At 72.4% G+C, this 96,495-nt stretch carries 78 protein-coding genes (1 of these 78 running past the window's edge); 47 read left to right on the top strand and 31 right to left on the bottom strand.

The window, feature by feature from the left end:
* The 21 genes from thrB to ACWCXH_RS03320 form a co-directional block, all read left to right on the top strand.
* Nucleotides 1–497: the 3' portion of a homoserine kinase gene (gene thrB / locus ACWCXH_RS03220; protein ID WP_449799587.1), read on the top strand. The gene continues 442 nt to the left of window position 1, outside the view; only the last 497 of its 939 coding nucleotides appear in the window; the start codon falls outside the window, past its left edge; its stop codon occupies nt 495–497.
* Nucleotides 498–1,097: 600 nt separating this feature from the next.
* Nucleotides 1,098–3,176, top strand: a complete 2,079-nt coding sequence (rho, locus tag ACWCXH_RS03225) for a transcription termination factor Rho (RefSeq protein WP_449799588.1) — start codon at nt 1,098–1,100, stop codon at nt 3,174–3,176.
* A gap of 128 nt (nt 3,177–3,304) precedes the next feature.
* A complete protein-coding gene (locus ACWCXH_RS03230; protein ID WP_449799589.1) occupies nt 3,305–4,405 on the top strand; it encodes an LCP family protein in 1,101 nt (366 codons plus the stop codon).
* Between the two features lie 137 nt (nt 4,406–4,542).
* Nucleotides 4,543–4,764: a 50S ribosomal protein L31 gene (gene rpmE / locus ACWCXH_RS03235; RefSeq protein ID WP_153462614.1), complete on the top strand. Its 222-nt coding sequence runs from the start codon at nt 4,543–4,545 to the stop codon at nt 4,762–4,764.
* Nucleotides 4,765–4,874: 110 nt separating this feature from the next.
* On the top strand, nt 4,875–5,951 hold the full coding sequence (prfA, locus tag ACWCXH_RS03240; protein ID WP_449799590.1) for a peptide chain release factor 1: 1,077 nt from the start codon (nt 4,875–4,877) through the stop codon (nt 5,949–5,951).
* A gap of 61 nt (nt 5,952–6,012) precedes the next feature.
* Nucleotides 6,013–6,879 (top strand): peptide chain release factor N(5)-glutamine methyltransferase, encoded by an 867-nt coding sequence (gene prmC, locus ACWCXH_RS03245; RefSeq protein ID WP_449799591.1) that lies wholly within the window; start codon nt 6,013–6,015, stop codon nt 6,877–6,879.
* A 117-nt stretch (nt 6,880–6,996) separates the two neighbouring features.
* Nucleotides 6,997–7,644 carry an L-threonylcarbamoyladenylate synthase gene (locus ACWCXH_RS03250; RefSeq protein ID WP_449799592.1) on the top strand — a complete coding sequence of 216 codons (648 nt, stop codon included), beginning with the start codon at nt 6,997–6,999 and terminating at the stop codon, nt 7,642–7,644.
* Nucleotides 7,641–8,321: an arsenate reductase/protein-tyrosine-phosphatase family protein gene (locus ACWCXH_RS03255; RefSeq protein ID WP_449799593.1), complete on the top strand. Its 681-nt coding sequence runs from the start codon at nt 7,641–7,643 to the stop codon at nt 8,319–8,321. Before ACWCXH_RS03250 ends, ACWCXH_RS03255 begins: the two co-directional genes overlap by 4 nt.
* Nucleotides 8,322–8,465: 144 nt before the next feature.
* Nucleotides 8,466–9,746: a serine hydroxymethyltransferase gene (locus ACWCXH_RS03260; RefSeq protein WP_449799594.1), complete on the top strand. Its 1,281-nt coding sequence runs from the start codon at nt 8,466–8,468 to the stop codon at nt 9,744–9,746.
* Nucleotides 9,747–9,916: 170 nt separating this feature from the next.
* Nucleotides 9,917–11,194 (top strand): MraY family glycosyltransferase, encoded by a 1,278-nt coding sequence (locus tag ACWCXH_RS03265; protein ID WP_449799595.1) that lies wholly within the window; start codon nt 9,917–9,919, stop codon nt 11,192–11,194.
* A 300-nt stretch (nt 11,195–11,494) separates the two neighbouring features.
* The gene (locus ACWCXH_RS03270) at nt 11,495–11,938 is read left to right on the top strand and encodes a hypothetical protein (protein ID WP_449799596.1); all 444 of its coding nucleotides are present in this window, start codon (nt 11,495–11,497) and stop codon (nt 11,936–11,938) included.
* A gap of 285 nt (nt 11,939–12,223) precedes the next feature.
* Nucleotides 12,224–13,030: a F0F1 ATP synthase subunit A gene (atpB, locus tag ACWCXH_RS03275; protein WP_449799597.1), complete on the top strand. Its 807-nt coding sequence runs from the start codon at nt 12,224–12,226 to the stop codon at nt 13,028–13,030.
* A gap of 93 nt (nt 13,031–13,123) precedes the next feature.
* Nucleotides 13,124–13,360: an ATP synthase F0 subunit C gene (gene atpE / locus ACWCXH_RS03280; protein WP_329927975.1), complete on the top strand. Its 237-nt coding sequence runs from the start codon at nt 13,124–13,126 to the stop codon at nt 13,358–13,360.
* A 34-nt stretch (nt 13,361–13,394) separates the two neighbouring features.
* On the top strand, nt 13,395–13,952 hold the full coding sequence (locus ACWCXH_RS03285) for a F0F1 ATP synthase subunit B (RefSeq protein WP_449799598.1): 558 nt from the start codon (nt 13,395–13,397) through the stop codon (nt 13,950–13,952).
* Complete coding sequence (locus tag ACWCXH_RS03290; RefSeq protein ID WP_449799599.1) at nt 13,949–14,764, top strand: F0F1 ATP synthase subunit delta; 816 nt, start codon at nt 13,949–13,951, stop codon at nt 14,762–14,764. The genes ACWCXH_RS03285 and ACWCXH_RS03290 overlap by 4 nt, the downstream gene beginning before the upstream one ends.
* Nucleotides 14,765–14,920: 156 nt before the next feature.
* Entirely contained in the window at nt 14,921–16,495 is a 1,575-nt protein-coding gene (gene atpA / locus ACWCXH_RS03295) for a F0F1 ATP synthase subunit alpha (RefSeq protein WP_449799600.1), read from the top strand.
* Nucleotides 16,496–16,527: 32 nt separating this feature from the next.
* Nucleotides 16,528–17,442: a F0F1 ATP synthase subunit gamma gene (locus tag ACWCXH_RS03300; protein WP_449799601.1), complete on the top strand. Its 915-nt coding sequence runs from the start codon at nt 16,528–16,530 to the stop codon at nt 17,440–17,442.
* Nucleotides 17,443–17,444: 2 nt separating this feature from the next.
* On the top strand, nt 17,445–18,890 hold the full coding sequence (atpD, locus tag ACWCXH_RS03305; RefSeq protein WP_449799602.1) for a F0F1 ATP synthase subunit beta: 1,446 nt from the start codon (nt 17,445–17,447) through the stop codon (nt 18,888–18,890).
* Nucleotides 18,891–19,074: 184 nt separating this feature from the next.
* Nucleotides 19,075–19,458 (top strand): F0F1 ATP synthase subunit epsilon, encoded by a 384-nt coding sequence (locus ACWCXH_RS03310; RefSeq protein ID WP_270144012.1) that lies wholly within the window; start codon nt 19,075–19,077, stop codon nt 19,456–19,458.
* Between the two features lie 148 nt (nt 19,459–19,606).
* A complete protein-coding gene (locus ACWCXH_RS03315) occupies nt 19,607–20,107 on the top strand; it encodes a DUF2550 domain-containing protein (protein WP_218201846.1) in 501 nt (166 codons plus the stop codon).
* Between the two features lie 21 nt (nt 20,108–20,128).
* Nucleotides 20,129–20,701, top strand: a complete 573-nt coding sequence (locus ACWCXH_RS03320; protein WP_449799603.1) for a cob(I)yrinic acid a,c-diamide adenosyltransferase — start codon at nt 20,129–20,131, stop codon at nt 20,699–20,701.
* On the opposite strand, the gene ACWCXH_RS03325 is transcribed toward ACWCXH_RS03320, so the two are convergent.
* The gene (locus ACWCXH_RS03325) at nt 20,702–21,301 is read right to left on the bottom strand and encodes a hypothetical protein (protein WP_449799604.1); all 600 of its coding nucleotides are present in this window, start codon (nt 21,299–21,301) and stop codon (nt 20,702–20,704) included.
* Between the two features lie 156 nt (nt 21,302–21,457).
* Between ACWCXH_RS03325 and ACWCXH_RS03330 the strand changes: the two genes are divergently transcribed.
* The 5 genes from ACWCXH_RS03330 (at nt 21,458) to ACWCXH_RS03350 (ending at nt 27,667) form a co-directional block, all read left to right on the top strand.
* Complete coding sequence (locus ACWCXH_RS03330; protein WP_449799605.1) at nt 21,458–22,669, top strand: sensor histidine kinase; 1,212 nt, start codon at nt 21,458–21,460, stop codon at nt 22,667–22,669.
* Entirely contained in the window at nt 22,666–23,316 is a 651-nt protein-coding gene (locus ACWCXH_RS03335) for a response regulator (protein ID WP_449799606.1), read from the top strand. Before ACWCXH_RS03330 ends, ACWCXH_RS03335 begins: the two co-directional genes overlap by 4 nt.
* A 267-nt stretch (nt 23,317–23,583) precedes the next feature.
* On the top strand, nt 23,584–24,453 hold the full coding sequence (locus ACWCXH_RS03340) for a 3-hydroxyacyl-CoA dehydrogenase family protein (protein ID WP_449799607.1): 870 nt from the start codon (nt 23,584–23,586) through the stop codon (nt 24,451–24,453).
* Between the two features lie 391 nt (nt 24,454–24,844).
* Complete coding sequence (locus ACWCXH_RS03345) at nt 24,845–25,168, top strand: STAS domain-containing protein (protein WP_449799608.1); 324 nt, start codon at nt 24,845–24,847, stop codon at nt 25,166–25,168.
* Nucleotides 25,169–25,360: 192 nt separating this feature from the next.
* Entirely contained in the window at nt 25,361–27,667 is a 2,307-nt protein-coding gene (locus tag ACWCXH_RS03350) for an ATP-binding protein (protein ID WP_449799609.1), read from the top strand.
* A gap of 4 nt (nt 27,668–27,671) precedes the next feature.
* On the opposite strand, the gene nucS is transcribed toward ACWCXH_RS03350, so the two are convergent.
* Entirely contained in the window at nt 27,672–28,331 is a 660-nt protein-coding gene (nucS, locus tag ACWCXH_RS03355; protein WP_449799610.1) for an endonuclease NucS, read from the bottom strand.
* A gap of 483 nt (nt 28,332–28,814) precedes the next feature.
* On the opposite strand from nucS, the gene ACWCXH_RS03360 reads away from it, so the two are divergent.
* Entirely contained in the window at nt 28,815–29,207 is a 393-nt protein-coding gene (locus ACWCXH_RS03360; protein ID WP_329927961.1) for an SCO5389 family protein, read from the top strand.
* 86 nt (nt 29,208–29,293) lie between these two features.
* Here ACWCXH_RS03360 and ACWCXH_RS03365 read toward each other — a convergent pair whose 3' ends face one another.
* Nucleotides 29,294–30,469, bottom strand: coding sequence for an LLM class flavin-dependent oxidoreductase (locus ACWCXH_RS03365; RefSeq protein ID WP_449799667.1), 1,176 nt, complete (start codon nt 30,467–30,469; stop codon nt 29,294–29,296).
* Nucleotides 30,470–30,859: 390 nt separating this feature from the next.
* Between ACWCXH_RS03365 and ACWCXH_RS03370 the strand changes: the two genes are divergently transcribed.
* Nucleotides 30,860–31,180 (top strand): ATP/GTP-binding protein, encoded by a 321-nt coding sequence (locus ACWCXH_RS03370; protein ID WP_449799611.1) that lies wholly within the window; start codon nt 30,860–30,862, stop codon nt 31,178–31,180.
* A gap of 24 nt (nt 31,181–31,204) precedes the next feature.
* Here ACWCXH_RS03370 and ACWCXH_RS03375 read toward each other — a convergent pair whose 3' ends face one another.
* Together ACWCXH_RS03375 and ACWCXH_RS03380 are read right to left on the bottom strand one after the other, a co-directional pair.
* Entirely contained in the window at nt 31,205–31,972 is a 768-nt protein-coding gene (locus tag ACWCXH_RS03375; RefSeq protein ID WP_449799612.1) for an ABC transporter permease subunit, read from the bottom strand.
* Between the two features lies 1 nt (nt 31,973).
* Nucleotides 31,974–32,978, bottom strand: a complete 1,005-nt coding sequence (locus ACWCXH_RS03380; RefSeq protein ID WP_449799613.1) for an ABC transporter ATP-binding protein — start codon at nt 32,976–32,978, stop codon at nt 31,974–31,976.
* Between the two features lie 92 nt (nt 32,979–33,070).
* Here ACWCXH_RS03380 and ACWCXH_RS03385 point away from each other — a divergent pair, with 92 nt between their 5' ends.
* A complete protein-coding gene (locus ACWCXH_RS03385; protein WP_449799614.1) occupies nt 33,071–33,868 on the top strand; it encodes an alpha/beta fold hydrolase in 798 nt (265 codons plus the stop codon).
* Complete coding sequence (locus ACWCXH_RS03390) at nt 33,865–34,176, top strand: hypothetical protein (protein ID WP_449799615.1); 312 nt, start codon at nt 33,865–33,867, stop codon at nt 34,174–34,176. The genes ACWCXH_RS03385 and ACWCXH_RS03390 overlap by 4 nt, the downstream gene beginning before the upstream one ends.
* A gap of 61 nt (nt 34,177–34,237) precedes the next feature.
* Here ACWCXH_RS03390 and ACWCXH_RS03395 read toward each other — a convergent pair whose 3' ends face one another.
* From ACWCXH_RS03395 to mce, 3 genes are all read right to left on the bottom strand, one after another.
* Nucleotides 34,238–35,167 (bottom strand): cellulose-binding protein, encoded by a 930-nt coding sequence (locus ACWCXH_RS03395; RefSeq protein WP_449799616.1) that lies wholly within the window; start codon nt 35,165–35,167, stop codon nt 34,238–34,240.
* A 107-nt stretch (nt 35,168–35,274) separates the two neighbouring features.
* Nucleotides 35,275–39,768, bottom strand: a complete 4,494-nt coding sequence (locus ACWCXH_RS03400; protein ID WP_449799617.1) for a hypothetical protein — start codon at nt 39,766–39,768, stop codon at nt 35,275–35,277.
* 507 nt (nt 39,769–40,275) lie between these two features.
* Nucleotides 40,276–40,719 (bottom strand): methylmalonyl-CoA epimerase, encoded by a 444-nt coding sequence (mce, locus tag ACWCXH_RS03405; RefSeq protein WP_449799618.1) that lies wholly within the window; start codon nt 40,717–40,719, stop codon nt 40,276–40,278.
* A 271-nt stretch (nt 40,720–40,990) separates the two neighbouring features.
* Here mce and ACWCXH_RS03410 point away from each other — a divergent pair, with 271 nt between their 5' ends.
* The gene (locus tag ACWCXH_RS03410; protein WP_449799619.1) at nt 40,991–42,184 is read left to right on the top strand and encodes an acetyl-CoA C-acetyltransferase; all 1,194 of its coding nucleotides are present in this window, start codon (nt 40,991–40,993) and stop codon (nt 42,182–42,184) included.
* Between the two features lie 76 nt (nt 42,185–42,260).
* Nucleotides 42,261–43,220 carry a methylmalonyl Co-A mutase-associated GTPase MeaB gene (meaB, locus tag ACWCXH_RS03415; protein WP_449799620.1) on the top strand — a complete coding sequence of 320 codons (960 nt, stop codon included), beginning with the start codon at nt 42,261–42,263 and terminating at the stop codon, nt 43,218–43,220.
* A gap of 51 nt (nt 43,221–43,271) precedes the next feature.
* Here the strand turns inward: meaB and ACWCXH_RS03420 are convergent, their stop codons facing one another.
* The 5 genes from ACWCXH_RS03420 to ACWCXH_RS03440 all read right to left on the bottom strand — a co-directional run bounded on the left by ACWCXH_RS03420 (nt 43,272) and on the right by ACWCXH_RS03440 (nt 46,786).
* Complete coding sequence (locus ACWCXH_RS03420) at nt 43,272–43,787, bottom strand: MarR family winged helix-turn-helix transcriptional regulator (RefSeq protein WP_449799621.1); 516 nt, start codon at nt 43,785–43,787, stop codon at nt 43,272–43,274.
* A gap of 63 nt (nt 43,788–43,850) precedes the next feature.
* Nucleotides 43,851–44,585 (bottom strand): AIM24 family protein, encoded by a 735-nt coding sequence (locus ACWCXH_RS03425; protein WP_449799668.1) that lies wholly within the window; start codon nt 44,583–44,585, stop codon nt 43,851–43,853.
* Nucleotides 44,586–44,659: 74 nt separating this feature from the next.
* Nucleotides 44,660–45,310, bottom strand: a complete 651-nt coding sequence (locus tag ACWCXH_RS03430) for an AIM24 family protein (RefSeq protein WP_449799622.1) — start codon at nt 45,308–45,310, stop codon at nt 44,660–44,662.
* A complete protein-coding gene (locus ACWCXH_RS03435) occupies nt 45,310–45,948 on the bottom strand; it encodes an AIM24 family protein (RefSeq protein WP_449799623.1) in 639 nt (212 codons plus the stop codon). Before ACWCXH_RS03435 ends, ACWCXH_RS03430 begins: the two co-directional genes overlap by 1 nt.
* Nucleotides 45,949–45,991: 43 nt before the next feature.
* Entirely contained in the window at nt 45,992–46,786 is a 795-nt protein-coding gene (locus ACWCXH_RS03440) for a DUF2127 domain-containing protein (RefSeq protein WP_449799624.1), read from the bottom strand.
* Between the two features lie 281 nt (nt 46,787–47,067).
* On the opposite strand from ACWCXH_RS03440, the gene ACWCXH_RS03445 reads away from it, so the two are divergent.
* The gene (locus tag ACWCXH_RS03445; protein ID WP_449799669.1) at nt 47,068–47,382 is read left to right on the top strand and encodes a DUF3817 domain-containing protein; all 315 of its coding nucleotides are present in this window, start codon (nt 47,068–47,070) and stop codon (nt 47,380–47,382) included.
* A gap of 202 nt (nt 47,383–47,584) precedes the next feature.
* Here ACWCXH_RS03445 and ACWCXH_RS03450 read toward each other — a convergent pair whose 3' ends face one another.
* Nucleotides 47,585–49,222, bottom strand: a complete 1,638-nt coding sequence (locus tag ACWCXH_RS03450; RefSeq protein WP_449799625.1) for a M4 family metallopeptidase — start codon at nt 49,220–49,222, stop codon at nt 47,585–47,587.
* Nucleotides 49,223–49,718: 496 nt separating this feature from the next.
* On the opposite strand from ACWCXH_RS03450, the gene ACWCXH_RS03455 reads away from it, so the two are divergent.
* The 3 genes from ACWCXH_RS03455 (at nt 49,719) to ACWCXH_RS03465 (ending at nt 52,544) form a co-directional block, all read left to right on the top strand.
* On the top strand, nt 49,719–50,267 hold the full coding sequence (locus ACWCXH_RS03455) for a MarR family winged helix-turn-helix transcriptional regulator (RefSeq protein ID WP_449799626.1): 549 nt from the start codon (nt 49,719–49,721) through the stop codon (nt 50,265–50,267).
* Nucleotides 50,268–50,344: 77 nt separating this feature from the next.
* Nucleotides 50,345–50,686: a DUF3817 domain-containing protein gene (locus ACWCXH_RS03460; protein ID WP_449799627.1), complete on the top strand. Its 342-nt coding sequence runs from the start codon at nt 50,345–50,347 to the stop codon at nt 50,684–50,686.
* 172 nt (nt 50,687–50,858) lie between these two features.
* Complete coding sequence (locus tag ACWCXH_RS03465) at nt 50,859–52,544, top strand: acyl-CoA mutase large subunit family protein (protein ID WP_449799628.1); 1,686 nt, start codon at nt 50,859–50,861, stop codon at nt 52,542–52,544.
* Nucleotides 52,545–52,630: 86 nt separating this feature from the next.
* Here ACWCXH_RS03465 and ACWCXH_RS03470 read toward each other — a convergent pair whose 3' ends face one another.
* A complete protein-coding gene (locus ACWCXH_RS03470; protein ID WP_449799670.1) occupies nt 52,631–53,275 on the bottom strand; it encodes a TetR/AcrR family transcriptional regulator in 645 nt (214 codons plus the stop codon).
* A 434-nt stretch (nt 53,276–53,709) separates the two neighbouring features.
* Between ACWCXH_RS03470 and ACWCXH_RS03475 the strand changes: the two genes are divergently transcribed.
* From ACWCXH_RS03475 to ACWCXH_RS03490, 4 genes are all read left to right on the top strand, one after another.
* Nucleotides 53,710–54,711 carry a tetratricopeptide repeat protein gene (locus ACWCXH_RS03475; RefSeq protein WP_449799629.1) on the top strand — a complete coding sequence of 334 codons (1,002 nt, stop codon included), beginning with the start codon at nt 53,710–53,712 and terminating at the stop codon, nt 54,709–54,711.
* Nucleotides 54,712–55,421: 710 nt separating this feature from the next.
* Nucleotides 55,422–56,093, top strand: a complete 672-nt coding sequence (locus ACWCXH_RS03480; RefSeq protein ID WP_449799630.1) for a DUF6230 family protein — start codon at nt 55,422–55,424, stop codon at nt 56,091–56,093.
* A gap of 131 nt (nt 56,094–56,224) precedes the next feature.
* Entirely contained in the window at nt 56,225–56,800 is a 576-nt protein-coding gene (locus tag ACWCXH_RS03485) for a DUF6114 domain-containing protein (protein ID WP_449799631.1), read from the top strand.
* The gene (locus tag ACWCXH_RS03490; protein WP_449799632.1) at nt 56,797–58,215 is read left to right on the top strand and encodes a hypothetical protein; all 1,419 of its coding nucleotides are present in this window, start codon (nt 56,797–56,799) and stop codon (nt 58,213–58,215) included. Before ACWCXH_RS03485 ends, ACWCXH_RS03490 begins: the two co-directional genes overlap by 4 nt.
* Nucleotides 58,216–58,301: 86 nt before the next feature.
* On the opposite strand, the gene pyk is transcribed toward ACWCXH_RS03490, so the two are convergent.
* The 7 genes from pyk to ACWCXH_RS03525 form a co-directional block, all read right to left on the bottom strand.
* Nucleotides 58,302–59,729 (bottom strand): pyruvate kinase, encoded by a 1,428-nt coding sequence (pyk, locus tag ACWCXH_RS03495; protein WP_449799633.1) that lies wholly within the window; start codon nt 59,727–59,729, stop codon nt 58,302–58,304.
* A gap of 84 nt (nt 59,730–59,813) precedes the next feature.
* Nucleotides 59,814–61,046, bottom strand: coding sequence for an acetate kinase (locus ACWCXH_RS03500; RefSeq protein WP_449799634.1), 1,233 nt, complete (start codon nt 61,044–61,046; stop codon nt 59,814–59,816).
* Nucleotides 61,043–63,247 (bottom strand): phosphate acetyltransferase, encoded by a 2,205-nt coding sequence (gene pta / locus ACWCXH_RS03505; protein ID WP_449799635.1) that lies wholly within the window; start codon nt 63,245–63,247, stop codon nt 61,043–61,045. Before pta ends, ACWCXH_RS03500 begins: the two co-directional genes overlap by 4 nt.
* A 226-nt stretch (nt 63,248–63,473) precedes the next feature.
* Nucleotides 63,474–65,876: a 1,4-alpha-glucan branching protein GlgB gene (gene glgB, locus ACWCXH_RS03510; RefSeq protein WP_449799671.1), complete on the bottom strand. Its 2,403-nt coding sequence runs from the start codon at nt 65,874–65,876 to the stop codon at nt 63,474–63,476.
* Between the two features lie 182 nt (nt 65,877–66,058).
* On the bottom strand, nt 66,059–67,549 hold the full coding sequence (locus ACWCXH_RS03515) for a maltokinase N-terminal cap-like domain-containing protein (protein WP_449799636.1): 1,491 nt from the start codon (nt 67,547–67,549) through the stop codon (nt 66,059–66,061).
* A gap of 256 nt (nt 67,550–67,805) precedes the next feature.
* Nucleotides 67,806–69,530: a maltose alpha-D-glucosyltransferase gene (gene treS / locus ACWCXH_RS03520; protein WP_449799637.1), complete on the bottom strand. Its 1,725-nt coding sequence runs from the start codon at nt 69,528–69,530 to the stop codon at nt 67,806–67,808.
* Nucleotides 69,527–71,497 carry an alpha-1,4-glucan--maltose-1-phosphate maltosyltransferase gene (locus ACWCXH_RS03525; RefSeq protein WP_449799672.1) on the bottom strand — a complete coding sequence of 657 codons (1,971 nt, stop codon included), beginning with the start codon at nt 71,495–71,497 and terminating at the stop codon, nt 69,527–69,529. The genes treS and ACWCXH_RS03525 overlap by 4 nt, the downstream gene beginning before the upstream one ends.
* Before the next feature lie 1,112 nt (nt 71,498–72,609).
* On the opposite strand from ACWCXH_RS03525, the gene glgP reads away from it, so the two are divergent.
* Entirely contained in the window at nt 72,610–75,285 is a 2,676-nt protein-coding gene (glgP, locus tag ACWCXH_RS03530) for an alpha-glucan family phosphorylase (protein WP_449799638.1), read from the top strand.
* Between the two features lie 152 nt (nt 75,286–75,437).
* Here glgP and ACWCXH_RS03535 read toward each other — a convergent pair whose 3' ends face one another.
* From ACWCXH_RS03535 to glgX, 3 genes are all read right to left on the bottom strand, one after another.
* On the bottom strand, nt 75,438–77,276 hold the full coding sequence (locus ACWCXH_RS03535) for an ABC transporter ATP-binding protein (RefSeq protein WP_449799639.1): 1,839 nt from the start codon (nt 77,274–77,276) through the stop codon (nt 75,438–75,440).
* Nucleotides 77,273–79,090 (bottom strand): ABC transporter ATP-binding protein, encoded by a 1,818-nt coding sequence (locus ACWCXH_RS03540; protein WP_449799640.1) that lies wholly within the window; start codon nt 79,088–79,090, stop codon nt 77,273–77,275. Before ACWCXH_RS03540 ends, ACWCXH_RS03535 begins: the two co-directional genes overlap by 4 nt.
* A gap of 207 nt (nt 79,091–79,297) precedes the next feature.
* Complete coding sequence (glgX, locus tag ACWCXH_RS03545; protein WP_449799641.1) at nt 79,298–81,502, bottom strand: glycogen debranching protein GlgX; 2,205 nt, start codon at nt 81,500–81,502, stop codon at nt 79,298–79,300.
* A 478-nt stretch (nt 81,503–81,980) separates the two neighbouring features.
* On the opposite strand from glgX, the gene ACWCXH_RS03550 reads away from it, so the two are divergent.
* From ACWCXH_RS03550 to ACWCXH_RS03565, 4 genes are all read left to right on the top strand, one after another.
* Nucleotides 81,981–83,219, top strand: a complete 1,239-nt coding sequence (locus ACWCXH_RS03550) for a L,D-transpeptidase (RefSeq protein WP_449799642.1) — start codon at nt 81,981–81,983, stop codon at nt 83,217–83,219.
* Nucleotides 83,220–83,418: 199 nt separating this feature from the next.
* Nucleotides 83,419–84,636 (top strand): L,D-transpeptidase, encoded by a 1,218-nt coding sequence (locus ACWCXH_RS03555; protein WP_449799643.1) that lies wholly within the window; start codon nt 83,419–83,421, stop codon nt 84,634–84,636.
* Nucleotides 84,637–84,856: 220 nt separating this feature from the next.
* Nucleotides 84,857–85,354, top strand: coding sequence for an ATP-binding protein (locus ACWCXH_RS03560; protein ID WP_449799644.1), 498 nt, complete (start codon nt 84,857–84,859; stop codon nt 85,352–85,354).
* A gap of 870 nt (nt 85,355–86,224) precedes the next feature.
* Nucleotides 86,225–87,106, top strand: a complete 882-nt coding sequence (locus ACWCXH_RS03565) for a DMT family transporter (RefSeq protein WP_449799645.1) — start codon at nt 86,225–86,227, stop codon at nt 87,104–87,106.
* Nucleotides 87,107–87,218: 112 nt separating this feature from the next.
* Here the strand turns inward: ACWCXH_RS03565 and ACWCXH_RS03570 are convergent, their stop codons facing one another.
* Nucleotides 87,219–87,710 carry a MarR family winged helix-turn-helix transcriptional regulator gene (locus ACWCXH_RS03570; protein WP_449799646.1) on the bottom strand — a complete coding sequence of 164 codons (492 nt, stop codon included), beginning with the start codon at nt 87,708–87,710 and terminating at the stop codon, nt 87,219–87,221.
* Nucleotides 87,711–87,800: 90 nt separating this feature from the next.
* Here ACWCXH_RS03570 and ACWCXH_RS03575 point away from each other — a divergent pair, with 90 nt between their 5' ends.
* Nucleotides 87,801–89,150: an FAD-dependent oxidoreductase gene (locus ACWCXH_RS03575; RefSeq protein WP_449799647.1), complete on the top strand. Its 1,350-nt coding sequence runs from the start codon at nt 87,801–87,803 to the stop codon at nt 89,148–89,150.
* Between the two features lie 41 nt (nt 89,151–89,191).
* Complete coding sequence (locus ACWCXH_RS03580) at nt 89,192–90,133, top strand: nuclear transport factor 2 family protein (protein WP_449799648.1); 942 nt, start codon at nt 89,192–89,194, stop codon at nt 90,131–90,133.
* A gap of 115 nt (nt 90,134–90,248) precedes the next feature.
* Here ACWCXH_RS03580 and ACWCXH_RS03585 read toward each other — a convergent pair whose 3' ends face one another.
* From ACWCXH_RS03585 to glyA, 5 genes are all read right to left on the bottom strand, one after another.
* Nucleotides 90,249–91,208 (bottom strand): hypothetical protein, encoded by a 960-nt coding sequence (locus tag ACWCXH_RS03585; protein WP_449799649.1) that lies wholly within the window; start codon nt 91,206–91,208, stop codon nt 90,249–90,251.
* Nucleotides 91,209–91,211: 3 nt separating this feature from the next.
* Nucleotides 91,212–91,724, bottom strand: a complete 513-nt coding sequence (locus ACWCXH_RS03590) for a hypothetical protein (protein ID WP_449799650.1) — start codon at nt 91,722–91,724, stop codon at nt 91,212–91,214.
* A 16-nt stretch (nt 91,725–91,740) separates the two neighbouring features.
* Entirely contained in the window at nt 91,741–93,435 is a 1,695-nt protein-coding gene (locus tag ACWCXH_RS03595) for a hypothetical protein (protein ID WP_449799651.1), read from the bottom strand.
* Nucleotides 93,436–93,571: 136 nt separating this feature from the next.
* Nucleotides 93,572–94,939: an L-serine ammonia-lyase gene (locus tag ACWCXH_RS03600; protein ID WP_449799652.1), complete on the bottom strand. Its 1,368-nt coding sequence runs from the start codon at nt 94,937–94,939 to the stop codon at nt 93,572–93,574.
* A gap of 153 nt (nt 94,940–95,092) precedes the next feature.
* Nucleotides 95,093–96,361, bottom strand: a complete 1,269-nt coding sequence (gene glyA, locus ACWCXH_RS03605; protein ID WP_449799653.1) for a serine hydroxymethyltransferase — start codon at nt 96,359–96,361, stop codon at nt 95,093–95,095.
* Nucleotides 96,362–96,495 lie beyond the last annotated feature (134 nt).

The raw sequence follows: 96,495 nt of genomic DNA on the forward strand, positions 1-96,495 counted from the left end.
TGCGCGGCAACTTCACCGTCGCCTGGACCGAGGAGGAGTCGGCCAAGGCGGTCGTCCTGGAGCCGTCCGCGCAGGTCGTCCCGGTCGTCTTCGTGCCCGCCACGGAGGTGCTCACCAAGACCGCCCGCGGCCTGCTGCCGAAGACCGTCCCGCTCGGCGACGCCGCGGTGAACGCGGGCCGCGCCGCACTGATGGTCGAGGCGCTGACCCGGCGGCCCGAGCTGCTGCTCGCCGCCACCGAGGACCGGCTGCACCAGGACTACCGCGCCTCCGCGATGCCCGACAGCGCCGCCCTGGTGGGCGTCCTGCGGGCGGAGGGCATCCCCGCGGTGATCTCCGGGGCCGGCCCGACCGTCCTCGCGCTCACCGACGAGGCGGGCGCCGACAAGGTGCTCTCCTTCGCCGGGCACCACGGCCACGGCGGCGACCCGGCGTTCGCCGCACACCGGCTGGAGCTCGACCGCACCGGCGCCACGGTGCTCCCGCTGGACGTCTGAGCAGCACGTTCGGGCGGTCCGCCCGGGCCCGGTCGCGGCACGGCCGCAGCCGGGCCGTCCGGACACGATTGGCAAGCGCAAGGCTGGGGAATGTCTGAGGGGGTCGGTAGTGTTAACCTCATTGCTGCACCAGGTGCCCTCCGGGGCTCGGTGCGCCGCGTCCCGATCCCAGCACTCCGCTTCCGCGGGGTCCCGGCGATATCCGGGGCGACGATTCTCCGGGAGCCCACCGCAGCGCGTACGCAGCCTGCCTGCGCGACTTGCGGCCGCATCCCGAAGCCGTGACGGCACCTGACTCCCACCCGCGGCCTCCCACCTCGAGGCCAGGACGGGCGGAGCGCGGGCCACCGTCACGCGACGGGGGCCCGGGATTCGCAGGCAGCGTGGGGGTACGCCCTTCGGGGAGGTCGGCACACGGCCCGCCTACCGCGCCACTCGCACCACCGTGCTTCATGCACCGCACCTCGCAGCTCTCCCTCGACGGGCTTCCGCCATTCGAGGGATCCCCGCCTCGGACCGACGCAGTCGAGCGTTGGTCAGGACAGCACAACCGGTCGCCGAGCCAGACAGGCCGACGTCCGCTCCAGGGAAGGACCCTTAGTGAGCGACACCACCGATCTGATGGGCGCGCGCCCGGACGCCGACGCGTCGGGCGCAGCCGCCGCCCCCGCTGCCCCGGCCCGGCGCCGCCGTTCGGCCGCTGCGGGCCTGGACGGCATGGTCCTGGCCGAGCTGCAGAAGCTCGCCGCGGACCTTGGCATCACCGGTACCGGACGCATGCGCAAGAGCCAGCTGATCGAGACCATCAAGGAGAAGAGCGGCGGCGACCCGCTGCTCGCCGCCGGTGGCGCCCCGGCCGCCAAGCGCACCGCCGCCAAGGCGGAGGCCGAGGCCCCGGCCGAGAAGCCGGCCCGCCGCACCAAGGCCGCCGCGGCCGCCGCCGCCCCGGCCGCCGAGCCGCAGGCCCAGATCGAGATCCCGGTCCAGGCCGCCGCCGAGACCGCCGCGCCCGTCCGGGCCGAGCGCACCCGCCGCCGCGCGACCTCGGCCGCCGGCGCCCCGGTCGCCGAGGCCGCCGCCGAGCCGAGCGCCGTCGTCGTGGCCGAGCCCAAGCAGGCCGAGGCCCGCCCGGCCGAGACCCGCGCCTTCGAGGGCCGCGAGGAGGGCCGCACCGAGTCCCGCCGCGACCGTCGCGAGCGCCGCGACCGCCGCGACGTGGGCGAGCGCACCGAGCGTCAGGAAGGTGGCGAGGCCCAGGACGGCGAGGGCCGCGAGTCGCGTCGCGACCGCCGCAACCGCCGTGAGCGCACCGAGCGCACCGAGCGCCAGGGCCAGCAGGGTCAGCAGCAGGGCGCCCAGGGCGACGGCCAGGCCCGCCAGGGCGGCCAGCAGCAGGCGCAGCCGCAGGTCCAGCAGGGCGGCTACGAGGACGACGAGTTCGGCGACGGCCGCCGCGGCCGCCGCGGGCGCTACCGCGACCGCCGTGGCCGCGGCCGCCGCGAGGGCTTCGAGACCGGCGCCGTCGAGCCGCAGATCGGCGAGGACGACGTCCTGATCCCGGTCGCGGGCATCCTCGACATCCTCGACAACTACGCGTTCGTGCGCACCTCCGGCTACCTGCCGGGCCAGAACGACGTCTACGTCTCGCTCGCCCAGGTCCGCAAGAACGGCCTGCGCAAGGGCGACGCCATCACCGGCGCCGTGCGCCAGCCGCGCGAGGGCGAGCGCCGCGAGAAGTTCAACGCCATGGTGCGCCTGGACTCCGTCAACGGCATGGACCCGGACAGCGGCCGCGGCCGCCCCGAGTTCAACAAGCTGACCCCGCTGTACCCGCAGGAGCGGCTGCGCCTGGAGAGCGACCCGGGCGTGCTGACCACCCGGATCATCGACCTCGTGTCGCCGATCGGCAAGGGCCAGCGCGGTCTGATCGTCGCGCCGCCGAAGACCGGCAAGACGATGGTGCTGCAGGCGGTCGCCAACGCGATCACCCACAACAACCCCGAGTGCCACCTGATGGTCGTCCTGGTCGACGAGCGTCCCGAGGAGGTCACCGACATGCAGCGGTCGGTGAAGGGCGAGGTCATCTCCTCGACCTTCGACCGCCCGGCGGAGGACCACACCACCGTCGCCGAGCTCGCGATCGAGCGCGCCAAGCGCCTGGTGGAGCTCGGCCACGACGTCGTGATCCTGCTGGACTCGATCACCCGCCTCGGCCGCGCCTACAACCTGGCGGCTCCGGCCTCCGGCCGCATCCTGTCCGGCGGTGTCGACTCGACCGCGCTGTACCCGCCGAAGAAGTTCTTCGGTGCCGCGCGCAACATCGAGAACGGCGGCTCGCTGACCATCCTGGCCACCGCGCTGGTCGAGACCGGCTCGCGCATGGACGAGGTGATCTTCGAGGAGTTCAAGGGCACCGGCAACATGGAGCTCAAGCTCGACCGGAAGCTCTCGGACAAGCGCATCTTCCCGGCCGTCGACGTGGACGCCTCCAGCACCCGCAAGGAGGAGATCCTGCTCGGCAACGAGGAGTTGGCCATCGTCTGGAAGCTGCGCCGGGTGCTGCACGCGCTCGACTCGCAGCAGGCGATCGAGCTCCTGCTGGACAAGATGAAGCAGACCAAGAGCAACGCCGAGTTCCTGATGCAGATCGCCAAGACGACCCCCGGGTCCGGCGACTGACCGTAACCGGTCGGCCTGACCGGCACGGAACCCCGGATCGCGCGAGCGGTCCGGGGTTCCGTCGTTCGTTCCGGAGTTGGGACAGCTCGACCACATTGGTGCGTCTTGTCCGATTTACTCTGGTGCATATGGTCGAGCACAAGAGGACCCCGAACAGCCGCCGCAGAGTCCTGCGGGCGGTCGCCTGCGCGTTCGCCGCGATCGCCGTCCTCGGGGCCGGGGCGGCCGCGTGGGCGTACTTCACGCTCGACGGCAACATCAAGAGCGTCGACATCGACGCCCGCCTGGGCGACGCCCGGCCGCCGGCCGCCGCCGACGGCTCGTTCGACATCCTGGTGCTGGGCTCCGATTCTCGGTCCGGCGCGAACGGCGACCTGGCCGGCGGCGACACCGGCGACAGCGCGCGCTCCGACACCGCGATGGTCGTCCACGTCAACCAGGACCACTCGCGCGCCGAGATCGTCTCGATCCCGCGCGACACCCTCGTCGACCGCCCCGCGTGCACCGACCCGGGCGGCACGCCCGCGCCGGCCGCCAGGCGGGCGATGTACAACAGCGCCTTCGAGGTCGGCGGCGCGGCCTGCGCGGTCAGGACCACCGAGCAGCTGACCGGGCTGCGGATGGACCACTACGTCCAGGTCGACTTCGCCGGTTTCGCCCGGGTCGTGGACGCGATAGGCGGGGCCACCGTGACCACCACGGTGGCCATCCACGACAAGGACAGCGGGCTCGACCTCCCGGCCGGCCGGCACCACCTCGACGGCCGGCAGGCGCTCGCCTTCGTCCGCACCCGGCACGGCGTCGGCGACGGCAGCGACCTCGGCCGGATCGAGCTGCAGAAGCAGATGGTGAAGTCGCTGCTCCAGCAGGCCGGCGGGACGGGCCTGCTCGCCGACCCGGTCAAGCTGTGGTCGATCGGCGACACCGTCACGAAGAGCATCACCACCGACTCGGCGCTCGGCTCGGTGAACGCGCTGGTGGGCCTCGCGCAGGAGCTCAAGGGGATCGGGCCGGAGCAGCTGAGCATGGTGACCCTGCCCGTGGTCGCCGCCCCCGGCGACCCCAACCGCCTGGTCGAGCAGCAGCCCCGGGCGGACCAGGTCTGGGCGGCCCTCAAGGCCGACCGGCCGATTCCGCAGGCGGTCGTCGAGGCCCAGCCCCAGGACCCCGCCCAGGCAGCCCCGACGGCCTCGTCGACGGCCTCCTCGACGGCCGCGGCCGAGCGCTGAGACCGCGCGGAATATCCGGGAACACGACCCGGTTTGGGAAGATGCGGCCGGTCCTGGCAGACTGGACCGTCGGTCCCGGTTCACGAGCGGCACTCCAGCCGCCGACCCGGTGCCCTCCCGATACCTAGGAGAACCCCTTGAAGCCCAACGTTCACCCCGAGTACGTGGTCACCCGTGTGACCTGCACCTGCGGCGCCGAGTTCGTGACCCGCTCGACCGAGACCAGCGGCGAGATCCGCGCCGAGGTCTGCTCGCAGTGCCACCCGTTCTACACCGGCAAGCAGAAGATCCTCGACACCGGTGGCCGAGTGGCCCGCTTCGAGGCCCGCTTCGGCAAGCAGCACAGCGCGAAGGCCTAGCGCTCCCTCGGCGCCGGTTCCCGGTGCCCCCGTACTCGTTCCGGGGGCACGTGGGGGCCGGCGCCGTTCGCGTCCCCCCACACGATCCGATCTCCGGAAGAAGGCCACCCATGTTCGAGGCAGTCGAAGAGCTCCTCGTCGAGCACGCCGACCTCGAAAAGAGGCTGGCCGACCCGTCCGTCCACGCCGACCAGGCCAACGCCCGCAAGCTGGCCAAGCGGTACGCCGAGCTGACCCCGATCACCCGGGTCTACCGGGAGTGGCGGCAGGCCGGCGAGGACATCGACGCGGCGCGCGAACTCGCCGCCGAGGAACCGGAGTTCCTCGCCGAGGTGAAGGACTCCGAGGCGCGCCGCGAGGAGCTCACGGAGGAGCTGCGGCTGCTGCTCGTCCCGCGCGACCCGAGCGACGACAAGGACGTCATCCTGGAGATCAAGGCCGGCGAGGGCGGCGAGGAGTCCGCGCTGTTCGCCGGCGACCTGCTCCGGATGTACCTGCGCTTCGCTGAGCGGATCGGGTGGAAGACCGAGATCATCGACTTCAACGAGTCGGACCTCGGCGGCTACAAGGACGTCTCGGTCGCGGTCAAGACCAAGGGCAACGCCGAGCCCGGCCAGGGCGTCTGGGCCCGGCTGAAGTACGAGGGCGGCGTGCACCGCGTGCAGCGCGTCCCCGCCACCGAGTCCCAGGGCCGCATCCACACCTCCGCGGCGGGCGTGCTGGTCACCCCCGAGGCGGAGGAGGTCGAGGTCGAGATCCACACCAACGACCTGCGGATCGACGTCTACCGCTCCTCCGGCCCCGGCGGCCAGTCGGTCAACACCACCGACTCCGCGGTCCGGATCACCCACCTGCCGACCGGTATCGTGGCGTCCTGCCAGAACGAGAAGAGCCAGCTGCAGAACAAGGAGCAGGCGATGCGCATCCTGCGTTCGCGCCTGCTCGCCGCCGCGCAGGAGGAGGCCGAGCGGGAGGCCTCGGACGCGCGCCGCAGCCAGGTCCGCACGGTGGACCGCTCCGAGCGGATCCGCACGTACAACTACCCCGAGAACCGCATCTCGGACCACCGCACGGGCTTCAAGTCGTACAACCTGGACCAGGTCCTGGACGGCGACCTGAACGCGGTGATCCAGTCCTGCGTCGACGCGGACGCGGCGGCCAAGCTCGCCGCGGCCCAACAGAACTGAGACGGGCGCCCCAGCCCCGGACAACCCCGCAGCCGGAGCGCAGAAACAAGAGGTCGTACGGATGAACCTGCTGCTCGCCGAGGTGGCCCAGGCCACCCAGCGGTTGGCCGCGGCCGGCGTGCCGTCGCCGCGTTTCGACGCGGAGGAACTCGCCGCCTACGTCCACAACGTCAAGCGCAGCCAGCTCCACACGGTGAAGGACGCCGACTTCGACGCCCGCTACTGGGAGGCCGTCTCCCGCCGCGAGGCGCGCGAGCCGCTCCAGCACATCACCGGGCGGGCGTTCTTCCGCTACCTGGAACTGGAGGTCGGCCCCGGGGTGTTCGTGCCCCGGCCGGAGACCGAGACGGTCGTCGAGTGGGCCATAGACGCCGTCCGCGACATGGACGTCGCCGAGCCGCTGGTGGTCGACCTCTGCTCCGGCTCGGGCGCCATCGCGCTCGCGCTCGCCCAGGAGCTGCCGCGCTCGATCGTGCACGCCTTCGAACTCGACGAGGGCGCGCTGGAGTACACCCGGCGCAACATCGAGGCCAGCCCGGACCGGGCCCGCATCACCCTGCACGCCGGCGACGCCACCAAGGCCTTCGCCGACGACCGCTCCTGGGACGGCCGCTTCGACCTGGTCATCTCCAACCCGCCGTACATCCCGCTCACCGAGTGGGAGTACGTCGCCCCCGAGGCCCGCGACCACGACCCGCAGATGTCGCTGTTCTCGGGCGAGGACGGCCTGGACACCATCCGCGGCATCGAGCGGGTGGCCGCGCGGCTGCTGCGCCCGGGCGGCGCGGTGGTGATCGAGCACGCCGACCAGCAGGGCGGCCAGGTGCCGTGGATCTTCAACGAGGAACACGGCTGGACGGACACCGCCGACCACCGCGACCTGAACAACCGGCCGCGCTTCACGACAGCCCGAAGGGCGTCGTTGTGAACGGTCGTGCGCAGTACGACGGCCCGAAGGGCGTCGTCGTGAGCACCAAGCGCAGCACGACCGCCCGTAGGGCCGCGCTGTGAACGTCATGAGCCACTCCGGAAGGGGACCGCACCGATGAGCCGCCGCTACGACTGTGCCGACGCCGGGGACCGCGCCACCGGTCTGCGGGAGGCCGCCTCGGCGATCCGCCGCGGCGAACTCGTCGTGCTGCCCACCGACACCCTGTACGGCGTCGGCGCGGACGCGTTCTCGCCGGAGGCCGTGGCCGCCCTGCTGGCCGCCAAGGGCCGGGGCCGCAACATGCCCTCGCCCGTCCTGGTCGGCTCGCCGACCACCCTGCACGGGCTGGTCACCGACTTCTCCGAGCAGGCCTGGGAACTCGTCGACGCCTTCTGGCCCGGCGGCCTCACCCTGGTCGCCCGGCACCAGCCCTCGCTGCGCTGGGACCTCGGGGAGACCCGCGGCACCGTCGCCGTCCGGATGCCGCTGCACCCGGTCGCCATCGAGCTGCTGAACACCACCGGCCCGCTCGCCGTCTCCAGCGCCAACAAGACCGGCGGCCCGTCCCCGGCCACCTGCGACGAGGCGCAGGCGCAGCTCGGCGACGCCGTCTCGGTCTACCTGGACGGCGGGCAGGCCGACCACGCGACCGCCTCGTCCATCGTCGATGTCACGGGCAAGGTCCCGGTCCTGCTGCGGGCCGGCGCGATCAGCGTCGAGCAGCTGAGGGAGGTCGTCCCCGACCTGGAGGCCGGAAGTTGACACCCACCGCCTCGCTCCACGCCGGGCCGGGCATAGCGCCGTACCTGAGCGTGGGTCCCAGGCCGCTGGACCACTTCCGGATCCTGTACGTCTGCACCGGCAACATCTGCCGCTCGCCGATCGCCGAGCGGCTGACCCGGCGTGAGCTGGACACCCGGCTCAGCCCCCGGGTGGCCGGGCGGATCCTGGTGGAGAGCGCCGGCACCTGGGGCCACGAGGGCGCGCCGATGGAGGACCACGCCGCGACCGTGCTCAACGAGTACGGCGCCGACAGCGGCGGCTTCACCGGCCGGGAGCTGCTGGACGAGCACGTGGTCGAGGCCGACCTGGTGCTCACGGCGACCCTGGACCACCGCGCCCAGGTCATCTCGATGGGCCACGAGGCGGGGCTGCGCACCTTCACCCTGAAGGAGTTCACCCGTCTGGTGCGGACGATAGACCCGGGCACCCTGCCCGACCCGCGCCGCGGCGCGGACGTCACCGAGCGCGCCCGCGCGCTGGTCCGGGCGGCCGCCGCGCTGCGCGGCTGGCTGCTGGCCGCCACTCCGGAGTCCGACGAGGTGGACGACCCGTACGGGGCGCCGATCGGCATGTTCCGCAACTGCGGCGAGGAGATATTCCACGCGGTCGACCCGGTCGTCACCGCGCTCACCGGGGTGTCCGCGCACCCTGCTTGATGCCCCCGCGGGGCTCTGGGCCCGGCGGGTGACAGCGCCGCCCCGAGCGCCCGCCCGGGTGCACCGGCCCCGCGTCGGCGAGCCGCTCGCGGGGCCCGGTCCTACGCTGGAGGGACCGACCCCGTAGCGCCCGGGAGTACCGCCATGACCGTCACCGATGCCGCGACCGGCCCGACCGCGACGAGGGGGCGCCCGTGGGCGTCCGAGGCGCTGCTCCGGGCGGATCCCCAGCTGGCCGACCTGCTGGCCGCGGAGGCCGAGCGGCGGGCCGAGACGATCCAGCTGCTGGCGGGGGAGAACCTGACCTCACCGGCCGTCCTGGCGGCCCTGGGCGGCCCGTTGATCGACAAGTACGCCGAGGGGTACCCCGGACGCCGGCACCACACCGGTTGCGCCCTCGCGGACGCCGCGGAGCTCCTCGCGGTCGACCGGGCGCGCGAGCTGTTCGCCGCGTCCCACGCCAACGTCCAGCCGCGGTCGGCGACTTCGGCGATGCTGGCGGCGTACGCGGCGCTGCTGCAGCCCGGTGACGGCGTTCTGGCGATGTCGCTGGAGCACGGGGGCCACCTGAGCTGCGGCTCGCGGGCGAACTTCTCCGGCCGCTGGTTCGCCTTCACCGGCTACGGCGTGCGCGAGGACGACGGGCTGATCGACCTCGACCAGGTGCGCGAACTCGCCCGCAGCGTGCGCCCGAAGGCCATCGTGGCGGGTTCGATCTCCTACCCCCGGCACCCGGACTGGGCCGCCTTCCGGGAGATCGCCGACGAGGTGGACGCGTACCTCATCGCCTCCGCCGCGCAGATCACGGGCCTGATCGCGGGCGGTGCGGCGCCCTCCCCGGTGCCGTTCGCGGACGTCACCGTGGCGGCCACCCACAAGCTGCTGCGCGGCCCGCGCGGGGGCCTGCTGCTGTCCACCGCGGAGCTGGCGGAGCGGATCGACCGGGCGGTGTTCCCGTTCAGCCAGGGCGGTGCGGCGATGAACGAGGTGGCCGGCAAGGCCGTCGCGCTCGCGGAGGCGGCGACGCCCGCCTACCGGGCGTACGCGCGCCGGACGGTGGCCGGGGCGCGCGTGCTCGCGCAGGGGCTCGCGCAGGCCGGTATGCGGCCGTTGACCGGCGGGACCGACACCCACCTCGTGACGGCCGACGTGCGCCCGCTGGGCGTCAGCGGAGCCGAGGCGGAGCGGCGCTGCGCGGCGGCCGGACTGCTGCTCGGCAAGAGCGCGCTGCCGTACGACCCCGCGCCGCCGTCCGAGGCCTCCGGGATCCGGCTGGGCACCGGCACGGTGATCACGCAGGGGATGGGGGAGCGGGAGCTCACGGAGATCGCCGGGCTGATCGGGCGGTCGCTCGCGGGGGGCGAGGCCGTCCGGGTGGGCGAACGGGTGCGGGAGCTGGCCCTGGCGTTCGCGGACCGGGCGTGATCGACGGCGCCGACGTATCCGGTCCTCCTACCCGGCAGGGCGAACCGCGATGCGCGTCCTCGGCGTCCGACTCAATAAGGTGTGTGCCGTGGCGACGCACCTCGAACCCCGGACAGGCGCGGGAGTACCTTCGGTACCTTCCCGTAGGACAGTGACGCAGGAGGCCAGTGGTGCGTGAGTATCTGCTGGTGCTGTTCTGCACTGCGGCCGTCACCTATCTGCTGACCGGCCCGGTCCGGAAGTTCGCGATCGCGGCCGGCGCCATGCCGCCGGTCCGGGCCCGGGACGTGCACCGCGAGCCCACCCCGCGGCTCGGCGGCATCGCGATGTTCGGCGGGCTGTGCGCGGGCATCCTGGTCGCCTCCCAACTCGACAACCTGAGCAAGGTGTTCACCCAGGGCACCGACATCCGCGCGCTGCTGTCCGGCGCCGGGATCATGTGGCTGCTCGGCGTGCTCGACGACAAGTGGGGCGTGGACGCGCTGGTGAAGCTCGGCGGCCAGATGATCGCCGCCGGTGTGATGGTCTGGCAGGGCGTCACGGTGATCACCCTCCCGGTGCCCGGCGTCGGCGCGGTCGCGGTCAGCCCCACCCAGGGCATGGTCATCTCGGTGACGCTGGTCGTCGTCATGGTCAACGCGGTGAACTTCATCGACGGGCTGGACGGCCTGGCCGGCGGCATGGTGTGCATCGCCGCGATGGCGTTCTTCCTGTACTCCTACCGGCTCTGGTACGGCTACACGATCACCGACGCGGCGCCCGCCGTGCTGTTCAGCGTGCTGCTGATCGGCATGTGCCTGGGCTTCCTGGCACACAACATGCACCCCGCGCGGATCTTCATGGGCGACTCCGGCTCGATGATGCTGGGCCTCATGCTGGCCGTCGCCGCGATCTCGATCACCGGGCGCGTCGACCCCGACCTGATCACCAGCGAGACCGGTTCGCAGACCGCCACCGTGCACGCCTTGGTGCCGATCTACATCCCGCTGCTGCTGCCGCTGACGGTCATCGCGCTGCCGCTGGCGGACCTGCTGCTCGCCGTCGTCCGCCGCACCTGGGCCGGCCAGTCGCCGTTCGCCGCGGACAAGCGGCACCTGCACCACCGGCTGCTCCAGGTCGGGCACTCGCACAGCCGGGCCGTGCTGATCATGTACTTCTGGGCGGCGCTGATCGCCTTCGGCACGGTGGCGTTCTCGGTCACCAACACCGGCCGCACGGTGGTGCTGACGCTCGCCGGGCTCTGCCTGGTCGGCCTGGTGGTGCTGCTGACGCCGCGGTTCCGGCCGCGCGCCCCCCGCGCGGTGCAGGCCTTCGTCCCGCCGCGGTACCGCCGCCAGCCCTCGGGCCCGATGGCTGAACTGTCGGCAAAGGACAAGCAACTTCTTGGTGAAGCCGGCCAGGGCTCCTCGGCGCTCGACGACCACGGTCGCGCCACCGGTCGCCGCTAGCAAGGGAGTTGACGTGCCGCCAGAAAGGTTCACCCGTTCGGCGGCACTCCTGCTCCGTCAGTGTGACAGGAGCCACATATTCATGGTAAAGCTCTCATCAAATAGTTTGTGATACCGTTCACGAGTACCGAGAACACGCCGAAAGACCTGACAGGTGGAGGACTTCCGTCCCCGGTCGGTCTCCCTCGACGGGCCCGTCGCTCCAGCGGGCGGCCCGGCGGCGGCCACTCGGTCCGGTGTCACCCCACCAAGTGCTGTGCCCCGTCCCCGTTTCACCGACATGCCGCCGGAGCTGCCGACATGCCGTCCACCGACGCCCGGATCCTCCGAGGCGCCGCGATTCCCACTGCGGTCGCCGGGATCATCGCCATGGCGATCTCGTTCCCCGTCGCCGGTGGGAAGGCTCTGCTCGGCGCCCTGTTCGGCGCGTTGCTCGTGATGGCCTTCTTCACCTTCGGTCAGATCGCGCTCGACCGGCTGACCAGGTCGAACCCGCAGATCATGATGGCCGCCGCGCTGCTCGTGTACACCACGCAGATCCTGCTGGTCGGCATCGTCCTCGCGGTCTTCAAGAACACCGAACTCTTCAACCGGCAGGCGTTCGCGTTCACCCTGCTCGGCTGCGCCCTGGTCTGGACGGGCTTCCAGGTGCGCGGCGCGCTCAAGGCCAAGACCTTCTACGTCGTCCCCGACGCCTCCGAAAAGAAGGACGACAAGTCCTCCGGCTCGGGACGTCAACAGTGACGAGGTCCGACTGTCCCCCCAACGAGGGGGGCGGTGTTTATGCGCCACTGACGGGCTGCTATCGTCCGTCGCAACAACGGAGTACGGGAAGAGGCCAGGTCTGTCCGGACAGTGGACGGATCGCCCCCCGGATCCGCGCAGTCTTCGATGATCCCGCGGCGGTGCAGCGCACCGCCGCGCCGGATCCGCGAGAAACCCATCAAGTTCCAGTGCCGCTCCGTGGCCGCAGGCCGCGCCGACACACCGAGGTTGCCGTAACCATGCGTCACGACGAAGGAGTCCGTGGTGAGTGCTGAACTCCCCCTCGCCAGCAGTTGCCACTTCGGGGACGCTGGCTGCGGCTTCCCGGCGCCGGGTCTGAACGAGTTCTCGTTCAAGCCGATCTTCACGATCGGTGGCGTCGACTTCAACAAGCCGATGCTGCTGTCGATGATCGTCGCCGTGCTGGTGGTCGTCTTCTTCTGGGCCGCCTTCGCCAAGCCCCGCCTGGTTCCCGGCAAGCTGCAGCTGGTCGGTGAGATCGGCTACGACTTCGTCAAGCGCTCCATCGTGCTGGAGACGATCGGCAAGAAGGGCGAGAAGTACGTCCCGATGCTCGTCTCGATGTTCTTCTTCATCTGGTTGATGAACATCATGTCGATCATCCCCTTCGCGCAGTTCCCCGTGTCGGCGGCGATCGCGTTCCCGGCCGGCCTCGCGGCGGTCGTGTGGATCACCTACATGACGCTGACCTTCAAGAAGCACGGCTTCGTCGGCGGTCTGAAGAACCTCTGCTGGCCCTCGGGCATCCCCGGCTGGGTCATGTTCATCCTGGTGCCGATCGAGTTCTTCTCGAACATCTTCGTGCGCCCCTTCACGCTCGCGGTCCGAGCCTTCGCGAACATGTTCGCCGGCCACCTGCTGATCGTGATGTTCTCCATCGCCTCCTGGTACCTGCTCAGCCCGACCCTGGGCGCGCTGTACGGCTCGGCCTCCTTCATCGTGGCCGTCGCGCTGACCGCCTTCGAGCTGCTGGTCCAGTTCCTGCAGGCCTACATCTTCGTGATGCTGGCCAGCAGCTACATCGCCGGTGCCCTCGAAGAGTCGCACTGAGCCAGGGGGCCCCGGCCCCGCCCCGAACCACCTCCCGGATCGCCCGGTGGCCAATCACCACCGGTTCACCACCCCTGCAAAGGACACACGTCAATGAGCTTCATCGCTGAGGGCACTGTCTACGGTTCCGTCGCCTCCATCGGCTACGGCCTCGCCGCCATCGGCCCCGGCATCGGCGTCGGTCTCATCTTCGGTAACGGTGTCCAGGCCATGGCCCGCCAGCCCGAGGCCGCTGGTCTCATCCGCTCCAACATGTTCATCGGCTTCGCGCTGACCGAGGCGCTCGCCCTCATCGGCATCGTCATGCCGTTCGTCTTCGGCAACAAGTAATCCGCCGTAGACCCTTTCTGAGGAAGGTCCAGATATGAGCCCCGTGCTTTCGCTCGCGGCCGAGGAGAAGATGAACCCTCTCCTCCCCGCGTGGCCCGAGGTGATCATCGGCCTGCTCTGCTTCTTCATCGTCTTCGGTCTGCTCGGCAAGAAGCTCCTCCCCAGCATCGAGAAGGTGCTGTCGGAGCGCCGGGACGCCATCGAGGGCGGCATGGAGCGCGCCGAGGCCGCCCAGGCCGAGGCCCAGGCCCTGCTTGAGCAGTACCGCGCCGATCTCGCCGAGGCGCGTCACGAGGCTGCCCGCATCGTCGAGCAGGCTCGCGAGCAGGGCGCTGCCCAGCTCGCCGAGATGCGCGAGGAGGGCCAGCGTCAGCGCGAGGCCATCGTCGCTGCCGGCCACGCGCAGATCGAGGCCGACAAGAAGCAGGCGACTGCCGCCCTGCGCCAGGACGTGGGTTCGCTGGCCTCCCAGCTGGCCTCCCGCATCGTGGGTGAGTCCCTCGAGGACCACGCCCGGCAGAGCGGCGTGATCGACCGCTTCCTGGACGAGCTGGAGGCCAAGGCCGCCGTTGCTCAGGGTGCGGCCAAGTGATCGGCGCAAGCCGCGAGGCCCTCGCCGCCGGGCGGCAGAACCTGGAGAGCCTGACCGACTCCACCTCGGTGGACGCGGTCAAGCTCGCCGAGGAGCTCACCGCCGTCACGGCCCTGCTGGACCGTGAGGTGTCGCTGCGCCGCGTCCTGACCGACCCGTCCCGGTCGGGCCAGGACAAGGCCCAGCTGGTCTCCTCGCTGCTGACCGGTCAGGTCTCCGGCGAGACCGTCGACCTGGTCTCCGGCCTGGTCCGTTCGCGCTGGTCCGGCTCGCGTGACCTGGTCGACGCGACCGAGGAGCTCGCCGCGTACGCCGAGGTCATCGCCGCCGACAAGGCCGGCGTCCTGGACGACGTCGAGGACGAGCTGTTCCGCTTCGGCCGGGTGGTGAGCGGCTCGCACGAGCTGCGCGCCGCGCTGACCGAGCCGAAGGCCGGCGCCGTCGCCAAGGCGGAGCTGATCAAGAAGCTGCTCGGCGGCCGCGCCAACGCGGGCACCGTCCGGCTGGTCACCGCCCTCGTGAACGCGCCGCGTGGCCGTAGCCTGGAGCAGGGCCTGGAGTCCTACTCGAAGCTCGCCTCCGCGCGTCGTGGCCGCGTGGTGGCCCTCGTCACCACCGCGGTGCTGATGTCGGACGCCCAGAAGGAGCGCCTCGCCGGTGCTCTGGGCCGGATGTACGGCCGTCAGGTCCACCTGAACATCGACGTCGACCCCGAGGTCATCGGCGGTGTCCGGGTCCAGATCGGCGACGAGATCATCGAGGGCACCGTGTCGAGCCGCCTCGAGGGCGCTCGCCAGTCGCTCGAAGGCTGAGCACCGAAGCAGCACATCCGACCCTCGGTCGGGAAACCGGCTCCCACCGGAGCCGGCAAATCGTACGGCCGGTTCGGCAGACCCGGCCGAGAGTCGAATACTTGCGGCCCTCAATGGCGGGCCGAGGATCGCAAACTAGGAGAGCAGGGAAGCCTGATGGCGGAGCTTACGATCCGTCCGGAGGAGATCCGGGACGCGCTGGCCGACTTTGTCCAGTCGTACCAGCCGGACGCCGCTTCTGTGGAAGAGGTCGGCACGGTCACTGACGCGGCGGACGGCATCGCGCATGTCGAGGGTCTGCCCTCGGTCATGGCCAACGAGCTGCTGAAGTTCGAGGACGGCACGCTCGGCCTCGCGCTGAACCTCGACACCCGCGAGATCGGTGTCGTCATCCTCGGTGAGTTCGGCGGCATCGAGGAGGGCCAGACCGTGCGCCGCACGGGCGAGGTCCTCTCGGTCCCGGTCGGCGACGGCTACCTCGGCCGCGTCGTGGACCCGCTGGGCAACCCGATCGACGGCCTGGGCGAGATCGCCTCCACCGGCCGCCGCGCCCTGGAGCTGCAGGCCCCCGGCGTCATGGTCCGCAAGTCGGTCCACGAGCCGATGCAGACCGGCATCAAGGCCATCGACGCGATGACCCCGATCGGCCGCGGCCAGCGCCAGCTGATCATCGGTGACCGCCAGACCGGCAAGACCGCCGTGGCGATCGACACGATCATCAACCAGCGCGACAACTGGCGCTCGGGCGACCCGAAGAAGCAGGTCCGCTGCATCTACGTCGCCGTCGGCCAGAAGGGCTCCACCATCGCGTCCGTCCGCGGCGCCCTGGAGGAGGCCGGCGCGCTGGAGTACACCACCATCGTGGCCGCTCCCGCCTCCGACCCGGCCGGCTTCAAGTACCTCGCCCCGTACACCGGTTCGGCCATCGGCCAGGAGTGGATGTACGACGGCAAGCACGTCCTGATCATCTTCGACGACCTGTCGAAGCAGGCCGAGGCCTACCGCTCCGTCTCCCTGCTGCTGCGCCGCCCGCCGGGCCGCGAGGCCTACCCGGGTGACGTCTTCTACCTGCACTCCCGCCTGCTGGAGCGCTGCGCGAAGCTCTCCGACGAGCTGGGCGCGGGCTCGATGACCGGTCTGCCGATCATCGAGACCAAGGCCAACGACGTCTCGGCGTACATCCCGACCAACGTCATCTCCATCACCGACGGCCAGTGCTTCCTGGAGTCCGACCTGTTCAACGCCGGCATCCGCCCGGCCGTGAACGTCGGCATCTCGGTCTCCCGTGTCGGTGGCTCGGCCCAGATCAAGGCCATGAAGTCGGTCGCCGGCCGTCTGCGCCTGGACCTGGCCCAGTACCGCGAGCTGGAGGCGTTCGCCGCCTTCGGTTCCGACCTGGACCCGGCCTCCAAGGCCCAGCTGGAGCGCGGTGCGCGCATGGTCGAGCTGCTGAAGCAGGGCCAGTACCAGCCGTTCCCGGTCGAGGAGCAGGTCGTCTCCATCTGGGCCGGTACCACCGGCAAGCTGGACGACGTCCCGGTCGCGGACATCCGCCGCTTCGAGCGCGAGTTCCTGGACCACCTGCGCCTGCAGCACAAGGACCTGCTGGCCGGCATCGTCGAGACCAGCAAGCTGGAGGACGGCACCATCGACGCCCTCACCAGCGCGATCGCCGCCTTCAAGCAGGGCTTCACCACCGCCGACGGCAAGCTCCTCGGCGAGCAGGCCTGAGTCCGGTAGCGAGGGAAAGGACGTAACGACCCATGGGAGCACAGCTTCGGGTCTACAAGCGCCGGATCCGCTCTGTCACCGCGACGAAGAAGATCACCAAGGCGATGGAGATGATCTCCGCGTCGCGCATCGTCAAGGCGCAGCGCGCGGTGGCCGCCTCCACTCCGTACGCCGATGAGCTCACCCGGGCGGTGACGGCGGTGGCCACCCGGTCCAACGCCAAGCACCCGCTCACCACCGAGAACCCGAGCGCCTCGCGTGCCGCCGTCCTGCTGATCACGGCGGACCGCGGCCTGGCGGGCGGTTACTCGACCAACGCCATCAAGCAGGGTCTCGCGCTCAGCGCGAAGCTCCGCGAAGAGGGCAAGGACGTGGTGACGTACATCGTCGGTCGCAAGGGCGTCTCGTACTACACCTTCCGCGACCTCGTGGTCGAGAAGTCGTGGACCGGCTTCTCCGACAAGCCGACCTACGGCGACGCGAAGGCCGTGGCGGCCGACCTGATCGAGGCCTTCACGGCCGAGACGGGCGGCGTGGACGAGCTGCACCTGATCTCGACGAAGTTCGAGTCGATGCTGACGCAGACCGCGGTGGACGCCCGGCTGCTGCCGCTGAAGCTCGACGAGGTCGAGCTCAGCGACGAGTCGAAGGCGAAGCACGAGATCTTCCCGCTGTACGACTTCGAGCCGTCGGCGGAGGGCGTCCTCGACGCGCTGCTGCCGCGGTACGTCGAGAGCCGGATCTACAACGCGCTGCTGCAGTCGGCCGCTTCCGAGCACGCCGCCCGCCGCCGTGCGATGAAGAGCGCGACGGACAACGCCGGCGAGCTCATCAAGTCGCTCACGCGGCTTGCCAACTCGGCCCGTCAGGCCGAGATCACCCAGGAAATCAGCGAGATTGTCGGTGGCGCCAACGCGCTCGCTGACGCCAGCCGCGGGAGCGAATGAGAATGACCACCACTGTTGAGCCGACCACGGCGACGGGCCGCGTCGCGCGGGTCATCGGCCCGGTCGTCGACGTGGAGTTCCCCGTCGACGCTATTCCGGACATGTTCAACGCCCTGCGCGTCGAGGTCGAGAACCCCGACGGCTCGGGCAAGAAGATCCTGACCCTCGAGGTCGCCCAGCACCTCGGCGACGGCCTGGTCCGCGGCATCTCGATGCAGCCGACCGACGGCCTGGTCCGTGGCGCGCAGGTCACCGACACCGGTGCCGCCATCTCCGTGCCGGTCGGCGACATCACCAAGGGCAAGGTGTTCAACGCCCTCGGTGAGGTCCTGAACGTCGACAAGGACGAGTTCAACTCGCAGGTCGAGGTTCGCTGGCCGATCCACCGCAAGGCCCCGAACTTCTCCGAGCTCGAGTCGAAGACCGAGATGTTCGAGACTGGCATCAAGGTCATCGACCTGCTCACCCCGTACGTCCAGGGTGGCAAGATCGGTCTGTTCGGTGGTGCCGGTGTCGGCAAGACCGTTCTGATCCAGGAGATGATCTACCGCGTCGCCGAGAACTTCGGTGGTGTGTCGGTGTTCGCCGGCGTCGGCGAGCGCACCCGTGAGGGCAACGACCTGATCCACGAGATGGTGGACTCGGGCGTTCTGGACAAGACCGCCCTGGTCTTCGGCCAGATGGACGAGCCGCCGGGCACCCGTCTGCGCGTCGCCCTGTCCGCGCTGACCATGGCGGAGTACTTCCGCGATGTGCAGAAGCAGGACGTGCTGCTCTTCATCGACAACATCTTCCGGTTCACCCAGGCCGGTTCCGAGGTGTCGACCCTGCTCGGCCGCATGCCCTCCGCGGTGGGTTACCAGCCGAACCTGGCCGACGAGATGGGCCTCCTGCAGGAGCGCATCACCTCGACCCGCGGTCACTCGATCACCTCGATGCAGGCGATCTACGTCCCCGCGGACGACCTGACCGACCCGGCCCCGGCCACCACCTTCGCCCACCTGGACGCGACCACCGTTCTGTCGCGCCCGATCTCGGAGAAGGGCATCTACCCGGCCGTCGACCCGCTGGACTCCACGTCCCGCATCCTCGACCCGCGGTACATCGCGCAGAACCACTACGACACGGCCGTCCGTATCAAGGGGATCCTGCAGAAGTACAAGGACCTGCAGGACATCATCGCGATCCTCGGTATCGACGAGCTGTCCGAGGAAGACAAGATCACGGTGCACCGCGCCCGTCGCATCGAGCGCTTCCTCTCGCAGAACACCTACGTGGCGAAGCAGTTCACCGGCGTCGACGGCTCGACCGTTCCGCTGTCGGAGACCATCGAGGCGTTCAACGCGATCGCGGACGGCAAGTACGACGCCGTCCCGGAGCAGGCCTTCTTCATGTGCGGTGGCATCGAGGACCTCGAGAAGAACGCCGCCGAGCTGGCGAAGAAGTAATCGCGGCCGGTAGCAGCTGAGTGACCGTGAGGGGTGGGCCCCAACCCTGGGACCCACCCCTCGCGTCGCATCGGCTGTGATTCCGGTCAAATCCGTGCCGCCGGTTTCATGCCGGAGGCGCGGGGCCGTTATTCTTACCGAAACTCCCGAGTAATCGGGGGTTGCATGAGCCTAGGAGCCCACGTTGGCTGAGCTGCACGTCGAGCTGGTCGCAGCCGACCGCAAGGTGTGGTCCGGTGCGGCCACCATCGTCGTCGCCCGTACGGCCTCCGGTGACACCGGCATCATGCCGGGTCACACCCCGGTGCTGAGCGTGCTGGAGACCGGCCCGGTCACCATCCGCACGGTGGACGGCGGCACCGTGATCGCCGCGGTGCACGGCGGCTTCATCTCCTTCGCCGACAACAAGCTGTCTCTGCTCGCGGAGATCGCCGAGCTGGCGGACGAGATCGACGTCGCGCGCGCCGAGCGCGCACTGGAGAAGGCCAAGGCGGACCTGGACGCGCACGCCGAGCGGCGCGCCGAGGTGCGTCTGTTCGCGGCGCGCGGCCTCAAGGCCCACGCCTGAGTGTGCCGGACCCTGGTTTAGCGGGGTCGACCGACGGTCCCGGGGACGCGCGAGCGTGACCCCGGGACTGTCGTCTCAGTTGGTAGGTCAACGCGGTCGCCTGGTACGACCGATACGGGGAACGCGGGTAGCGAGGAGGTAGGTGAGCATGGTCCTCGCCCTTGTGGTGTGCGCGGCGGTCGTGGCGCTGGGTGTGATCGGCCTGGTCGCGTTCGCGGTGCGACGCCGCCTCATCCAGCGGGTCGGCGGCACCTTCGACTGCAGCTACCGGCTCAAAATGCCCGCCGACGCCTCGACGCAGCCCGACCTCGACGAGAACGGCAAGCCCACCTCGGCCCCGGTCCCCCAGACCGACGGCAAGGGGTGGGTTTTTGGTATCGGCCGGTACAGCGGTGACTCGATCGAGTGGTTCCGGGTCTTCTCGTACGCCCCGCGCCCGCGCAAGGTGCTCCCGCGCCGGGAGATCGAGGTCCTCGGCCGGCGCTACCCGGAGGGCCAGGAGGAGCTCGCGCTGCTCTCCGGCTCGGTGGTGCTGCGCTGCCTGCACAACGGCGCCCCGCTGGAGCTCGCGATGAGCGAGGACGCGCTCACCGGCTTCCTCGCCTGGCTGGAGGCGGCACCGCCCGGCCAGAGGGTCAACGTCGCCTGACGGCCCGGCTAGTCTGGCCGCATGGTCAATCTGACGCGCATCTACACCCGTACCGGCGACGACGGCACCACCGCGCTGGGCGACATGAGCCGGACCACCAAGACCGACCCGCGACTGGTCGCGTACGCCGACGCCAACGAGGCGAACGCGGCGATCGGCGTGGCCATCGCGGCCGGGGCGCTGCCGCAGGACGTCGTCGCGGTGCTCACGCGGATCCAGAACGACCTGTTCGACGTCGGCGCGGACCTGGCCACGCCCGTCGTCGAGGCCCCGGAGTACCCGCCCCTGCGGGTCCTGCAGTCGTACATCGACCGGCTGGAGGGCGACTGCGACCACTACCTGGAGCAGCTGGAGAAGCTGCGCAGCTTCATCCTGCCCGGCGGCACGCCCGGCGCGGCCTACCTGCACCTGGCCTGCACGGTGGTGCGGCGGGCCGAGCGGGCCACCTGGGCGGCGATCGAGACGCACGGGGACACCGTCAACCCGCTGACCGCCAAGTACCTCAACCGGCTCTCCGACCTGCTCTTCATCCTGGCCCGGACGGCCAACAAGGAGCGCGGCGACGTGCTCTGGGCGCCGGGGGAGAACCGCTAGCTAGGGCAGCGGGGCCTTCTCGGGGGCGGGCCGCTCGACCGGGCGGCCGTCGACGACCGTCACGCCGGCCGGCGGCTCCTTCGGCCAGTAGGAGTAGCAGCCGGCGACGATCAGGTTGATCACGGCCGCCGCGCCCAGCCTGATGTACCACTGCGTGAACATGCCGAAGTGGGCGGAGCCCGCGGAGAGCGGGACCAGGAGGGTGATCAGGCCCAGTGTGATGACGGCCGAGACGACCGTCCGGCCAGCCACCTGCCACTCGTACCTGGTCCGCTCCGGGCCGTACTTGGGCGAGGGCAGCGGCTTGGGGCCGCCCGCGAAGCGGTGCAGGAAGTGCCGGTCGGCCCAGCGGACGAGCGAGGGGCCGTAGCCGACCGAGAAGCCCGCGTAGCTCGCGGCGAGGGCGTGTGTCCAGCTCGCGGTGGTGCCGCCGCGCAGGTCGAGCACGGTGAGCGCGTACAGCGTGAGGTCGACCACCGGGAGCCCGACCAGCAGCACGGTGCTGGTGCGGCGCCACCGCAGCAGGTAGCGGGCGAAGAGGCCGAGGCCGAGCAGGATCCACCAGGAGACCTCGGCCGCGACGATGAGGGTGACGATCACGTTGTGCTCCCGGACGGTCGGCGGTGCCACCAGACTCGCGCGGGCACGCGGTCGTGTCGTCGTCGTGCGGTGCCGTCCGCGCGTGCATCTTTCGATGTAGCCGACTCCTCCGTGGACCGGAGCGGAGCGGTCCACCGGGGGTGGTGAGATGGGGGTGTGCTCCGTCCGTCCTTTTCACCGCGCGCGCTGGACCGGCTGATCGCCCTCTGCGGGCTGCTCGGCGGTGCGGTGCTGATCGCCTTCAAGGTGTACGACCGGCCCGGCGACACCCCGCTCTGGGCGGTGGTGGCGCCGCTGCTGGTGATGGCCGCGCTGGAACTGTTCCGGCGGACCAGGCCCGTGCTGGCGGTGTCGCTGGGCGGACTCGCGTTCGCGGGCAGTGTGACGGCGGGCAGCCTGCTGGCGACGACCATCATGTACACCGACCTGCTGTACGCGGCGGTGATCTACGGCAGCCCCCGGATGTCCCGGGTCCTGCACCTGACCGGCGGGGGCACCGTGCTGGTGCTCTCCACGCTGGCGCTGGTCTACGACGGCACGCCGTCCGGGCTGCTGATCGTGGTGGTCGGTTCGCTGGTCTTCCTGGTGCCGGTGTGGACCGGGGACGTGGTGCGCAAGCACCGGCAGGAGGCGGAGACCGAGCGGCTGCGCGCCGAACAGACCGCGCTGCTCTCGGAGATGGACCGGCGCGAGGCCATCGTCGCCGAACGGGCCCGGATGGCACGGGAGTTGCACGACGTGGTGGCCAACCACCTGTCGGCGATCGCGATCCACGCGACCGGTGCGCAGTCCATCGCGCGGCGTCAGCGGCGGGTGCAGGACGACCCGCTGGTCGAGGTGCTCGCGGTGATCCGGGAGAACAGCGTCCAAGGATTGGCCGAAATGCGTCGCATGATCGGACTGCTTCGGGACAGTGGCGGGGGCGAGGTCGACGAGTCCTACGCGGCGCCCGACCTCGCCGCGGTGGACGCGCTGTTGGCGAAGGCCCGCGCGGCCGGCCGGGACGTCGGGCTGGAGTTCGAGCTCACCGAGCGCGGCGAGCGCGGCGAGGTGCCGGTGCCGGTCGGGCTGGCCGCGTACCGGATCGTGCAGGAGTCGCTGACCAACGTGCTCAAGCACGCCGGACCGGGGCTCGTGCGGCTGCGGCTGGACTTCGGACCCGGGGAACTGCGGATCGCCGTCGACAGCCCGTACCGGGACGAGGAGGGCCGCGGACTGCCCGGCGCGCGGGCCGGGCTGGTGGGCATGTCGGAGCGTGCCGGGCTGCTCGGCGGCAGCTTCGAGGCGGGGCCGCGGGACGGGAGCTGGAGCGTGCGCGCGGTGCTGCCGCGCGCCCACGGGAGCGAAGGGAACGAGGGACGCGCGTGACGATTCGGGTGCTGGTGGCCGAGGACCAGGCGGCCGTGCGGGCGGCGCTGGTGATGATCCTGCGGGCCGAGCCGGACGTCGAGGTGGTCGGGCAGGCCGCCGACGGCGAGGAGGCCGTCCGGCTGGCCCTGGAGCTGCGGCCGGACGTCGTGCTGATGGACGTGCAGATGCCGCGTCTGGACGGCGTCTCGGCGACCCGCGAGGTGGTGGCCGCCGGGGCGGCCCAGGTGCTCGTGCTGACCACCTTCGACCTGGACGAGTACGTGTACGGCGCGCTGCGGGCCGGCGCGGCCGGGTTCCTGCTCAAGGACCTGGAGGCGGACACCCTGGTCGAGGGCATCCGGACGGTGGCGCGCGGGGACGGCATGCTGGCGCCCTCGGTGACCAGGCGGCTTATCGGCACCTTCGCCCGGCCGGACCGGACGGTCGGGCCGGACACCCGGGAGGCGGTGGCCGGGCTCACCCCGCGCGAGCGGGAGGTGCTGGCGTGCATCGGCGCAGGGCTGTCGAACGGGGAGATCGCGGCCCGGCTGGCGATGGCGGAGGCGACCACGAAGACGCACGTCAGTCGGATCCTGGCGAAGCTGCGGCTGCGCAGCCGGGTGCAGGCGGCGATCCTGGCGCAGGATCTCGGGCTGATGATCTGACCATCGGGTCGCCGGGATTGGTTCACCTGATCAGGTCGGTTGCAGATCACACTCCCGATTGCTACTGCCAGGGAGGATTGGGCACTAAAGTCCCGGCGTGAACGAGCGGAGCGAGTGAACCGAAGACGGGGCGCGCTTCGCGAAGGCGACCGCCGAGCGCAAGCGAGGCGGGAGAGTTGAGCATCGCGGCTCGACGGGCGGTGACCCCTGCCCCGAGCCGCTTTCAGGGCCCGCCCGCGGGGCGGCGACGGCATCGGGAGACCCGCCATGAGCAATGCGTCCAGCAAGCAGATCGCCGTGATCGGTGCCGGCCTGATGGGCGCCGGCATCGCCCAGGTGTCCGCGCAGGCCGGCCACCCGGTGGTGCTGCGGGACGTCACCGACGAGGCGCTGCAGCGGGGCCTGGCCGGCATCCGTGCCTCGTACGAGAAGTTCGTCGCCAAGGGCCGGATGAGCGCCGAGGACGCCGAGGCCGCGCTCGGCCGGATCACCACCACCACCGACCTGGGCGCCGTCGCCGAGGCCGACATCGTGGTCGAGGCCGTGTTCGAGAAGCTGGAGGTCAAGGAGGGCGTCTTCCGCGAGCTCGACAAGCTCGCCAAGGACGGCGCCGTGCTCGCCTCCAACACCTCCGCCATCCCGATCACCCGGATCGCCGCCGCCACCCAGCGGCCGGAGTCGGTCATCGGCGTGCACTTCTTCTCGCCGGTGCCGCTGATGAAGCTGGTCGAGCTGGTCCGCGGCTACAAGACCAGCGACGAGACGCTGGCCGCCGCCCGCGCCTTCGCCGAGGGCGTCGGCAAGGACGTCGTGGTGGTCAACCGCGACGTGGCCGGCTTCGTCACCACCCGCCTGATCACCGCCCTGGTCGTCGAGGCCGCCAAGCTGTACGAGACGGGCGTCGCGACCGCCGAGGACATCGACAAGGCCTGCCGCCTCGGCTTCGGCCACCCGATGGGCCCGCTGGAGACCGCCGACCTGACCGGCGTCGACATCCTGCTGCACGCCGCGCGCAACATCTACGACGAGACCCAGGACGAGAAGTTCGCCGCCCCGGAGATCATGGCGCGCATGGTCACCGCCGGTGACCTCGGCCGCAAGAGCGGCCGCGGCTTCTACGCGCACGAGGGCAAGTAACCCACGAGGCCGCGGGGCCGGGCGGGCCGGGCGATCGGAGCATCGCGCGGCCCGTCCCGCCCGGGACGGGTGAGTTTCCTCACGCCGGGTGCCGCAGACGGGTGATTTGGGCGGTAATCGAGCGTAGGTGTGGAGAGTTCCTGCGTATATTCCCTCGGACGAGTGAAGTTGCTTCAGACCTGACCGCAACCAGCAACCTGCGGTGCTGGTTCGCCGTCAGATGAAGGGGGACCCGGCCCGCGCGTACCGCCCAGCGGCGCAGCTGCCGCGGGCTCCGGGCGAGGGGCCACGGCCCGCCCGGACGGGCACCCCGCTCCCGGGCCCGGCACGGCCGGGGCGGACCCACACCCCCCGACACCGGACCGGCCAGGCAGCGAAGGAGGAGAAGAGCATGCGCATCACCGGCGACCACACGGCGCTGGCCATCGAGGGCCGCCTCGACGTGCGCACCGCCGCCGACGCGCGGGCCCGGCTCCACCAGGCCGTCGACGGCGGCCTCGGCGACCTCGTGCTCGACCTCGCCCGCCTGGAGTTCTGGGACGCCACCGGCCTCGGCGTCATCATGGGCACCCACCGCCGGGCCGGCCGGATCGGCCGCCGGCTCGTGCTGCGCTCCGTCCCGGCCCAGCTCCAGCGCCTGCTGGTGGCCACCAAGCTGCACCGCATCCTCGCCGTGGACGGCGGCATCGCCGAGGCGCACGGGGTCGGTCTCTAGGCGCACGGCCCGTTTGCAGGCCGCGCGCGGTGGGACCGCGCTGCACGTGTGGGGCCGGATGTGCGAGAGTCTGCCCGTCAGAAGACGGCCACCGGAGCCGGGCCATGCCCGCCCTCCCCGCGTACGGCCGCGACCGAGACGTCAGCCGGCCGGCGCGGGACGCCGGCGGCCGAGCACGATGCGGAGCAGAACGTGGCACAGCCATCCGGTGAGTTCCGGCAGGAGGCCGTCCGCACCCGCGGCGGCGAGCTGGTCTCCGGCGGCCTGCTGGTGGGCGTCGGCGCGCCGGACGGCTCCGAGGCCCGCCCCTGCCCCGAGGAGTGGCGCCCCCGTCCCCGCCGGGTGCTGCGCAGCGAGCCCGCCCGCGGGCCGGTCGGCGGCGTCGAGCGGGCGGTCGGCCCGCTCGCCCTCGGTGCCGGGCCCGCCGACCTGCCGCTGCTCGACCGCGAGGCGGACATCGCCGAACTCCTCGGCCTGCTCGCCGAGGGCCGCTCGATACGCCTGGTCGGCCAGGCCGGCTCCGGCCGCAGCGCCCTGCTGTCGGCCGTCGCCGAGGCCGCCGCCGACCTCGCCCCCGGCGGCGTCGTGCAGCTCTGCGGCCACCGCCGCACCGCCGCCGACGTGCTCCAGGAGCTGTTCGCCGCCACCCACCACGCCCCCGGCTACCGCCCCGATCCGGGCCAGCTGGCCGCCCACCTCGCCGACGTCGGCGCGATCGTCGTGATCGACGGCGCCGAACCGGCCGGCGCCGAGCTGGAGGAGCTGCTCGCCGCCGCCCCCCGCTGCGCCTTCCTGATCTCCGTCGCTCCCGGCAGCCCGCCGCTGTCCGTCGGCTCCCGCCTCCAGGACCACCCCGTCGCCGGGCTCTCCCGCGCCGCCTGCCTCGCGCTCGCCGCCCGGCTGGCCGGCCGGCCCCTGGACGTCGCCGAGAAGGCCTGGGCGGTCGACCTCTGGTTCGAGTCCGAGGGCCTGCCGCTGCGCTTCGTCCAGGCCGCCGCGCTGCTGCGCCAGCGGGACGTCGCGGTGGACGCGCTGGTCGCCGCCGAGGAGGACCGGCTGGACGTCTTCGGCGCGGTCGAGGAGCCCGTCCACGATCCGGACCCGGCCGTCCGCGAGAGCGCGCTGCGCCGGACCGTCCCGCTGCCGTCCGTCGCCGAGACCGCCTCGCCCGCCGTCCGGCTCGCGGAGGGGCTGAGCGAGCCCGCGCAGGCCGTGCTGCGGCTCGCCGTGGCGCTCGGGGGCGAGTGCCCGACCGCCCCGCACCTGCCCGCGCTGATCGACGTCGGCCAGGGCGAGGGCGCGCTCGCCGAACTCGCCGACGCCGGGCTCGCGGTGTCCATCGGCGGTCACCACCGGCTGACCGCCGGCGCGCTCGAACTCCTCGCCCCGCACTGGCCGGCGCGCGGCAGCGTCGACGGCGCCGCGCAGCACTTCGCCTGGTGGGTCGGGCACAGCTCGGTGTCGCTCGCGCAGATCGCGGCCGAGGCGGAGGTGGTGATCGGCGTCCTGCTGGCCGACCGCACCGCCGGGCGGCACGAGGCGGTCGTCCGGCTGGCCCGGGCCGCCGCGCCCGCGCTGGCGCTGTCGCTGCGCTGGGGGGCCTGGGAGCGGGCGCTGCAGCTCGGCCTGGAGGCCGCCCGGCGGACCGGGGCCAAGGCCGACGAGGCGTGGTTCCACCACGAGTTGGGCGTGTACGCGATCTGCGTGCGCGAACCGTCGCAGGCGATCGCCGAGTTGGAGACGGCGCTCACCCTGCGGGCCGTCGTCGGCGAGCAGCGCGGGGTCGCGGCCGCGCGAAGGATGCTCGACCTGCTGCGGGCGGAGGGCCGCCAACTGCCGGGCGCCGAGCCCGCCGCGGCGGCGCCCGCGCGCGGGCCGGTGATCCGCAAGATCGCGGCCAGGGTGCCGTCGGGTCTGCGGTCGGGCAGGCGACGGCGGGTGGTCGTCGCGTCGGCGGCGGTGCTCACGCTCGGGGTCCTCAGCACGGCGGTGGCGATGAGCGTCACCGGGCCGGGCGAGCAGAAGGGCAACGACCCGCACAGCCGGCTCGACCAGGGGGACACCAGCCCGGGCGGGCAGGTCCCGCTGCTGCACCCCAGCACCGGCGCGTCCTCGACGGCCGCAGCGGACGCACCGGGCGGCAGCCCGGCGGCGGACGGCACCGGCCCGGGGCCCTCGGCCAGCGGCAGCGCGACGCACTCGCCGTCCGCGTCGGCGTCGGCCTCCGCCTCGAAGAAGCCGAGCCGCTCGCCCGGCGCGACCGAGTCGGACGCTCCGCAGCAGCCGCAGCCTCAGCAGCCGACTCCGGGCGACCCGCAGCCGCCCGTTCAGCAGCCGGGACCGGGGCCGCAGCAGTCGGGGACGCCGGCGCCGCATCCGAGTCCGTCGGCGAGCAGTTCGCCGACCTCTCAGGTGCCGACCCCGACGCCGTCGCAGAGCCAGTCCACGACGCCCCCGCGCCCGTCGGGCAGCCCGACCGCGACGAGCCCGACGGGCTGAGGCGTCAGAACAGCTTCAGCTTGTCGTCGTCGATGCCGCGCAGCTCGTCGTAGTCCAGGACCACGCAGCCGATGCCCCGGTCGGTGGCCAGCACGCGGGCCTGGGGCTTGATCTCCTGCGCGGCGAAGACGCCCTTGACCGGGGCCAACAGCGGGTCCCGGTTGAGGAGTTCGAGGTAGCGGGTGAGCTGCTCGACGCCGTCGATCTCGCCGCGGCGCTTGATCTCGACGGCGACCGTCGTCCCGTCGGCGTCGCGGCACAGGATGTCGACCGGGCCGATCGCGGTCGGGTACTCGCGGCGGATCAGCGCCCAGCCGGCGCCCAGCACCTCCATGCGGTCCGCCAGTAGCTCCTGGAGGTGTGCCTCGACGCCGTCCTTGATCAGGCCCGGGTCGACCCCGAGTTCGTGGGACGAGTCGTGCAACACCTCCTCCAGGGTGATGATGAGCTTCTCGCCGGCCTTGTTCTCCACCGTCCAGACCCCGTCGGCCTCCTTGAGGGCGCACGGCGGGGACATCCAGTTGAGCGGCTTGTAGGCACGGTCGTCGGCGTGGATGCTGACGCTGCCGTCGGCCTTGACCAGGATGAGCCTGGTGGCGGAGGGCAGGTGGGCGGAGAGCCGACCGGCATAGTCGACTGAGCAGCGGGCAATTACGAGACGCACGGTCGACCACGCTAGCCCACCGGGGCCAGTTGATGCGATTCCGCGATGACGGGGTGAAGGAAGCGCGAAGCCCGCGAACATGGAGGCTCGGCGGTTCCGGGGATGCCCCCCGCGGTCTGGCGCCCCTGCGCGAGGGTCGCTACCGTGTGTGACGGCATGCGTGCGGGATCGCTGTCAACGGGGATGGAGACTTCAGATGAACGCTCCGACAGGATCCGGCCATTCTGGTGCACCACGGCGTGTTTCCGGAGCAATCCGTAGGAACCACCGGCTTGGCCCGCCGTTGACTGCCACGCTGTTCCGAAGCGGTCGGTGTTCAGGACGTCACGTCCGGTGGCGCCACCGCACCTTCGCACGGTGCCGGAAACAGCCGCGTTCCGCCCTGTTCCGGACATCACGTGCGATTCACCCACCCTCACTGTGAGCTTTGGACTACGCACCACCACCCGGGCGCCGCGCGGGTGGTCCGCGAGAGGAGAATCCATGTCGCTCGACGTCTCACCGGCCCTGCTGGAGAAGGCCGAGCGGGGCGAGGTCGACGAGCGGGAATTCGTCGACTGCGTCCGCGTCTCGCTGCCGTACGCCTGGAACCTGATCAGCTCGCTGGTCGCCCAGGCGAAGGTCGACGGCACCGACTTCGCCGACAACCAGGTACCGCCGCCCAGCGAGCAGGCCCGCGGCCAGCTCCTGCGGGCGCTCGCCAGCGACGCCATCCGGGGTGCCCTGCAGCGGCACTTCGGGGTCCGGCTGGCCTTCCAGAACTGTCACCGGGTGGCGGTGTTCCTGCCGTCCGACGCCAACGAGGCGCGGTTCGACCGCTTCACCTCCGTCCGGGAGCAGTTGCTCAACCAGTCCGAGGAGCTGCGGGACTGCTGACCTCCGTGCCCGTACGGGCCGCTCCGCCTCCGGTGCGGGGGGAGGGGCGGCCGGGCGCGGTGCGGGCGGCGGATCGGGTTCGGGCCTCAGCTCAGTTGCGGGAGTACTTCCGACCCGAGCCGGGCGATGTTGTGCAGGGTGGCCTCGCGCTCGCCGCTGCCCTCGGCGAGTAGGGCGAAGCGGCGGATGCCGGTCCGCTCGGCGGTGGCCAGCAGACGGTCGGCGCACTGCTTCGGCGTGCCCACCGCGTGCAGGTCGCACAGGAGCTCGGTGTACTGGTGCGGGTCGCGCATCTTGCGCTCCCGGCCGTCCACGGTGCGGTGGGCGCCGAGCCCGTACTCGAACCAGCCCGGCATGGCGTTCAGCAGCGTGGCCCGGGCCGTCGAGGTCCGGTCGTCCACCTGGGCCACGCCGGCCGCGACGTGTCGGCGGCCGATCCGGCGCAGCTGCTCCTCGTCGCGTCCGGCGGCCAGCCAGGCGCTCCGGTACAGCTCCAGCATCCTCAGCTTGTCGTCGTCGCCGGAGTGCATGCCGAGCAGCATCGGCAGGCCGCGTTCGGCGGCGAGCCTGACCCCGGCCGGCGACGTGCACGCGACGACCACCGGCGGGCCGGCCACCGGCCGTCCGGCGGTGGTGAGTTCGTCGCCCGCGCCGTGGCTCGGGTCGGCTCCCTGGGCGCCCTCGACATCGTGGCGCTGACGCGGCAGGCGCACCCGGCCGGCGGGCTCGGCGAGGCCCAGCCAGGCGCCGAGTCCGGGCCGGCGCAGCGGCTCGGTCGCCCGCGGCACCACCGCGACCTCGGGGAAGGCGAACTGCGGTCCGTCCGCGCCGACCCGGGAGCCGCGCAGCCAGCGCAGCAGCAGGTCCAGCCGCTCCGGGAAGCCGTTCTCGAAGGCGTCCACACCGCTGCCGAACACGTCCAGGTCGATCCACGGGCCGCCGCGGCCCACTCCGAGCGTGAAGCGTCCGCCGGAGGTGAGGTGCAGCATCGCGGCCTGCTCGCCGAGCGCCACCGGGTGGGCGGTGGACAGCACGCTGACGGCGGTGCCGACGCCGATCCGGCGGGTGCGGCCGAGCAGCAGCGCGGCGAGGGTGGCGGCGTTCGGGCAGACCCCGTACGGGACGAAGTGGTGCTCGGCCAGCCAGACGCTGTCCAGGCCCGCGCGTTCGGCCTCGACGGCGGCGCGCACGGTGCGGTCCAGCGCCTCGCCGTGGCTCTGCCCGGGGAACTGCGCGGAGAGCATGAAGGCGCCGACCCGGATCGGCGCGGTGTCCGCGGGGAACGCGCCGGCCCGCTGGGCGGTGGGCAGCGGATCGCCCGCGGCGGCCGTCACCGGGGGGACGGAGGTCAGCGCAGGGCCGGGGGCGGGCGGCCGGACCCCGACGGGCCGACGGGTCTCGGCGCGGGCGCTGGTCTTGGTCATCCTTGGGCCTCCTCGGGTGCGCGCAGGGTCTGCGGGCCCCGCCTGTTCCCCTTGATGGGTATCGGATGTCATGTGCCAATGGCACGCCGAACCACGAATTTCGAGGGAGATCGGGTGGATCTCGCCGGAAACACCGAACCTGCGCGGGATGCCGTGATAGGGGCTCGCGGGGGCTGCGCCCGGCCGTAGGCTGGAGCGGTCCCGAGCCCCCGCAGAGAGGTAGTCGCCGTGTCGCCCCGCCGCAACCGGATCAAGAGCGCCGCCGACCGGGCGGACGGACCGGCCGCCCCGCTGGGCGGTTCGCTGCGCCGTACCGAGAGCTACCAGGGCGACGACTGGGTGGTCCAGACGGTGGCCGGGACGTCCGCGCGGTCCTACCGCTGCCCGGGCTGCGACCAGGAGATCCCGCCCGGGGTCGGTCACGTGGTGGCCTGGCCGATGCACGGCGCGGGGGTGGACGACCGGCGGCACTGGCACCGCGGGTGCTGGGGAGCGCGGGAGCGCCGGGCCTCGAACGTCCTGCGAGGCCGCGGCGCTCCACGGTACTGATCGCCCGGCTGGTCGGCAACTCCCTTACGCGTCGCGGTTCTTGAGCACCAGCGCACCACCGACCAGGGCGGCCAGCGTCCAGATCAGGCAGATCGCGAAACCGGCCCACGGGCCGTACGGCTGGCCGTACTGCTCGTACACCAGCAGCATCCGCGAGCCCGCGTAGTCCGGGAAGTAGTGAGCCAGCGTCCTGACCTTCGGCACCGCCGAGAGGATCGGCGAGAGCAGGAAGAAGAACGGCACCAGCACGCCCAGCGCGAGCGTCTGGTTGTGCAGCATCGCCGTGACGCCGGCCGAGAACAGGCAGAGCATCGTCAGGTACAGCGCGGCGCCGAACACCGCGCGCAGCACGTGCGGTTCGCCGAGGGTGGTGGAGTGCGAGCCGAGCAGCGACTGGCCGGTGAAGAAGGTGACGAACGCCGTCACCACCGAGACGGCCAGGGCCAGCGAGCCGAGGACGACCGCCTTGCCGGTCAGCAGGGCGCCGCGCTGCGGGACGGCGGCCAGGCTCACCCGGACCATGCCGCTGCTGTACTCGTTGCCGATGGCCAGCACGCCGAAGACGATGATGGCGAGCTCGCCGAGCATGATGCCGGAGAAGGCCGTCCCGGTGGCGTCGAACGGGCTCTGCGCGCCCCGCCGGAACTCGGTGAAGTTGTTGTTGGTCAGCAGGGACAGCAGCGCGCCGATGCCGACCGTGACGACGAAGGTCAGGGCGAGGGTCCAGACCGTCGAGCGGACGCTGCGGATCTTCGTCCACTCGGAACGCAGGACCGCCGGGAAGGACGCCATCTCAGTTCTCCTCCGGTCGGGCCGGGGCGGCCGCCCGTTCGCCGCCGGGCTGCCGGCCGGCGCCCCAGACGCCGGGGGCGCCGGCCGCGTCCCGGCCCGGTCCGTCGCCGGCGTGGTACTCCACCGAGTCGGCCGTCATCTGCATGAAGGCCTCCTCCAGCGAGGCCTGCTGAGGGCTGAGTTCGTGCAGGACGATGCCGTGGGTGGCGGCCAGCTCGCCGAGGTGGACGAGGTCGCCGTCGACCACCTCGTAGGAGCCGTCCGGCCCGGCCTCGTGGCGGATCCCGGCGTCGGCCAGGACGTGGAGCAGGCGCTCGGGGCTCGGGGTGCGCAGCCGCACGGCGGAGCGGGAGTTGCGCCGGATGAACTCGGGCATCGGCATGTCGGCGAGCAGCCGGCCCCGGCCGATGACGACGAGGTGGTCGGCGGTGACGGCCATCTCGCTCATCAGGTGCGAGGAGACGAAGACGGTGCGGCCCTCGGCGGCGAGCCGCTTCATGAGGTTGCGGATCCAGAGGATGCCCTCCGGGTCCAGGCCGTTGACCGGCTCGTCGAACATGACGATCTCCGGGTCGCCGAGGAGCGCGGAGGCGATGCCCAGGCGCTGGCCCATGCCGAGGGAGAAGCCGCGGGCCCGCTTGCGGGCGACCGGGGTGAGGCCGACCAGGGCGAGCACCTCGTCGACCCGGCGCTCGGGGATGCGGTTGCTCTGGGCGAGCCAGCGCAGGTGGTCGCGGGCGGTGCGCCCGGGGTGGACGGCCTTGGCCTCCAGCAGGGCGCCGATGTACTTGAGCGGCTCGCTGAGCTGCCCGTATCTTCTGCCGTCGATGGTGACCCGGCCCGTGGTGGGCCGGTCGAGGTCGAGGATCATGCGCATGGTGGTGGACTTGCCCGCGCCGTTGGGGCCGAGGAAGCCGGTGACGACTCCCCGGGGCACGCGGAAGCTGAGCCCGTCCACCGCAAGGGTCTTGCCGTAGCGCTTCGTCAGGTCGTGCAACTCGATCATTCGCGCTCCCTCACTCTCTGTCAGGCTAGGACAAAGCGGATAACGCAGCCCGCTGAGTGGGCCCGCCGGGCGCGCCGGAATACGGTGGCCCCATGACCCAGCTCCCCTCAGCATTGTCGGTGCGCGAGAGCGGCACCGGAACGCCCCTTTTGCTCCTGCACGCCTTCCCGCTGAACGCCGCGATGTGGTCCGCCCAACTGGACGCGCTGCCCGGACCGACCGGGGACGAAACCCGCGTGCTCGCCCCCGACCAACGGGGTTTCGGCGGCACTGCGCTGGGCACCGACGAGCCATCGCTGGACCTGGTCGCGGACGACCTCGCGCTGCTGCTGGACGCGGCCGGGATCGAGCGCGCGGTGGTCGGCGGGATCTCCATGGGCGGCTACGTGGCGCTGGCCTTCGCCCGCCGCCACCCGGACCGGCTGGCCGGGCTGCTGCTGGCCAACACCCGTGCCACGGCCGACACCGACGCCGTCCGCGCCAACCGGGAGCGCATCGCCGCCGCCGTCCTCGCCCGGAACAGCGTCCAGTTGCTGCTCGACGAGCAGGTGGCGGCCGGCCAGCTCGGGCCGGACTCGCAGCACCTGGTGGAGCGGGTGCAGGCGCTGGTCGCGGCCGCGCCGCCGGCCGCCGTCGCCTGGGCGCTGCGGGCCATGGCGGCCCGGCAGGACTCCCGCGAGGTGCTCGCCGGGGTGCGGGCGCCGACCGCGATCGTCGCGGGCGCCGAGGACGCCCTGGTGGCCGTCGAGGAGGCCGAGCTGATGGCCCGGCTGCGGCCGGACGCCGAACTGACCGTCGTCCCCGGAACGGGCCACCTGAGCGCCCTGGAGGCGCCGGAGGCGTTCAACGACGCGGTGCGCAAGCTGCTCGCCCGGGTGGCCGCCGGATGACCGAGGAGGAGGCCGGCTGGGACTTCTCGGCCCTGGAGGTGACCGGACGGATGCCCGTGACCAACCGCGGCGAGGGGCTGCTGGAGCTGACCCTGGAGCCGCTCGGCGAGGACTACTGGATGCGCCCGGGGGAGACCTTCATCGTCACCTCGTACGGCGACCACGGCCCGGGCCACCCGTTCGAGGTGCAGTACTGGCCGGACTCGGTCTCGGTCTGGTGCACGTCGTGGTTCGGCACCGTCTCGGACGACGAGGGCAACCAGCTCAGCAGCGGCCACCAGCGGCCGGACGGGGCCTACCCGAGATGATGAGGCGTTGAACGACGTCAGGCCCTCACCCGCGCGGGTGAGGGCCTGACGTGGTGCTGCGTCAGCGGACCTGCTGGGCGGGCACGCCGATGGTGTCGTCGTTCGGCAGCGAGGCGGCGGCCACGGCCGCGCCGGTCAGCGTCGCCAGCATCTCGCGGACGTTGGTCAGCTGGGCGTTGATGCTGTCGCGGCGGTTGGTGAGCGCCGCCAGCTCGCGCTCGGATTCGCTGCGGATGCGGTCCGCCTTGGCGTTCGCGTCGGCCACGATGTCCTCGGACTGGCGCTGGGCCGTCTCGACGGTCTGGCGGGCGCGGCGCTCGGCGTCGGTGCGCAGCTTCTCGGCCTCCAGGCGCAGCTGCTCGGCGCGGTGCTCGATCTCGGCGAGGCGCTTCTCGGCCTTGGCCTGACGGGCGGCCAGGTCGCGCTCGGACTGCTCGCGGCGCTTGGCCAGGTTGGTCTCGAACTCCAGCGCGGCCTGGGCGGCCTTGGTGCGGGTCTCCTCGAAGAGGGCGTCCGCCTCCTCGCGCTTGTTCTGGGCGTCCTTGTTGGCCTCGGCGCGCAGCTGGGCGGCGTCGCTCTTGGCCTTGTCGACGATCCGCATGCCCTCGTCCTCCGCCTTGGCCTTGCGGTCCTTGGCGTAGTTCTCGGCCTCGGTGCGGACCTGCTGGGCGGCGGCCTCGGCGAGCTCGCGGTGCTGCTCGGCGGCGCGGTGCGCCTCGTCGCGCAGGTCCTTGGCCTCCTCCTCGGCAAGGCGCAGGATCTTCTCGACCCGGGCGCCGAGACCGGCGTACGAGGGCTCCTGTTCGGCGACCGCCGCCTGGGCGGTCTGGGTCTCCAGGTGGAGCTCCTCGATGCGCTTCTCCAGCGCGCTGATCCGGGTCAGGGCACTGTCACGGTCGGCCACCAGCTTGGTGATCCGCTCGTCGACCTGGGCACGCTCGTACCCACGGCGCACCAGGTCGAAGCCGTGAGGGGAGTGACTGTCGCTCATGGGGTTCTGGGCTTCCTGTCGTCAAACCGCTGAGGTGGTTGAGGGAATCCTGACACGGTACCGGAGTGTCGACGGCGAAATGCCGTTGTCTCGCGGACAATGTCCGCTCAATCGGGTGGTGCGTTCTTGGAGCGATTGCCACCCGATCGGGGGGCGCCAACTCCGGCACCGGCCTTGGCACCCCCGTCCTTCTTGGTACTTCCCCCGTTGGTCTGGGCGACCGGTGACGGTGCCTCGAACGCCTCCAGCGCGGACAGGACGTCCTGGACCCTGGAGATCTCGGTGTTGATGTCCTTGCGACGGCGGACCAGTTCGTCGAGCTCGCGCCGGCCCTCGGCGGTGACCCGCTCCGCCTCGGTGCGCGCCTCCTCGAGCAGACGCTCGGCCTCGGCCTTGGCCAGCTCGACCTGCTCGTCCGCGGCGCGGTCGGCGGTCTGCAGCCGCGTCTGCGCCTCCGCGGACGCCTTCTCCAGCCGCTCCTCGGCCTCGTCCTGGGCCGACTGCAGCTTGGCCTCGGCCTTGGCGATGAGCGTCTCGGCCCGGTCGGTGGAGTTGGCGAGCTTGGTCTCCGCCTCCTTGAGCAGGCTCTCGGCCTTGCGGACGGCCGACAGCCGGACCTTGCTCGCCTCGGCGGACGCCTCCGAGGTGAGCTCGTTCGCGCGCTCCTCGGCGGCGGCGACCAGGGCCGCCGCGCGCTCCTCGGCCTCGGCGACGGTGGCGACCGCCTGCTCCTCGGCCTCGGTGAGCTGCTCCTGGGCGGCCGTCACCAGGGCGTCGACGCGCTCGCCAGCCGACTTCATGGCCGCCGCGTTCTCCTTGCGGGCGCGCTCGTGCAGCGCCTCGACCTCGGCGTCGGTGCGCTCGCGCAGTTCCTCGGCGCGCTCGCGGATCGCGGTGGCGTCCCGGCGGGCCTCGGCGAGCAGCAGGTCGGCGTCGGCGCGGCCCTTCTCCACCTCGGCCTGGCCGGCCGCCTCGCCGACGGCGACCAGCCGGTCGGCCTCCTTGCGGGCGGCGGCGACCATCGCGTCGGCCTGCTCCTCGGCGGCGGCGGTGGTGGCCAGCGCGGTGGTCTGGGCGTCCTCGCCGAGCGACTCGGCGTCCGCGAAGGCCTTCTCCAGAACGGACTTGGCCCGGTCGCGGGTGGCCTTGTCGAACTGCTCGGCGGCCTCCCGGGTCTCCGCGTCGTAGGCGTCGGCGCGGGAGCGCGTGGCGGAGTCGTACTCGTCGGCCAGGGTGCGGGTGGCGAGCGCGTACTCCTCGGCCTCGGCGCGCAGCGCGGCGGCCAGCTCCTCGGCGTCGGCGACCAGGCCGGCCGCGTGCTCCTCGGCGGCGGCGACGGTCCGGGTGGCCTGCGCCTCGGCGTCGGCGCGCAGCTGGTCGGCGGCCTCCTGGGCGGTGCGCAGCTCGGTGTCGGCCTCGGTGCGCAGCTGCTCGTCGTAGGCCTGGGCCTCGGCGCGCTGCCGGGCGAGCTCGGCCCCGGTGGCCTCGCGCTCGGCGGCGAGCTCCAGCTCGGTCTGCTCGCGCAGGGCGGCCGTCTCGGCGGCGGTGCGGGCGCGCAGGTCGGCGGTCTCGCGGTCGGCGAGTTCGCGCTGCTCGGTGGTCTCCCGCTCGGCGTCGGCACGCAGGTCGGCGGCGGCCTGAGCGGCCTGCTCGCGGACCTCGGCGGCCTCGCGCTCGGCGTCGGCGCGCAGGTCGGCGATCTGCTGGGAGGCGGCCTCGTGCAGACCGGCCACCGACTGGCGGACCTCGGCGGCCTCGTCCTCGGCGGCCTCGACCAGGGCGGCGCCCTCGGCCCTGGCGGCGTCCCTCAGCTCGTCGGCGTCGACGCGGGCCTGCTCCAGGACGGCACCGGCCTCGGCGCGGATGGTGTCGGCGGTGGCGCGGGCCTCGGACAGCTCGCGGCCGGCCTCGGCACGGACCGTCTCGGCCTGCTCGGCGGCCAGCGCCAGCTCGGCGGCGGCCTTCTCGCGCATCTCCTTGGCGGCCTCGGCGGCCTCGGCCTTGCGCTGCTCGGCGGAGACGCGGGCGGACTCCAGCAGCTCCTCGGCGTCGGCGCGCTGGGCGGCCGTCTCGGCGGCGGTGCGTTCGGCCAGTTCGGTGGCGGCCTGGTCGGCGTCGGTGCGGACGCGCTCGGCGTAGGCCTCGGCGGCTTCCCGGACGGCGGCCGTCTCGGCTGCCGTGCGCTCGGTGAGGTCGCCCGCGGTCTGCTCGGCCTCGGTGCGGACGCGGTCGGCGTAGGCCTCGGCGGCCTCGCGGGCGGCGGCCGTCTCGGCTGCCGTGCGCTTCGTCAGCTCCTCGGCGCCCTGCTCGGCCTGCTCGCGCGCGGCCCGGGCGGCGGCCAGCTGCTCCGCGGTCTCCTCGCGCTCGCGCTGCAGCCCGTCGGCGGCCTCCTCGCGCTCGCGCCGGCTCTCCTCGCGCAGCGCCGTGGCGACCGCCTCGGCCTCGCCCCGGGTGCGGGCGGCCTCGGTGTCGGCCTCGGCGCGCACCCGCTCGGCGTCGGCCACCGCGGCGTCCCGGACGGCCGTCGCCTCGGCCTGCGCGTCGGCCCGCAGGGCGTCCGCGGCGGAGCTCGCCTCGGCGCGCACCCGCTGGTCGAACTCGGCGGCGTCGCGCCGGAGTTCGGCGGTCTCGCGCTCGGCCGCGGTGCGGTTCTCGGCGGCCGCGGCGCGGGCGGCGGCGAGTGCGTCCTGGCCCTGCTGCTCGGCCGCGGCGGTGATCTTCTCGGCCTCGGCGCGGGCCCGGGACAGGGTCTGCTCGGCCCGGCCCTGGGTCTCGGCGGCCTGCTCCTGAGCCTGCTCGCGCAGCCGCTCGATCTCCCCGGCGGCGCCGGCGCGCAGCTCGTCCGCGTCGGCCTTGGCCCTGGTGAGCAGCTCCTCGGCGTTCTTCGCCGACTCCTCGATCTGCAGCACGGCCTGGCGGCGGGCCTCGCCGCGGACCCGGTCCGCCTCGGCGGCGGCCTGGGCGCGCAGTTCCTCGGCCTCGGCACGCAGCCGGGCCGCCTCGTCCTGCATCCGCTCGATCCGCTCGCGGATCGCGGCGGCGTCGTCCAGGGCGGCGTTCTGCGCCTGCTCGACGGCGGCCTGGGCCTGCTCGCGCAGGCGCTGCGCCTCGGCGGCGGCCTCGGCGCGGATCCGCTCGGCCTCGGCCGCGGCCTCGCCGCGGGCGGTCTCGGCGTCCTGGTTGGCCCGGCCGAGCACCTCCTCGGCGGTCTTGGCGGCCTTGGCGAGGTGGACGGTGGCGTCCTTGGCGCCCGCCGCCCGGCCCTCCTCCTCGGCCTCGCTGCGCAGGCGCTGGGCCTCGGCCTCGGCCTGCGCCCGCAGGTCGGCGAGGTCGCGCTCGGCCTGGGCGCGCAGTTCGGCGATCGCCGCCTCGGCCTCGGCCTTCAGTTCGGCGGCGACGGACTCGGCGGTGGCCCGCAGCCGCTCGCTCTCCTCGGCCGCGGCGGCCTTGGCGGCGTCCGCCTCGGCCTGCCTGGTGGCGGCCGCGGACCGCATCGCCTCGGCCTCGGCACGGATGGCCTCGGACTCCTTGGTGGCGTTGGCGACCAGCCGGGCGATCTCGGCCCGGGCGGTCTGCGAGCGCTGTTCGTTGGCGGCGTCGCCGTCGGCGACCCGGCGCTCGACGGCGGCCTCGGCGTCGGCCTGGAGCTGCTCGGCGGCCCGCTCGGCCTGGTCGCGCAGTTCGGCGGCCTCCCGGCGGGTGCGCTCGGCCTCGGCGATCGCCTCGGCGCGCAGCCGCTCTATCTCCGCCTGGGCGTGCGTGAGCTGCTGCTCGGCGCGGGCCTGCTCGGCGGCGGCCTGCTCCTTGAGCCGGCCGATCTCGTTCTGCGCGGCGGCGAGCTGCTGCTCGGCGGCCGCGTGGGCGGCGGCCAGCTGCTGCTGGGCCTCGCCGCGGGCGGCGTCGACGTCGGCGGCGGCCTGGGCGCCGGCCTGCTGGGCCTGCTCGGAGGCGGCGCGCAGGAGGCGCTCGGCGTCGTTCTGGGCCTTCTGCAGGGCCGCCTCGGCGGCGGCCTGGGCCTCGCCGCGGGCGGCGTCGACGTCGGCGGCGGTCCGGGCGCGGGCCTGGTCGGCCAGGGCGACGGCCTCGGCGCGGGCGGCGGCCATCATCCGCTCGGCCTCGGCGCGGGCGTCCTGGAGCAGGCGCTGGGCCTCCTGCTCGCTGCCGGTCCGGGTCTGCTCGGCCCAGCCGTTCAGGTGCTGCTCGGCATTGCGGCGCAGCTCGGCGAGCTCGTCCTCCAGCTGGCGGCGGCGGGCGGTGAGCTCGGCCTCCAGCCGGGCGGTGCGCTCGGCGGCCTCGGCCATGATCCGCTGGGTCGCGGCCTGGGAGTCGCGCAGCTGGCGCTCGGCGTCCGCGCGCATCTGCTGGGCCTGCATCTCGGCGGTGCGGAGCATCTGCTCGGCCTGGCCGGAAACGGCGTCGAAGGCGCGCGGCTGGGCGAGCATGCGACGGGATTCGTGCAGCTTGGCCCGGAGCACCTCCACCTGGTAGGCGAGGTCCTCGGCATGCTCGACTGCCTTGTCCCGCTCCTTTCGAGTCCGACCCATCTCGGCCTCGAACTGGGAGAGGTGATCGTCAACCTCGTAGCGGTCGTTGCCCCGCACTCCGCGGTCCCATCCATCTCCTGGTCGCGTCCTCGACCCGGCCGGTTCCGGGCTCCCCTTGTCCGGGTGCCGGTCCGACTGGCTCCTTGCATCCGCGGCCGGTGGAGCCCCCACGTCAAGCCGGGGCCGCCCGCCGCGGTCGTCGGAGCCCTGGGCACGGGAGCGCGGCGGTGCCGCGTTCCCCCGTCCGGGTGGACTCCTGGGCGAACTCTTGCCTTGTGGAGAATGGTGACAGATCCGACTTGCGACTGTTCAGCCGTGCCCGCGTAGTGGACTCCCCTGCGACGGGCCGCCGCCGGAGGGCGGACAGGCCTGTCATCGGCCGTGCCCGTCGCCTCCGTCCCCCGGAGTCTTCGCGCACCTGGGCATTGTAGTGGGAGCGTACTGCGGGGGAATGGCCGCGTGGGGGTTTTCCGGGCACCGGGTGAGGTTACTGACGGGTCGGCGGGCCGGGCGGAGCGGGAGAGGGGCCGGGTGCCGCCCCGGGCGAGCGGCACCCCGGGGGTTTCAGTGCTCCTCGTGGGCACCCGGTTCGGCCGAGGTGACCAGCTCGGTCAGGACGCCACCGCAGTCCTTGGGGTGCAGGAAGGTGATCCGCGAGCCCATCGAGCCGATCCGCGGCTGGTCGTACAGGACCCGGACGCCCTTGGCCCGGATCGCCTCCGCGTCGCCGTCCACGTCGGCGGTGCCGAAGGCGATGTGGTGGACGCCCTCGCCGTTCTTCTCCAGCCACTTGGCGACGGTCGAGTCGGGCCGGGTGGGCTCCAGCAGCTGGAGGTAGGAGGCGCCGCCGTCGCCGGTGTCGTTGATCTTGAGCATCGCCTCGCGGACGCCCTGCTCCTCGTTGACCTCGCTGTGGAACACCTCGAAGCCGTACGTGGCGCGGTAGAACTCGACCGTCTTGTCGAGGTCTCGGCAGGCGATGCCGATGTGGTCGATACGGGTCAGCACGGCGACCTCCGGTGGGCGGGCTGGGGAGCGTGAGGGAAAGCTCGGGGAAAGAAATGTGCCACCAGTGCAGCGCATCGCGCTCGACCGGCGCCAGCGCCGGACGTGCGAGCCTGCTCACACGTCCGGGGTTCACCCGGACCGCGTTGACACGGTGTTGACTGGATGGTGCCAGTGCGCTCGATCACACCGCCGCTCCGGTGACGGGCGGGTAACAGGTCAGTACATTGAGCGGCATCCTCACCTGGCCACGACGTGCGAAGGGGCCCGTCCCATGACCAACACCACCTCTGTGATCGTTGCCGGTGCCCGGACCCCCATGGGCCGCCTGCTCGGCTCGCTCAAGGGCTTCTCCGGCGCCGAGCTCGGCGGCGTCGCGATCAAGGGCGCGCTGGAGCGGGCCGGGATCACGGGGGAGCAGGTCCAGTACGTGATCATGGGCCAGGTGCTCCAGGCCGGCGCCGGCCAGATCCCGGCCCGCCAGGCCGCCGTCAAGGCCGGCATCCCGATGAGCGTCCCGGCGCTGACCGTCAACAAGGTCTGCCTCTCCGGTCTGGACGCCATCGCCCTGGCCGACCAGCTGATCCGGGCCGGCGAGTTCGACATCGTGGTGGCCGGCGGCCAGGAGTCGATGACCAACGCCCCGCACCTGCTGCCGAAGTCCCGCGAGGGCTACAAGTACGGCGCGGTGGAACTGCTGGACGCCATGGCGTACGACGGCCTCACCGACGCCTACGAGAACATCCCGATGGGCGAGTCCACCGAGAAGCACAACGCCCGCCTCGGCATCGGCCGCGAGGTCCAGGACGAGATCGCCGCCGCCTCCCACCAGCGCGCCGCCAAGGCCCAGGCCGACGGCCTCTTCGACGCCGAGATCGTCCCGGTGCCGATCCCGCAGCGCAAGGGCGAGCCGGTCCTGTTCGGCCAGGACGAGGGCATCCGCGCGGACACCACCGTCGAGGGCCTCGCCAGGCTGCGCCCGGCCTTCGCCAAGGACGGCACGATCACGGCCGGCTCCGCCTCGCAGATCTCGGACGGCGCCGCCGCCGTGGTCGTGATGAGCAAGGCCAAGGCCGAGGAGCTGGGCCTGACCTGGATCGCCGAGATCGGCGCCCACGGCAACGTGGCCGGCCCGGACAACTCGCTGCAGTCCCAGCCGTCCAACGCGATCAAGCACGCGCTGGCCAAGGACGGCCTGACCGTGGCCGACCTCGACCTGATCGAGATCAACGAGGCCTTCGCGGCCGTCGCCCACCAGTCGATGCGGGACCTGGGCGTCTCCTCGGAGATCGTCAACGTCAACGGCGGCGCGATCGCGCTCGGCCACCCGATCGGCATGTCCGGCGCCCGCCTGGTGCTGCACCTGGCCCTGGAGCTCCAGCGGCGCGGCGGCGGTGTCGGCGCGGCCGCGCTGTGCGGCGGCGGCGGCCAGGGCGACGCCCTGATCATCCGGGTTCCGAAGGCCTGATCATCCGACCTCTCCGGGGCTGCGGACCGCCACGAGCGGTCCGTGGCCCCGTCGGCATCCGTGCAAGGAGCACCCGATGATCGATGTCGCCACGCTGGTCGAACAGGCCCGGCAAGGCCGACCGCGCGCCGTCGCCCGGCTCATCACGCTGGTCGAGAACGCCGCCCCGGAGCTGCGCGAGGTCATGGCCGCGCTCGCTCCGCACACCGGACGCGCCTACACCGTGGGCCTCACCGGCTCCCCCGGCGTGGGCAAGTCCACCTCCACCTCGGCGCTGGTCTCCGCCTACCGGCGGCTCGGCAAGCGGGTCGGGGTGCTGGCCGTCGACCCGTCCTCGCCGTTCTCCGGCGGCGCCCTGCTCGGCGACCGGGTCCGGATGCAGGAGCACGCCACCGACCCCGAGGTCTTCATCCGCTCGATGGCCACTCGCGGCCACCTCGGCGGTCTGTCCTGGGCCGCGCCGCAGGCGCTGCGGGTGCTGGACGCGGCCGGCTGCGACGTGATCCTGGTGGAGACCGTCGGCGTCGGCCAGTCCGAGGTGGAGATCGCCGCCCAGGCCGACACCACCGTCGTGCTGCTCGCCCCCGGGATGGGCGACGGCATCCAGGCCGCCAAGGCCGGGATCCTGGAGATCGGCGACCTCTTCGTGGTCAACAAGGCCGACCGGGACGGCGCCGACGCCACCGCCCGGGAGCTGAACCACATGCTCGGCCTCGGCGAGGCCCGCGAGCCCGGCGACTGGCGGCCGCCGATCGTCAAGACCGTCGCGGCCCGCGGCGAGGGCGTGGACGAGGTCGTCGAGGCGCTGGAGAAGCACCGCGCCTGGCTGGAGGAGCACGACGAGCTGGCGGTGCGCCGCCGCCGGCGGGCCGCCGACGAGATCGAGGCGATCGCGCTGGCCGAGCTCCGCGCCCGGATCGGCGACCTGCGCGGGGACCGGCACCTGGCCGGGCTGGCCGAGCGGGTCGTCGCGGGCGAGCTGGACCCGTACGGCGCCGCCGACGCGCTGGTGGCGGGGTTGACCGCCCAGGCCTGAGCACGCCGCGAGAAGGGCCGGCCCGGTTTTCGGGCCGGCCCTTCTGCGCGTCTACGAGCGGCCGCGCAGGCCGCGCAGGTGCTCGGCGATCGGCGCCAGCGCGTCGTACATGGCGTCCAGCTGCTCCGGGGTGAAGCGGTCGATGAAGTGCGCCCGGACGCTGCGCACGTGGTCCGGGGCGACCCGCTGCATCGTCTCCCAGCCCTGCTCGGTGAGGTGGGCGTAGAGGCCGCGGCGGTCGCCCGGGCACTCCTGGCGGAGCACCAGCCCGGCCGTCTCCATGCGCGTGATCTGGTGCGAGAGCCGGCTCTTGGACTGCAGGGTGGCGGTCGCGAGGTCGGTCATCCGCATCCGGCGGTCGGGCGCCTCGGAGAGGACGACCAGGATCTCGTAGTCGTTGATCGCCAGGTTGTGGGGCTGGAGCTCGCGGCTGAGCTGGTATTCCAGCAGCTTGGCGACCTCCAGATGGGCGCGCCACATCCGCTGCTCCCGGGCGTTCAGCCAGGGCGTCTCGTCCTCGGGCTGCGACGCGGGGGCGTCCGCGGTGTCGGTGGGGTGCGTATCCATGGCGTCAGCATACCCGATTTAGTTAAATCTTGTACGAGTTCACGGGGCGAAACATCCTCCGGCTCAGGGTACCGAGCCTTCGGTGCCCACGAGGCCGGCCGGCCGCTCGGCCAGCAGGCGCTCGGTGGACTGCAGCAGCACCTGGCCGGCGCCGACGAACTCGAACTGGTGCTCCTCGCCGGACACCCCGCCCAGCCCGGTCAGCCGCCGCAGGCCGCCGACCACGCCGTGCAGGTAGTCGTGGTCGTAGTGGTGGCAGGGTGCCGGGCAGTCCGCCCAGCCGACCAGCGCCTGCGGGTCCACCCGGATCGGCGGCTCGACGAAGTGCACCGGGCCGTTGGACGCGGCGACGAAGCGGCCGGTGCCGAGCAGGGTCAGGAAGCCCGGGACGATCGACTGCTTGAGCCGCAGCGCGGGGTCGAAGGCGAGCAGGTTGCCCGAGCGGACGGTCAGGTTGCCGTCGTCCAGGTCGTAGGAGTTGAGGTCGTAGGCGCGGTCCGCCAGCAGCAGCTTGCCGCGGCCCCGGGCGACCACCCAGTCGGCCGCGTGCAGGGGCGAGTTGAAGTGCCGGCCGAGGGCCCGGTCGAGCGCGCCGGCGCCGACGCCCTGGAAGGAGATGTCGCCGTAGTAGGCGATCATCTTGCCCTTCTGCAGGAAGTACGAGCCGTTCAGGTCGACCGAGAACGCGTACGGGTTGACGTTGTCGTCGACCGGCAGGGTGTGCGCGTCGTGGACGACCGGGCCGGCGCCGTCCCGAGGCTCCGGGAGGGGTACCGAGAGGTCGTACTGGGTGGGCATCGGGATCGCGAGGCCTGGCTGGGTCGGCTGGTCGTAGGGCGACTGCCCGTACGGCGGCTGGGACGGGTGGGACATCAGAGCTTCTCCTCGCTCGCCTGGACGTACACCACGCCGTGCCCGTCCAGCTCCAGCTGGAACGCCTCGCCGGAGCCGCGGCCGATGAACTCGCGCCAGCCCAGCGCGGTGGAGAGCCGGTTGCGCACCTCGCCGCGGTGGGCGACGTAGGCCTGCGGGTCGACGTGCACCGGCTGCCCGGGGACGATCGGCAACTCGAAGACGCCGCCGTGCGCCATCACCGCGACCGCGCCGTGCCCGTCCAGCCGGGTGGTGAACAGGCCCTGGCCGGTGGCCTGGCCGCGGACGACGCCCATCACCCCGCCCTGCGCGCCCAGGAACGTGGTGGACTGGCGGAGCGAGCCCTCGAAGGCCAGCAGCCGGTCCGCCTCGACGTACAGGGCGTCCCCGGTCAGGTCGATCACGTGCACGTGGTGGCCGCCGTGGCCGAACAGGACGCTGCCCCGGCCCTCGACGGTCATCAGCGGGGTGTCCTCGTTCGCCACGCGGCGGCCGATCATCGACATCACCCCGCCCTGTCCGCCGGTGATGTTCGGTGTGAAGCGGACGTCCCCGGTGTACGCGATCATCGCGCCGCGCTGGCTGAACAGTCTTTGCCCGGGCAGGACCTGCGCCTCGACCAGCTTGCCGTTGAGCTGCCGGAAGGCCATCAGACGTCACCCCCGGGGGTGTGCTTCTCCGACGGCTGCACGTACACCAGGCCCTCGCCGGTGAACTCCACCTGGACGGCCTCGCCGCCGCCCTCGCCGATCGCCGTCGTCCAGCCCGCCCCGGACCGCAGGCTGCGGTGCAGGCTGCCGGTGTGCGCCACGTACGCGCCCGGGTCCACCCGTAGCGGCATGTCCCTGCCGACCCGCAGGACGACGGCCGGCCCGTTCGACGTGACGGCGGCCCAGCCGTGGCCCTCGACCGTGGTGGTGAACAGGCCGTTGCCGGAGGAGACGCCGTTCAGGCCGGTGAAGGTGGTGCCGGTGCGCAGCGTGGCCTCGGTGCAGAGCAGGTTGTCCGCCTCGACGTGGAGCGTCTCGCCGGACAGCCGGACCAGGTTGATCTCGGTGGCCCGGTCGGCGAAGTAGCAGGTGCCCCGCCCCTTGACCTCCATCACCGCCATCTGCTCGCCGGTCAGCCGGCGGGCGACGACGCCGCGCAGGCCGTCGCCGCCGCCGGTCAGCTTCTTGAAGGTCATCTGCCCGGTGTAGGCGACCATCGAGCCGTTCCTGGCCTTGACGGCGTCGCCCGCCAGCTCGACGGCGAGTACCCGGGACCCCTGGAGTCTGAACTGTGCCACGGCCGCAATGTAACCGGAGCGGCCGTGGCCGGGGGAGAGGGTCCTAGGTGCGCGCGTGCGCGCCCCGGGGCGGCGTGGCGGTGCCGGCCGACTGCTCGACCTCCAGCAGCGAGGCCGAGTGGCGCTCCGCCTCGAAGGCGACCGCGCCGCCGCGCAGGCCGAACAGCCGCTTGGAGAGCATGATCCAGACCACCGCGGCGATGTTGAGGAGCAGCGTGCAGATCTTCAGCACGCTCACCTTCTCGTGCAGTTCGTAGCCCTCCAGCGGGAGGAAGGCGGCGGTCGCGATGACGGTCAGGTACTCGGCCCAGCGCCTGCCCAGCCAGAGGCCGAAGGCCTCGACGATCTCGATCAGCGCGTAGGCGACCAGCGCGCCGGCGACGATCAGCAGGGTGCTCTTCTTGTAGTCGAAGGTCTTCCGGATCGTGTCGACGATCGGGGAGTGCTCGATGTCCCAGTTGAAGTGCTCGGTGACCGGCTTGAAGACGGTCAGGTCCTGGTCGAAGACCCGGTGCACGGCGTCCTGGCTGTTGGAGAACTTCCAGACGGCGAAGGCGACGACGAGGATCAGGACGCCGCGCAGGATCCGCTCGACGGCCAGGAAGCGCAGGATGAAGATGTCGCGCAGGGCCTTGCCGCGCGGCACCAGCGGGGCGTTCGCGGCCGGGCCGGAGCCGTGCGGGGCGCCGAGGGCGAAGTCCCCGCAGCGCAGGCAGCGCCAGGCGTCGCCGAGGGCGGTCGCGGCGTGCAGCCGGGAGGCCAGCTCGGGCTCGGCAGGTGCGTACGTCACGTGGCCGCGCTTGGCGCAGGTCCTTCGGTCCCAGTCCCGCTTGAACATCGGTGGCTACCCCCGTCGTGCGATGCGTACGGCGCCCGGTTCGCCGGGCGCGCGGGCAGCAGGATAGGGGCAGCGGGCGGCACCGCGCCGCGACCGGCGGCGTTCTGGGGCGCCTTTGTGACATCGAGCACCCCGGTCGTGCTGTCGGGCACCCCGGCGGCGGGTTCGGACGTGCGCTCGGTGATAATGGCCGGAGGCTTGTGAGCCGGTTCACAAGCGATCACCGTCGATCACTCGTGATCTCCGGCCCCCGCTCCTCCGACCCCCGCATCGAGGTACCCATCGTGAACAGCAGCGCCGTCCACCGCCTGCGCCTGGTCTCCGGCCCCGAAGGGGTCTCGTTCGTCCTGCTGCTGATCTGCTCGGTGCTGAAACGGACCACCAGCTTCGACGCCGTCCCGGTGATGGGCATGGTCCACGGGATCCTGTTCATCCTGTACGCGGTCTTCTGGATCCAGGCCTGGCAGGCGCAGAAGTGGGACCGCAAGCGCGGCATCCTGCTGTTCGTCCTGTCGGTGATCCCGCTCGGCGGCCTCGTCGCCGAGCGGATGCTCGGCAAGGAGGAGCGCGGGGAGCTGGAGCCGGCCACCGCCTGAGCACTCTCGCGCGCGCAGCCGGCCGACAGGCTGTCGCGGCCTCCTCTCCCAAGGGCCGCGACAGCCTGTCGCCGTTTCCGGGGGTGGCTCCGCCAGAAGCATGACAATTCGTGGCGGGGAAGAACAGGGCGCCTCGGGGGGCCAGGAAAAGGCCCTGCGGACGTCCGGACGTACGGACGTCCGCAGGGCCTTGGGCCGTGCGTCAGTTGACGTTGACCGCGCTCCACGCGGCCGCGACCGCCTTGTACTCGGCGCTGGTGGCGCCGTACAGGTCCGCCGCCGCCTTGAGGGAGCCGGTGCGGGCACCCGCGTAGTTGGTGGTGGACGTGAAGTAGACGGTCAGCGCGCGGTACCAGATCTTCGCGGCCTTGTCCCGGCCGATGCCGGTGACCGTCGAGCCGTTGGCCGTCGGGCTGTTGTAGCTGAAGCCGTTGAGCGTCTTCGCGCCGCTGCCCTCGGACAGCAGGTAGAAGAAGTGGTTCGCGACGCCGGACGAGTAGTGGACGTCCAGGTTGCCGACGCCCGAGTACCAGGAGTCGGCCGAGGAGCCGTCCTTGCTGGGCTTGTCCATGTAGCGCAGCGGGGTGCCGTTGCCGTTGAGGTTGAGCTGGATGCCGATGAAGTAGTTCGGCGGGGTGGAGGGCAGGTTGGCGTAGAACTCGACCATCTTGCCGAAGATGTCGGAGGTCGCCTCGTTGAGGCCGCCGGACTCGCCCGAGTAGTTGAGGCCCGCGGTCGCGGAGGTGACGCCGTGGGTCATCTCGTGGCCGGCCACGTCCAGCGCGGTCAGCGGGTGGGTGTTGCCGGAGCCGTCGCCGTAGGTCATGCAGAAGCAGGTGTCGCTCCAGAAGGCGTTGACGTAGTTCGAGCCGTAGTGGACCCGGCTGGTGGCGCCGACGCCGTTGTTCTTGATGCCGTTGCGGCCGAAGGTGTTCTTGTAGAAGTCCCACGTGGTCGCGGCGCCGAACTGGGCGTCCACGGCGGCGGATTCGGAGTTGGACGGGCTGCCGTTGCCGAAGGCGTCCGTCGTGTTGGCGTAGAGCGTGCCGGAGCCGGAGGTCCTGTTCTTCAGGTTGCTGGTGGACTGCCCGCCGCGGGTGGCGTCCTTCAGCTGGTAGGACGAGCCGCTCTGGGTGGTCGTGAGCGGGACCTTGCCGACGAAGACGCCGGTGCCGCTGCCGGCCGCGGTCTGCACCTGCTCGTGGGTGGACAGCACCTCGCCGGAGGCCGCGTCGGTGACCAGCAGCTGGCTGCTCGGGGTGCCGTCGGCGCGGACGCCCTCGACGGTGGTCCGGTACGCGAGCCGCGGGTTGCCGTCGGAGGCCCAGACCACCAGCTCGGGCTTGCCGGTCTGGTGGACGGCCGTCAGCGGGGACTCGTCCTCGTCGGCGGCGATGCCGACGGTCGCCTGCACCGCGCCGCTCGCCTGCGCCGCGGCCCGGTCGGCGGGGATCTCCGGGGTGAGGCTCGGCACGTCGATCCGGGCGGCTATCGCCTTGTCGACCGACTGGACGGTGCCGCCGGCGCTCTGGTGGACCACCAGGTCGCCGCCGAGCACGGGCAGGCCGGCGAAGGTGCGTTCGAAGCGGAGGTGGCGGGTGCCGTCGGCGTCCACCACCGCGTCCTTGGCGACGAGTTGCTCCTGGCCGCCGAGGGCGAGCTGGTTGGCGAGCGGGCCGGCCTGGTCGCCGGCCAGCGCGAGCGCCGCGGCGTACTGCTGGGCGGCCTGCGCCTGGAGCGCGGGCGCCGGGGTCGCCACGGCGGCTGAGCCCACCTGGACGACGCCGGTCAGGAGGGCGGTGGCGGAGAGTACGGCGACGGCTGCGAGCTTTCGCTTCACGTACGGGTCCTTCCGGGAAACCGCGGGTGCGCGGTCGCGCCGCGTCCCGGGGGCCGGGGTCGGCACCTTGGGGCGGAACGGGCGCTGACGTGCTGGGCAACCCCGTGCGGTCGTGCGGCGGCGCACCGGTGGGTGGGGGCGGTGGCCGCTGAACGGGGTTGGCGCAAAGCATGACAATCGAGCAAACGAAATGACAGGTCTCGTTCATGAATTGGCCAAGTCCCGCCAATGCGAAGCATTGTGAACGGGGCGACAAAACCGGCCAATTACCCCGCCTTTCGGCGGGTTACCGTTCGAACCGGGGCCTGCTAGCAGGCCGGGTCATTGATTCGGCGTCAACCGCCGTGCCACTGCCGCGCGTTGGCGGGCCGACACACCGCCGCAATGTCCTGGTATGGACCTGCCCGCCCGATTGGCGGGTTCCCGCCACGCGTCGCGCTTGTCCATCATCAGGACAGCTGGTAGCACACGTCCCTTCCGCCGGTACGGTTAGGAGGTGGCCAAGCCTCTCGCACTCGACTTCGACCCGATCGCCCGCGCCGACGAACTGTGGACCCGCCGCTGGGGCGGCGTCCCCTCGATGGCGGCGATCACCTCGATCATGCGCGCCCACCAGATCCTGCTCTCCCGGGTGGACGCGGTGCTCAAGCCGTACGGGCTGACCTTCGCCCGCTACGAGGCGCTGGTGCTGCTCACCTTCAGCCGGACCGGCGAGCTGTCGCTCTCCAAGATCGGCGAGCGGCTCATGGTCCACCCGACCAGCGTCACCAACACCGTCGACCGGCTGGAGCGGGCCGGCCTGGTCGCCCGCCGCCCCAACCCGCTGGACGGCCGCGGGGTGCTCGCGTCGATCACCGCGCGCGGTCGCGAGGTGGTCGAGGAGGCCACCCGGGAGCTCATGGCGATGGAGTTCGGGCTGGAGGAGTACGACGCCGGGCAGTGCCGCCAGGTGTTCGAGCTGCTCCGGCCGCTGCGGATCGCTGCCGGGGACTTCACCGAGGAGGGTGACGGAGCCGGCGAGGGGCCTGCGCCGGCCCGGCCGTGAGGGCGGCTACCCTCGTTCGGAGCGGTGCGCAGATCCGGACGTACCGGCCGATCCAGCCGAGCGAGGCGATGTAGAAGATGAAGGCGACCCCCCTGCTGGGCTGGTACCGGGCCCTGGCCGTCGCGACCGGTGTGGCGCTGCTGGTGTTCTGCGGCTTCATGGTCGCGAAGTACGGGTTCCACACGGCCGAGGACGTGACGACGTACGTCGCGATGCTGCACGGCTACCTGTACATCGGGTACTTCGTGGTGACCTTCCTGCTGGGCCAGAAGCTGAAGTGGCCGCTCGGCCGGCTGGTGCTGACCCTGGCGGCCGGCTGCATCCCGTTCCTGTCCTTCGTCTTCGAGCGCCGGGTGGCCCGCGAGGCCGCCGGAAGCCTGCCGGCCGGGTCGGACGCCCGCCAGCCGGCCGGCGTCTGAGCGCGGAAGCCTTCGAGGGCCCTCTTCCCCCGTTCGGGGGAAGAGGGCCTCGGTGTTTTTTCGCGGGCGGGTTCCGTCGACAAGTACTAGGACGTCCGAGTAAATTAGTAGGACGTCCTAATAGCTGTGCCGCCCCGGTGCCGTGGCGGCCGTACGGAGCGGAGTTCGGCCCATGGACGCCGAGGAGATCGAGCGCGGACGGCAGCGCTGGCAGCAGCGGTACGACGCCGCCCGCAAGCGCGACGCGGATTTCACCACCCTCTCCGGCGACGAGGTCGCGCCGGTGTACGGTCCGCCGGCCGGGCAGGCCCACGAGGGCTTCGAGCGGATCGGCTGGCCGGGCGAGTACCCGTTCACCCGCGGGCTGCACCCCACCGGCTACCGGGGCCGCACCTGGACCATCCGCCAGTTCGCCGGGTTCGGCAACGCCCAGCAGACCAACGAGCGCTACCGGATGATCCTGGAGGCCGGCGGCGGCGGCCTTTCGGTCGCCTTCGACATGCCGACCCTCATGGGCTACGACTCCGACGACCCCAAGTCGCTCGGCGAGGTCGGCCACTGCGGCGTGGCCATCGACTCCGCCGCCGACATGGAGGTGCTGTTCAAGGGCATCCCGCTCGGCGAGGTCACCACCTCGATGACGATCAGCGGCCCGGCCGTCCCGATCTTCTGCATGTACCTCGTCGCCGCCGAGCGCCAGGGCGTGGACCCGGCGGTGCTCAACGGCACCCTGCAGACGGACATCTTCAAGGAGTACATCGCCCAGAAGGAGTGGCTCTTCGCGCCCGAGCCGCACCTGCGCCTGATCGGCGACCTGATGGCGTACTGCGCGCAGGGCATCCCCGCGTACAAGCCGCTGTCCGTCTCCGGCTACCACATCCGCGAGGCCGGGGCGACGGCCGCGCAGGAGCTGGCGTACACGCTCGCGGACGGCTTCGCCTACGTCGAGCTGGGCCTGTCCCGCGGCCTGGACGTGGACGTCTTCGCGCCGGGCCTGTCCTTCTTCTTCGACGCGCACCTGGACTTCTTCGAGGAGATCGCCAAGTTCCGCGCCGCGCGCCGGATCTGGGCCCGCTGGATGCGCGACCGCTTCGGCGCGAAGACCGACAAGGCGCAGTGGCTGCGCTTCCACACCCAGACCGCCGGCGTCTCGCTCACCGCGCAGCAGCCGTACAACAACGTGGTCCGCACCGCCGTCGAGGCGCTGTCCGCGGTGCTCGGCGGCACCAACTCGCTGCACACCAACGCCCTGGACGAGACCCTCGCACTGCCCTCCGAGCAGGCCGCCGAGATCGCCCTGCGCACGCAGCAGGTGCTGATGGAGGAGACCGGCGTCGCCAACGTGGCCGACCCGCTGGGCGGTTCGTGGTACGTCGAGGCGCTGACCGACCGGATCGAGGAGCAGGCCGAGGCGATCTTCCAGCGGATCCTGGACAAGGGCCGGGAGGACCACGAGATCGGCCCGATCACCTCGGGCATCCTGCGCGGGATCGAGGAGGGCTGGTTCACCGGCGAGATCGCCGAGGCCGCCTTCCAGTACCAGCAGGCGGTGGAGAAGGGTGAGAAGCGCGTGGTCGGCGTCAACTGCCATCCGCGCAGCGTCACCCCCGAGCTGGAGATCCTGCGGGTCAGCCACGAGGTGGAGCGCGAGCAGGTGCGCGTCCTGGCCGGGCGCAAGGCGGCCCGGGACGAGGCGGCGGTGCGGGCCGGGCTGGACGCCATGCTGGCGGCGGCGCGCTCGGGCGAGTCGATGATCCCGCCCATGCTGGACGCGGTGCGCGCCGAGGCGACGCTCGGCGAGATCTGCAACGCGCTGCGGCAGGAGTGGGGCACGTACCGGGAGACGGCGGCCTTCTAGCCGTCCCGGCGCCTGTACACACGGCAGCCGCCCCGCACGGACGTTCGTGCGGGGCGGCTGCCGCATGCCCGCCGACGGGCCGGCGGTCAGCCGGTGGCGAGGCTCGGGAACGGGCCCAGCAGGAGGCTGGTGAAGCGGCGGGTCCACTCCGGGGTGATCGGCTCGCCGCTGACCAGGACGCGGTGCTCGACCGTGCCCGCGATGGTGTCGAAGATGATGTCGATCTCCTCGCCGGCCGCCAGCGGGTCGGTGTCCGCGGCGAGTTCGCCGCGCGCCTGGGCCGCCGCCCGGCCCTGGCGGACGAGCCGCTTCTGCGGGTCGACGATGGCCTCCCGGATCCGCCGGCGCAGCTGCCGGTCGCGGGTGCCCTCGGCGAACAGCGCGAGCAGCGCGGCCTGGGTCTCGGGCCGGGCCAGCAGGTCGGCGAACTGGGCCACCACGGCCTCGATGTCGGCACGCAGGCTGCCGAGATCGGGCATCACGAGCTCGTCGAAGAGGCTGGCGACGGCGTCCACGACGAGTTCGTTCTTCGACGGCCAGCGGCGGTAGAGGGTGGTCTTGGCGACCTTGGCGCGGGTGGCGACGTGGCCCATGGTGAGCCCGCCCCAGCCGAGCTCGGCGAGCGCCTCGCGGGTCGCGTCGAGGATCGCGAGGTCGGCGGCGGCGCTGCGCGGGCGCCCCTTGGCCCGGGTCGCGCCGGACTCCGCCGGGGCGCCCTCCGCCGCCGGCACCGCCGCGGCGGACGGGGTCGCGGCGGTCGCCGGGGTCACGGGGGGCTGGGCGGCCGGCACCGGGCCTCCTTGCACATGTACTGGTAAGTAACTTGGGTGGGGCTGGTAACGGTAGCGAGTGTCCGCCGCTTCGGACAGCCGGGCGGTCCGCGAAAGTGGGGCAGGTCACGTCGCGGAACGGCCGGTGGGGCTTGCGGGCGGGGCCCTCGCTCCAGTTACGCTACGACTCGTAGCGAAAGCAGTGACAACCAGGTGCCGTGTCCCGTGGGACGGGAGCGGCGCGGGTGCGGGTGGGGATCCGCGCCGGAGGTTCAGGGCTACTGGGGTTTTGGGGAACGGCACGAGGCTCCGGGGAGCGGCGCCGCGCAGCCCGCGCGGGGCGACTTTCCCGAGGTTGGTGCTCGCAGGCGGCGCGGACGGGGGAGGATGGTGCCATGCAGCCACGGAATTCGCGTCAGAACAGCTCCGCCCTGCGTGGTGCGGTCGACCTCGCCGCCGTGAAGGCGGCCGGCGAGGCAGCCCAGAAGGCCGAGCAGGCGCGGGCCGAGCGGGCCCGCCAGGCCGCCGCCGCCGAGGCGGCCGGCATCGCCCCCGCCGAGCCCGGTTACCAGCTCGTCGTCGACGTCACCGAGGACACCTTCGAGACCGAGGTCGTCCAGCGCTCCACCGAGGTGCCGGTCGTCATCGACTTCTGGGCCGAGTGGTGCGGCCCCTGCAAGCAGCTCAGCCCGATCCTGGAGGGCCTGGCCGAGGAGTACGCCGGCCGGTTCGTGCTCGCCAAGATCGACGTCGACGCCAACCCGATGATCTCCCAGCAGTTCGGCATCCAGGGCATCCCGGCCGTGATGGCCGTCGTGGCCGGCCAGCTGGTGCCGCTGTTCCAGGGCGCCGAGAGCGCGGCGAACGTCCGCAAGGTGCTGGACCAGCTGATCCTCGTCGCCGAGCAGCGCTTCGGCATCGTCGGCGGGGCGCTCGCCGCCGGCGCCGCGGACGGCGAGGCCGCCGGCGTCCCGCAGCGCTTCGAGGACCCGGCGCTCGCCGCCGCGCACGACGCGCTGGACCGCGGCGACCTGGGTGGCGCCATCCAGGCCTACAAGAACGTGCTGTCCGACCAGCCCGGCAACGCCGAGGCGAAGCTGGGCCTGGCCCAGGCCGAACTCCTGCACCGCGTCGAGGGGCTGGACCTCCAGGCCGTCCGGGCCGCGGCCGCGGGGGACCCGAAGAACGTCGAGGTGCAGCTCCAGGCGGCCGACCTGGACCTGGTCGGCGGCCACGTCGAGGACGCCTTCGGACGCCTGGTGGACACCGTCGGCCGGACCTTCGGCGCGGACCGGGACACCGTCCGGCTGCGCCTGCTGGAGCTGTTCGAGGTCATCGGCGTGGAGGACCCGCGCGTCGTGGTGGCCCGGGCGGCGCTGGCGCGCGTGCTGTTCTGATCGGGCGATCCGATCGCGGCGCCGGGCCCGGGCGGTGGCACGGCGGGTGACCTGCGGTGTCGCTGGTGATTTGGCGACAATCCGGGCAACCCGGCAGACGTTTACCAAATCTTGATTTCACCCGTGGGTGGTCACCAAGTGTGACCACCCACGGGTGTTTCGGCGGTGTTTCCGGGGGATTTCGCCGTCACGATTCCTGCACGGTGTCACGCACGGTGCAGATCAGGCCGAGTTCACGCGTGACGTCACCGGCTGTTGCATTACCCGTCAGTAAGGCACCCCTTGTGCTTCGCCCGGGATTCAAGCACGATCGGCCACGCCCGGTCCCAGACTCCTTCCCCCGGCAGCCGGTCGGCCACGAGGAGCGCGGGATCCCCACCGGGTGATCCGCCGGCCCCGGCCGGCGGTAGGGAGGGCAGGGGGGTATCCGCGGTCCCACGGCGGTTCCTGTCCTTCGACCGGCCGCGCGGCCCTGCGCGGTCGCTGGTTGTCGCTCGGGGGTGATCGCCGATGTCGTCGGTCCTGCCCGCCGCCCCACAAGGACGGCCGGCCCAGGAACGGGAGTGCCGCTGCACGCAGGCCGCTCCCGCGTCCGACGACGCGCGCGCTCTCCGCTACCGAGGACGTAGCTCTCTCCCATCCCAGGCCCCCACCGGCGCTGGAGGCGTCGCCGGGGAGCCGGAGATGTACGTCCCAGAAGGAGGACTCGCATGTCCAAGACCTACGGCAAGACCCGCTGGAAGCGCTTCGCCCTGGTGATGGTGCCGAGCATCGCGGCCACCGCCGCGGTGGGCTTCTCCATTGCCAACAGCGCGCTCGCCGCCTCGTTCAGCATCTCCGGCCAGCAGTTCAAGGTGAGCACGGACCACCTGGAGGGCACCAACTTCGCCCAGTTCGGCACCGTCGACGTCGAGGCCGACGGTACGAAGCACCCGGTCGCCGTCTCGGCCTTCGACCACGCCGACATCACCAACCTGTGCCAGTCCGTGGTGACCGACCTGACCAAGTTCGGTCTGGGCAAGATCACCCTCCAGCTGAACGCCGGCGGTCCGGGCAGCAAGCCGGTGCACGCCGACAAGCTGCTCATCGACCTGGAGGACCTGAAGGCCGACGCGACCTTCACCCGCATCGACATCGGCCGGGACGCCTCCACCCTTAAGGGCGACGCCACCCAGGGCTGGACGCCCCACCCGGGTGTCGCGGCGGCGACCGGCAACAACGGCCTGCCGACCGGTGGCATGGGATTCGCCCAGAACGCGGACAAGGCCGTGCTGAACGGTGTCAAGCAGACCGCGCGCGCCACCTCGGCCGGCAACTTCGAGCTCTCCGGCCTCCACCTGTCGCTCAAGCAGGGCGACGGCCCGGGCAACGAGTGCTTCTGAGCCCTGTCTGACGGCACGCCGGTCGGCGCGTCGGAGTGACGGGTCCACGCGGGCCGGGGGCGGCGGGCTACCGCCGTTCCCGGCCTCATGCCAATTGTTCTTCCCTCGTAGCGATGCCGAGGAGCTGCACCATGTCCAGCGCAACGGTCGAAACCCGGACCGGCCACCAGAATCCGATCGGGTGGCTCTGGCGGCACTTCCGCGTGTTCCGCCGCACCAGGCCCTTCTGGGGCGGCCTGCTGGCCATGATCGCCGGCGTCCCGATCCTGTACTTTCCCTACGCGCACCTCGCCCTCGGCAGCGTGACCATCGCGATGTCGACCACGGCGGGCGCGGGCTCGCTGCTCATCGGCCTCCTGATGATCATCCTCGGGCTCACCGGGTGGTTCCAGCCGGCCGTCCGGGTCTTCGCGGGCATCGCGACCATCCTGCTGACGCTGGTCGCGATCCCGATGTCCAACCTGGCCGGCTTCGGCATGGCGTTGCTGCCCGGCCTGATCGGCGGCGCGTTGCTGGTTTCCTGGGCGCCGCTGCCGGAGCCGGAGGTCGGGGTGGCCGCCGAGCCCGCCGAGGGCACCGCCATGGAGGCCGCCGTAGCCGAGAGCGTCGCCGCCGGGCCCTCCGCCGAGGCGCCGACCGCGAAGCTACCCGCGCAGGCCGAGTCGAAGGAGCAGGCCGCTGCGGCGGACCCCAAGGAGGCACGGTGAGCGCCACCGACGACCAACCGCAGCGCTCCTCCGGGCGCCACGCCGCGCCGCGCACGCCCGTCCGGATCCGGCTGCGGGGCCGGGCCCTCGCGATGGCGGCCGTACCGACCGCCCTGCTGATGGCCGCCGCCTACACGCCGAGCTCGGCGGTGGCCGAGTCGGCAGCGGGCAAGCCGTGCCCCACCGCCCCCGTGGCCGTGCCGGACGTCTCGTCGGTGGTGGAGACGCCGGTGCCCAAGAGCGAGCTGCCCGTGCCGCCGCCCGGCCCGTCCGCGACGCCCACCGCGGGCGCGACCGCCGGTCCGACGGGCGTGCCGACGCAGGCCCCGACGGCCGCGCCCACCGCGCAGCCGTCCGCGCCGGTCAAGACGCCGACCGCCGCCCCGACAGCCGTCGGGACCACCCCGCCCGCCGTCCGGTCCGCCGCGAACGGCGGCGCGGGCGCGGTGAGCGCGGTCTACCAGGGCGACGCGAACGGGACGGCCAAGGCGTCCCAGGCCGGGCTGATCGACGACATTGTCGGCGGCATCAACAATCTTCTGCACCCGGGCGGTTCGGCGTCCCCGACGCCCTCCGCGTCGCCGACCGCCACCCCGGCCCCGGCGACGACTGCGGCGCCCGCCGTCCCCGCCCCGAGGGTCGGCACCCCGGTCCAGCCCGGGCAGCCGCAGACCCAGCCGCAGGCGCAGCCGTCCGCGCAGGTGCCCGGCGGCGACCCGGTGCCCCAGGCCCCGAAGCCGTCCGCGCCCGGCAAGGCGCCCACCAAGCCGGCGCCCTCGGCCAGCGCCTCGGCCACGCCGTCCCAGTCCGCCACGCCGTCTGCCTCTGCCTCGGCGTCCCCGTCGGCATCCGCCTCCCCGTCCGCGAACCCGAACTGTGCGGTGGACGCCCGGGGCCTGACCGCCGCCGCGGCGCCCGGCGAGCACGTCGTCCCGGAGCAGAACTGGACGCTGCAGACCAGCCGCCTCGGCCTGCACGGCTCGGCCTTCCACGGCGTCTACGACGTCAAGACGCCGACCGGCACCAAGCGGGTGCTGAAGTTCGTGGTGTCGAGCGTCGACATCGAGAACCTCGACATGTCGACTCTTGAGGGCAACGGTGTGACGTTCCACGTCCAGGGCGCCCCCGGTTCGACCTCGACCATGCGCGACGGCCCGGTCACCATGTACGTGGAGCGCCTGTCCGGCCACCTCTCCAAGGTGCTCGGCCTGCCGATCCCGATCGACCTGGGCGAGATCACCCTCACCCCGGACACCCTGCCGCGCTGGCTGTACGACCTGATCGGCTCCGTCCCGATCCCGCTGGACCTGGAGCTGACCGGGGTCACCGCCAAGCAGGCCGGCCAGTTCGGCGGCACCCTGCACATCCCCGGGATGCACATGTTCAACGACAACGCGCCCTACAGCGACAAGTAGCGACAAGTCGCGACAAGCAGCCACAATGCCCGTGGGGCGGCCCTCCGTTGCGGAGGGCCGCCCCACGGGCTGTTGCCGAAGGCCGGTTACTCGCCGTGCGAGCCCAGGCGGTGCACCTGCACCATGTTGGTGGTGCCGGGGATGCCGACCGGGACACCGGCGGTGACGATGACGGTGTCGCCCTCGCCCAGCTGGCCCATCTTCAGCAGCTCGCGGTCGACCTGCGCGACCATCGCGTCGGTGGTGGCCACCTGCTCGGTGACGTACGACTCGACGCCCCAGCTCAGCGAGAGCTGGTTGCGGGTGGCGGCGTCCGGGGTGAACGCGACCACCGGGATCGGCGAGCGGTAGCGGGACAGCCGGCGCGCGGTGTCGCCGGACTTGGTGAACGCGACCAGCGCCTTGCCGTTCAGGAAGTCGCCCAGCTCGCACGCGGCGCGGGCGACGGAGCCGCCCTGGGTGCGCGGCTTGCGGCCCGGGTTGAGCGGCTGGAGGCCCTGGGAGACCAGCTCCTCCTCCGCCTTCTCGCAGATCCGGCTCATGGTGCGGACGGTCTCGACCGGGTACTTGCCGACGCTGGACTCGGCGGACAGCATGACCGCGTCGGTGCCGTCCAGGATGGCGTTGGCGACGTCGGAGACCTCGGCGCGGGTCGGGCGCGAGGCGTGGATCATCGACTCCATCATCTGGGTGGCGACGATGACCGGCTTGGCGTTCCGGCGGGCCAGCGTGATCAGCTGCTTCTGGACCAGCGGCACCCGCTCCAGCGGGTACTCCACGGCCAGGTCGCCGCGGGCGACCATGATGCCGTCGAAGGCGAGGACGATCTCCTCCATGGCCTCGACGGCCTGCGGCTTCTCGATCTTGGCGATGACCGGCACGCGGATGCCGACCTCGTCCATGACCTCGTGGACGTCCTTGATGTCGTCCGCGTTGCGGACGAAGGACAGGGCGATCATGTCGACGCCCAGGCGGAGCGCGAAGCGCAGGTCGTCCTTGTCCTTCTCGGACAGGGCGGGCACGTTCACGGCCGCGCCGGGCAGGTTGATGCCCTTGTTGTTCGAGAGCACGCCGCCCTCGACCACCACGGTCCTCACCCGCGGGCCGTCGACGCTGACGACCTCCAGGGCGATGACGCCGTCGTTGATCAGGATCGGGTCGCCGGGCTTCACGTCGCCGGGCAGGCCCTTGTAGGTGGTGCCGCAGATGTGCTGGTCACCGGGGACGTCTTCGGTGGTGATGGTGAACTCGTCGCCGTTGTCGACGGTCACCGGGCCGTTGGCGAAGGTCGCCAGACGGATCTTGGGACCCTGGAGGTCGGCCAGGACGCCGATGGCCTTGCCGGTGTCCTCCGAGACCTGGCGGACCTTGCGGTACCGCTCCTCGTGGTCCGCGTGGGTGCCGTGGCTCATGTTCAGTCGGGCGACGTTCATGCCCGCCTCGACGATGGCCTTCAGCTGTTCGTAGGAGTCCGTCGCCGGACCCAGGGTGCAGACAATTTTCGCTCGGCGCATATGGGTCAGTCTATCCGTTCGCGTTATAGGTGCATTCGGCGCGAATCGTGAGGAATCGCCGACGAAGGATTCCGCGGAGCGAGACTACGGTGTGTCAGTCCCCGGACTCCCCACCCGCCGGTGGACCAGGGCGAACGCCTGCCGCGCGATCTCCAGTTCCTCGTCGGTGGGCACCACCGCGACGGCCACCCGCGCGTACTCGGGCGAGATGATCCGGGCCTCGCCGGAGCGCACCGAGTTCAGCTCGGGGTCCACCGCGATGCCCAGCTCGTCCAGCCCGGCCGTCGCCGCCGCGCGCACCGGTGCCGCGTTCTCGCCGACGCCCGCGGTGAACGCGATCGCGTCCACCCGGCCGAGCACCGCGTAGTAGCCGCCGATGTACTTGCGCAGCCGGTGGACGTAGGAGTCGAACGCGAGCTCGGCGTCCGCGTCCCCCTCCTCCGCGCGGCGCATGATCTCGCGCATGTCGTTGTCCCCGCACAGGCCGCGCAGGCCGCTGCGGCGGTTGAGCAGGTCGTCGATCTCGTCGACGGACAGCCCGCCGACCCGGTGCAGGTGGAACACCACGCCCGCGTCGATGTCGCCCGAGCGGGTGCCCATGACCAGGCCCTCCAGCGGGGTCAGGCCCATCGAGGTGTCCACGCACCGGCCGCCGCTGACCGCCGCCGCGGAGGCGCCGTTGCCCAGGTGCAGCACGATGACGTTCACCTCGGCCGGGTCCCTGCCGAGCAGCCGGGCGGTGGCCCGCGAGACGTACTGGTGCGAGGTGCCGTGGAAGCCGTAGCGGCGCACCCGGTGTTCGTCCGCGACGGCCTTGTCGATCGCGTACCGGGCCGCGTACTCGGGCATCGAGGCGTGGAAGGCGGTGTCGAAGACGGCCACCTGCGGCAGGTCCGGGCGCAGCGCGCGGGCCACCTCGATGCCGGTGATGTTGGCCGGGTTGTGCAGCGGGGCGACCGGGATCAGCCGGCGGACCTCCTTGAGCACGTCGTCGGTGATCACGGTCGGCTCGGTGAACCGCTTGCCGCCGTGCACCACGCGGTGGCCGATCGCGGCCAGCTCGGGGGAGTCCAGCCCGACGCCGTCGGCGGCCAGCTCCTCGGCGACGGCCTTGAGCGCGGCGCCGTGGTCGGGGAAGGTCTGCAGGCTCTCGCGGCGCCCGCCGGAGCGCGGGGTGTGCACCAGCCGGCCGCTCGGCTCGCCGATCCGCTCGACCAGCCCGGAGGCGAGCCGGGCGCCGTCGAGCATGTCGATCAGCTGGTACTTGACCGACGAGGAGCCGGCGTTCAGAACGAGGACGCGCGTACCTTCACTCATTCCGACGGCTCCTTGCGGTCCTGGGACTGGATGGCGGTGATCGCGACGGTGTTGACGATGTCCTGCACCAGCGCGCCGCGCGAGAGGTCGTTGACGGGCTTGCGCAGGCCCTGGAGGACCGGGCCGACCGCGACCGCGCCCGCCGAGCGCTGCACGGCCTTGTAGGTGTTGTTACCGGTGTTGAGGTCCGGGAAGATCAGCACGGTCGCCCGGCCGGCCACCGGGGAGCCCGGCAGCTTGGTGGCCGCGACGCGCGCGTCCACCGCGGCGTCGTACTGGATCGGGCCCTCGACCAGGATGTCCGGGCGCAGCTCGCGGACGATCTCGGTGGCCTTGCGGACCTTGTCGACGTCCGCGCCCGAGCCGGAGGTGCCGGTCGAGTAGGAGAGCATCGCGACCCGCGGCTCCACGCCGAACTGGGCGGCGGTGGCGGCGGACTGGATCGCGATGTCGGCCAGCTGCTGGGCGTCCGGGTCCGGGTTGACCGCGCAGTCGCCGTACACGAGGACCCTGTCGGCCAGGCACATGAAGAAGACGCTCGACACGATGGACGCGCCCGGCGAGGTCTTGATCACCTCGAAGGCGGGCCGGATGGTGGCCGCGGTGGAGTGCACCGCGCCGGAGACCATGCCGTCGGCGATGCCCTCCTGGACCATCAGGGTGCCGAAGTAGGCGACGTCGGTGACGACGTCCAGCGCGAGCTCGACGGTCATGCCCCTGTGGGCGCGCAGCTTCGCGTACAGCTCGGCGAACTGGCGGCGCAGCGGGCTGGTGGCCGGGTCGACGATCCGGACCTGGGCGCGGTCGGTGCCGGGCTCCCCCGGGCCGGGTTCTCCCCCGGCCTGGCGGCCGGGAGGTGTCCCCACCTGAGGGATGGCGATGCCGAGGCTCGCGGCCTTGCGGCGCACCGCGTCGGCGTCGCCGAGCAGGGTGAGGTCGCAGATGTTGCGGCGCAGCAGGATCTCGGCGGCGCGCAGCACCCGCTCCTCGGCGCCCTCGGGCAGGACGATGTGCCGGCGGTCGGCGCGGGCACGTTCCAGCAGCTCGTGCTCGAACATCATCGGGGTGACCCGCTCGGACCGGCCGACCTCGATCCGGTTGGTCAACTCGACCGTGTCGACGTGCAGTTCGAACAGGCCGAGGGCGATCTCGGCCTTCCGTGGACTGGCCGGGCCGAGCTTGCCCTCCAGGTGGGTCAGGGTGGCGGCGGTCGGCCAGCTGCCCTCGGGGACGACCGCGACCGGGGTGCCGGGGGCGAGCCGGGCGGCCAGCGCCATGACGTTCGGGCTGGGGTGCTGGCCGAGCGTCAGCAGCACGCCGGCGATCGGCGGGGCGCCGGCGGCGTGCGCGGCGAGCGAGCCGATCACCAGGTCGGCGCGGTCCCCGGGGGTGACGACGAGGGCGCCGTCGGTCAGCGCGTCGAGGAAGGTCGGCAGCATGGCGCCGCCGAAGACGAAGCCGCGGACGTCCCGGGCGAGCCCGGCGGCGTCCCCGAGCAGCACCTCGGCGCCGGTCGCCTCGACCAGCTGGGCGACGGTGGGCGCGGCGAGCGCCGGCTCCTCCGGGATGACGTAGGCGGGGATCGGCAGCTTCTGGGTGAGCTTGCGCTGGATCCGCTGTTTGAAGCCGGGGGCGACCCGGTTGGCGATCATCGCGAGGGTCTCGCAGCCGAGGTCGGTGTACGCGCGGTGGGCGCCCAGGACCTCGGCGATGACGGCCTCCGGGTCCTCGGCGTGGCCGCCGACCACCGGCAGCACGGCGGCGCCGAACTCGTTCGCCAGGCGGGCGTTGAAGGCCAGTTCGTCCGGGATGCTGGTGTCCGCGAAGTCGGTGCCGAGCACCAGGACGGCCTCGCAGCGCCGCTCCACCGCCCGGAACCGGTCGACGAGGACGGACACCAGCTCGTCCTGCCCCTGCGCGGCCTGCAGGGCGGCGGCCTCCTCGTACGTCAGTCCGTACAGCTCGGTGGCGGGCAGCTCGATCCGGTACCGGCCGTGCAGCAGCTCCACCACGTGGTCCGACCCGGACTCTCCCCCAGCCTGGCGGCCGGGAGGTGCCCCCACAGGTGCGTGCGCGTGCACCAGGGGCCGGAACACCCCGACCCGGTCCACCTGCCGGGTGAGCAGCTCCATGACCCCGAGCTCGACCGCCTGCCGTCCGTCCCCCCGGTCGATCCCGGTCACGTACACGCTGCGCGCCACGTGGTCTTCTCCGTCCCGTCGTCTCGGAAAGTGGTCATATCGACCATACCTTCGTGCCTCGAACGAGGGTCTGTGAGCAAAGGATCCCGGCGGGGGCAAGGGACGAAGGTCCCGCGTGCCGGTCGGTGCTTCGGCGTGACAGCGGGATCGGAAGCCCCCCGGAGCGATTGCGCTTCGGGGGGCTCGTGGCGAGGTGCTCCCTACGCCGGGCGGAGCGAGGTGCTCCCTAGGCCGGGCGGAGCCAGATGGTGGCGAGCGGGGGGAGGACCAGGTCGGCGGAGCGGGGCTGGCCGTTCCACTCGACGGGGTCGGCCTTGATCGGGCGGGAGTTGCCGGTGCCGCTGCCGCCGTAGGCCTCGGCGTCGGTGTTGAGGATCTCCTCCCACAGCTGGTCGCGGCCGTCGAGGGCGGGCAGGCCGACGCGGTGGCCGTGCCGGACGACGGGGGAGAAGTTGCAGACGGCGACGAGGGGCGAGCCGTCGGCGGCGAACCGGACGTAGGAGAGCAGGTTGTCGTCGGCGGCGCCGCCGTCGAGCCAGCGGAAGCCGTCGGGAGAGGTGTCGAGCTCCCAGAGGGCGGGGGTGTCGAGGTAGCGGCGGTTGAGGTCGCGGACGAGGGTGCGCACGCCGAGGTGCTCCCGGTGGGCCGGCCACTGCTCGTCGAGTACCCACCACTGTGGGCCGTCCTCGTGGTCCCACTCCGCGCCCTCGGCGAACTCCTGCCCCATGAACAGGAGTTGCTTGCCCGGGTGGGACCACATGAAGCCCAGGTACGCGCGGTGGTTGGCGCGTTGCTGCCACCAGTCGCCGGGCATCTTCGAGACGAGCGCCTGCTTGCCGTGCACGACCTCGTCGTGCGAGATCGGCAGGATGTAGTTCTCGGAGTAGGCGTACACCATCGAGAAGGTGATCTCGTTGTGGTGGTACCTGCGGTGCACCGGCTCCTTGGACATGTAGACCAGCGAGTCGTGCATCCAGCCCATGTTCCACTTGAGCCCGAAGCCCAGGCCGCCGCTGTCGGTCGGGCGGGTGACGCCGTCCCAGGCGGTGGACTCCTCGGCGATCGTCACGACACCCGGGCAGCGCCGGTAGACGGTCGCGTTCATCTCCTGGAGGAAGGACGCGGCGTCGAGGTTCTCCCGGCCGCCGTACTGGTTGGGAGCCCAGGCGCCGCCCTCGCGGGAGTAGTCGAGGTAGAGCATCGAGGCGACGGCGTCCACCCGCAGCCCGTCGATGTGGAACTCCTCGCACCAGTAGACCGCGTTGGCGACGAGGAAGTTGCGCACCTCCTTGCGCCCGTAGTCGAACTCCAGCGTGCCCCAGTCGGGGTGCTCGGCGCGCAGCGGGTCGGCGGGCTCGTAGAGCGGCTCGCCGTCGAAGCGGGCGAGGGCGAAGCCGTCCTTGGGGAAGTGCGCGGGCACCCAGTCGACGATCACGCCGATGCCGTGCCGGTGCAGCGTGTCCACGAGGTGGCGGAAGCCGTCCGGGTCGCCGAGGCGCGCGGTGGGCGCGTAGTAGCCGGACACCTGGTAGCCCCAGGAGCCGCCGAAGGGGTGCTCCATGACCGGCATGAACTCCACGTGGGTGAAGTTCAACTCCTTGAGGTAGCCAGGGAGTTCCTCGGCGATCGCGCGGTAGTCGGTGAGGTCCGGGCGCCAGGACGGCAGGTGCAGCTCGTACACCGACATGGGCGCCCGGTGGTGCGCGGTGCGCGCCCGGCGGGCCATCCACTCGCCGTCCCCCCACTGGTAGTCGGAGGAGGTGACGACGGACGCGGTGCCGGGCGGGCGCTGGGCGGCGCGGGCCAGCGGGTCGGCCTTGTCGAGCACCCAGCCCTGCCGGGTGTGGATCTCGTACTTGTACGTGGTGCCCTCGGCCAGCCCCGGGACGAACAGCTCCCACACGCCGGAGGAGCCGAGCGAGCGCATCGGGTGCCCGGTGCCGTCCCAGTGGTTGAAGTCGCCGATCAGTCGCACCCCGGCGGCGTTCGGCGCCCAGACGGCGAACGCGGTGCCGGCCACGCCGTCCACTGTGCGCACGTGCGAGCCGAGCACCTGCCACAGCTGCTCGTGCCGGCCCTCGGAGATGAGGTGCAGGTCGAGCTCGCCGAGGGTGGGCGGGGTGCGGTAGCCGTCGTGCTGGACGAGTGGTTCGCCGCCCGGGTAGGTCACCAGCAGGCGGTAGTCGGGGAGTTCGCCGCCGGCGAGCAGGCCGGTGAACAACCCGCCCTGCTGGTGGGTGAGTTCGGCCGGCCCCTGGGCGGTCTCGACCACGACCCGCTCGGCGAACGGCCGCAGCACCCGGATCGCGGTGCCGCCGTGCATGGGGTGGGCGCCGAGCAGGGCGTGCGGGTCGTGGTGCTGCCCGCCGACCAGCCGGTCCACCTCGGCGGGCGGTAGCGGCGCCTCGGGCAGCCTGAGCGCCCCGGCCGGGAGGGCCTCGGGGCCGGGGGCGGGAGCGGAAGCGACTCGTCCACTCGCCTCCGGGCGCTCGGACCCGGCGCCGGCGCTCAACGCCGGGGCGCTCTCTCCTTCGTCACTCTCCCTCCTGCCCGCATCGGGCTGGGGGTACCTCCCGGCCGCCAGGCCGGGGGCGAGGGGCTCACGCTGCTCTCCCTCCCTGCCCGTCATCGGGCAGGAGGGGCCCACGCTTTCGGCACCGGCGCGCCCTTCGGCTCGGGGCGCGCCGGCCAGGAAGGTGGCCGGTACGGGGCGGGTGGTGCGGCCGGGCGGGTCGAGCGGCGTCACGGCGGGGTCCTCCTGCGGCGGGGGTGGTGGGCGAACTCCTGCGGGCGGCAAGCGAAGTGGGGTGATCAGACGGTCAGGGCGAGCCGGTTGATCGCGGCCAGCGGGATCGGCAGCCAGCTCGGGCGGTGCCGGGCCTCGTACACGACCTCGTAGACCGCCTTGTCGATCTCCAGTGCGCGCATCAGCTCGGGCGAGGCCGCCGGGTCGACGCCGCCCCCGGCGGTGTACCCGGCGCAGAAGGCGGTGCGGTTGCGCTGCGCCCAGGCGGCGGCGAGGTGGGCGAGTTCCGGGTCGACCGGGCCGCCGGCCAGCAGGTGGGCCGCCGCGTAGTCGAAGGAGCGCAGCATCGCGGCGACGTCGCGCAGGGCGGGCTGCGGTTCGCGGCGCTCGTTGACGGACTTGGCGGGCTCGCCCTCGAAGTCGAGCAGCACCCAGCCGTGCGGGGTGCGCATGGCCTGCCCGAGGTGCAGGTCGCCGTGGATGCGCTGGACCGGCAGCCCGTCCGGGTGGGCGTCGGCGAGCTGCTGGAAGGCGCTGCGCAGCGCGGCCCGGTAGCGCATCAGCCCGGGGACGGCGGCGACGGCGCTGTCGAGGCGGTCGGCCATGGCGGTGGCGAGCTGGCGGGTCTGGGCGCGGTCGAGGCGGGTGACGGGCATGGAGCGGGCGAGCACCCGGTGCACCTCGGCGGTGGCCCGGCCGAGCCGGTGGGCCTCGATCGCGAAGTTGCCGGGGGACGGGTCGCCCTTGAGCCGGCCGACCTGGTCGAGGGCGAGCTCCCAGCCGTCCTCGGCGTCCGGCAGGTAGCGCTGGAGCAGGCCGAGGGTGGCGGGTTCGGCGCGCTCCATCCGGCTCTCGAACCAGGCCGCGACGCGCGGGATGCGGGTGGAGCCGGCCCGGGAGAGGGCGAGGGAGAGTTCGAGGTCGGGGTTGGTGCCGGGGTGGATGCGGCGGAAGAGCTTGAGGATGTACGAGGTGCCGTAGATGACCGAGCTGTTGGACTGCTCGGCGGTGGACGCGCGCCCGGGGATGTTGGTGGGCAGGCCGGAGCCGGGGGTGCGGCGGAACGACAGCGAGCCGAAGCGGTCGCCGGTGGCCAGGTGTTCCAGCAGCCGCCCGGTGAGCTCAGGGTCGTGGACCGCGTCGTAGAGCGTCGCGCCGTCGTACGGGCCCTGGGTGAGCCGGCCGAGCACGGCGCCGGGTTCGATGTCGGCGGGGCGCTCGGAGCGGACGCCGAGGAGGAGTTGGTAGACGTCCCCGTGCGGGGCGCCGGCCGTGGTGGCGTGCTCGACCCGCAGCAGGAGGTGCAGCAGGGCCGGGTCGCCGACCTGCAGCGGGGTTCCGACCACCGGGGTGAGCCCGGTGATGGGCCGCCCCTTCCCGGCGTACCAGCGCTGGGTGGGGAGCCATTCGGAGATCAGGGGCAGGGCCGCCTGGACGAGTTCGCTGACCCCCAGGGCGGTTCTCCGGAGCCCGGTGTTCCGCGCGCCCGCTGACGCGGCGGAGCCGGCCGGGGTGTCGTGCTGCACATGGGCTTGAGAACGGGAGGTTTCGGACATGACTCCCTTTCCCCGGAAGCGGGCCGACTGCCCGACGGGTCTGGCCGGGTCCGTCAGTCTTCCGGATTTCGGCGGCGCGGCGGTGGCGGCACGCGAGCGGGGCTCAGGTGTCACGCCTTCGTGTGGGTGGCCGTTGGGCTGTTCTCCGTACGCGGCGCCGGGGGGCACCTCGGGGCGGAGAACCCCGGGGCGCGCAGGTTCAACTCGCGCTCCCCGAGGGTCTGGTGGTGCGGTCGGGCCGGCGTCCGGCGGATCGTTACTTCGACCGCCTGGTCCCGCTCAGTCGCGGGGGCTGCCGGAGCTGGAACCAGTAGAAGCCGTGACCGGCCAGGGTGAGCAGGTACGGCCACTCACCGATCGACGGGAAGCGCACCCCGCCGATCAGCTCGACCGGGTAGCGTCCGCCGTACTGCCGCAGGTCCAGTTCGGTCGGTTGCGCGAACCGCGAGAAGTTGTTCACGCACATGACCAGGTCCCCCTCGTGCTCCCGCACGAAGGCCAGCACCGCGGGGTTGCTGGAGGGCAGTTCGGTGTACGTGCCCAGGCCGAACGCCGGGTTGAGCTTGCGGATCTCGATCATGCGACGCGTCCAGTGCAGCAGTGAACTCGAACTGCTCTGCTGCGCTTCGACGTTGGTCACCTGATAGCCGTACACCGGGTCCATGATGGGCGGCAGACTGAGCCTGCCCGGGTCGGCGGAGGAGAAACCCGCGTTGCGGTCCGGGGTCCACTGCATCGGCGTGCGGACGCCGTCCCGGTCGCCGAGCCAGATGTTGTCGCCCATGCCGATCTCGTCCCCGTAGTAGAGCACCGGCGAGCCGGGCAGGGAGAGCAGGAGGGCGGTGAACAGCTCGATCTGGTTGCGGTCGTTCTCCAGCAGCGGGGCGAGCCGGCGCCGGATGCCCACGTTGGCGCGCATCCGCGGGTCCTTGGCGTACTCCGCGTACATGTAGTCGCGCTCCTCGTCGGTGACCATCTCCAGGGTCAGCTCGTCGTGGTTGCGCAGGAAGATGCCCCACTGGCAGCCGCTCGGGATGTGCGGGGTCTTGGCGAGGATCTCCGAGACGGGGTAGCGGGACTCGCGCCGCACCGCCATGAAGATCCGCGGCATCACCGGGAAGTGGAACGCCATGTGGCACTCGTCGCCGCCCGCCGCGAAGTCGCCGAAGTAGTCGACGACGTCCTCGGGCCACTGGTTGGCCTCGGCGAGCAGCACGGTGTCGGGGTAGTCGGCGTCGATCTCCTTGCGGACCCGCTTGAGGAACTCGTGCGTCTCCGGCAGGTTCTCGCAGTTGGTGCCGTCGCGCGCGAACAGGTAGGGCACCGCGTCCAGCCGGAAGCCGTCGATGCCGAGGTCGAGCCAGAACCGCAGCCCGGCGACCATCTCGTCCTGGACCCGGGGGTTGTCGTAGTTGAGGTCCGGCTGGTGCGAGAAGAACCGGTGCCAGTAGTACTGCTTGCGGACCGGGTCGTACGTCCAGTTGGAGGTCTCGGTGTCGACGAAGATGATGCGGGCGTCCGGGTACCGCTTGTCGTCGTCGGCCCACATGTAGAAGTCGCCGTACGGCCCGTCCGGGTCCGCTCGGGAGGCCTGGAACCACGGGTGCTGGTCGCTGGTGTGGTTCATGACGAAGTCGATGATCACGCGCATGCCGCGGGCGTGCGCGGCGTCCACGAACTCCATGAAGTCGGCGAGGTCGCCGAACTCCGGCAGCACCGACTTGTAGTCGGCCACGTCGTACCCGCCGTCGCGCAGCGGCGAGGCGAAGAACGGCGGGAGCCAGAGGCAGTCGATGCCGAGCCACTGGAGGTAGTCGAGCTTGGCCGTGAGCCCCTTGAGGTCCCCGACCCCGTCGCCGTTGCTGTCCTGGAACGACCGCACCAGCACCTCGTAGAAGACCGCACGCTTGAACCACTCGGGGTCCAGGTTCTTCTTCGAGGTCTCGGGGAAGGTGTCGGGGACGGGCTCGTTCACTGTCACGCTGGGTTCCTCCGAACCGTGAGGAGGTGAGCCGGCTCGGCTGAGGGATCGAGCCGGACGTAGTTGTGCCGGCCCCAGGTGTAGGCGGCGCCGGTGAGCTCGTCGTGCACCAAGTACGGACCGGCCGCGTCATGCCCGGGGAGGGCGATGGTGACGGTGGCCTCCTGGACGTGGTGCGGGTCGAGGTTGACCACGGTGATGACCTGGTCGGTCAGGCCCTCCGGGGTGGTCGCGGTCTTGGAGTAGGCGATCACCTGGTCGTTGTCGGTGGGGTGGAAGCGCAGGTCGCGCAGCTGACGGAGCGCGGGGTGGCGCCGGCGCAGCCGGTTGAGCACGGTGAGCAGCGGGGCCAGGGTGTCGGTGCGGCTCCAGTCGCGCGGGCGCAGCTCGTACTTCTCCGAGTGCAGGTACTCCTCGGAGCCGGGGCGGGCCGGCTCGTTCTCGCACAGCTCGAAGCCGGCGTAGACGCCGTAGGTGGGGGAGAGGGTGGCGGCGAGCACGGCGCGGACGGCGAACGCGGCCCGGCCGCCGTGCTGGAGGTGGCCGGGCAGGATGTCGGGGGTGTTGACGAAGAAGTTGGGCCGCATGTAGGCGGCCGCGTCGCCGGTGAGTTCGGTGAGGTACTCGGTGAGTTCGGGTTTGGTGTTGCGCCAGGTGAAGTACGTGTACGACTGGTGGAAGCCGATCTTCCCGAGGGTGTGCATCATCGCGGGGCGGGTGAAGGCCTCCGCCAGGAACACGACGTCGGGGTCGGTGCGGGCGATGTCGGCGAGCACCGTCTCCCAGAACACCACCGGCTTGGTGTGCGGGTTGTCGACCCGGAAGATCCGCACCCCGTGGGACATCCAGAAACGGAGGATGCGGACGGTTTCCTTGACGATTCCCTCCATATCCTGATCGAAGTTGATCGGATAGATGTCCTGGTACTTCTTCGGCGGGTTCTCGGCGTACGCGATGGTGCCGTCGGCGCGGTGGCTGAACCATTCCGGGTGCTTGTTCACCCACGGGTGGTCGGGGGAGCACTGGAGGGCGAAGTCCAGCGCCACCTCCAGGTGCAGCGCCCGGGCCTCGGCGACGAAGTGGTCGAAGTCCTCGATGGTGCCGAGGTCCGGGTGGATCGCGTCGTGGCCGCCCTCGGGGGAGCCGATCGCCCAGGGCGAGCCGACGTCGTGCGGACCGGCCGTCAGGGTGTTGTCCGGGCCCTTGCGGTGGGCGCGGCCGATCGGGTGGACGGGCGGCAGGTAGACCACGTCGAATTCCATCGCGGCGATCGCGGGCAGCCGCTCGGCGGCGGTGCGCAGGGTGCCGGAGCGCGGCGGCTCGACGCCGCTCGGGTCCACCACGGCGCCCTCCGACCGCGGGAAGAACTCGTACCAGGAGCCGAACAGGGCGCGCTCGCCGTCCACCTGGAGCGGCAGCGGGCGGGAGGCGCTGAGCAGCTCGCGCAGCGGGTGGCGGGCGAGCAGCTCCAGCACCTCGGGGGCGAGCGCGGCCGCCAGTCGGGACAGCGGCGGCAGACCGGGGTCGCGCAGCGCGTCGGCGGCGGCCAGCACGTGCGCGCGGCCCTCCTTCTTCGGCACGCCGTTCGCGGCCTGCTCCAGCAGCCGGGCGCCCTCCTCCAGGACGAGCGCGGTGTCGATCCCCGCGGGCAGCTTCACCGACGCGGCTTTGCGCCAGGTGGCGATCGGGTCGCTCCAGGCCTCGACCAGGTACGACCAACGGCCGGGCGCGGTCGGGGTGATGTGCGCGCCCCAGCGGTCGGTGCCCTCGGCGAGCTCGCGCATCGGGGTCCACGGGCCGCTGCGGCCGCGCGGGTCGCGCAGCACGACGTTGGCGTTGACGGCGTCGTGGCCCTCGCGGAACACGGTCGCGGTGACCAGGAAGGTCTCGCCGACGACGGCCTTGGCCGGGCGGCGGCCGGAGTCGACGAGCGGGCTGACGTCCAGGACGGGGATGCGGCCGATCACGGTGTCGCTCTCTGTCTTGCGGGCGGCGGTCTTGCGGGCTGCGGTCTTGCGGGCGGGCGCCTTCCGGGGTGGGGCGTCGGCCTTCGCGGCACCCGGCTTCCCGGCATCGGCCCCGGGGGTGGCGGCCGGCGCGGTGGACCCGGCGGTGGTGCGGCGCGTGGTGGTGCGCCTGCGCGGTGCCGTGGTCCGGCTCTCCGCGGCCCCTGGTTGGCGGGCCGCTGCGGAGGACCCGGGTTCGAAGTGCCCGGTTCCGGAGCGTTCGGCTCCGGGTTGCTCGGTGCCGAGGAACTCGGCTTCGGGGTGCTCGGGTTCGCAGTGCGGGGGACGAGCGGCCCCGGAGGCCCTGGGCGCCGGCATCGCCGGATCCGTCCGAGTGTCAGAATCCATCCGTCCGGTGGATTCCGCGACCGCTGCGTCGAAGGTGTCGGCCACCGGTGTGGACTGATCCCGCGTGTCGCCGTGCATGCCAAACTCCTGCCCGAGATCGGCGGCAGCTCCCGCAGGCGCCGGGGGCGGGCCGGGGGAGTGCCGGGAGGACTGCTGGGTGGGGAGGACGTGCGACCGAGAGCCTGCCCGCGCCGCCGTCCCCGGCAACCTGCCCGGCGCCCGCCGAGCCCGGGCCGGGACGCCCCGGAGCCCGCGCGCGTCCCGGCGCACGCCTCCGGGGTCACGCCCCTGGCGACCCGGTCCACCCGTGAACGAGTCGGCCGAGTGCGAGGACACGCGTCGGAGCGCGGTGAGCGCCGAATGGGTTAAGGAGGATGAGGACCGATCAACGCGAAAAGGATTCGGACGTGCTGCTTCAAGGGGAGTGCCACCCGTCGCCGCACTCCCCACAGCATCAACGACCTTGGGTCATACTCGCACCGCGGGCGGGACTTTCGCAGCGGTACGACAGTAGTTTCGGGCTTTGTCCGGAGCGGATGAGCCGCCGGAAATGGGTCCGTTCCACAGTGTTCACGCTTTGGTAGCGCGATCCCCCGGAAAGTGCGCCTCGCGCGCCCCCTGTGCAGACCAATGCGCCGAATGCGATCTCATCAATAGGCCGAACGGATGCCCAATAGCCCACTTGACGCACTGCCATGACGGCCGTCGGGGCTACGCTTCACGCCGTGAAGGCAATCCGCAGATTCACCGTCCGCACTGTCCTGCCCGAACAACTCCAGCCGCTGCACGAGCTGGCCCTCAACCTGCGCTGGTCCTGGCACCCCGAGACCAGGGACCTCTTCCGGTCCGTGGACCCGGAGGTCTGGGCCGCGACCGGCGAGGACCCGGTGCGACTGCTCGGGGAGGTCCCGGCCGCCCGGCTCGCCGCGCTCGCCGCCGACCGGCGCTTCCTGCGCCGCCTCGGCGACCTCGCCGACGACCTGCGCGACTACCTCGCGGGCCCGCGCTGGTACCAGACCGAGGAGAGCGGCGGCACCCCGCTGCCCGCCGCCATCGCCTACTTCTCGCCCGAGTACGGCATCGCCGCCGCACTGCCCCAGTACTCCGGCGGCCTCGGCATCCTGGCCGGTGACCACCTCAAGGCCGCCAGCGACCTCGGCGTGCCGGTCATCGGCGTGGGGCTGTTCTACCGGCACGGCTACTTCCGGCAGTCCCTCAACCGGGACGGCTGGCAGCAGGAGCGCTACCCGCTGCTCGATCCGGACGAACTCGCGGTCAGCCTGCTCCGGGAGGGTGACGGCACCCCCTGCCGGATCGACCTCGCCCTGCCCGGCGGCCGGATCCTCGCCGCGCACATCTGGAAGGCCCAGGTCGGCCGGGTCCCGCTGCTCCTCCTCGACTCCGACACCGAGGAGAACTCGCCCGCCGAGCGCGACGTCACCGACCGCCTCTACGGCGGCGGCAGCGAGCACCGGCTGCTCCAGGAGATGCTCCTCGGCATCGGCGGCGTCCGGGCCGTCCGCGCCTACTGCCGCCTCACCGGACACCCCGCCCCCGAGGTCTTCCACACCAACGAGGGCCACGCCGGCTTCCTCGGCGTCGAACGGATCCGCGAACTCGTCGCCGCCGGCCCGGCCGAAACCGACACCGCCGGCCCCGACTTCGCCGCCGCCCTGGAGTCCGTCCGGGCCGGCACCCTGTTCACCACCCACACGCCCGTCCCGGCCGGCATCGACCGCTTCGACCGCGAGCTCGTCGCCCGCCACTTCTCCGGCGACGCCGCCCTGCCCGGCGTCCCGGTCGAGCCGGTGCTCGCGCTCGGCGCCGAGACCTGGCCCGGCGGGGACCCGAAGCTCTTCAACATGGCCGCCATGGGCCTGCGGCTCGCCCAGCGCGCCAACGGCGTCTCCACCCTGCACGGCGAGGTCAGCCGGGCCATGTTCAACGGCCTGTGGCCAGGCTTCGACCCGGACGAGGTCCCGATCACCTCCGTCACCAACGGCGTCCACGCCGCCACCTGGATCGATCCGGCCGTCGTCAGCCTCGGCGTCGCCGAGATCGGCGCCGACCGCGCCGAGGACGCCATGACCACCGGCGACGCCAAGCGCTGGACCGGCCTGGAGAGGATCGGCAACACCGACATCTGGGACCTGCGCCGCAGCCTGCGCGCCCAACTCGTCGACGAGGCCCGCCGCCGCCTGCGCACCTCCTGGCACCAGCGCGGCGCCGGCGAGGCCGAGCTCGGCTGGGTCTCCTCGGTGCTCGACCCGGACGTCCTGACCATCGGCTTCGCCCGCCGGGTGCCGTCCTACAAGAGGCTGACCCTGATGCTGCGCGACCCGCACCGGCTGCGCTCCCTGCTGCTGCACCCGACCCGGCCGGTGCAGATCGTCGTCGCCGGCAAGGCCCACCCGGCCGACGACGGCGGCAAGCGGCTGATCCAGCAGATGGTCGCCTTCGCCGACGACCCGGCCGTCCGGCACCGGATCGTCTTCCTGCCGGACTACGACATGGCGATGGCCCAGCACCTCTACCCGGGCTGCGACGTCTGGCTGAACAACCCGCTGCGCCCGCTGGAGGCCTGCGGCACCTCCGGGATGAAGGCCGCGCTCAACGGCTGCCTCAACCTGTCCGTCCTGGATGGCTGGTGGGACGAGTGGTACGACGGCCAGAACGGCTGGGCGATCCCCACGGCCGACGACACCAGCGTGCTCGACCCGGAGAGCGGCGAGGCCGAGCGGCGCGACGACATCGAGGCGGCCGCGCTGTACGACCTGATCGAGGAGCAGGTCGCCGCGCGGTTCTACGACCGGGGCGCGGACGGGCTGCCGCACCGCTGGATCGCGATGGTCCGGCACACCCTGGTCACCCTCGGCCCCAAGGTGCTGGCCGGCCGCATGGTCCGCGAGTACGTCGAGCGGCTGTACGCCCCGGCGGCGATCGCCCAGCGCGAGCTCGCGGCCGGCGCGGGCGTGGGGGCCCGCGAGCTGGCGGCCTGGAAGGCGAAGGTCCGCGAGGCCTGGCCGGCCGTCCGGGTCGAGCACGTCGAGGCGGACTGCCCGGCCGAGGCGCAGGAGCTCGGCAGCTCGCTGTCGCTGCGGGTCCAGGTCGCGCTCGGCGCGCTGGAGCCGGGAGACGTCGAGGTGCAGGTGGTGTCCGGCCGGGTGGACGAGTCGGACGGCATCTCGGACGTCGGCCTGTTCGCGCTCAAGCCGGTCGGAGGCCCGGACCTGGACGGGCGGACGCGGTACGAGGGCTCGCTGGAACTCGCCCGGACGGGCCCGTTCGGCTACACCGTCCGGGTGCTGCCGTCCCACCCGCGGCTGGCCTCCCCGGCGGAGCTGGGGCTGGTCGCCCTGCCCGCCGAGTCGGCCGGGATGGACGCGGGGCTGCTCAGATAGTCACCCGCTCGCCCCCGGGCGCGCCCTTCGGGTGCCCGGCGCCGAGGCTTCCCCCGGCCTGGCGGCCGGGAGGTGCCCCAGCTCGCGCGCCCTCGCTTTCGGCGCCGGTGCGCCCTTCGGCCCGGGGCGGGCCCGGCGGGACGGCCCGGTTCCTACACCAGGCTTTCCCGCCAGGCCCTGTGCAGTTCGGCGAAGCGGCCGGAGCCGTCGGTCAGCTCCTTCGGGCTGCCGTCCTCGACGATCCGGCCCTGGTCCATCACCAGGACGCGGTCGGCGATCTCCACGGTGGAGAGCCGGTGCGCGATGATCACGGCGGTCCGGCCGGCCAGTACCGTGCGCATCGCCCGCTGGACGGCCTGCTCGCCGGGGACGTCCAGCGAGCTGGTCGCCTCGTCCAGGATCAGCACCGCCGGGTCGGCCAGCAGGGCACGGGCGAAGGCGACCAGCTGGCGCTGCCCGGCGGAGATCCGGCCGCCGCGCTTGCGCACGTCGGTGTCGAAGCCGTCCGGGAGCGCGGCGATGAACTCGTAGGCGCCGATGTCCCGGGCGGCCTGCTCGACCTCCTCGCGGGTGGCGCCGGGCCGGCCGATCGCGATGTTCTCGGCGACGGTGCCGGAGAAGAGGAAGGACTCCTGGGTCACCATGACCACCCCGCGCCGCAGTTCGGGCGTGGCGAGGTCGCGCAGGTCGACGCCGTCCAGCCGGATCCGGCCCTCGGTCGGGTCGTAGAAGCGGGCCAGCAGCTTGGCGACCGTCGACTTGCCCGCGCCGGTCGCGCCGACCACGGCCACCGTCTGCCCGGCCGGGATCACCAGGTCGAAGGTCGCCAGCACCTCCTTGCCGGTGCGGTACGCGAAGCGCGTCCCCTCGAACGCGACCTCGCGGCCCTTGCCGGCCGCCTGCGGCAGCTCGACGGGCTCGGCCGGCTCGGCGACGGTCGGCTCGTGGGCGAGCAGGCCGGCGATCTTCTCCAGCGCGGCGGCGGCCGACTGGTAGCTGTTCAGGAACATCGCGAGCTGGTCGATCGGGTCGAACAGCCGGCGCAGGTAGAGCACGAAGGCGGTGAGGACGCCGAGCTCCAGCGTGTCGTCGACCACCAGGTAGGCGCCGAGCAGCACGACGCCGGTGGTCCAGAGGTTGGCGGTGGCGCGGGACAGGCCGACGTACCGGGCGAGCTCCAGGAGCCCGTCCGCGGTCGCCGTGGCGGAGCGCCGGTTGACCACGGCGAAGGCCGCGTCGTTGGCCTTCTCGCGGCGGAAGGCCTGCACCGGGCGGATGCCGTTCATGGTCTCGGTGAAGCGGACGATCATCGAGGCCGCGGAGGTCCGCGAGCGGCGGTAGACCCGGCGCGAGCGGGTGCGGAAGGAGTGGGCGATCAGGCCCAGCGGCACCAGCGCGGCGAGCGACGCGAGGCCGAGCCGCCAGTCCAGCACCAGCAGCAGCACCGAGATGTAGCAGACCGACAGGAAGACGGTCAGCAGCTCCTGGAGGCCCTCGGAGAGCAGCTCGCGCAGCGCGTCGATGTCGCTGGTGGCACGGGAGATGATCCGGCCCGAGGTGTAGCGCTCGTGGAAGTCCAGGCTGAGCCGCTGGGCGTGCCGGAAGATCCGGCCGCGCAGCTCCAGCAGGATGTCCTGGTTGACCCTGGCGCTGATCTTGATGAACACCCACTGCAGCAGCGGGCTGAGCAGCGCGAAGCAAAGGTAGGCGGCGATCACCGCGATCAGCGGCCCGGCGTCGTGCTCGCGCAGTGCCGGGATGCCGCGGTCCATCGCGACCGCGACCAGCAGCGGGCCGGACTGCAGGGCGGCCTGCTGGACCAGGATCACCAGCATCGCGACGGTGATCCGGGCCCGGTGCGGGCCGAGCAGCGAGCGCAGCAGCGCCCGGGGCGCGCCGGGCGGGACGGGAATGTCCTCCTCGTCGGCCGGCGGCGGGGGCAACTCCTCCTCCTGCTCGGCGCGTTCGGTGGACTCGACGGTCGTGGTCATCGGGCGGTGCTCCCCTCGGGGATCAGGGCGGCCTCGGGTGCGGGGGCGGCCTCGCCCGTCATCAGTTCGCGGTAGCGCGCGGAGCCGCGCAGCAGCTCCTGATGCGTGCCGACGGCCTCGATCCGGCCGTCCGCGAGCACCGCGACCCGGTCGGCGAGCAGTACGGTGCTGGGGCGGTGGGCGACCACGAGGGCGGTGGTGCCGGAGAGGACTTCGCGCAGGGCGCGTTCGACCAGGGCCTCGGTGTGCACGTCGAGCGCGGACAGCGGGTCGTCCAGGACCAGGAAGGCCGGGTCGCCGACCACCGCGCGGGCCAGCGCGAGGCGCTGGCGCTGGCCGCCGGAGAGGCTGAGGCCCTGTTCGCCGACCTCGGTGTCCACTCCGGCCGGGAGCTTGTCGACGAAGCCGGCCTGGGCGGTGGCGAGCGCGGCGCGCAGCCGGTCCTCACCCGCGCCCGGGGCGCCCATCAGGACGTTCTCCCGGACGGTCGCGGAGAACAGGGTGGGCTCCTCGAAGGCCACCGCGACCAGCTCGCGCAGTCGTTCCCGGGGCAGGTCGCGGATGTCGCGGCCGTCCAGGGTGATGGTGCCGGCGGTGGCCTCGTACAGGCGGGGCAGCAGCGCGGTGAGCGTGGTCTTGCCGCTGCCGGTGGCACCGACCAGGGCCATCGTCTCGCCGCTGCGGATGTGCAGGTCGATGCCGCGGAGCAGGTCGGGGGTGTCGTCGGGGGCGTCGGGGTAGCGGAAGCGGACGCCGGTGAGGCGGATGCCGTCCGGGGCGCCGAGGCCGGTGGCGGTGCCGGGGTCCTCCTCTTCCGCTGCGTCGAGCACCTCGAAGAAGCGGTCGGTGGCGGTGGCGGCCTCGTTGGCGTAGGCGAGCAGCCAGCCGAGGGACTCGACGGGCCAGCGCAGCGCGAGCGCGGTGGAGAGGAAGGCGACCAGGGTGCCGGCACTGAGCTGGTCGTGCGAGACGAGGTAGGCGCCGACGGCGAGGGCGCAGCCGAGGGCGATCTCGGGCAGGCCGACGATCACCGCCCACAGGTTGGCGAGCAGGTGGGCCTTGCGCAGCTCGGTGTGGCGCAGCAGCCGGGACTGGGCGCGGAACCGTTCGTGCATCGAGCGGTGGCGGCCGAAGGCCTTGAGGACGCGGATGCCGAGGACGGACTCCTCGACGACGGTGGCGAGGTCGCCGTTCTGGTCCTGGGCGAGCCGGGCGGCGCCGGAGTAGCCGGACTCGAAGCGCCGGGTGAGCACGAACAGCGGGCCGGCGGGCACCAGGACGATCAGGGCGAGCCGCCAGTCCTGGGTGAACATCACGACCGTGCCGGCCAGGAACATCACCGAGTTGACGATGAGGAAGACCAGCGGGAAGGCCAGGAACAGCCGCATGGTGTACATGTCGGCGGTGGCCCGGGAGAGCAGCTGGCCGGATCCCCACCGCTCGTGGAAGGGGACCGGCAGCCGCTGGAGCTTGGCGAAGAGGTCGCCGCGCATGGCCGTCTCCAGCCCGGCCAGCGGGCGGGCGAGGACCACCCGGCGGGTGTAGAACAGGCCGGCCTCGATCAGGCCGAGGGCCAGCAGCAGGCCGACCAGCGGCCGCAGCCCGGCGAGGTCGTGCCGGGCGAGCGGCCCGTCCACGATCCGGCCGAGCACGATCGGGACGCCGAGGACGCTCAGCATGGCGAGCACGGCGGCCGTCACGGAGATGGCGAGCCGGCGGCGGACGGCCCGGGCGTAGGGCCACAGGCGCAGCAGGGAGCGGACCGTGGAGCGGTGGGCGGTCCCGGGGGCGTCGGGTTGTCGGTTCTCGGCCATCGTCGTGAGGGTAGGCAGAGGGTCCGTCATTTCTCATCAGGTTTTTCGCCCCTGTCAGGGCGGTGCAGCGAGAACCGGTCATCCGTACGGGCGGTCGCGTGCCACCCGGTCGGCGCCCACTGCTCGGCGGCGGTGCCGGTGCCGGGCGCGATCGGCGTGCCGGAGAACGTCGGGGTGGGCCACTCGCGCGGCTGACGCGGGCCCGGTCTATTCGGGGGCGGGCGCGCGCAGTAACTGCAGCGAGCGCCCGCCCAGCACGACGGCGCCCCGCGGGGGCGGTCCGCCGGTACCCGGGGTGGCCGTGTCGGCGACCGTCTCGTACGCGGCCTCCGGCGCGGCCCAGGGTTCGCCGGGGAGGGTGAAGACGACCGGTTCGTGGCCGGCGTTGAGGAGCAGCAGGAAGCTGTCGTCGGCGAGCGGCCGTCCGGTCGCGTCCCGTTCGGTCATCGCGGCGCCGGAGAGCAGCATGCCGAGGCAGGTCGTCGGGGCGAACCAGTCGGCCTCGGTCATCTCCTTGCCGAGCGGGGTGAACCAGGCGAGGTCCGGCTGGCCGCCGGGGGAGGCGGCCCGGCCGGAGAAGAACGCCCGCTGCCGCAGCACCGGGTGGGCGCGGCGCAGCCGCACCAGCCGCGCGGTCAGTTCGCACAGCTCCCGCCAGCCGGGCTCGCGCAGCAGGGACCAGTCCAGCCAGCTGATCTCGTTGTCCTGGCAGTAGGCGTTGTTGTTGCCGCCCTGGGTGCGGCCGAACTCGTCCCCGGCGGTGATCATCGGGACGCCGGTGGAGAGCAGCAACGTGGCCAGCAGGTTGCGCAGTTGGCGCAGCCGCAGGGCGTTGACCTCCGGGCTGGTGGTCTCGCCCTCGACGCCGTGGTTCCAGGAGCGGTTGTCGTCGGTGCCGTCCCGGTTGGCCTCGCCGTTGGCCTCGTTGTGCTTGCGGTCGTAGCTGACGAGGTCGCGCAGGGTGAAACCGTCGTGCGCGGTCACGAAGTTGACGGAGGCGTACGGCCGGCGGCCGCCGCGCTGGTAGAGGTCGGAGGAGCCGGACAGCCGGTAGCCGAGCTCGCGGACGTCCGGGCGGGCGCCGCGCCAGAAGTCCCGGACGGTGTCCCGGTACTTGTCGTTCCACTCGGCCCACAGCGGCGGGAAGCCGCCGACCTGGTAGCCGCCCGGGCCGACGTCCCACGGCTCGGCGATCAGCTTGACCCGGCTGAGGAGGGGGTCCTGGGAGACGGCGGCGAGGAACGGGTGGTCCATGTCGACGCCGTCGCCGGCGCGGGCGAGGGCGGCGGCGAGGTCGAAGCGGAAGCCGTCCACGCCCATCTCGGCGACCCAGTACCGCAGCGAGTCGGTGATCAGCCGGATCACCTGCGGGCGGCGGGTGTCCAGGGTGTTGCCGCAGCCGGTGTAGTCGGCGTAGCCGCGCGGGCGGTGCGGGGCGAGGCGGTAGTAGGCGGCGTTGTCGATGCCGCGCAGGGAGAGCGTGGGCCCGAGTTCGGCGCCCTCGGCGGTGTGGTTGAACACCACGTCGAGGATCACCTCGATCCCGGCGGCGTGCAGGGCGCGGACCATCCGCTTGAACTCGCCGACCTGGCCGCCGCGCGAGCCCGAGGCGGAGTAGCCGGCGTGCGGGGCGAAGTAGCCGACGGTGTTGTAGCCCCAGTAGTTGGCGAGACCGCGCGCCTGGAGGTGGTCCTCGCTGGCGTGCTGGTGGACCGGCAGCAGCTCGACGGCGGTGACGCCGAGGCGGGTCAGGTGGGCGACGGCGGCGGGGTGGGCCAGGCCCGCGTAGGTGCCGCGCAGGTGGGGCGGGACGTCGGGGTGGCGCATGGTGAAGCCGCGGACGTGCAGTTCGTAGAGGACGGTCTCGGCCCACGGGGTCTTCGGGCGGTGGTCGTCGTACCAGTCGTCGTCATCGTGGACGACGACGGACCTGGGCACGTAGCGGGCGGAGTCACGGTTGTCCCGGACGGTGTCGGCGACGTTCGCCTCCGGCCAGTTGCGGACGGCGCCGCTGGCCGCGTCGTGGGAGGTGTAACAGCCGTCGATGGCACGGGCGTACGGGTCGAGCAGCAGCTTGGCCGGGTTCCAGCGGGCGCCCGTCCACGGGTCCCAGCGGCCGTGCACGCGGAAGCCGTACCGGGTGCCGGGTCGGACGCCGGGCAGGAAGCCGTGCCAGATGTGGAAGTCCTGCTCGGTGAGGCGGTGCCGGCTCTCCTGGCCGGCCTCGTCGAACAGGCACAGGTCGACGGCCTCGGCGCCGGCCGCCCAGAGCGCGAAGTTGGTGCCGGGGCCGCCGGGTTGGCCGGTCCGGAAGCGGGCGCCGAGCGGCTGCCAGTCGCCGGGCCACGGTGGCTCGGCGGTCGTCCCGCCGCGGGTCCGCGCACCGGCTTCCAGCTCCCGCCCTGACGCCATGGCCATGCCCTCCCTGGACGGGGTGTCCCGGACCCCGTTCACTTCCTCATTCCCGGTTTGCGCTGATCGGAAGCGGCTGAACGGGGGCTTACCGGCGGATGGACTCCCGCCCCCACCCCACCCCCTCGCCCCCGGTTCCGCCCCAACACCATCCCCGGGGACGTCCTGGAGGTGAAGGACTCCGCCGCGACCTCGTGCCGCCGCAGAACGGGCTCGACGGCCGGGACGTGCCGTGGGCGCGGTGGGTGGCGGACAGTGCACCGGCCCGAACCGCCGGCGCGCGGGTCTTCACGACCGGTTCACCCCCGCTCCACCCACCTCCCCCGGAGTTCACCCGGACGGCCCAGTTATCCTGCTCCGACGCGTCGCGGATCCGGCGCGGAAGTCGCCGGGGTCCCGGCGCGAAAGATCGGCGCCCGGTGCAACTCACGGGGGCACTCGATGCGTCAAGAGTGTGGATACCGGGAGGGGAGAAACCGTGAAGACGGGAATGACGGCCGGCGCCGCGATACGCAGGGGCGCGGTGGCACTGGCCATGGGCGGGGTGCTGCTGCTCACCGCGGCCTGCAACGATGACAGCGGCGGTGGCGGCAAGGCGTCCGGGGGCAGCACCGCGGCGGCGGCCGGCGACTCGGCGGCCCCGGCGGCCGCGCAGCCCGCCCCGAAGACCTCGGCCGCGGTGCTGGCCGTGGAGCCGAAGGACGGCGCCCAGGACGTCGCTCCGGGCGCGCTGGCGGTGTCCGTCTCCAACGGCAAGCTCACCTCGGTCGAGGTGACCGACAAGGACGGCAAGCCGGTCGAGGGCGCGATCGCCCCGGACGGCAGCGGCTGGAAGCCCGCGGCGGCGCTCGCCGTCGGCATGGCGTACAAGGTGAACGCGCAGGCCAAGGACGCCGACGGCCTGGTGGCCGCGTCCACCACCACGTTCACGACGCTGACGCCGGAGAAGAAGGTCTCCACCAACGACAACATCGCCGACGGCTCCACCTACGGCGTCGGCATGATCGTCTCGGTGAACTTCACCAAGGACGTGAAGAACAAGGACGCCGTCCTCAAGGGCATCAGCTTCGAGACGAACAACGGCACCGAGGTGAAGGGCCACTGGTTCGGCGACCGCCGGGTGGACTTCCGTCCGGCCGAGTACTGGAAGCCGGGCACCAAGGTCACCATCAAGTACCGGCTGAAGAACGTCGAGGTCTCCCCGGGCGTCTACGGCGACGTGGACAAGGACGAGCCGTTCACCGTCGGCCGCTCGATGATCTCCACCGCGGACGCCAAGTCGCACCAGATGACCGTCGAGCGGGACGGCAAGAGCACCACCGTGCCGGTCACGCTGGGCGCGGACGCGACGCCCTCCTGGGGCGGCACCATGGTGATCATGTCCAAGGAGAAGGTCACCCGGATGAACTCGCAGACCGTCGGTCTCGGCGGCGAGTACGACATCCAGGACGTGCCGCACGCGATGCGGCTGACCACCTCCGGCACCTTCGTGCACGGCAACTACTGGGCCAACCCGGCCCCGTTCGGCAGGAACAACGCCAGCCACGGCTGCATCTCGATGGCGGACGAGAAGGGCGGCAGCGACTCGTCCGTCGCCGGCAGGTTCTTCAACGACTCGATGGTCGGCGACGTCGTCAAGATCGTGAACTCGAAGGAGAAGACCGTCTCGCCCTCCAACGGGCTGGGCGGCTGGAACGTGGACTGGGCGAACTGGTAGGTCCTACCCGGCGGTAGGCCCGGGTAGTCCCGGTTCGTCACCGCTTTTCCGTCGAGCGGCCCGATCCTCACCCGTTGGGGTCGGGCCGCTCGCGTTTTCCGAGCGCGAAGCCCTTCGAATGGCGCAACCTTTTCGGTGGCCAGCGCGTGTATTGGTCGGGCCCTGTGGGTCCAGCGGGGTTTCAGAGGGAGGGATCGACGTGAAGTCGATACGCAGGGTGGTGGCCGTCGGTCTGGGCGGCGCGATGTTGGTCCTGACGGCGGCGTGCAACGGCGACGGCGGCAGCGGGAACGCGGCCAAGGCCGACCTGGGGGCGGGCGCGGCCGGCGGCGCGCCCTCGGCCGCCGCCACCGCGAGCGCGGCGCCGAAGGTGTCGCAGGCCGTGGTGTCCATCGAGCCGAAGACCGGCTCGGTCGACGTGGCGCCGGGCGCGCTGAAGGTCGGGGCGACGGGCGGCAAGCTCACCACCGTCAAGGTCAGCGACAAGACCGGCAAGGAGATCGCCGGCACGATCGCCGCCGACGGCTCGACCTGGACCCCGTCCGCCGGGCTCGCGGTCGGCACCGCCTACCAGGTGAGCGCGATGGCCGCGGACGCCAACGGCGTGGTCGCGCAGGCCGACAGCAGCTTCACCACGCTGACGCCGACGGCGCTCGCCAAGGCGGCCGACAACGTCGACGACAACGCGACGTACGGCGTCGGCATGATCGTCTCGGTGAACTTCAGCAAGGACGTCAAGAACAAGGACGCGGTCCTCAAGGGCATCAGCTTCGAGACGAACAACGGCACCGAGGTGAAGGGCCACTGGTTCGGCGACCGCCGGCTGGACTTCCGCCCGGCCGAGTACTGGAAGCCCGGCACCAAGGTCACCGTCCACTACCGGCTGGGCAGCGTCGAGATCGCCCCCGGGGTGTACGGCAGCGACCGGGACGAGCCCTTCACGATCGGGCGGTCCCAGGTGTCGACGGTTGACGCCAGGACGCACAAGATGACGGTCGTGCGGGACGGCCAGTCCTCCGACATCGACATCACCTCCGGCTCGGACGCGCACCCGACCTGGAACGGCACCATGGTCATCGAGTCCAAGGAGGGCGTGGTGCGGATGCAGTCCAGCACTCTGCCCGGCATGACCGGCGCGTCGTACGACCTCCAGGTGCCGCACTCGATGCGGCTCACCGACTCCGGCACCTACATCCACGGCAACTACTGGTCGGACGCCTTCGGCGAGGACAACGTCAGCCACGGCTGCGTGGGCCTCAAGGACGTCAAGGGCGGCGGCGACTCCACCTCGATGGGCAAGTTCTACGACAGCTCGATCGTCGGCGACGTCGTGATCGTGAAGAACTCCAACAAGCCCGAGACCCTCGACCCGTCCAACGGTCTGAGCGGCTGGAGCCTGCAGTGGAGCGCCTGGTAGGAGCGCTTTCCCGGCGACCCGGGCCCGACTCTCGTCGGGCCCGGGTCGCCGTGTTTCCGGCAGCTTGCCGTCGGTCCACCGCCCCTCTCTTGCACGGGGCATATGCCGACTCGGGGTGATCGTTTGCTCATTGTCCGTACGCGGCCGCTTGCGTTCCGCAATGATGGGTCGCATGGCGGGTTGGGGCGAAACAGATCAGTCATCAGTTCCCGGAGCCGGATTGGTCGCCGAGGCGTCCTGGATCGACGTCCCGGGTGCGCTGTCGGCGCTGGAGCGGCTCAGCTCCGAGGAGCTGGAGGAGATGTACTTCGGAAGGCTGTGCGATCAGTCCGCGCCGGGCGAGGTGCGGCTGCCGTCCCGGGCGGAGTCCGCCCCGGTGGCCCGTCGGCTGGTGCTGTCCGTCCTGGAGTCCTGGGACCTCCACCAGCACCTGGAGGCCGGGGAGTTACTCACCAGCGAGCTGGTCTCCAACGCCGTGCGGCACGCCGCCGGCCGCACCATCGGGCTCCAGGTGACCCGCAAGCCCGGCTGGCTGCGGGTTGAGGTCCGCGACTCCTCGCGGGCGCTGCCCTGCGTGATCCTCGCCGAGCCGGTGCCCGTCACCGAGCGGGGGCGCGGCCTGCGGGTGGTCGACGACATCGCCGACCGCTGGGGGGCGGACCTGCTGCCGCGGGGCAAGGGCGTCTGGTTCGAGCTGAAGATCCGCGAGCGCCACTGAGGCCTTTTTCCGCTCCGGTTCCCGCTCCGGAAAACACGCAGGGCCCCCGAGTGCGCCGTGGTCCGGCGGGTGGGGGCCCCTGCAAGTCATCGCGCCGGCCAAGGGGGTGCGTGCCGCGCGATGGGCGTCGACTGTGCCAGGTCGGGCCAGTCGAAGTTCGATATGTCGACTATCGCACGGATCTCAGCATGCGGGCAAACCGGACGGCATGGATTGAAAGGCTTGTCACCCAGTTGACCTTGGGATTTTGCATAGGTTAACGCTAAGGCCTGTGAATATTCATGATCGGCGGGCTCTGGCGGCGGTTTCGGTGGAGCGCGAGCCGGGCGTCCGTGAGCCCGAGCCCTGCGAGGGCGACGTGCGCGGGGGAGTGGGTTCGCTCCTCGGGGTGATCGGGTGCGGATTTCGTTGACGCCGGTGCCGGCTCGCCGATTTCGCGGGTGGCACTGGGTTCACCGGTGGCGGTTCGCTTCAGTCCGCACGCTACACGGAGGGACGCCCTGTCGTGCAATGGTGACGATTAGTCATATCTCCTGCGCGCATTGGTGGTTGGACGGTGGTGGCCCACCCCTTCCATCAAGAGGTCGCTCGACCTCGGCGACTTGAGCTTCGGGAGCGGATCCCCCGTCGTGGGAGCCGGCCTGCGCAGGAGGTCGGCGGCCCGACTTCCTGCGCAGGCCCCCGGTTACCATCGGGTCCGTGAACTCCTACTGGCGCGTCGCGCTGCCACCGCTCTGCGCCTGATCGGGCGCGCGTCGGTGGCTTGATCCCGCGACCCCGGCCGGCCTTCCCCGCCGCCGGGGGCACGTTGCGTGCGCCCGTTTCGAAACCACTCACCATCACGGTTGTCGACGACGGAAGTTCACCATCGTGCGTGCTCGCTCGGCCCTCAACGGGCCTCTCCCGATACTTGCCGCCGCCCTCCTCTGGGGCACCACCGGGACCGCCAGTTCCCTCGCCCCCGCCGGGGCGTCCCCGACGGGCATCGGCGCTGCCGGGCTCGTCCTCGGCGGCTTGCTCCTCTTTCTCACCTCCCGGGACGCCCGGACCCTGCCCCGCGCGTGCACCCGCCGCGAAAGCGGGCTCCTCGCCATGGGCGCCGTCGCGGTGGTCGGCTACCCGCTCACGTTCTACCCGGCCGTCACCCGCACCGGCGTCGCCGTGGCGACCGTGATCGCACTCGGCAGCGCCCCCGTGTTCACCGGCCTCCTCGGCTGGCTCGCGGGCCAGGGCCGTCCGACCGCCCGATGGGCCGCCGCGACCGCCACGGCCGTCCTCGGCTGCACCGTCCTCGTCCTCGGCCCCGAACTCACCGGCGGCGGCGCGCCCGTGGACGTCCTCGGTGTGCTGCTGGCGGGGCTCTCCGGGCTCTCGTACGCGGCGTACTCCCTCGTCGGCGGCCGGCTGATCGCCCACGGGCACGCGTCCGGCGGCGTGATGGGCGTGATGTTCGGCGGTGCAGCGCTGCTCGTCCTGCCCGTCCTCCTCCTCGGTGACGGGCACTGGCTGCTCACCTTCCGGGGCTCGGCCGTCGCCCTCCACCTCGCCGTGATCACCACGTTCCTCGCCTACCGCCTCTTCGGCCACGGCCTGCGCCACACCACCGCCCAGACCGCCACGACGCTCACGCTGGCGGAACCCGCCGTCGCCGCCCTCCTCGGCGTCGCCGTCCTCGCCGAGCGGCTCCCCGCCGTCTCGTGGTCGGGCCTGGCCGTCCTGGCCGCCGGCCTGGCGGTTCTCGCCTCCGGGTGATCTCGGCGAGCGACCGGCTGCCGCCGGGCGCCGCAGGAGTGGCGGGAACACCCGGGCCTCTTCGGTGGGGTCACGCGGGAAGTCGGCCGGGCCGACTTCCCGTGCGCCCGCTTCAGCGGCGGCGGCCCCTCGCGGGGAGGGCGCGGACGCGGGTGAGGTGGCGCTCGTAGAGGTCGCGGGAGTTGCGCAGGAAGCCGGCCAGCAGGGCCAACTCCTCCTTGCTGTAGGCCTTGAGTGCCTCGCCGCCCTCCAGTGCGAACGGGCCGTACAGCTCCCAAGCCTTCTGCTGCGCCTGCTCGGTGATCCGGACGGCGACCTTGCGACGGTCCGAGGGGTCGGCCGAGCGGGTCAGGTAGCCGAGGCGCTCCAGGCGGTCGAGCATCGTCGTCACGCTGCCGGTGGTGAGCCCCAGGGCCTGGCTGAGCTGCCCCGGTCCGTACGACTCCTGTTGCATCAGCAGTTCCAGGCAGCGCAGGTCCGTCCGGTTCACCCCGAGGACGGCCGCCGCCGCCTCGTCGAAGGCGTCCACCGCCGCCTGCAGGGCCTGCACCTCCGTGCTCACGGCTTCCCGGAGCTCGTCCGCGGGCCGGCTCGCATCCGTCACCACAATCTCCTTGACAGTCGAGTCTCTTGAGTATCAAGATGAATTTACCTCGATAGCCAAGATACATGAGAGTCAAGGGAAGTGCTCCCCATGCATGTCATCGTCATCGGCGGCGGTACCGGCGGAATGTGCCTGGCCCACGGGCTCAAGAAGGCGGGCGTCTCGGTCGCGGTCTACGAGCGGTACGGCTCGCGCTCCGACGGCCTGTACGGCTACCGCGTCGGCATCGACCCCACCGGCAACCGCGCGCTGCGGCAGTGCCTGCCCCCGGACCTCTTCGACACCTTCGTCGCCACCTGCGCCCGCACCCCGCGCCACTTCAACGTGTTCACCCAGAAGCTGCGCCGCACCGCCACCTTCCCGCTGCGCGACGACCGCGACGCCGTCGACAGCGAGCGCTCGGTGTCCCGCGCGACCCTGCGGCAGGTGCTCTTCACGGGGATGGACGACGTCGTCCACTACGGCAAGGTCTTCACCCACTACGAGCAGCACGAGGACGGCACCGTCACCGCCCACTTCGCCGACGGCACCAGTGCGACCGGCGACGTCCTGATCGCCGCCGACGGCACCCGGTCCGCCGTCCGTCAGCAGTACCTGCCGCACGCCCGGGTCAAGGACGCCGGCATCACCTCCATCGCCACCAAGACCCCGCTCACCCCGGAGACCCGCGCACTGCTGCCCGAGGAGGCCCGCAACGGCATCTCGCTGATCTTCGGAACCAAGGGCCTGATGGGCATGGTCCACGTGATGGAGTTCCCGTGGGACACCGACGGCCGGCCCAAGGACCCGGCGGACGCCGCGCTGCTCGACGCGTGGTCCGGACTGCAGTACGACAACTCCCGGGACTACATCAACCTCTCCGTCTGGAGCTCCCACGACCACTTCCCGGCCGACACCACCGAACGGCGCGGCGCCGAACTGATCCGCACCGCACTGGAGGTGTGCGACAACTGGCACCCCGGCCTGCGCCGCATCTTCGAACTCTCCGACCCCGACGCCGCGTTCCCGATGAGGATCTCCACCTCCGAGCCCGTCGAGCCGTGGCGCACCACCAATGTCACCCTGCTCGGCGATGCCATCCACACCATGACCCCCGGCCAGGGCGTCGGCGCCAACACCGCCCTGCGCGACGCGGCCCTGCTCTGCCGCGAACTGACCGCCGCCGCCCGGGGCGAGAAGCCCCTGCTCGCCGCGATCGGCGACTACGAGGCCGAGATGATCCCGTACGGCTTCGCCCGCGTCGCCGACTCCCTCGACAACAACGGCACCAGCGGCGACGACCCGCTCTACAAGCCGCTGACCGGCCGTCTCGCCCTGTTCGCCGCCCGCACCTACTTCAGCCTCACCAGCCGCATTCCGGCCGCCCGCCGGAAGTTCCTCGACGACCTGTACGCCTACCGCGGCGCCGACGAACGCGCCGACGAACTCCGGGACCTGTGAAACCCGTGCGGGACGGGTCTGGCCGGGTGTTGGATGATCACGTGACCGACACCGCCCTCGCCCGGCTGCACGAGTCCCTCCGCTCACGCCCCGGGGCCACCGGGACCGCCTTCGACCCCTTCCCCTTCCTCCGCGCCCTGCACGAGGCGGGCTCCCGCGCCGTCGTGATCGGCCAGGTGGCCGGGATCCTGCACGGCTCGGCCGACCCGACGAGCGACCTCGACCTCCTGTGGGACGGGAGCCCGGCGGAAGCCGGGTCCCTGCGGGCCGCCCTGACGGCCGCGGGCTGCACCGAACTCCCCGACCTCGACCGGCCGTCGACGCCTTTCCGAGTGCCGGGCGCCGACGGAGACCTCTGCACCCCGGCGGCGCCGTGGGGCGGCCTCGACACCACGGGCTGCCTGGCCAGGGCCGTTACCGCCGTCGATCCGTCGACCGGCCTCACGGTGCGGTACGCGGCGCTCGACGACCTGATCCGGATGCGGCGGGCGCTCGCCCGCCCGAAGGACCACCGCCGCGCGGACGAGCTCGAAGGCCTGCGGGGCGCCTCCCCGCTCGACGTCCTGGCCAGGTTCCGGCGGGCGATCCTCGACAAGGACGCCGACGCCCTCGCCGACCTCTACGCGCCGGACGCCGTCCACGAGTTCCCCTTCCTCTTCCCGGGCATGCCCGAGCGCCACGAGGGCCGGGAGGCCGTCCGCGCGGGCTACCGCGCCGCCTGGGGCGCGAGCCCCGCGCAGCCGCGGGAGATCCGCGAGGTCGCCGTCCACCGGAGCACCGACCCCGAGGTGATCACCGTCGAGCAGGTCGTCACGGGCACGGTCGCGGGGACGGGCCGCCCGTTCTCCGCCTCAGGCCTCCTGGTGATCCGCGTCCGTGCCGGCCTCATCGTGCACGTCCGCGACTACATGGACGGCCTCGGCGTGGCCCACGCCATGGGCCGCCTGACCGCCGTCGCCGCCCAGCTGGAGGGCGGCGCCTGATCCGGGGCCCGGCCGGCTTCCCCGGCGGTGGGGTGGGCTGAGGTGCGCTGGATGGAACGGGACCAGGAGGTTCCGCTGACGGCGGTCACCAGGTTTACGAGGTTCCCCAGTAGCCCTAGCAGCGGCCGGTGAGGCACCAGGACGTCACCAGGGACTGCTGGACGTGCTGGAGGAGGGCGGGCCAGTCCTCGGCGGGGCCGGCGACCAGGAGGGCATAGGTCTTCCCGTCGGGGGCGGTGAGGACGTGGTCGACGACGCGGCGGGTGCCCCTGCCGGGCGGGTCGTAGGCGTACTCCAGGTCGGCGGCGCCGCCCGCCGTGACCTCCAGGCGGATGCGCCGGTAGCCCGGGAAGCGGGTGGGGTTGCCGGCCAGGCTGCTGTCGGTGGCGGCGGCCTGGTCGTAGGGAGCGCCGTCGCCCATGACGAAGACCTGGATCAGGCTGGTGCCGTCGGGGGAGTCGTAGAAGACGGACGTGCCGTCGGCGCGTCGTCGCCAGCCCTCGGGGACGGTCAGGGTGAAGCCCGCCGCGTCCTGGACCGTCGTGAGGCCGGTGGTCGGTGTGGATGTCGATGTGGGCGTCGGGGTGGGGGCCGGGCTCGTCGGGACGGGAGAGGCCGGAGGGGTGGTGGTACGGGTCGGGGTGGGGGAGAGGCGCACCGGTGAAGGGGACGTCGAGGTCCCGGCGTTGGCCGGCGGCTTCCCGTCGGCGCGCAGTGACAGCAGGTACCAGCCGCCGCCCGCGATCCCGCCCACGAGCACTCCGGCCACGGCCGCCAGCACCAGCGCCCTCGGGCGAGGCCGCCCGGCCGACGGCCCCTCGGGCGGCGGGTGCTCGGCCTGCGGCTGTCCGTGCGGCGGGTAGTCGGCCTGCGGCTGTCCGTGCGGCGGGTAGTCGGGCTGCGGGTTTCCGGGCTTCGGGTAATCGGGTGGCCGGTAGTCGGCCTGCGGCTGTCCTTCCGGCGGGTACCTAGGCGGCAGCGCCGGAGGTGGCGGCGGCTGGACGGGCGGCGGCGGAGCCGCCGGGCCCGGCCGGGTGACCCAGCGCTGCCGTTCGGCGTCCCATTCCAGGTCCACGGCTCAGCCCAGGAACTGTTCGATCGCCTGGACGACGGCGAGTGCCGAGGCGAGCCCGGACACCACCGTGCCCGCTCCCCCGAGCAGGTCCCGCAGTCGCTCCAGCCGTGTCCGCCCGGCCGTCCCGGTCCGTTCGAGCTCCGTGCCGATGGCCTCCAGCTCGCCCTCCACCCGCTCCACGCCGTCGCCCTCCGTCCGTGCCAGCAGCGGGAGTTGCTGCTGGAGCGTCCGGACGGAGGTCAGCAGCTCGCGCGCCTGGGCGTCGAGGTGCACCGAGGAGTCGACGGCTCGCGCGCCCGCGCCGGACGCCACCGCACCCCCGCTCATCGACCCGATGGCGATCGCGCCGGGCGCGGCGGCGCCCGGCACCGCGACGCCCGGTTCACCCGCGGCAGGGGCGGGACCGACCCGCTGCGACCGGTCCTCCGCCACGGCGTGGTCGCCCGCCGCGACCGCCCCACCGCTCAGCCGGCCGATCGACACCCCGCCGGCCTGCTCCCGCTCTCCACCACTCATCGAGAAGTCCTCTCCATCAGGTCGTTCCGTCACCACCGGCGGCGCCCCCGGCCCGGGCCGAGGCGCCGGCCCCGGACGCGACCGCGCCGCCGCTCATCGCGCCGATGTAGACGCCGCCCTCCAGCACCTGCACCACGGTCTGCTCGAACTGGCCGGTGTCGTAGCCCTCGCTGTGCAGCGCCTCCCGCACGCCCGCGATGACCCGTTCCTGGACCGTCCGCAGGTACCGGTTGACGTCCAGGTCCTGGAGCAGCGAGACGGAGGGCTCGGCGGCGAGTTCGCGCAGCGAGACGCCCGGCCGGGCCGACGGCGCGAAGCCGTCCCCCGCCGTGCCCGCCCCGCCTCCGGGCCCGGCGCCGTAGCGCAGCAGCGCCCGGAGCGCGGCCGGGCCGGCCACGAAGGCGGACACCGCCGGGCGCCCGGAACGCAGCCGGACGCCACGCAGGGCGACGGCGTCGGCCAGCAGCTCGTAGTCGTGCCGGACCGGCCCGAGGACGTGCGGCACGACCTCCAGCACCAGCAGCCGCCCCTGGGTGTGCACCCGGATCAGCACCGTCAGCACCACCTGCTCGTCCCACGCGCCGATCCGGATCCGCAGGAAGTGCCGGCGCCGCTCGGCGCCCTCGTCCACCGCGTCGTGCAGGTGCCGCTCGACGGTCTCGCGGTCGCGGCGGACGGCGCCGCGCGCGGGGCCGTAGGGGAGCAGGACGACCTCCTGGACCTCCATGTCCCGCAGCCGGTCGAGGCTGGTCTCGGCGGCGGCCTGCCGCAGGGCGTGCAGGCGCGGGACGATCAGGTCGAGGACGGCGCGCGCGGTGAGGTCGCGCTGCCCGGGATCGACGCCCTGCCCCGGGACGACGCGCCCGGTCGTGCGGCGCTTGAGCTCCAGGACGAACGACCAGGGCTGGAACGGGATCCCGGAGCCGAGGAAGGGCTGCGCGGGGTCGTAGACGACGAGCGCGGAGTACTGCTCGGCCTCGATGGCGCCGCGGATCGCGCGGTAGCGGCCCCGGCGGGGCGGTTCGGCGGGCGGCAGGTCGGGGTAGCGCAGCCGGTTGAGCTGTTCGCGGATGGTGCGGGCGGCCAGCAGCCGGTGCACCCACACCACGGCGGCGAGCGCGCACGGGAATGCCACGCCGAGGTAGTAGGAATGCTGGACGAGGTCGCTCACCGCCCGCGCCCAGTAGCCGAGTTGGGCGAGGACGGCGACGACCGAGAGGAAGCCGGTCCGCGCCCGCCGGAGCGGGGGCGGCGAGCTGGCCGGCGGGGCGGGCGCGTAGAGCGCGTGGTCGCGGGCGGCCGGGGTCTTGGCGAACCAGGACAGCATGCAGACGAAGGCGTAGAGGAGGGCGAAGTTGGCGACGTACGGGGTGGCCGTCCGTATCCCCTCCCCGAGCGTGTCGGAGGCGGAGGGGCCGTAGTAGCCGGGCCCGAGCCGGGGGGAGGGGTCCGCGATCAGCGGCTGGTACGAGGCGGCGAGGAAGCCGACCCAGATCGCCGCCAGCACGGCCCCGGTGACCGCCTCCGCCGCCCGCGCCCTGAGCGCGTGCGCGAGGACCGGGACGAGGTCGAAGCCCAGTGACGGCGGCACGGAGCGCTCGTCGTGCTCGACCAGTTCGGAGACGACCCGTCGGCGGAACTCCGGGTCGAGGTGCACACCCGCGCACATCAGTCGGGTCGCCTCGGACGTGGCGTACGGCTGGAACGTCATCCACTCCCCCTGTGGCGAGTACCAACTGGCGGGGATTATCCGCCTGTTGGCGGACAGTCGGCTACCTCTTTAACGCACTGAGCCCCCGGACGGTCACGCCGTCCGGGGGCTCAGGGGGCTCACGATGCCGAGGAGATCAGCACTCGATGACGTTCACGGCGAGGCCGCCGCGCGAGGTCTCCTTGTACTTGATCTTCATGTCGGCACCGGTCTCCTTCATCGTCTTGATCGCCTTGTCGAGCGAGACGTGGTGCCGGCCGTCGCCGCGCAGGGCCATGCGGGCGGCGGTGACGGCCTTGACGGAGGCCATGCCGTTGCGCTCGATGCACGGGATCTGGACCAGGCCGCCGACCGGGTCGCAGGTGAGGCCGAGGTTGTGCTCGATGCCGATCTCGGCGGCGTTCTCGACCTGCTCGGGGGTGCCGCCGAGGACCTCGGCAAGGCCGCCCGCGGCCATCGAGCAGGCGGAGCCGACCTCGCCCTGGCAGCCGACCTCGGCGCCGGAGATCGAGGCGTTCTCCTTGAACAGCATGCCGATGGCGCCGGCCGCGAGGAGGAAGCGGACGATCCCGTCCTCATCCGCACCCGGGATGAAGTTCAGGTAGTAGTGCAGGACGGCGGGGATGATCCCGGCCGCGCCGTTGGTCGGCGCGGTGACCACCCGGCGGCCGGACGCGTTCTCCTCGTTGACCGCCATCGCGTAGAGCGTCACCCACTCCATCGCGTTGGCCGGGCCGATGCCCTCGGCGCGCAGCGCGCGGGCCGCCGCGGCCGCGCGGCGGCGGACCTTGAGGCCGCCGGGCAGGATGCCCTCGCGGGACATGCCGGCCCGCACGCACTCCTGCATGACCTGCCAGATCTCCAGCAGCCCGGCGCGGATCTCCTCCTCGCTGCGCCAGGCCTTCTCGTTCTCCAGCATCAGGCCGGAGATCGACAGCCCGGTCTCGCGGGTCAGGCGCAGCAGCTCCTCACCGGTGCGGAAGGGGTACTTCAGCGCGGTGTCGTCCGGCTTGACCCGGTCGGCGCCGATCGCGTCCTCGTCGACGACGAAGCCGCCGCCGACCGAGTAGTAGGTCTTCTCCAGCAGCGTCGAGCCGTCGGCCGCGAACGCCCACAGGGTCATGCCGTTGGCGTGGTAGGGCAGCGAGCGCCGCCGGTGCAGGATCAGCTGGGTGTCCGGGTCGAAGTCGATCGGGTGCTCGCCGAGCAGGCTGATGCGCTTGTCGGCGGTGATCCGCTCGACGTCCTTGTCGGCCTGGTCGACGTCGACGGTGCGCGGGGAGTTGTTCTCCAGGCCGAGCAGGACGGCCTTCGGGGTGCCGTGGCCGTGGCCGGTGGCGCCGAGCGAGCCGTACAGCTCGGCCCGGACGCTCGCCACCTCGGCCAGCAGGCCTTCGGACCGCAGCCGGCGGGCGAACATCCGGGCGGCGCGCATCGGGCCGACGGTGTGGGAGCTCGACGGACCGATGCCGATGGAGAAGAGGTCGAAGACGCTGATGGCCACGGGGGACGTCCTTGTCTGGTTCTCGTGGAGGACAGGCGCTGCTTTTGAACGGTGCAGCATGGGAAGGGGCACCGCGCGTAATTCCAGTGTGCGCGGTGCCCCGGAAACAGCAGGTGGCCGGCCGGCGTGAGGCCGGTCACCCACCCCCGACGATCAGAGGTTCGGGTAGAGCGGGTACTTCTCGGCCAGCGCGGTGACGCGGGCCTTCAGGGCGGCGGCGACGGTCTCGTCGAAGCCCGGCTTGAGGGCCTCGGCGATGACGTCGGCGACCTCGCGGAAGTCCTCGGCCTGGAAGCCGCGGGTGGCGAGGGCCGGGGTGCCGATGCGCAGGCCGGAGGTGACCATCGGCGGGCGCGGGTCGTTCGGGATGGCGTTGCGGTTGACCGTGATGCCGACCTCGTGGAGGCGGTCCTCGGCCTGCTGGCCGTCGAGCTGGCTGTTGCGCAGGTCGACCAGCACCAGGTGCACGTCGGTGCCGCCGGACAGCACGGAGGCACCGGCCTCGGCGACGTCCGCCCGCAGCAGGCGCTCGGCGAGGATCCGGGCGCCTTCCAGGGTGCGCTGCTGGCGCTCCTTGAACTCCTCGGACGCGGCGATCTTGAAGGCGACGGCCTTGCCCGCGATCACGTGCTCCAGCGGACCGCCCTGCTGGCCGGGGAAGACCGCGGAGTTGATCTTCTTGGCGTGCTCGGCCTTGGACAGGATGACGCCGCCGCGCGGGCCGCCCAGGGTCTTGTGGGTGGTGGTGGTGACCACGTCCGCGAACGGCACCGGGTTCGGGTGCAGGCCCGCAGCCACCAGGCCGGCGAAGTGCGCCATGTCCACCATGAGCAGGGCACCGACCTCGTCGGCCACCCGGCGGAACTCGGCGAAGTCCAGCTGGCGGGGGTAGGCGGACCAGCCGGCGATGATCAGCTTCGGCTGGTGCTCCTTGGCCAGGCGCTCGACCTCGGCCATGTCGACCTGGCCGGTCTTCTCGTCCACGTGGTACGCGACCACGTTGTAGAGCTTGCCGGAGAAGTTGATCTTCATGCCGTGGGTCAGGTGACCGCCGTGGGCCAGGTTCAGGCCCAGGATGGTGTCGCCCGGCTGGATCAGCGCGAACATCGCGGCGGCGTTGGCCTGCGCGCCCGAGTGCGGCTGGACGTTGGCGTGCTCGGCGCCGAACAGGGCCTTGATGCGGTCGATCGCGATCTGCTCGACGACGTCGACGTGCTCGCAGCCGCCGTAGTAGCGACGGCCGGGGTAGCCCTCGGCGTACTTGTTGGTGAGCACCGAGCCCTGGGCCTCCATGACCGCCACCGGGGCGAAGTTCTCGGAGGCGATCATCTCCAGGGTGGTCTGCTGGCGGTGCAGCTCGGCGTCGACCGCGGCGGCGATCTCCGGGTCGAGGGAGTGCAGGGACTGGTTGAGAACCGTCATGGTGTGGTCTTCCCGGGGAGGAGGGACGGCTGGGGGTGGGTGGGCCGCCGCCGGTGCCGGGGACGATGCGCACGCGGGCGATCGCCTCCTTGCGACGGCCGAGGCCGGCGCCCGGGATGGCCTCGCCGAAGCGG

It is taken from the genome of Kitasatospora sp. NPDC001660, assembly GCF_053596725.1.

What these genes read in the sequence shown, in the direction of transcription:
- ACWCXH_RS03440 (WP_449799624.1), bottom strand. Translation starts at nt 46,786, where the DNA reads ATGTTCAAGCGGGACTGGGACCGAAGGACCTGCGCCAAGCGCGGCCAC.
- ACWCXH_RS03300 (WP_449799601.1), top strand. Translation starts at nt 16,528, where the DNA reads ATGGGAGCACAGCTTCGGGTCTACAAGCGCCGGATCCGCTCTGTCACC.
- prmC (WP_449799591.1), top strand. Translation starts at nt 6,013, where the DNA reads ATGAACCTGCTGCTCGCCGAGGTGGCCCAGGCCACCCAGCGGTTGGCC.
- ACWCXH_RS03410 (WP_449799619.1), top strand. Translation starts at nt 40,991, where the DNA reads ATGACCAACACCACCTCTGTGATCGTTGCCGGTGCCCGGACCCCCATG.
- atpD (WP_449799602.1), top strand. Translation starts at nt 17,445, where the DNA reads ATGACCACCACTGTTGAGCCGACCACGGCGACGGGCCGCGTCGCGCGG.
- ACWCXH_RS03375 (WP_449799612.1), bottom strand. Translation starts at nt 31,972, where the DNA reads ATGGCGTCCTTCCCGGCGGTCCTGCGTTCCGAGTGGACGAAGATCCGC.
- ACWCXH_RS03345 (WP_449799608.1), top strand. Translation starts at nt 24,845, where the DNA reads ATGCGCATCACCGGCGACCACACGGCGCTGGCCATCGAGGGCCGCCTC.
- ACWCXH_RS03475 (WP_449799629.1), top strand. Translation starts at nt 53,710, where the DNA reads ATGCAGCCACGGAATTCGCGTCAGAACAGCTCCGCCCTGCGTGGTGCG.
- ACWCXH_RS03395 (WP_449799616.1), bottom strand. Translation starts at nt 35,167, where the DNA reads ATGAGCGACAGTCACTCCCCTCACGGCTTCGACCTGGTGCGCCGTGGG.
- ACWCXH_RS03315 (WP_218201846.1), top strand. Translation starts at nt 19,607, where the DNA reads ATGGTCCTCGCCCTTGTGGTGTGCGCGGCGGTCGTGGCGCTGGGTGTG.
- ACWCXH_RS03460 (WP_449799627.1), top strand. Translation starts at nt 50,345, where the DNA reads ATGAAGGCGACCCCCCTGCTGGGCTGGTACCGGGCCCTGGCCGTCGCG.
- ACWCXH_RS03340 (WP_449799607.1), top strand. Translation starts at nt 23,584, where the DNA reads ATGAGCAATGCGTCCAGCAAGCAGATCGCCGTGATCGGTGCCGGCCTG.
- ACWCXH_RS03420 (WP_449799621.1), bottom strand. Translation starts at nt 43,787, where the DNA reads ATGGATACGCACCCCACCGACACCGCGGACGCCCCCGCGTCGCAGCCC.
- ACWCXH_RS03385 (WP_449799614.1), top strand. Translation starts at nt 33,071, where the DNA reads ATGACCCAGCTCCCCTCAGCATTGTCGGTGCGCGAGAGCGGCACCGGA.
- ACWCXH_RS03540 (WP_449799640.1), bottom strand. Translation starts at nt 79,090, where the DNA reads ATGGCCGAGAACCGACAACCCGACGCCCCCGGGACCGCCCACCGCTCC.
- ACWCXH_RS03320 (WP_449799603.1), top strand. Translation starts at nt 20,129, where the DNA reads ATGGTCAATCTGACGCGCATCTACACCCGTACCGGCGACGACGGCACC.
- ACWCXH_RS03270 (WP_449799596.1), top strand. Translation starts at nt 11,495, where the DNA reads ATGCCGTCCACCGACGCCCGGATCCTCCGAGGCGCCGCGATTCCCACT.
- prfA (WP_449799590.1), top strand. Translation starts at nt 4,875, where the DNA reads ATGTTCGAGGCAGTCGAAGAGCTCCTCGTCGAGCACGCCGACCTCGAA.
- glyA (WP_449799653.1), bottom strand. Translation starts at nt 96,361, where the DNA reads ATGACGGTTCTCAACCAGTCCCTGCACTCCCTCGACCCGGAGATCGCC.
- ACWCXH_RS03250 (WP_449799592.1), top strand. Translation starts at nt 6,997, where the DNA reads ATGAGCCGCCGCTACGACTGTGCCGACGCCGGGGACCGCGCCACCGGT.
- ACWCXH_RS03380 (WP_449799613.1), bottom strand. Translation starts at nt 32,978, where the DNA reads ATGATCGAGTTGCACGACCTGACGAAGCGCTACGGCAAGACCCTTGCG.
- ACWCXH_RS03500 (WP_449799634.1), bottom strand. Translation starts at nt 61,046, where the DNA reads ATGAGTGAAGGTACGCGCGTCCTCGTTCTGAACGCCGGCTCCTCGTCG.
- ACWCXH_RS03425 (WP_449799668.1), bottom strand. Translation starts at nt 44,585, where the DNA reads ATGCCCACCCAGTACGACCTCTCGGTACCCCTCCCGGAGCCTCGGGAC.
- ACWCXH_RS03285 (WP_449799598.1), top strand. Translation starts at nt 13,395, where the DNA reads ATGAGCCCCGTGCTTTCGCTCGCGGCCGAGGAGAAGATGAACCCTCTC.
- ACWCXH_RS03260 (WP_449799594.1), top strand. Translation starts at nt 8,466, where the DNA reads ATGACCGTCACCGATGCCGCGACCGGCCCGACCGCGACGAGGGGGCGC.
- meaB (WP_449799620.1), top strand. Translation starts at nt 42,261, where the DNA reads ATGATCGATGTCGCCACGCTGGTCGAACAGGCCCGGCAAGGCCGACCG.
- atpA (WP_449799600.1), top strand. Translation starts at nt 14,921, where the DNA reads ATGGCGGAGCTTACGATCCGTCCGGAGGAGATCCGGGACGCGCTGGCC.
- ACWCXH_RS03590 (WP_449799650.1), bottom strand. Translation starts at nt 91,724, where the DNA reads ATGAGTGGTGGAGAGCGGGAGCAGGCCGGCGGGGTGTCGATCGGCCGG.
- ACWCXH_RS03480 (WP_449799630.1), top strand. Translation starts at nt 55,422, where the DNA reads ATGTCCAAGACCTACGGCAAGACCCGCTGGAAGCGCTTCGCCCTGGTG.
- ACWCXH_RS03465 (WP_449799628.1), top strand. Translation starts at nt 50,859, where the DNA reads ATGGACGCCGAGGAGATCGAGCGCGGACGGCAGCGCTGGCAGCAGCGG.
- ACWCXH_RS03595 (WP_449799651.1), bottom strand. Translation starts at nt 93,435, where the DNA reads ATGACGTTCCAGCCGTACGCCACGTCCGAGGCGACCCGACTGATGTGC.
- glgX (WP_449799641.1), bottom strand. Translation starts at nt 81,502, where the DNA reads ATGGCGTCAGGGCGGGAGCTGGAAGCCGGTGCGCGGACCCGCGGCGGG.
- pyk (WP_449799633.1), bottom strand. Translation starts at nt 59,729, where the DNA reads ATGCGCCGAGCGAAAATTGTCTGCACCCTGGGTCCGGCGACGGACTCC.
- ACWCXH_RS03430 (WP_449799622.1), bottom strand. Translation starts at nt 45,310, where the DNA reads ATGGCCTTCCGGCAGCTCAACGGCAAGCTGGTCGAGGCGCAGGTCCTG.
- ACWCXH_RS03575 (WP_449799647.1), top strand. Translation starts at nt 87,801, where the DNA reads ATGCATGTCATCGTCATCGGCGGCGGTACCGGCGGAATGTGCCTGGCC.
- ACWCXH_RS03390 (WP_449799615.1), top strand. Translation starts at nt 33,865, where the DNA reads ATGACCGAGGAGGAGGCCGGCTGGGACTTCTCGGCCCTGGAGGTGACC.
- ACWCXH_RS03485 (WP_449799631.1), top strand. Translation starts at nt 56,225, where the DNA reads ATGTCCAGCGCAACGGTCGAAACCCGGACCGGCCACCAGAATCCGATC.
- ACWCXH_RS03535 (WP_449799639.1), bottom strand. Translation starts at nt 77,276, where the DNA reads ATGACCACGACCGTCGAGTCCACCGAACGCGCCGAGCAGGAGGAGGAG.
- ACWCXH_RS03360 (WP_329927961.1), top strand. Translation starts at nt 28,815, where the DNA reads ATGTCGCTCGACGTCTCACCGGCCCTGCTGGAGAAGGCCGAGCGGGGC.
- atpE (WP_329927975.1), top strand. Translation starts at nt 13,124, where the DNA reads ATGAGCTTCATCGCTGAGGGCACTGTCTACGGTTCCGTCGCCTCCATC.
- ACWCXH_RS03230 (WP_449799589.1), top strand. Translation starts at nt 3,305, where the DNA reads ATGGTCGAGCACAAGAGGACCCCGAACAGCCGCCGCAGAGTCCTGCGG.
- glgB (WP_449799671.1), bottom strand. Translation starts at nt 65,876, where the DNA reads ATGACGGGCAGGGAGGGAGAGCAGCGTGAGCCCCTCGCCCCCGGCCTG.
- ACWCXH_RS03515 (WP_449799636.1), bottom strand. Translation starts at nt 67,549, where the DNA reads ATGTCCGAAACCTCCCGTTCTCAAGCCCATGTGCAGCACGACACCCCG.